A 115,343-nucleotide genomic window follows, 5' to 3' on the forward strand; every position below is an offset into this window, starting at 1 on the left:
GCGCTGGTGGAGGAGGACGGCCCGGAAGAGGAGCTCGACGCCGAAGATCGCCAGGAAATACGGGCGGAGCTGCTCGTCGAGGCCCTGGATGGGCAGGACCGAGACGAGGATCAGGAGCGAGATCGCGGCCTTGACGGGGCGGGTCTCCAGCCCGCCGGCGAGGCGGTGGAGCAGGGGCAGGCGGGGCGCCATGGGCGGCAAGGATAGGCGACCTCGCGCGCGGCTGCTGTAAGCTCGCCGGGTGCCTGCTCGCCGATCGCGCGCCGGTCACGCGCGCGGAGGCCGCGGCGGCGCTCGCCGCACCTCAGATCGCCGGCGGCGTCCAGTGACGCACGGTCGGACGAGCGAAGGTGTAGAGGGCGTCGATCGTGCGACGTGGAGGAGCCCGAAGGTAAGTCGCGCGGTGAATCGACCACGCGTGGAAGATACACGCGTCTCCGGCGCGCAAGGCGACGCGCGCGGCGTTCGGCATGTCCGGCGTGGTCCGGTCGGCGCCCCTGCGGATCCGGAGCTCGTCCGGGGTGTCCCAGCGGGCGTGGGAGCCGGGGACGATCTCGAGCCGATCGTCGTCTTCCAGCGCCACCCTGAAGTGGACCGATGTCGTCGTCGCGACGATCGCGCGCTCGATTTCTGGATCGGATTGGCCGAACTGGCTGTCTCGGTGCCAGTCCCCGTCCCAGTCGCGCCTCGTCTGCTCGTGGTAGTAATGCGCGTCCTTCAGGCGCGGGGCGTCTTCCTCTCCTTCTCCCGCTCCCGCACGCGAGAGGCCGGCGAGCAGCTCGCAGACACGCCGGGAGCCGACGAACGCGGAGATGAGCTCCAGCGCGCGGGGATCGTCCTGAAAGCAGGTCGCGCCGTCCGTGAGGAGCGAGATCCTGGGGGTCGAGTGACCCGTCTCCCGGGAGAGCGCTCGTGTGCGGAGGAGCGCGGCGTCGCACGCGCGGCGGAGCTCGGCGCGCTCGGCGATGTCGAGGAAAGCGCGCATGATGAAGAAGCCTTGCGCGCGAAAGGCGTCGATTCGATCTCTCGTTGACGTGCTCATCTTGACCTCGCGACACGGGGGATCGCGGAGATCACTCAATGGATGGCCCGAGGCCCACGCATCGCCAGGGCGACGAGGGGGCTTTGAGGAAACGGCCGCGGGCGGTGGCGGCTCGAGACGACGAGACACGCGAGCCGGCCCGCGATCTCGAAGGTCGCGAGCGCGGCCGGCGCGCCGAAGTAATCGATCGGCACGAGATCGATGCTTCGCGCTACCTTCGGCGTGGAACGCTCGTCGAGGATCTGCGCGAGCGCCTTCTGGTAGCTCTCGCCGGTCCGGGCCATCCTGGCGCGGACGTCGGCGCGCAGCTTCTTGTGGTGGTGGCGGTTCCCCATCGGCCCTGTCCAGGTGATCTGCCGAGATCGGTTCTTGTCGGCCGGCACCGACGGAAGAGCGGCAGCATCACGAGCGAAGACCGCCGAAGGGCAGCGCCCTCTTCGCCCTCGCGGAGCCGTGCCGGCGGCGAGCGAGGAGCCGGGCTCGGAGCAGCCCGTGAGACGAAGTGTTCGCGGGAGCACGGCCGCTGTCAAGCAGGCGCCGGGGGCCCTCGCGCCGGGTGGGGCCGTCCACGCGGCGCGAGGGCCTCAGCGCTGCGTCTCGCTGACGGGGTGCTCGGGGCCGGGGCGCCCGTCAGCCAGCGTCTCTCGGAGGCGCTCCTGCGTCAGCCCCGGGCTGCTCGATAGCTTGGTATCGGCGTGGGGATCATCCGATCGGGCGACCGACTGCGCATGAGCCGTCTCGGGACGCGCCTCGCTCAAGGGGTGGCGGCTTCCAGGCCGGCCCGTTGCGAGCGTCGAGCCCTGGCCGGTCTCGGGCGGAGACGCGGCGTGCGCCGGCCGCGGCGGGGGCGCGCCGGCCGAGCGCGGCGCGAAGAGGTCCGCCCAGTCGGGCAAGTGCCGCTGGAGCCGCACGCGCTCGGCCTCGGGCAGCGCCTCGCCGATGACCTGGCACACGGCCTGGGCGTGCTCCATGCCAAAGCCGCGCGGCGCGCCCTCGCGGCGGGCGATGCGGTCGTAGAGCTCGTCGCGATCGAAGTCGCCCTGGTATGTGGCGCCACGCACCACGGCGGCGACCGGACCCGGCAGCCCACCGGCGACCGCGGCCGCCTCCTCCACGAGCAGCCGCTCGCCGAGCGTCCGTGCTGTCACCGCGATCGCACGCTCGGCCTCATCGCGGCCCTCGAAGCCGGCACGGCGCTGCACCTCCTCGACGAAGCGGTCGTATTCCATGAGGGGCCTCCTTCGGGAGACGATCCTTTGCGAGGCCCGTGCCAGGCGCGTGCCCGGGGGAGGAGGGTCCGGCCGGCGACCTCAACCTGGGTCCGGCCGGCAACCTCAACCTGGGTCCGGCCGGCGGCGACCTCAACCTGGGTCGGTCGTCCCACCCCAACCTGCGGCGACCTCAACCTGGGTCGGCTCGTCCCGCGCGACCTCAACCTGGGTCGGGTCGTCCACCTGGGTCGGTGACCTCGGCGACCTCAACCTGGGTCGGGTCGTCCGCCAACCTGGGTCGGCGACCTCGACCTTAACCTGGGTCGGCGCCCCCCCCAACCGGCGACCTCAACCCCAACCTGGATCGGCGACCTCAACCTGGGTCGGGGCGCCCGCTTCTGGTCGCCTCGCGCAGCGTGAGCCCGATGCAATGCTTCAGACCCGCCTGGAGGTCGGAAAGCGTCGTGATCTCGGCAAGATCGATCCCGAGCGAGACGATCGTCTGGGCGACGCTCGGCCGGATCCCGGTGACGATGCCCTCCGCGCCGAGGAGCCGGATCGCGCGGACGAGATCGACGAGGTAGCTCGCGGTCTTCGTGTCCACGGCCTCGACCCCGGTCAGGTCCAGCAGCGCATAGCGGGCCCCGGTGCGCACCACCGCCTGGAGCAGGCTGTCCATCACCTCCGCCGTCCTCGCGCTGTCGACCACGCCGATCATCGGGAGCGCCAGCACGCCCTTCCAGACCTGCAGGATGGGTGTCGAGAGCTGGCGGATGACCTGCTGCTGCCGCTCGATGATCGCCAGCCGCTCCCGGAGCTCCCTCTCCGCGCGCCGAGCCTCGGTGAGATCGAGAGTGATGCCAACCACCGAGTCCACCTCGCCCCCCTCCCCCCGGACCGGGACGAACCAGTTCTCGATGGGCTTTCCGTCCGCTTCCATGACGTTGTGCATCGGCTCCCCTCGGAGCGCCCTGCGCAACCCCCCGGTCTCGTGCTCCTTGTAGAGGTCGAAATTGTTCAGCCCCACGAGCTGTCCTGGCTTCATGCCGGCCGCCGCGAGCGCCTTGCCGTCGTAGTAGGTGAACACGCCGCTGGCATCGCAGGCCCAGACGACGACATCGAGGTTCTCGACGAGGGCACGGAGGATGTGCTGGTGCTCCGCCTGACGCCTGGACGCCTCGATCTCGGCCGTCACATCGCGGCCGATGCACGTCACGCCAACCGCCTCGCCCCGCGCATCGAGCACGCGGTGATGAACCCACACGACGGCCACGTCGCGCCCGTCCCTCCGGGTGTGACGCAGGCGCTGCTCCCCGCTGTCCTCGTCGAGCAGCCGCCGCCACAACCCCGCGCCCTCGGGGACAGGGAGCAGCTCGGCGATGGATCGACCCATCGCCTCCTGCCTCGAGAACCCGAGCTGTCGCGCGGCGCTCTCGTTCCACGCCGTGATCGCCAGATCCAGCCCGTATTCGACCGCCGCGAGCGGCGATCGCGCGAGAGTGTCCACGTGTGCGCTCATGTTCAGGTGCCCCGCCCGCGATGCGCCGGCGGCCTCGGCTGCGCAACCTAACCTCACGACCTGCCGGCAAATCAAGCCTTAAGGGGCGCCCGCGGGGAGGCGCGGATCCCATCTCGTCGCGGCGATGCCGTGGGTCCAACACGCGTGTAATGTTCGCGACAACCCGATGCCGCGCTAGCCCTCACCGGCGCGGCCCGCGCGCGCCTTGAGCTGCACCCGCAGCGCCTCGACCACGTGATCGCGCAGCGCGACGGTCTTCCTCGGCAAGTGCTGGCCGCTCGGGAACACGAGGAAGACGCCGCCCGTCGGCGCCGTCCAGCGCGGCAGCACGCGGACGAGCGCTCCGGCGAGCACGTCCTGCTGGACGAGGAAGGTCGGGAGCAGGCCGATCCCACCGCCGTTGCGCACCACCTCGCGCGCGAAGAACCCGTCGTTCACGAGCCACCTGACGCGGAGCCGCGCGCGGGCGCGCGACACCTCGTCTCGCCCGAACGGGCTCGTCTTGATGAGCGACACGCCATCGTGCCCCGCGAGATCCTCCAGCGTCCTCGGCGTCCCCCGCGCGGCCAGGTACGCGGGCGAGGCGTAGAATTGCAGGTGCAGCTCGCCCACCTTGCGCGCGACCAGCGTCGAGTCTCGCGGCTGCTTCGCGAGGAACCGGAACGCGGCGTCGTACCCCTCTTTCACCAGATCCACGGGCTGCGTCGACAGGTGCATCTCGACCGTGATGCGCGGGTAGCGGCGGCAGAAGGCGGCGAGGATCTCCGCCAGCACCTCGGTGGCGAAGTCCGCCGTCGCGGTGAGGCGCAGCGTGCCCGACGGCTCGTCCTCGAGCTCCGGGAGCCCCTCGATCGCCTCCGTCAGCGCCTTGAGCCGCGAGCCGAGGCGGTCCACCAGCGCGTGCCCGGCCGTCGTCAGCGCCACGCTGCGCGTCGTCCGCTGCAAGAGCCGCACGCCGAGCGACGCCTCCAGCGACGCGACGCCCCGGCTGACCGTCGACTTGGGCACCCCCAGCCGGCGCGCCGCCTCCGTGAAGCTCGCCGTCTCGGCGACCGCCGCGAAGACGGAGAGGTGGTTCAAATCCATTGTTCCCATTCCGGCACACAGTAGCCAGTTTCTGCGTGTTGCACCAGATTCGAGACAGAGGCAAACATCCGCTCCACCTCGTCACAAGGAGCTCTCACCATGTCTCAGCCTCTCCTCGTCACCGGCGCGAACGGCCAGCTCGGGCGGCGCGTCGTCGATCTCTTGCTCGCGCAGGGCGCCGGGCCGCTCATCGTCACGACCCGGCACCCGGAGAAGCTCGGCGAGCTCCGCGCCCGCGGCGTCGAGGTGCGGCGCGCAGACTTCGATGCTCCCGCGTCGCTCGCGGAGGCGTTCGCCGGCGCGGCGCGCCTCTTGCTCATCAGCACCGACGCGCTGGACCGCCCGGGCCGGCGCATCGCGCAGCACCGGAGCGCGCTCGAGGCCGCGATGAAGGCGGGCGTACGGCACGTTGTCTACACGTCGCTGACCCACCCCGGGCCGGGCTCGCCGATCACGATCGCGCCCGACCACCAGATCACCGAGGACGCCCTCGCGGAGAGCGGGCTCGGCGCGACCGTCCTGCGCAACAACCTCTATACGGACTTCCTCGTGCCCTCGCTGCGGCGCGCGCTGGCGACGGGCCAGCTGGTCGCAGCGGCCGGCGACGGCAAGGCCGGGTATGTCACGCGCGAGGACTGCGCCCGCGCTGCGGCCGCGGCGCTGGCGGCCGATTTCGACGGCAAGCGCGTGCTCGATATCACCGGGCCGGCGGCCGTGTCCCAGCGCGAGCTCGCGCAGATCGCCTCGTCCGTCACAGGCAAGTCGATCGAGTACGTCCCCGTGCCGCGTGATGCGCTGGAGCAAGGCATGCAGAAGGCCGGGATGCCCGCGGCGATCGCCGGGTTGCTCGCCTCCTTCGACGAGGCGATCGCCCGCGGAACGCTCGATGTGGCGACGAGGGCGGTGGAGGAGCTGACCGGCAAGCCCGCGGAGGACGTGCGGAGCTACCTTGCGCGCCACCGGGCAGCGCTGCTCACGCCGGTCGAGGCCTGATCAGGCGGGCACACCGATGGCGAGCGTGTAGACGACAGACTCGTTCACCCCATCCATGCCGAGGAGATCGTCGATGCCGCGGTCATAGTAGCCGCCCAGCGGAACGCCGCCGAGCTGAAGCGACTGGGAGGCCAGCAGCACGTTCTGCGCAAGATGCCCGGCCTCGATCAGCGCGAACCGGTACCCTCGGAGGCCGTATTTGAACCGGTTTCGCCTGAACATCGCCGCGATCAGCAGGACAACGCTCGCGCCCATCACGATCCCGGGAGCGACCATGGAGCCCCCGATCTCCTCCCGGCAGTCGCCAGCCCGCACCTGTTCCAGGGCGTGCTCGAAGGGGTCGTAGTGGTACACGCCACAGGCAATACCGTCGACCCCGAGGACGGCGCAGTAGACATCCAGGGGGTAAAGCGCGCCTCCTGAAGGGACGGTCCGCATCGTCATCGGGCTCGCGGGGACCGTGTGGGTGATGCCGTACCCGGCGTACACGAGGCTCGAGAGCGCCTGCAGGTCGATGCGCGCGCCGCTGAACTGGCGGATCGATCTGCGCTCCCGCAGGAGCGCCGTCAGGCCCACATCGGGCAGCGCCGGTCCTGGCAGTCGAATCGCCTCGCCGAGCACGTACCGCTTGGTCGACCTCGCCGTCGAGCGCTGGAGCTGCGCGCTCGTCTCCAGGAGCGCCCTACCAGCGGCCTCCTCGCCGAGGATGCCCGGATGGAGCTTGGAAGCCTCATGGTATGTCTCCGCCGGATCATCGAGCTCCACATGGTCTCCATAGACCAGCTCCGCGACATTGACCGTGGCCGCATCGGCTTGACTCAATTTCATCATGTCCCCCAGTTGCCCCGGTCAGCGCGCCACGGCGCCGTGCCGCCGTCCAGCGCGATCCGTCTCTTCAGCTCGTTCAACGACGGACGCCTCGGATGACGCCCGCTCGTCTTTCTCTCGCATGCGCTCACGGGAACGGGTGCGGATGGACGTTGATGTCTGCAAACGAGAGCGGCCGGTCGCGGAGCCCCGCCTCGTACGCCGCATGATAGAGCCGCTTGCCGCCGAGGAACCGCGCGGTGTGCGGCGCGTCGAGCCGGCAGAGCTCCGGGCAGATCACGCGCACCACCCACAGCCCGGCGTCGCGCACATCCGGCGAGGTGATGTCGACGAGGTACGCGCCGACGCCTCGCCGCGCGAGCGCTCGCACGGCCGAAGCGGTCTGCCCGAGCACGTCCGTACCCTCCAGGGGGGGCACGTCGCCGAGGTGGCGCCGCTCTCTGCTTCGATCGAGGAACGCGGAAGACGCGGAGTTCTCTCGCAGCGCATGGTAGAGCGCATGGTCGTCGAACGTGCGGACTTGATGCGCCTCCAGCGCGCGCCGTCCCCTGGGCAGAGCGCTCAAAAGCTGCTTCGCCAGCACCCGGGTCTGGAAGGCCTCGCGCAGCGCCTTCCGCGCAGCCTCCTGACCGGTCGCCGCGCTGGCAGCGCCGACGGTCAGCGCGGGCTGCCCGGCCAGGGTGCATCGCGTCACGCCGATGGCGGTCGGCACGCGGAAGAAGACGCTCGCGTCGAGCGCGGCATAGTGAATGCCCGCTGGGGCCGAAACCACGCGCTGGTCATGACGAAGCGAGTCGTCTCCCTGCCAATCCAGGAGCGGCAGCTCCAATCGGTTGTTCCATGCGAGCATGAACGCGTCTCGCTCGATGACCTCCATCAGCGCGCTGAACGCAGCCTCTTCCAGCGTACCGCCCAGCGCGGTCCCGCTGCTCGTCGCGTAGGCGATCTGCGGCTCGCCGCGCGCGAGGTGTGAGCCCATGAACGTCAGCTGCGCCGGCAGCCACGCGGGCATCCCATCCTGGATGGACCAGCCACGCACCCACCGGACCCGGGTGCCGGAGGTGAAGGGCACATAGGGGAAGTCGCTCGACGCGTACTGCGATGGATGAAACAGGGCGAAGCTCTCCGGCTCCGGCGCTGCTCCGTCCAGCTCCTCATACGAAGAGAGCACAAGATCCCCTGCAGGCACGTAAAACGACGAATATCGCTCGACGGCTTCGGCGACCGCCGCCACCCAGGCCGCCTCTCGATCGGGATGCACGGCGTTGGACATGACCTCGCTCGGCGCGCCGACCAGATCCGACATGTCGCCCGTGCGGGCGCCAACGTTGAAGAAGCGGCAGTCATCCGGAGCGCGGAGCAGCTCCACGGTGTCGCGCACGACGCCCGTATAGGGAGACACGAGGGTGCGCAGCCTGCGGGCGACCTCGGCGAGCGGCGTGCGTTGCGCACGCCTCGGCGTGACGTGACCACGCGCCAGCTCGTCGCCTGGGGAGCGAAGCGGAGCAAACATGTTCACGGCTCGGCTCCTGCCTGCAGGGCGTACCAGGGGCTGGGGGCGCTCGCGGCGACGGCGGCGCTGCACGCCGAGCACCGGGGTACGCGGTACGCCATGTGCGTGTCGCTGCGGACGGTTTGACCGGGGCTGACCGCGTAAAAGCGCCCTGGCAAGAGCGGGTCCCGCGAGACGATCCAGCGGGCCACGAGCAATGCGGCGAGGCCGCTCACGATCGCGAGCATGGCGCAGGGCAGCGGGGAGCTGGGCGTGCTGCGCTCCAGGGCCCAGTACTGTCCGCGATACGCGACGTTCGAAGCGAGGCGCAGCCGGTAGCACTCGTAGCAGCAGGTTGCGTGCGGAAGGTAGAGCGGGCCTACCGCGGAGAACCGGCTGTCATACGCGAGCACTTGCATCCAGGGGAACCGCCGGCGCAGCGCTTCCGCGTTCCAGCGCGCCACCCAATCGAGCTCGCCTCGATCCGGAGCGACCACGACGAGGTCCGCCGAGGCCAGGTCGCCCGCGTCGGCATCGAACGACCTCCGCTGCACGCCCGTGACCCCGGAGAGGCTCACCTGGCGCGCGATCTCGTCGGCGAGAACGCCGGCACCGACGACCGCCACGCTGGCGTCGCTCAACCTTTGCTGCGTGAGGGATTCCGGCTCGTCATCGCGGTATGCCGCGTGGAAGCGGGCCGATTCCCGGACGGGCCGCGGCGCCGAGGCCCCGACGGGAGAACCGCTCGTGAGCACCCCTTTCTCGGCCAGCAACCGCAAGGCGTTCGCGGTGGCGGGCTCGATGGATTTTCCCATGTACTCGATCACTTGCTCGACCGTACGCGTTCCATCGAGGATCGGGAGCAGCACCGGCAGCAGCTCGCTCGCGGCTTTGCCTTGAAAGCAGAGCGCCCTCTCTCCGTGCTGGAAGATCACCGCATCATCCGTGATCGCGACCCGATACCAGGTCTTGACACAGGGGAACTCGGGGACGTCGTCTAGCTTGTTCATACTCGCTCGTCAGCTTCTTCGCGCTGCGGAGCTGGCGACGAGGCATCACCACGCCGCCAGCGCTGGCACGCAGGAAGATGACCGGGGCAGAGCCCGTCAGGAATCAATGGATCGCCGAAGGAGGCTCCTCATCTGACGAGGAGCCCCAGATTTCAGCCGCCCATCGCTCGACACGCCTTCTTCAACGACGGCTCGGCCGACAGCCTCGACATCGAGGACGCCTGCGCCGAGCTGGCTCTCCGCGAGGCCCTCTCCCGACGCGAGGTCCTGGAATCGTTCGATCAGCTGTCGGTCATGTTCGATTCCTGTCTGCCATCGGTTACATCTGGGCACCATCGCAAGCGATGTGCCAGCCGCGAGGGTGTGCCCAGTCTCGCCTCGAGACCCATGAACCGCAGAGAAGAGCGGGCACTCTCGCTCGGCCACCGCAGGGCCGGCCGAGCGAGCTGGAAGACAAGCACGCGCAACCTCCTGCGCGATCGAGCAATTCCCCACCGGCGCGCTGCGCGCCCGGTGGGAGACGCGCTTGTGTCAGCCAGGATCGCCAACCTGCGCGGCGGCGCGAGCCAGACGGGCGAGCACCTCGCGCTCCTGCACCTCGCCCACGGAGACCGGCAGCGAGAGCGCCTCCTCGACCTCGGCGTGCCCGCCGCTGTAAAGCGGGCGAACGGCACCTGGGAGCGCACGGTGCAATCTGCTTCGCAGATTTCCTGAAATCGGACGCGAAACTCCCTTACGCTGGCCTCCCGGGATCTGCCTGGAGGAGGAATGTTCATGCGTCGATGGTCCGTTCTGCTGTGCGCTTCAGCTGTCATTGCGTGTGGTTCGGGGGACGACTCGCCGGGGAACGATGCGTCGGGCGGCGGCGACATCAGCTCCGGGGGAGGCGGAAGCGCGGGAGACGGGGGAAGCGGCGGGGACGGCGGGCTCTCTCACCCGTTTCGCTATGGCGCCAACCTCGGCCACCGCAACGTGGACTGGGGCGACGACAAGGAGGCCACGCTCGCGGCGCGAGCGGGCGTCCGCAGCCTCCGCATCAAGCTGCCAGCGGCCCACCTCGCGAGGTGGGGATACGAGATCGAGGTCGGGGACATTCAATCGTACGCGTCCCTGGGCATGGCGGACCATATCGGATTTCTCATCGGCTCCGAGTCGGTCGATCTGACGGTGGCGCCGGCCGACGCGGAGGACTGGCAGAACGAGTACTATATCCCGAAGAGCCTTTACGAGCCGATCTTCTCGGCCGATGGAACGGTGAATCCGGGCAATGCGTGGGCCTCTTACGTGTATCGGACCGTCGACGCCTACAAGCCCTGGGTCAAGCTGTGGCACGTGTGGAACGAGCCCGATTGGGTGGCCGACTGGCGCGTCACCGAGACGTGGAGGACCGAACCGCCGAAGGCCGCCGATCTCCCCCGGTTCAATGGATCGATATTTGACTATATACGGATGCTGCGCGTCACGAAGGAGGCCGCGCGCAAGGCGGATCCGAACGCGCGGATCGCGACGGGGGGGATCGGATACCCCTCGTTCCTCTCGGCGATCCTGCGCTACACCGACAACCCCGACGGGGGGGCGGTCACGCCAGATTACCCGGAGAAGGGCGGCGCCTACATCGACGTGCTCGATTTTCACTATTACCCGATCTTCAGCCCGAAGAGCTCGGATGCGTCCGTCGACGATTTCCTCGCGTCGAAGGACGCTTTCGCCGCGACGCTCGCCGACGCCGGGGCGGAGGTGCAGGGGTGGAATGTCTCGGAGAACGGCGCGCCGCTCGCGCGGACGCCGGCGTACCCGGAGGTGGGGAGCCCGGAGTACGCGCGGAACTACCTCATCAAGATGATGACGATGGCGCAGGCGCGCGGCATCAGCGGCGTCGACTGGTTCATTCTATCGAACGGCGAGGACGGGAGCGACGACGTGTTCGCGCACATGGGGCTCTACAACGACGTCGGCGCCCTCGCCAGCGTGGATGAGGCGACGAAGACCGACCTCGGCAAGGCGTATACCACGCTCAACGAGGTCCTCTTCGGCACGTCCTACGATGACGGCGCGACCAGGGAGCTCGCGCTGCCGGGGGGCGCTCGAGGCGCCGTGTTCACGAAGGACGGCAAGCGCCGGCTCGCGCTCTGGGCCGTGACGGCGAGCAGCACGGAGGACGCGTCCGCGAGCGTCGAGCTCGCGACGGCAACGGGGTTCGAGGTCCACGCGTGGGACGGGGCGAAGACCTCCGCCGACGCCAGCGGTGGCAAGGTGACGCTCGCCCTCTCGGGCAGCCCGGTGCTGCTGCTCGAGCGGTGACGGCCGCGGGACCCAGGTTGTGGCGACGGCGACCCGACCCAGGTTGAGCCCGACCACGGGGGCCCTGCAAATCCGACCCAGGTTGCGCGCCTGCCCGCCGGCCCCTGGTTGAGCTGTGGCAACGCAGCAATTCAGCCCAGCTGAACTCTACTCATGTCACGATCGGACCCCGGACAGGCGAACTTAAAGCCAAGCTGGGCTAATTGTTCGTTTTCCCGGACGAACCTCCCCGTTCGATCACGCAGAGCCGATCGCAACCCCTCCGTCCCCACTCCTACGCATTCGGAACGGCATCGTCCCTGCACATCCCATTGCGTACAGTGCCGCACGACGATCTGCGGCCTACACCGCCGGCCCAGACGGAAGGCCCCACGACAAGGCACGGATGCCCTCGCCCGTCCCGCCCGCCTTCCTGCAGCGCCGCCGCTGTGGCTCTACATCGTGAGCACGCCGTCAGCCGCGCTGGCCCCGTGAAACGTGCACATCCACCACGTCCCCGCGGGGAATACGGCGTCGCGTACGCCAGCACGCCATCGCTCGAGTGCCGCACGGTACAACGTTCGAAACGCACGCACAGCGGCACCAGCGATTCGCCACGCGTCTCCCTGCTCGCGACCAACCGCAAACGTCGGATTGCCGTCGCGCAGCGGCTCGAAGCTCGTCACGCGCTCGTAAGGGGACACCTTGCTGACTCTCTCGGCGCCCAAGAAGTGACGTCCTTGCCGCTGCACCTCCGCGCGGGCCCGGGCTTCCTGTCGCTCGAGCTCGGCAGAGACGTCCTGGCGAAAGCCCTCCGCGCTGTCCTCCTCGATGGCCGGCGGCAGCGCGAGCGAGACCGTCACCTCCTCGGGCCACTGCGGGTTTTCCGGGTCGAGATACACCGAAGGCCGTGCCGCGCGCAGCACGCCGCGACCGAGGTCGTCCACATCCACCTTGGCGCCCGGCCACTCGCGAGCATGCTGCACCAGGCCAGCGGCGACAGGATTCGCCATGACATATGCAATTTTCTCCACCACCGCCGCGCGTGTCAGCAGCCGCACCACGCTCGTGGCCTCGTGGTCCCACACCGGGCCTTCCCACCCGCGAAGTACCTTCGTGCCAAGCGCGACGATGCGATGGAAGAACTGCAAGAACCGCGGCAAGACGCCCCTCGAATCGGTCACGACCAGGTGCAGATGCGTTGACATGGCGCAGAGCGCATGGACCTTGATGCCGTAACGGCGGGTTGACACCGCGAGCACGTAGACCAGGAGCTGGGTGATTGCCGCATCCGGGCGGAAGAGCAGGTGCCGGCGCAGGACGCGACGGGTGATGAGGTAGGTGGCTCCGGCAGCGATCTCGCGGGGCTGGCTCATGACAGGCGCAACAAGACAAGTGCCGTGCCAGGGATTTTCGTCAATCATTTCGCCGATTCGCCAAGCTTCGTGGGTGGCGGCCGCCTGGCGGTCCGCCACCTTAGCTGGAGCCATTGCTTACGCTAGCCCGACCTGGGTTGCGGTTAGTAGTCCGACCCGAATCGGGACGCCAAGCTCGAACTGCCAGCCTGGCCCACTGCCAACCTGGGTCGGCCCCGGTGGGCCCGCCGGTCGGTCGCCCCCAACCTGGGTCGAGTCGTCATGGCGTCGTCATGGTAGCGTCCGCTCATGGAGCTCCGCCTGCGCGGCCTCACCCACCTCGATCCGCTCGCCGTCCCTCTGCCCCACGGCACCGAGGTGACAACCCGGGTCGACCGCGTCCTCGGGGAGCGCCGCGTCCCGCAGGGCGCCATCGGGCGCGTCGTCGGCTCGGCGGGCGCCGAGCTCGACGTGATGCTCGTCGGCGTGGGCGTCGTCCGCTACCACCGCGACGAGCTCGTCCCGCGCAAGACCGGCCAGGTGCGGCACGCGGAGCGGCGCAGCGCCGCCTGGGACGCGCTCCTGCCCGCCGTCGTCCTCGAGGCCGTCGTGGGGTCGCGCGCGTGGGGGCTCGCGAACGAGGGGTCCGACACCGACCGGCGCGGCGTCTTCGCCCTCCCCTTCCCCTGGACCACGGGCCTCGCCGAGCCCCCGCGGGACCTCGTGAGCGCCGACGGCAGCGCCTCGTACTGGGAGGTCGAGAAGGCCATCCGGCAGGCCCTGCGCGCCGACCCGAACACCCTCGAGCTGCTCTTCGTCCGCACCGCCGAGGCGCGCGACGAGATCGGCGCCTGGATCCTCGAGGCGCGCGACGCGTTCGTCTCCTCGGCCATCTACGGCAGCTTCGGCCGCTACGCGCTCTCCCAGCTCAAGCGGCTCTCGCAGGCGCACCGCCTCGCCGAGCACCGGGAACGGGTGCTCGACTGGCTCGCGAACGACCCCGCGATGTCGCTCGACGACGTCGCCCGGAAGCTCGCCGCCGTCAGCCCGCGCGCCGCGCCGACCCAGGTTGACCGGGAGCTCCAGGCGAAGGAGTACATCAAGCAGCTCTACCGCTCGCTCCACGACCAGGGCTTGCTGCCCGCGCGCGACTTCGCCTCGCTCGCGGCCTTCGCCCGGGCCGACAGGACGTCGCTCGACCTCTCCCGCGACCTCCGCCCCAAGAACGCCTACAACCTGGTACGCCTCATCGCGACCGCCATCCGCTGGCTGCGCGACGGCGAGGTCGACCTGGTCGTGCAGGGCGATCTCCGCGAGACGCTCCTCGCCATCAAGGCCGGCGCCTGGCCGCTCGATCGCACGATCGCGCTCGCCGAGTCGATGACGCCCGAGCTGGAGGCCGCGCGGCTCGCAACCAGGTTGCCGCCGCACCCCGACGTTCCCCGCGCCGACGTGCTCCTCCGGCGGGTCCGCAAGGAGATCGCCCGCCGGCACCTCGCGGCGGAGCCCGGCCCCCTCGGCAAGGACGCTCCCCCCGCGCCGGTCGCAACCTGGGACGACGGAGACGCGGCCCCCACGCCCGGCAACGACCCCGCGCCCGGCAACGACCCCGCGCCCGGCAACGAGGAGAGAAAGGACGACGGATGAACCCCCAGGTGCTCGAAGCAAAGCAGCAGGAGGTCGCGGCGCGCGTCATCGCCGAGGAGGAGGCCAAGCGTTCGCACCTCGTCATCGCCCTGAGCGGCGCGCACGCGTACGGCTTCCCCTCGCCGGACAGCGACCTCGACCTCAAGGCGGTTCACGTCGAGCCGACCGAGAAGCTGCTCGGCCTCCACCGCGGCAACGCGAGCCCCGAGCGGATGCAGGTCATCGACGGCGTCGAGATCGACTACACCTCGAACGAGCTCCACCCCGTCCTCATCGGCGTCCTCCAGGGCAACGGCAACTACATCGAGCGGATCCTCGGCCCCCTCCAGCTCCACGTCGATCCCGACCTCGCCTCGCTCCGCCCGATCGTCGCCGCCGCGCTCTCGCGCCGGATCTTCCGCCACTACGTCGGCTTCGCCACGAGCCAGCTCCGCGCCTGGGAGGCGGGAGGCCGCTCGTCGGCGAAGAAGCTCCTCTATGTCCTCAGGACCACGTTGACCGGCGCCCACGCCCTCCGGACGGGCGAGATCGTCACCGACGTCACCGCGCTCCTCGACCTCTACGGCTTCAGCGCCGCGCGCGAGCTGGTCGAGGCCAAGCGCGCCGGAGAGCAGGCGCCGCTCGCTCCCGACATCGCCGAGCGCTGGGCCGAGCAGATCGCCCGCGCCTTCACGACCCTCGAGGCGGCCCGCGATCACGCCGTGCTGCCGGAGGAGCCGCCCAACCAGGGAGAGCTCAACGACTGGCTGCTCGCGCTGCGCAAGGCGCGGCTCTGAGGCGCGGCGAGGGCTCGCGGGCACGCCAGCCCGGTCTCACCGCGGCAGCGAGCAGCCGTCCCCGCACGCGTTGCGGCCGTCGCCGCACTTCACCGCGCGCCCCTGCCCCACGCAGGTCACCTGGCATCCTCCCCCGGCGTTGGAGCACGCCACCGCGCACGAGCCCATGCACATCACCTGGCACCCTCCGACCCGATTGCACCTCACGACGCTCCCGTCGCCCACGACGTGCGCGCACTTGTTCACGTCCTCGCAGGTGATCGAGCACCCTGCACCGCAGGTGACCTGGCACGTCTCCGCGTTGCGGCAGTCGGTGGAGCAGCCGTCAGCGCACGTCGTGTTGCACCCCTTGCTCCTCGCGCAGGAAGACTGGCAGTCACCGGCGCAGTGGCTCGCGCAGCTCTCTCGATCGGAGCAGCTCGGCCTGCAGCCGGGCGCGTCGCCGCACGTCAGCAGGCAGCTCACCGGCACGTTTCCCGGACTGCCGCCCGGGCAAGTGCAAGGCACGCCCGGCGGGCAGCCGGCGGGGTCGACAGCGAGCGCCGCAGCGCTCCGGGCCCGCGCGGCATCCGGCAGGGACACCGGCGCGCCGCTGTCGCCAGCGTCGCCGGCGCCCTGGTCGCGGGAGGGCCAGAGCAGCAGCACCAAGCCGACTCCCACGCAGAAGAGGAGCGCCCCCACCCCGCCGACGACGGCGATCTGCGTCGCTCCCGGCGCGCGCGGCCCTCGCCCCCGGGACGCGGCCACCGCCGCCCCCGGATAAGGCTGGCCCGGAGGAGCCCCCGTCGAGGCGGCCACCGCCGCCGGCATCACCCCCCCCGGCGGGCTCGCGCTCGGGAACTGCGCCCCCACCGGCGGCCCGTCGGGGATGGCCCGGCCGTACGCGCGCGTGCGCTCGTCCCTCGTGGCCAGCTCCCCCGTCGCGAAGGGCGGCTCCTCGCCCCGTCGCAGCGCGCGCACGTCGGCGAGCATCGTTTGCGCGTCCGGGTAGCGCCGCTCGACCTGGAAGGCGAGCGCGCGGTCCACGACGCGCGCGACCCGCGGATCCACGCCCGGCGCCACCGTCGACAGCGGAGGAGCCGGCGTCGTGCTCCTCCTCACGAGGAGCTCTCCCTCGGTGAGCCCATCGTCGTCGTGGACTCGACGGTTCGCGAGGATGGTGAACATCGTCGCGCCCACCGCGTAGAGGTCGGCCCGCCCGTCCACGTTCCTCCCCAGGATCTGCTCGGGCGCCATGTAGCTCGTCGTGCCCAGCACCGCGCCCGTCCGCGTCTTCAGCCCCGAGCCGCCCTGCTTCATGCGCGCGATCCCGAAATCGAGCACCTTGAGCCGCCCATCGCGGGTCACGAAGAGGTTGTCGGGCTTGATGTCCCGATGGACGATCCCGGCGTCGTGCGCCGCCTTGATGACCTCGAGGAGCGTGTCCATGTGGGCGAGGAGCTCGATCGAATCGATCGTACCGAGCCGCAACACGCGCTCGCGGAGGCTCTCCCCGTCGAGCAGCTCCATGACAAGGAACGGCTCTCCTCGCTCGGTCACGTCGATGTCGTGGACCTGCACCGCGGCCGGGTGCCCGAGCCGCGCGGCGGCGAGCGCCTCCTGCTCGAAGCGGGCGCGGAGCTCCCGGGACACGGCGCCCTCCGGGTGCAGGATCTTGATGGCCACGCGGTGCCCCACGTGATGGGTGGCCGCGTAGACGGCCGCCATCCCCCCCGCCCCGATCAGCGCGTCAATCCGCCATTTTCCGTGGAGGATCGTCCCGACGCGGGCTCTCAGCCGCTGGATCTCGTCCTCTTCCGCTTCCGACATCGGCGCGGAGGCTAGCACGGGCTGCCGCGCGGCCGGCTCGCGCGGAGGCCGCGCCGCGCGCGCGGCGCCCTGTCACGCCCCCCGGCCGCGGCCGCGGCCCGCCGTCTCCCACGCCGTCGCCACCGCCTCTTCCGCGCTCGCGACCGACACGATCCGATCCGAGCGCCGGTCGTCCACGCGCCCCCCGGCGAGCTGCCTCGCCCAGCCCCCGCTCGCCGCGAGCGCTATCAGCGGCTTGCCGAGCTGCCAGGCGACGGCGATCTCGCTCAGCGTGCCCGCGCCGCCGCCGACGACGACCACCACGTCGGCCATGGCGACGACCACGATGTTGCGCCCGATCTGCATGCCGGTCGGGACGACGATGTCCACGTACGGGTTGGCCGTGGACGCCTCGTACCCTGGCAGGATCCCCAGGATATCGCCGTCGCGCCACGTCGTCGCCTCGCGCCCGCCGCGCGACACGGCGGCCATGACGCCCCCCAGCCCCCCGGTGACCAGCCGGAACCCCGCCTCCACGGCGCGCCGCCCGAGCTCGACGCACACAACCTCGGTCGCCGCGTCCACCGCGAGGCCGTTGCCTATCACCGCCATCACGGGGCGGCGCGGCACGTAGGGAGCGATGTCCCGCTTCGTGTCCTCCTCTTCTCGCTCGTCCCGATCGTCGTCCATCACGGCTCCGCTCCGGCGCCCGCTATTTCTTCAGCCGGCCGAGGAGCTGATCGCCCAGCTTGGGTTGGTCGATCTTCCCGAACCAGATGCTCCACCCTGGAGGGCGCGGGCCGGCCGAGCCCACCCGAGGGCAGTGCTCCCCGGGCCGCCGTTCGTGCGCCAGATCGAGCTAGCCCCCGCGGCCGCGTGGAGTCAAGGCTCGCGCCGGCGCCGCGAGGGCGCGTGGTCGCGTGGTCGCGTGGTCGCGTGGTCGCGCTACCGCTGGGCCGGGTAGAGGCCGTCCACGGCGTCGGCCCAGAGCTTGTTCATGGCCACCCGTCCGGCGGGATCCGGGTGCACCTTGTCGGTGAACCGGTCGGGGTGGTCCTTGAACCACGTATACAGGTCCGGCCCAGGAGGGAGGCCGTTCTCCTCCGTCAGCGCGTCGATCGCCTCGTTGAACACCGGGACCGCGTCGTGGTTGCCGTCCGGCGAGAACGGGATGTGCGCGAGCACCGGGACGCGGCCCGCTGCCTCGATCTTGTCGATGATCTGCTGCAGGTTCGCCTTGAAGGTGCTCGGGTCGGTCTGACCCCAGGAGTCGTTGGTGCCGTAACCGATGGCGAAGTAGTGGAAGTCGGGGTTCAGCTCCAGGACATCATCGATGCGATCGAGCGCGCTGGGCTTGTCGCCGCTCTTCGTGAGCTCGCTCCCGATGCCGCCGTTGATCATCGCCGGATAGTGGGCCGGGTGCGCCGCGTGCACGTTCTCGGCGAAGCTCGGCTGCGTGGCCGGGGTGTCGCGGTCGTAGGCGTACGCCGTGATGCTGTCGCCGAGGAAGAACCACGTGTCCTCCGCGCCCTTCGAGATGTCGTGCACGTCGATCTCGTCGAGCTGCACGCCGGTGTCGTCGGTCGTCGCGGGGGCCGCGGTCACGACGAGCCGGACCCAGCTCTTGCCGCCGAAATCGAAGCTGTGGGCGCGCGTGCGGACCGGGTTGTCGGTCACCTCCGCGACCTTCGTCCAGGTGCCGTCCGAGCCGTTCGTGGAGTCGCTCGACGTTTCCACGCGGTAGGCGCCCGGCGCCCCGTATTGCACGTCCGTGTAGTTGTAGTTGTACGAGGCCGTCCAGCTCAGGAGCAGCCGCTCGTATCCGGTGCCGACCTGGATGGCGACCCAGGCGGGCGCGGCCGAGGTGGGCTTGCCCGCGATCCAGGTCCCTGCCGACCTGTACTTGCCGTCGTTGATCACCGACGCCGTCCCCCCCGAGGCGAAGGCCGGCTTGCCGCGAGAGATGATGGGGTTGGGCACGATCCCCTGCGCGTCCGCACCGCCGGTGCCGCCACCGCCACCGCCACCGCCGGTGCCGTTGCCGCTGCCGCCCGCGCCGCCGGTGCCGGTGCTGCCGGCGTCGCCGCCGGTACCGGTGGTGCCGCCGCCCGCGCCGCCGGAGCCCTGCGAGGCGCTCGAGGTGCTCGCGGACGCGCCGCCGCCGGTGCCGCCGGAGTCAGGGGGATCGCCGTCGTCCGAGCAGGCGGACAGGAGAGCGAGCGTGCCGAGCGCGAGGACGAGCGAGCCCGATCGAAGAAGTGAGCCAAAAGCCATGTCGGTTGACCTCCAGGGGGAGGCACTCTGGGACATCGGGGCCACGATGTGAACCGGTAAAGTTGAGTGCGCAGCGGGGCGTGGGCGAGGCTGGGTCAGGACGCTGCGCGAGAGGGCACGAAAAGAACCGAGCTCTCAGGTCCTCGGCGCGCCTCCCCGCGTCAGCGCACGCGGGCGCCCGCCTCCGCGTCGCTCCACTCGACGTTGCCCTCGCGGGGCGTCACGAAGAACACGTGCACGTCCTCCACGATGTGCGCCGAGTGCGCCGTGCCGCGCGGGATCAGCAGCGCTCGACCCGGACCGACCTCGACCACCTCCGTCGTGCCGTCCGGCAGGCATATCGTGAACGTGGCCCGCCCGCGGAAGACCACGAGCAGCTCGTCGCCGCCGTCGTGCCGCTCCCAGGCGCCATCGGTGCTGCCCGCCACCTTCTTCAAGGCGCCGACCATGCAGGGGCCGCCGGCCGCGAACGACCCGAGCACTCGCGGCGCGCCGGCAGCCGCGGGCGCGCCGGCGTTCGTCGGCGCGGCGAGCGCGCTCTCGATGTCGAACGCCATCACGCCGCACCTCCAGGCGCTGCCGCCGCAGGCGGGTCCCACAGGCCGAGCCGGGCCACGACCTCGCGGGCGTACTCCGCCTCGGAGAGCCGGCGCCGGGCGTCAATCAGCGCGGCCGCGTGCTCGCCGACCACGTACCGCAGCCGCGGCGCGTCGCTCGAGAGCGCCTCCAGCACGCAGCGCGCGAGGAGCGACGGGTCGTCGCCGGTCTCGCGCGTCATGCGCTCGAGCCGCCCCAGCATACGCGCGCGCGGCGCCGCATGGTCCGGCTCCGGGCGCGCCGGGTGCGCGAACGGGATGCCCGTGCGCATGCCGTCGAGCTCGATCAGCGACACGTGAATACCGCGCGGTCGCACCTCGATCGCCAGCGACTCGGAGATCGCCTCGAGGGCGTGCTTGCTGGCCGCGTAGGCGCCCAGAAAGGGCGGCGGAACGACGCCGGCGAGCGAGCTGATGTTGACGATTCGGCCTGCCTTGCGGCGCCGCATCTCCGGCAGCACCGCGCGCATCATCCGCAGCGCGCCGAAGTAGTTCGTCTCCATCTGCCCCCGCGCCTCGTCGAGCGAGGTCTCCTCGACCGCGCCGACGAACGCGTAGCCGGCGTTGTTCACCAGCGCGTCGATGCGCCCGGCGGCGCCGAGGACCTCGGCGACGCACGCCGCGACCGAGGCGTCCTCGCGGACGTCGAGCGGGAGCAGCGGAAACGGCGCGCCCGCCGCGCGCGAGGGATCGCGGCTCGCGCCGAACACGCGATAACCGCGCGCCGCGAGCAGCGTAGCCGTGGCGCGGCCGAGGCCGGACGAGGCGCCGGTGACCAGGGCGACCGGGCCGTGAGTCTCGAGAGTCGTGGTGTGCATGAGCGTCGTTGCCTCCTGCGTGGGGTCGAGTCAGTATGCGAACGTTGAGTCGTGTCCGGTATTCGCGTTGCCGGAGGCGCGTTCTGGGATGGGCAAGGCCGAGACAAACCCGCGGAAAGCGCCGCGCCAGACGCGCTCGCGGGCCACGGTGGACGCGATCATCGAGGCGACGGTTCGCGTTCTGCTCGCCCGCGGGTACGAGGGCACGACCACCATCGCGGTCGCAGAGCGCGCCGGCGTCAGCGTCGGGTCGCTGTATCAGTACTTTCCCAACAAGGAGTCGCTGGTCGCGGCGCTCGCCGAGCGGCACGCCTCCGCGCTCGTGGCGTGCGTCGACGACGCGCTGGCCGCGGCGGATCCGTCGGATCCCGAGGCCGCCGTGCGCGCCTTCCTGCGCGCCGGCCTCGACCCGCACCGGATCTCGCCGGCCTTGCACAGGATCCTGAACGAGCAGGTGCCGCGCATCGGCCCGCTCGCCGGGGTGATGGAGACGAGCCGCAAGCTCGCGGCGCTCCTGGAGCGCCACCTCGCGGCCCATCGCGCGCGCCTCGCGGTGTCCGACGTGCGGGTCGCGGCCTTCGTGGTGGAGACGGTCCTCGAGGCGCTCGCACACCGCGCGGTGTTCGAGCGGCCGGAGCTCATCGGCACGGCGCAGCTCGAGGCCGAGGCCACGACCCTGGTGTTTGCCTACCTCTTCGGCCCCCAGGCGCCGCAGGGGACCTCAGGCCAGACCTCGGGCGGACGCGCGCTCGGGCGATCGCGCTGACGGCGGGTGTCCGGTCGCCCTGGCGCAGCAGCGCCCGGCGGCTGAGCCTCACTTGATCGTCCGGACGAGACGGAAGCCGACGCCTCGGTGCACCGCGTCCGACGCGGGGTAATTCTGGCTGGCCGCTCGCAGCTGAAAACGCGAGCCCGCGGCGTTGCTGCCTCGGGTCACGCGGAGATCTGTCCCGTCGGTCCTCAGGGTGATCTCCGTGGCAGGGTTCGTCACTGGCCCCTCGGCATCGTGAAAGACGGGTCGATCGCTGGTCCACTCGACGACGTTGCCGAGCATGTCGAACAAGCGCCAGCGGTTGGGCCGCTTCGTCCCCACGGGGTGCGTACGCGCTCCCGAGTTCACGTCATACCATGCGATGGGATCGAGGTTCGGCTCGGGGTCGTAGCGCGCGTCCGGGTTCGCTCCGGTGATGTCACCTCCGTAGTAGGCCGTCCTCGTCCCCGCGCGCGCGGCGTACTCCCATTCTGCCTCCGTCGGCAGGCGATAGCCCTCGCACTCGTAGACGCTCGCCGCGTCGCCCGCGAGGCCCACGCGGCCGCAGATCACGCCGCGGCCCAGCTCGCCTTGACATTCGGAGAGCTCGAAGCAGGGCGCGAGGGGCGGCTCGTGACGTGCGGAGAGCAGGTTCGCGAAGAGGAGGGCTTCGAACCACGTCGCATACCGGAGCGGACACGCGTCGTCCTCGCAGGTCGCCGTACCATCCTGGACCTTCACCGGCTTCTCCGGCATGAGCTCGACGAGCTCCGACCACTGCTTGCGCGTCAGCTCGAACTGGCCGATCTCGAACCCGCGCTCGAGCGTGACCGCCCTTGGAATCTCGGTGTACTCACCACGCCAGAGCTCGCTCTCCGGCGAGCCCATGATGAAGCAGCCCGGCGGAACGCGACACCAACCATTCGCGCATTCAGCCACCACCGCTGGATGCCGGCACACGGATCCATCGGCGGAGGCGACCTCCCAGCCAGTCACCTCCGGACCGACCGGATCCATGTTGCTGGCAGGCACGACGGACGGCTCCTGGTGCTCCGCCCCAGGCTGGCAGCCGAGGGGTACGACCAGGAGAGCCCAGAGAGCGACGCCGATCGCGCACGTCATCGGAGCGTTCGTATTCATGGCACGTTGCTGACCCCGAACTCGTCACCCAGGTTTTCGAAGCTCTGCGCTGCCGCCGGCGTCCTGAGCCCTACGGTCACCAGCAAGGCGACGCCGTCGACCAGGCTGTCGTGCCCCGGTCCGCCATTCCAGCTGACGCGCTTGCCGGTGCAAGGTTCGACGTTCTCTTCCGATTCACTGCACGCGGCGAGGTAGGCGTTGAAGAGATCCTTCATCTTCCAGCGCAATTCAGGCGTCGGATGGCTGTCGACCCCGTAGAGGAACTCCAGCCAGTCGTACTCGGTGCCGAACGAGAGGAGGTCGGGGGACGAGCCCCCGTCGACGCAGTGCGTGTTGCGCCACCGGACCGCCTGCTTGCAGCTCACCGGGATCGGCGGCTGATTGATGTAGAGGCCGGTGTCCTCATCGAACGCGCAATCGGTCACTCCCGGCATGCACTCCGCGGTCGACATCGGCTTGTAGTAGACGAACGTGCAGTCGGATTCCATGTCGGCGTTGAAGGCCTTGGCCGCGAAGTACTGAGCAAATCCCTCGACCTGCGCGGCGTTCGGCTCCTCCAGCGATTGCAGGCAGTGGAGCCGCTGATCGGGGGGGACGCCATCGCAGCGGCAGAGCGCGGGCTGGTCGGCGTCGCCCGCGCAGCCGTACTCCGGCCTCATCAGCCCTTGACCACTGCCCTGAATGAAATGACCGAACTCGTGCGCGACGACGTACTTGAAGCGGGTCGACGAAGCGGCGAGTCCATCTGGCTCGAGAAACAGCGTGTCCCGGCTCCTGCAGCTCGTCATGAGGGTCTCCTCCGTGCAGGGATCGTCGATCTCGCAATATTCGTCGACGACGATCTCGACTCGACCATTGCCCTCGTAGCGATGATCGATCATCGCACGCACGATGCCGAGCTCCCCATCGCTCTCGTGTTCACGTTTGAGCATCTGGCTGATCGCCGCGCCGGCTCGGGTGATCGAGTTGTGCTCGACGAAGGCCGGGCGGAAGGGCGCCGGGGGCATCGTGGGCCAATCGATCGGGTAGGCCGAGCACGTCGCGTCGGTGACGCTCCCGAGGTCCTCCGCGTAGATCGCGCACATGGAGGCCGGCCCGCTCTGCCCGGTTTGCCGCACGACGACGTTGGCCCCGGTGAACGCTGAGCCGTTCATGGCGCAGTTGGTCTCCGACGGGTCGAGGCAGTGCTGGCTGATGACGCGGGTCGCGATCTGGAGGTCGGTGCCCAGCTGCCAGTGCGAGCGGACGGGGAGCTTGGGCCTCGGAACGCAGCCGTCGCCGTCGAGCACGCCGCCGCGGTCGAAGAGCACGCCGGTCGAGTTCGACATCGTGATCTGGTAGCGCGCAAAGCTCGCCGGGACCGGCTGCATCTCCTTGCCGGGAAGGTAGTCCTCGCTGCCGATGCCAGCCCAGGGGCCAGAGTCGACGAACTGCGCGTTCCAGTCGAAGCAGATGTCCGGGCTCGCGATCGGCGTCGCGGTGAAGCACATGCGGCCGCCGTCGATGCACGTCTCGTTCGCGCCGGTAGCGCCGGTGTACAGGTCGACGTCGAACCCGTAGTCCCGGAGGTCGTCGTCCCCCAGGCAGAACCATGCGTCGTCGTCGTCCACGTCGACCGAGACGTGGACCGTGGCCCGCTCGCGGGCGACCTGCACCGTGCCGCTGCTCGTCTGACCCTTGTCCTGGCCGTCGATGACGAGCTTGGCGACGAACGGATCGACCGTGCCACACAGCCCCTCGCCGTCATCGAAGTTGAGCGAGGTGACCGTGAACGTGAAGGCGGCGGGGCCGGCCTCCTCGTTGCTCGTGTTGCCCACCTGCGGGCCCACGAAGTCGCCATACACCTCCGAAGCCAGGTGGGACGTGGCAGACGTCGTCACCTCCGGCGCGAGCTGCACGCTCAAGGACGCGAGCGAAACGCCCGGACGCTCGATGGGGACGAGGGCGAGCGGCGGGGCGGGCTCTGGCTCCGGGGGGACATCTCCCAGATCGCAAGCGGGGCTGGACGAGCTCGCGGTCGCGGTCTCTCCGGCGAGCTGCCACGAGAGGCTGCCGCTCAGGTCGAAGGGCGCAAAGAACACCTTGTCGTGCACCCCGGGCAAGAGCGTCGTGGGCGGCGCCACGCCTCCCGCGGGGACGAGCTGGTTCTGCGAGCCGAGCGGCACCGTGACCGGGAAGTCGCTCTCGTTCTCGTAGCCGAAGAGCGCGGCCCCCGCAGGGTGCTTGAAGCGTCGCACGCACTCGACAACCGGGTGGATGTTCAGGACATCGTACCAGTGGTCGAAGGGGTCGAACGTGATGGTGGAGCCCGCCTCGGCGGCCTCGACCGTTTGCCCGAAGAACGACCCTCGATGTCCGGGCGACCCGACCGGCGCGAGGCGCAGGGTCGCGCTGGGCGCCACGAGGGTCCCGTTGAACGCGGCCTCGAGCGAGACGGTCCCGGTCCCGAGGTAGGCCAGGAAGAAGCTGCTGTCCGGGCCGACGAACTGAACTCTCCCCTTGAAATCGAGCAGCTGGCGTACATAGACGATCACCGGGCCGGCCGACGTATCGAGGCGGGCGATCGACTGAGGCTGCATCTGGAGCTGATCGAGATAGTACGTGCCCGAGCTGAGATCCAGCGTGCTCCGAGGGCCGACGGAGACGCTCGCGTAACCTCCCGGGGCCAGCGACGAGGTCGTGTCCGGTCCGACGGGCGGTACGCTGACGAGCGACGGGAAGTCGACAGTGAAGCGCAGGTTCCCGAGCGGGCCGAGGGGCGTTGCCGGAAGCTCGGTCCCGACGATCGCTGCGCCGGCTTGCTTGGTGATGGTGCCGGCCGCCTGGACCGTGCCGGTGGCCTCCGTCTGACTCCCGAGCCAGACATTGCCTCCGCTGACGAGCGACCCTGTCTTCGTCGCGGCGTTGACCTCGAGGAGGCCGGTGCCGACGTTCACCGCCGGCGCTGGCGCGCCGCTCACGTCGCGCAGCGTGACCCCGCCGGCGATGCGCAGCGACTGCGATGCATGGAGGGCGACGTTGCTCTGTGAAAAGCCTGCTGGGAACCCGAGCGCGATCTCGAACTGGTTCAAGAGCGCCTGCCTGGCCGTGGAGATCGCGGCCTGCTCGGGGGCCTCCCCCTCGGGCGTACCACAGCCCACCACGCTCACGCTCGCCGCCAGCGCCAAAGCCCGTGAGAGCCGCGCCTGGATCCTTGAACCGTCGTTCGTCGTGCTCCTTCCTCTGCCACCGGCAGAAGGACACAACCTGGTGCGCTCCGGTAGATTGATGTTCTCGTGATTTGCCATTGCCATCCCGTGAGCACAGGCCGCTGTGAAAAATCGCTGTTTCTCGGCCGCTCGGACTGGCACGTAGCACTCCATGTGCCAGGCGCAGAGAGCGCGAGAAGTCTCGATCCGTCGCGTTCCACGCGCTGGACGACGGGCCGCCCGCCGCGCTGTGAGGCCCATTCTCCATGACATGTCACGGGCCGCAACGTGACATGTCACGGATCGCGGCGTGACATGTCACGGCCCGCGGCGTGGCACGGCCCGCGGGAGCATCGCGCATCGGTCGCGCGCGGCTCTCGACGGTTCGGCGCCGCGACGTCGTTGCCCGGGCTCGGTCCTGGCCTCGTGAGAGGGAGACCCCTCTCTACGCGCCCCCCGCCACCTCGCTCCAGTCGATGTCGAACCGCGCCAGGTACTTCCGCAGCCGGTCCGCGTCGTTGACGCTCTTCTTCTTCGCCCGCGACGCCGCGAACAGCACCCGTCCCGCCTCCGACAACGACCGCGCGCCCTTCAGCACCCGCAGCACCTCGGCCAGCTGCACCCGATCGAACGGGTCGAGCGCCGCCGCCCGGCGCGCGCCGAGCGCCGCGACAACGAGCTCGTCCCCGTCGCCCCCCTCCCCCGCCGCGCCGCCCGCCGCGGGCGCTCGCCGCCAGGCCTCCACCAGCCGCCCGATCTCCTCCTCCACGATCGGCCCCCCGATCCTCCCCCCGGGCGCGAGCGTCGCCATCCGCGTCACGGCCGCGTTGAAGTCCCGGAAGTTGCCCGGCCACAGCGCCTCTCGCGACGTCGCGAACCCGAGGAACCGCGCGCGCGCGTCGCGGGTCATCGTGATCCGCACGCCGAGCAGCCGCGCCGAGGCGTCGAGCTCGTAATCGAGGTTCGGCTCGATGTCCTCGACCCGCTCCCTGAGGCCCGGGAGCCGGAAGGTCCACAGGTTGATCCTCGCCAGGAGATCCTCGCGGAAGCGCCCCGCCAGAACCTCCAGCGCGAGATCCCGGTTCGTGCCGGCGAGCAGCTGGAACTCGCTCTTCACCTCCCTGTCCGAGCCGACCGGCAAGAACGCCTTCTCCTCGATCGCCCGCAGCAGCATCGCCTGCTCGTCGGCGCCCAGCTCGCCGATCTCGTCGAGGAACAGCACCCCTTCGTGCGCCTTGCGCAGGAGCCCCGGGCGGTCCTGGAGCGCCCCCGTGAACGACCCCTTCGTGTGCCCGAACAGCGCCGACATCGCCCCGTCGCCGCGGATCGTCGCGCAGTTCAGATCCACGAAGTCGCCGCCCACCTGCCGGCGCCCCTTCTTGAGGTCGTAGATCTTCCGCGCGAGCTGCGATTTCCCCGCCCCCGTCGGGCCCATCAGCAGGATGGGCGCGCGCGACGCGATCGCCACGTGCTCGATCCGCTCGATCAGCTTGTTGTACGCCGCGTTGCGCGTCTCGATACCGCTCTTCAGGAACGACACCCCCTCGCGCTGCTCCTTCTGGAAGCGCGACGCGATGCGGTCGTACTTCGAGAGGTCGAGATCGATGATCGTGAACGACCCGGCCGCGAGCTCCTCACGGTCGCGCTTCGGCGGCGACGTCTGGATGAGCCGGCCCGGGAAGTACCGCGACTCCGTGAGCAGGAACAGGCAGATCTGCGCGACGTGCGTGCCCGTCGTGATGTGGACGAGGTAGTCCTCCCGGTCCGGCGCGAACGGGTACGCCCTCGCGAAGTCGTGGAGCGCGCCGTACACCGCCTCGAAGTCCCACGGATCGTCCACCTCGACCACGTGACCGCGGATGTCCGTCTCCGGCGAGGCGCGCCGCACGTCGCCCATCACCGTCTCGGCCAGGCCCTCGAAGCGGCGCTGGTAGAGCAGCTCGAACCGGTCGACGATCAGGTCCTCGTGCTGACACAGCGCCACGCTCGGGCGCCAGCGCGACCAGCGCTCCGCCGTCTTCCCGGTGTCCAGCGTCGGGCCCAGCATGCCGAGGACCACGGTCGTCTTGCGCGTCATAGAATGTTCTCTAACCGTTTTATACACAGGTCTAATCCGCAGGGCCAGCGGCCCGTGATCGCCTGGATTTCGAGTGGCACGCGCCGTGCGATACGCAGAAGGCAGAACGACCCCTCACCGGAGATCTTGCCATGGAGCGAAGCTACAACGTCATCCCCACGGACTCGGGCGTGCCCATCAAGGCGTGGACGGTCGGCGTGCCGTTCGAGACCGCCGCGGAGGCGCAGCTCAAGAACCTCGCCGCGCTGCCGTTCATCCACAAGTGGATCGCCGTGATGCCCGACGCGCACCAGGGCATCGGCGCGACCGTGGGGAGCGTCGTCGCGACGCACGGCGCGGTCATCCCGGCGGCGGTGGGCGTCGACATCGGCTGCGGGATGATGGCGGCGCGCACGAGCCTCTCCGCGTCGCAGCTGCCGGACGCGCTGCGCGGGCTCCGGACGGCCATCGAGGGCGCGGTGCCGCACGGCCGCACCGACAACGGCGGGAAGAACGACCGCGGCGCGTGGCGCTCGCCGCCCGCCGCCCAGGTCGCGGCGTGGGCCGAGCTCGAGCCGCGGTACCGGCAGATCGTCGAGAAGCACCCGCGCATCGGGCGCGGCTACGCCATCGAGCACCTCGGCACGCTCGGGACCGGCAACCACTTCATCGAGCTCTGCCTCGACGAGGAGGACCGCGTCTGGGTCATGCTGCACAGCGGGTCGCGCGGCGTCGGCAACCGGGTCGGGAGCTACTTCATCGAGCTCGCCAAGCAGGAGATGAGGCGCTTCTTCATCAACCTGCCCGACGCCGACCTCGCGTACCTGCCGGACGGGACGAGGCACTTCCACGACTACATGCAGGCCGTGTCGTGGGCGCAGGACTTCGCGGCGGTGAACCGCGAGCTGATGATGGCGCAGGTGATCGCGGCGCTCCGCGGCTCGGGCGAGCTGCCGCCCTTCGACGCGACCGTGGAGGCGGTGAACTGCCACCACAACTACGTGGCGCGCGAGCACCACTACGGGAAGGACGTGCTCGTGACCCGCAAGGGCGCCGTCCGCGCGCAGGCGGGTGATCTCGGGATCATCCCGGGCAGCATGGGCGCGCGCTCGTTCATCGTCCGCGGGCTCGGCAACGCGGAGAGCTTCTGCAGCTCGAGCCACGGCGCGGGCCGCGTCATGTCGCGGGGCGAGGCGCGCCGCCGCTTCTCCGTCGCGGACCACGAGGCCGCGACCGCGGGCGTCGAGTGCCGCAAGGACGAGGACGTGATCGACGAGACGCCGGCGGCCTACAAGCCGATCGACGACGTGATGCGGGCGCAGAAGGATCTCGTCGAGATCGTCCACACCCTGCGGCAGGTCGTCTGCGTGAAGGGGTGAGCCGCGCGCCCCGGCGCCGTGATATCGCTGTTCCAGGGGAGAGCCGACCGCCATGCTGACCATCGATGGATCCATCGGAGAGGGAGGGGGCCAGATCCTCCGCACGACGCTCGGCCTCTCGCTGATCACGCAGACGCCCGTCCGTATCACCTCGATCCGCAAGGGCCGCGCGCGCCCGGGCCTGATGCGGCAACACCTGACCTCGGTCCGGGCCGCGGCCCAGATCGGCCGCGCCGAGGTGTCGGGCGCGTCGCTCGGGTCGCAGGAGATCGTGTTTCGACCGACCGCGATCGTCCCCGGCGAGCACACGTTCCAGGTCGGGAGCGCGGGGAGCACGACGCTCGTGCTGCAGACCGTCCTGCCCGCGCTGCTCCGCGCGCCCGCGCCGTCGGCGCTCACGCTCGAGGGCGGCACGCACAACCCCCTGGCGCCGCCGTTCGACTTCCTGGACCTCGCCTACCTGCCGCTCGTGCGGAGGATGGGGCCGGACGTCACCGCGACGCTCGTGACGCCCGGCTTCTACCCGGCCGGCGGCGGGGTGGCCCACGTCTCGATCGCGCCGGCGCCGGCGCTCGCGCCGCTCGAGCTCCTCGAGCGCGGGGAGATCCGCGGCCGGCGGGCGGTCGCGACGGTGTCGAACCTCCCGGGCGCCATCGCGGTGCGCGAGCTCGACGCGGCGGCGGCGGTGCTCGGCTGGGAGCCGGACTGCTTCAAGCCCAGCGTGCTGAAGGGCGGGAACGGCCCGGGCAACGTGCTCACCATCGCCGTCGAGAGCGAGCACGTGACCGAGGTCTTCACCGGGTTCGGGGTGAAGGGCGTGCGCGCGGAGTCCGTCGCCACGAAGGCGGCCGAGGAGGCGCGCGACTACCTCGCGGCGGGCGTCCCCGTGGGTGAGCACCTGGCCGATCAGCTGCTCTTGCCGATCGCCCTCGCGGGCCGCGGCGCCTTCCGGACCGTGCGCCCGTCATCCCACACGACAACCCACCTCGGGCTGCTCCGAGATCTCCTCGGGATCCGCGCGTCGGTCGCGCAGATCTCGGACGCGGCGTGGCAGATCGAGATCTGGCGCTGAGCGCGGTCCACGGCGGATCCACGGCCGATTGACGTCGGCGTCCCGGTTGTGCCACATCACGACGGGCGTACGGCGCGCCCTGCGTCGCGGGCTGCCCGCGGCGCGGCGGCGCGCCCGGACGGCGGCGACGCGGAAGGCGGGACAATGGCGAAGCGCGATTACCTCAAGATCACGGACACGACCCTGGCCGAAGCGCACCGCGTGCTCAGGCTCGCCGCTCGCCTGAAGGAGGAGCCGAAAGGGCGGCGCACCACGATGCTCGCCGGCCGGGCCATCGCGGTCGTCCTGGAGAAGGCGAGCACGCGCACGCGCGTGTCGTTCGAGGTCGGCATCGCGCAGCTCGGCGCCCAGCCGGTCGTGCTGAGCACCCAGGGCAGCCAGCTCGCCCGCGGCGAGCCGATCCGCGACACGGCGCGCGTGCTCGCCCGGTACTGCGACGCGATCGCGTTCCGCACGTCGTCGACCGCGCGCCTGCTCGAGATGGCGGAGGCGAGCGTGCCGGTGATCAACGCGCTCTCGGACGACGGCCACCCGGTGCAGGTGCTCAGCGACGTCTTCACGATCCAGGAGGCGCTCGCGGCGAACGGGGACAGGAGCGGCATCGCCGGCCGGCGCATCGCGTTCCTCGGCGACTGCGCGAGCAACATGGCGCGCTCGTGGCTCGAGGCGGCGCAGCTCTTCGATTTCCACCTCGTGCTCGCGGGGCCCGAGGGGTACATGCCGCCCGCGGACGAGGTCGAGCGCGCGCGGAAGACGGGCCACGTCACGATCACCCACGACCCGCGCGAGGGCGCGGCGGGCGCGGACGTGGTGAACACGGACGTGTGGGCGAGCATGGGACACGAGGCCGAGGCGGAGAAGCGCCGCGCCGCGTTCGCCGGCTGGACCGTGGACGCCAAGGTGATGGCGAAGGCCGCGCAGCACTCCATCGTGCTGCACTGCCTGCCGGCGCACCGCGGCGAGGAGATCGACGACGAGACGCTCGAAGGGCCGCGCTCGCGCGTGTGGGATCAGGCCGAGAACCGGCTGCACGTGCAGAAGGCACTCATGCTGTGGCTGCTCGGCGTCGAGCTGGCCTAGAGCGGCCGCGCGCCGCGCGGGGTCAACCGAGGAGCGCGCCGCGCCGGGAGCGGGCGGGGGGCCCGTCGCCGCCCGAGCGGCCCGTGAGGTCCGCGACGACCTGCACCAGGTCGGCAGGGTCGATCGGCTTGGCGACGTGCTTCTGGAAGCCGGCCGCCAGCGCCCTCCTCCGGTCCTCGATCCGGGCATAGGCGGTCAGGGCCACGGCGGGGATACGCCGGATCTCGTCCCGGCCCGCCGCGCGGAGCTGGTGGATCAACGCATAACCGCTCTCCCCCGGCATACCGATGTCGCTGAGCAGGACATCGGGCCTCAGCCGCTCCAGGACGCTCATGGCCTCGCTCGCCGAGCCGGCCGTTGTGACCCGCGCGCCCGCTCCCTCCAGCAAGAACGCGATCATCTCCCTGGCGTCCGGCTCATCCTCGACGACGAGGACGTGAACGCCGAAGAGCGGCGGCGGCTCCCCGCTCCGCAGCGGGGCGCGCCCCGGCGCGGACGGCGTCCCCTCGTGCGCGGCGGAGGGCGCCACGGGCAGGGGGAGCGTCACCGTGAACGTCGCTCCTCCCCCCTCGCCCGGGCTCTCCGCCTCCACCGTGCCGCCGTGCAGCTCGACGAGGTGGCGGACGATCGCGAGCCCCAGGCCGAGCCCGCCGTGAGCCCTCGTCGGGGAGGAGTCGCCCTGGCGGAAGCGGTCGAACACATACGGCAGGAACGACGTGGTGATGCCCTTGCCGTTGTCCGTGACCGAGATCGCGACCTGGGCGTCGCTCCGCCCCACCCGGACGGTGACAAGCCCTCGCTTCGGGGTGAATTTCACCGCGTTGGAGAGCAGGTTCCACATGACCTGCTGGAGGCGATCCGGGTCGCCGCACACGTGGCTGAGCCCCTCGCCCGGCTCGACGCGGATCTCGATCTCCTTCGCCTTCGCCGTCGGCGTGATGGTGTCCACGGCGGCATCGATGACCGCCGCGAGATCCACGGCGATCGTGCGGAGCCGCAGCTTGCCCGTGATGATCCGGGAGACCGTCAGGATATCGTCGACGATCTGCGCCTGCGCGTGGGCGTTGCGCTCGATCGACGCCATGCCCTGCTTGACGCGCTCCGGGGCGAGGCCCTTGTCCTTGATCAGCCGCGCCCAGCCCAGGATCGCCGTGAGCGGCGTCCGCAGCTCGTGGGAGACCGTCGCGAGGAACTCGTCCTTCATGCGGTTCGCGTCCTCGGCCCGGATGCGGTCCTTCTCCGACTGGGCGAGCGCCTGCTGCTCGCGGCGGAGCAGCTCCGTGCGCTCGTGCTCGAGCTGCTTCAGCTCGGTGATGTCGACGACGGCGCCCGTCAGGAACAGCGGGGAGCCGTCCCGATCGGCGACGATGCGCCCGCGATCATGGACCCACCGGATCGACCCGTCGGCGCGGACGACACGGTGGATGATGTCGTAGATGCACCGCTCGTGGACGCTCCGCTCGTGCATGGCCATCACCGCGTCGAGATCGTCCGGGTGGACGCGGCTCATCCAGTCGCCCATGGGCTGCGTCGTCTCGCGCTCGTCCAGGCCCAGGATGCGGTTCAGGCTCGCGTCCCTCGTGTCGCACCGCGTCTCCAGATCGACTCGCCACGTGCCCACGTCCGCCGCCCACGTGGCCAGCCGGAGCCGATCCTCCCGGTCCTGGAGCGCGCTCTCGATCCGGAACCGCTCGGTCAGGTCGACCGCCGATCCGACCATGCGGATCGCCTTGCCGGACGCGTCGCGGAGCACCGCCCCGCGATCGAACACCCGGGCGACGGAGCCATCGCCACGGTACACGCGGTACTGCGCCGACCAGGTGTCGGCGTCGCCGCGAAAGAGCTCCTCGAAGCCGCGCACCACGCGGTCGCGATCCTCGGGCAGCAAGCGGCTCATCCACCAGGCGCCGGTCCGAGCCGTCTGCTCGGGAGCATAACGGAAGACCTCGTAAAACGTCTCGTTGTGCTCGACCCGATCCGTCCGGATATCCCAGTCCCAGATCGGGTCCCTGATCGCTCGAGCGAGGAGGCGATAGCGCTCGTCCCGTGCGTCCGCTTCCAGGCGCGCACGGGGCTCCCCGGCGCCTGCGCGCGCGGCGCCTCCGGCGAGGCCTGCGAGCGCGACAGCGGCCTGATCGGCGAGCGCCTCGAGCAGCCAGGCATCCTCGCCGGAGGCCGGGGCGCCCCGCTCGACCGCGAGCACGCCAGAGACACGGCCGCTGACGATCAGCGGCGCGGCGGCGACGTGGGCCGCCCCGTCCAGCGCTCGCGCCATCCCGTCGTCGGCCCTCGGGAGCGGGTGGCCGCAGAGCTCGGCGAGCAGCGCCGGATCGAGCCCCAGCGCCGCTCGCACGACCGGACGGCCGTCCTCGTCGTCCAGGATCAGGACGGCCCTGCCAGAGCCGCTCAGGCGCGCCGCCGCGGAGAGGACGATCTCTTGAATCGCGGGCGCCGAACACGCGGACGCGAGCGCGCGGCTGGCCTCGGTCAGCGCGCGGATCTGCGAACGGTGCCTCTCCTCGTGTTCGATCACAGGCAGACGACCCTCGGATCCAGCAGGAGGGTGCTCTCGCGGACGATGGGTGTGCATCCCTGACCAGATCAGCCGGGCACGCTCTTGAAACACGGCGCCACCACACCAGAGCACGAGCAGGCGGTATGCCTCTTGCGGCCCAGTCATAGGAGCGCGTGGACATGCGCGCCAGCCAAGCCGCAGGCGATCCGGCGCAGAAAACTTGGCCCGGTATCCCGATTCCTGAGCAAACCCGCGCAGCGTGGATTTCCGCGACATGCCGCCCGAGCTCCTCCTGGCCGTGGCCGGCGCGGCGCTCGCCTTCGGGCTGGTCCAGACGCTCCGGCTCGCGTGGAGGCGCGCATGGCAGCGGCGTCGGCTCTCGCGGTGCCGGGAGCAGGGCGCCGCGGGAGAGGTCCGCGCCGAGGCGCTCCTCCGCGAGCTCGGCTACACCATCGTCGGCCGGCAGGTCGCGGTCTCGTACGGAGTCCAGATCGACGGCGAGCCGGTCAGCGTCGGTCTCCGCGCCGACTACCTCGTGGCGCACGGTCCCAGGCGGTATGTCGCCGAGGTGAAGACGGGCCGGCTCGCGCCGCGCATCGACACGCCCGCGACGCGGCGGCAGCTGCTCGAGTACCGCGTCGCGTTCGACGTCGACGGCGTGCTCCTCGTCGACGCGGAGTCCCGGCGGGTGCGCTCGGTGGTGTTCCCGCTCCCCGCCGGCGCCGCGGCCGCGTCACCGTTCGGCGCGCGCCTCGCGTGGGTCCTGGCGGCCATCGTGGGGGGCCTCGTCGCGGCGATGGCCGCGCGCTCCGCGGGGTGACGCGGGCGCGCGGCGGGCCAGGGCGCGGCTCGCGGAGGGCCCGCGGCGCGCGCCAGGGCGAGGCCTACGGGCGGCTCGCGGCGCGGCGCGCGCGGCGCCTGCGGCCGGCGAGCAGCAGGAGACCGAGCCCGAGCAGGCCGACCCTGGCCGGCGAGGCCTCCGAGGTCGCGCCCGCGCGGCACGCGCAGGACGCGTCAGGCTTGTTGCCGCCCGTGCCGCCGCCGCTCGCGCCGCCGGAGCCGGAGCCGGGACCGGAACCGGAGCCGGTCGTCAGATCCACCGGATCGTCGAGCCCCACGTCGGGTCCGCTCGACCCGCTCGCGGCGGAGGCGGCGCCGCCGTGGACCACCGGCTCGCCGCAGGCCCCGTTGACGCACGGCGCGTTGCCGGGGCAGACGGCGCCCGCGCACGCGTCGGCGCAGCTCCCGGCGACGCAGACCTGCCCCTCGGCGCACGTCTTTCCCTCGCAGCCGGCGTCGACGCAGCGACCGTCTTGCGGCGCGCACACCTTGCCGGCGGGGCAGGTGCGGCACCCGCAGTTGGACTGGCAGATGCCGCGCTCGCAGACCGCGCCCTCCTCGCACTCGATGTGGGCGCAGAGATCCACGCACCGCCCGAGCTGGCACTCCTGGTTCGCGGGGCAGACGACGCCGTCGCAGCCGCCCACGCAGTTGCCGCCGACGCAGATCTGGCCGCCTGTGCACTCCTTGTCGACGCACGCCGGCTCCACGCAGAAGCCGTCGTCGTTGCAGACGAGACCGAGGTCGCAGACCACCTCGCCGCGCCCGCAGTACGGCACGCACGACCCGCGGTTGCACACGAAGCCCTCGTTGCAGAGCCCCTCGCCGTTATCGACCTCGCCGTCGCAGTCGTTGTCGATGTTGTCGCAGGTCTCTTTCTGCTCGCCGGGCTCGAGCACGGGCAGACACTCGACCTCGCCCTCGGTCGCGCAGCCCGTCCTGCCCACGGCGCACGCGCCCTGCAGGCCCGTGTCGCAGACCTCGCCGCCGCCTTTGCAGGTCACGCCCGTGATGTAGTAGACGAAGTCGTTGAAATCGCCGTCGTTCTCGTACCCGCCCTGGTTCCCCTTCCAGCTCGTCGCGGTCACGGGCAGGTCCTCGAAGGCGACATAGAACGCGTCGGGCTCGGCGGTCGACGTGTAGATCAGCGTCGTCACCCACGGCGCGTTCGGCGTGCAGTTCGTGCAGACGGTGTTCAGCTCGCGCTGCGAGAACTTCGTCTGGGTGCAGTACGTGCCCGTCTTGCCGATCAGCGCGAAGCCGACCAGGCCGCCCTGGTACCGCGCATCGTTCCTGATGTCCGCCGCCGAGAACTGCCGCGGCGTCCAGCCGTGCTGCCCCGTCTGGGTGGTGTTCATCGTGGCCAGCGGGCAGAAATCGTCGTCCTGGCACTGGAACGCCGTTTTGACGTCCGCGGGGATCAGCTCGTAGATCTGGTTGTCCGGCGGGCGCGCGCCGCTCGCGGTCGCGTTGTACCAGCCGAACGCGACCTTGCACCCGCCCCCGCGCAGCACCAGCTCTCCCGAGAACCCGCAGAGCGGCGAGAAGACGCCTGGCTCCGTGCTCGCGTCGGCCACGGGATCGATGTCTTCCCCCCGATACATGAAGAGCCCCTCGAGCGTGACGGCGTCCTTGGGGAAGCCCCGGCTCGTCACGAGGCCAGTCTCGTTGTCGCGGACCGGCGTGGGCAGGTCCGTGCCGTCCAGCTGCTCCACAGCAGCGCTCGCGGGCACGGCCCCAGCGAGCGGGGCAAGCGATAGGAACAAGGAAAACACGGCTCGAGCCGCGCGGCGGCGAGGCGTCATGGAATAAGGTGTGTGCGGCATGAACACCACTCTACACCTCCCGAGGAGACCAGGGTGGATGAGATTACACATCTCCACGCCACCAGAATTATGCAGCACGGTTGTGCCTGCGTCGCGGCGCGCGGCCGCTTTGACGCACGCCGTCACCACGACGCATGGAGTTGATCTGACGTTGAGTTGACCGTCAGCGTATTCCGGCGCCGCTCCACTTCACGTTCACGCCGGGACAGGCCTCCTCGGGGCGCTGCGCGAACGACTGCGGCGGAATCGCCACAATGGCGCAATGAAAGAGCGGAGCAATGAAGCGACGGCGCGCGCAACGAAACAACCAGCAGCGCGGCCGAGCAACGCAGAGACGCTCCCGGCGCGGGGTGTTGCCCGGGTGTGGTAGGCTCGCGCGGTCAGGCTGCGCGTTTCCACCGCCACCGTATGACCAAGAAATCGCTCCGCGTCTATTTCATCGCCCACCACGACGGCCGCTTCACCGGCATCCTCCTGCGCACGTGGGCATTCCTCTTCGATCGGCCGGCGCCGTCCGCCTATGGCGCCTCCGAGGACGAGGTGCTGCGCGCGATCGAGGTCGAGCTCCACGCGAGGCTCGCCACGGACGAGGACGATCTCGATCGCTACCTGTGGGACGAGTCGTTCGAGGTCCGCTCGCTGGACGTCGACGTCCACCCGCAGACCACGGTCAAGCGGACCGCCGTCGTCGGCCGGCGCCAGATCCCGCTGCGGCTCACGTACCTCGCGAGCAAGCTCGCCGAGGGCGGCGTCCGCGTGATGCTCCCCCGCTTCGGCTGGTCCGTGGTCCTCGAGGATCTCTCGATCGCGCCCGACGTGCTCCGCCAGCTCGTCACGAGCGCGCTGCTCGGCGAGTCCCCGCGGTCGCTCTTCGATTTTCGCCGGGAGGGAGACGAGTACGTGCGCCCGTGGTCGCCGCGCCGGATGGAGCGCGCCGGGCGGAGCGCTCGGCGCCCGGAGGACGAGCGCCCCACGCTGCACGCCGTCTCCGAGGATCTCGTCGAGAAGGCCGCGCGCCAGCGGCTGCCGCTCGCGGTGGGCGAGTCCGAGGAGCTGGAGCAGGCGCTGCCGCTGTTCGACGCGGCGCGCGCCGCGCACGGCGCGCGCGCCACGTCGATGCCGTCGATCCTGCTGGTGGGCGGCCCGGGCGTCGGCAAGACGACCTGGGTCCACCGGCTGGCGCGGCGGTTCGCGGCGTGGCGAAGGGACAAGGCGCGCGCGGGCTCGCCGGGCCTGTTCAGCACGTCGGCCGACAGGCTGCTCGCCGGGATGAAGTACCTCGGCATGTGGCAGGCGAGGTGCCTGAGGCTCGTGGGCGAGCTGTCGCACGAGGGGGATCTGCTCCACGTCGGCGCGCTCCTGCCCCTGCTGCGGCCGCAGCCGGACGGCGCGTCGATCGGCGACGTGTTCCTGCCGGCGCTCCGGACGGGAGAGGTGAGCCTCATCGCGGAGTGCACCGAGCCGGAGCTCGAGGCGTGCCAGCGCCGCGCGGCCTCGCTCGTGGCGTGCTTCCAGATCGTCCGGCTGCGCGAGCCGGATGCGGCCGCGGTGCCGGCGCTGCTCGCGGAGTACGAGGCGCGGAAGGACACGCGCGTCCGGCTGCACCCGGCGGGCAAGAAGCGGCTGGTGCAGCACCTCGCGATGTTTCGGCGCGACGTGCTCTTCCCCGGCAAGGCGTTCCGCTTCTTCGACTGGCTCGCGCAGGAGGCCGGCGCGCGGGCTGGCGCGGAGGCGGAGGCGGCCGGCGCGGCGCCTTCGCGCGTGCTGTACCCGCGGGACGTGTCCGAGGCCTACGCGCGCCACTCGGGGCTGCCGATCGAGCTCATCGCCGACGAGATCCCCGCGAGCGCCGAGACGATCGCGCGCGGCCTGAAGCGGCGCGTGATCGGGCAGGACGAGGCGTGCGACACGGCGGCGCGGGTGCTGGCGCGCTTCAAGGCCGGGATGAACGACCCCGAGCGCCCGTGCGGCACGCTGCTGTTCGTCGGCCCGACAGGCGTGGGCAAGACGGAGCTCGCGAAGGAGCTCACGCGGTCGATGTTCGGCGACGAGGGGCGGATGATCCGGCTCGACATGAGCGAGTACAGGCTCCCGGGCTCGTCGGCGCGCCTGCTCGCGGCGGGGCCGGACGCGACGACGCTCGCGCAGCGCGTGCGGCAGGAGCCGCTGTCGCTCGTGCTGCTCGACGAGATCGAGAAGGCGCACCGCGAGGTGTTCGACCTCTTGCTCGCGATCCTCGGCGAGGGGCGGCTGACGGACGAGGACGGGCGCCACGTGGATTTCCGGATGGTGCTCATCGTGATGACCTCGAACCTCGGCGTCGCCGACCGGGCGCCTGTCGGCTTCGGCGGCGACGACGAGCGCGCCCTGCTCCAGGGCGCGCGGCGCGCGGCGCCGGCGGGCGTGCGCGAGCACTTCCGCCCGGAGTTCGTGAACCGCATCGACCACGTCGTGCAGTTCCGGGGCCTCGGGCGGGACAGCGTGCTCAGGATCGTCGATCTCGAGCTCGCCAAGGCCGAGGCGCGCACCGGGCTCGTGCGGCGCAACCTGAGGCTCCGTGTGCTGCCCGAGGCGCGATCCTTCCTGGCCGAGGCGGGGTTCGATCCGAGGCGCGGGGCGCGGCCGCTGAAGCGGGTGATCGAGGAGCGGGTGATCACGCCGATCGCGGCGCGCATGGCGGAGGATCCGGGGTGCAGGGATCGAGAGGTCGTGGTGGCCGGCGGGGGCGCGGGGCTCGAGGTGCGGTTCGGGTAGCCGGCCGAGAGGGGGCGGGCGCAGCCCCCGCCGAGCGGCCTTGCGCCCTTCAGCCCGCGCCGGCGGGCCGTTCGACCTCGGGGCCGGGCTCACCGTGCACGACGGCCCACACGAACTCCGGGATGAGCGCGAGCGAGTGCTGGTCCTGCGTGACGCCGATGAGGCCGCTGACGAACTCCAGGGGGTGCTCCCGGCGCTGCCCATCGATGAACCGCAAGGGCACGCTGGTCAGCCCCGGCGGGAGCTGCGCGAACCCGGGTCCCTCCGGATCCGCCAGCGCGGAGAGGGGGTTGCGCCGGGCCTCCGCGGCCTTCCAGCGATCGAGCCAGCCGTCGAGATACGCATTCCAGACGAAGTGGTCGGCCGGCCAGGCGCGCAGGTACGGAAAGAGCACGTGGATCCACCCGGTGAGCTCATCCGCGGAGTTCTCGTACCGGAAGAAGGCGCGCCAGAACGCTGGATCCTGGCGCCCCTCCGCCGCAGCGACGATCTGGTCGAGCACCGGCAGGAGCACGTCAGTCCAGCGCTCCGCCCCGAAGGGGACGAACGCCGCCGCGCGGTGGCGCACCCAGCGCCAGTCGTCCGCCGTGCCGAGCAGGTAAATGCGCGGGATCCCACGATCCGGAAAGCTCATGTCCGCGGGGAAGGGCGGCTGCCACTCGAAGTGCGGCACGAACGGCGTCATCACCGTGAGCTCCGACGCCACGCGCTCCACCGGCCCCGTGGTGGAGAAGCTGGCTGTCACGAGCTCCCGCAGCTTGCCAACCCGCGCGGCGATCACGGTGGAGAAGTCCGAGAACGCGACGGGCCACGGGTTCACCTCACCCAGCGTGAAATCCGGTCGATCGATCCTCAGCTCGAAGTCGCTGTCGTCGAGGAGGACCTGACGCCGCTGCGCCTCGTTCGCGGCGACGTGGAGCGTGAACCCCCGGGCAAGGCAGAACCAGACAACGTCGGGCGACAGCACGAGGGGATAACGCTGGGTATAGGCCATGTAGGCCGCCTGGACGAGCGGGTGCACGTCCGTGCGTCCGACGAGGGGCAGGCGATGGCGGTAGGCAGCCTCGACGGGCGAGACGAGCAGGCTCTGCACCGTCGCTTCCTCGTCGAACGCGGGCAGGGGCGCCGTCGAAGGCGCGACCTCGGCAACGTCGATCGTCGTGACGCTCATGGCTCCTCGTCCTCCTGGCCCTGCGCGACGGCTTCATGGGCCAGCGCTGCCGTAGATAGAACCTCGTACACAAGCGCGCCGCGCGAGACAACTCGCGCCGGCGGCAACCGCGCAGCGAGCGGGCTCAACCCTGGAATCGCCTCGGCAGCGCATCGACCTCATCGGGCGCGCCGACGCACGGCCGTGCGCCAGACACGGGAGCGGAGAGGCAGCAAGCGCTCACCCACAACGGAACATTCCAGTAAAAATGACACATCCGTGCGTGCAATGAGAGCGCCAGGTTACCTGCTCGGCGGACCGACCGCAATCGCGATGCTTGTCGCCGCGTCGCCCTGGATGCATGCACGGAGTCGGTCCCGGCGGAGCGCCACAATGGCGCGAAGGTGCGGGATCTCCCGGTCCACAGGGCGGATCCGGAGAGATTCGCTGCTGGCCGAGCTGGGCGACATGGCACGGCAACTCCCGCCTGAAGGCGAGGATCGAGGCGCTTGGCAGCGCATGAGTTTCGCGTCATTCATGGCGCATGCCCTCCTCGCGCAGCTCCTCGCGCAGCCGCTCGCCTTCGCCGTCGAAAGCCACAGGTGTCCGCTCGGGGCTGCGCGCCCAGGTAAAGAGCGCGGGCAATTTCGCGCATCCCCTGACCGACGGCGGCAGCACGTCCAGCAGCGCGGCCGCGCCCAGCGCCGTGAACCGGGCCGCGGCGCCCAGCCCGACCCCGAAGCCAGACCCCTTCTCCGGCTGGGATCCCGTCACGCGGAAGAGCACCAGCAAACCGAGCTCGCCCGGCCCGACGACCACGACGACGGCCGCGCCGCACAGTCCATCAGGGAGCCAGTTCGGGAGCACGACGACCGGCAACAACAGCCCCAATGTCGGCCGAGCACCCACCAGCGCGCCAAGCTCCCCCACCGCGACGCCGAGGCCGCCGCTCTCCAGCGCCGGGAACCTGCAGGATCCGGTCAGGCCTCGATCCGCCGATGGCAGCCTCCCCAAGGGCTCTACACAGCCTCAGACCACCGAGCCCACCGTCAGGCCTCGCTCCGCCGATGGCAGCCTCCCCAAGGGCTCTACACAGCCTCAGACCACCGAGCCCATCGTCAGGCCTCGCTCCGCCGATGGCAGCCTCCCCAAGGGCTCTACACAGCCTCAGACCACCGAGCCCACCGTCAGGCCTCGCTCCGCCGATGGCGGCCTCCCCAAGGGCTCTACACAGCCTCAGACCACCGAGCCCATCGTCAGGCCTCACTCCGCCGATGGCGGCCTCCCCAAGGCCCCCACACAGCCTCAGACCACCGAGCCCATCGTCAGGCCTCGCTCCGCCGATGGCGGCCTTCCCAAGGCCCCCACACAGCCTCAGACCACCGAGCCCATCGTCAGGCCTCGCTCCGCCGATGGCGGCCTTCCCAAGGCCCCCACACAGCCTCAGACCACCGAGCCCATCGTCAGGCCTCGCTCCGCCGATGGCGGCCTTCCCAAGGCCCCCACACAGCCTCAGACCACCGAGCCCATCGTCAGGCCTCGCTCCGCCGATGGCGGCCTTCCCAAGGCCCCCACACAGCCTCAGACCACCGAGCCCATCGTCAGGCCTCGCTCCGCCGATGGCGGCCTTCCCAAGGCCCCCACACAGCCTCAGACCACCGAGCCCATCGTCAGGCCTCGCTCCGCCGATGGCGGCCTTCCCAAGGCCCCCACACAGCCTCAGACCACCGAGCCCATCGTCAGGCCTCGCTCCGCCGATGGCGGCCTTCCCAAGGCCCCCACACAGCCTCAGACCACCGAGCCCACCGTCAGGCCTCGCTCCGCCGATGGCGGCCTTCCCAAGGCCCCCACACAGCCTCAGACCACCGAGCCCACCGTCAGGCCTCACTCCGCCGATGGCAGCCTCCCCAAGGGCTCCACACAGCCTCAGACCACCGAGCCCACCGTCAGGCCTCGCTCCGCCGATGGCAGCCTCCCCAAGGGCTCCACACAGCCTCAGACCACCGAGCCCACCGTCAGGCCTCGCTCCGCCGATGGCAGCCTCCCCAAGGGCTCCACACAGCCTCAGGCCACCGAGCCCACCGTCAGGCCTCGCTCCGCCGATGGCGGCCTCCCCAAGGGCTCCACACAGCCTGCCGACCAGCCATCTCCGGGCCTCGGCAAGGGTCCCCAAGGGAACACCAAGGCGACGGAGCCAGGAAGCACGAGTCCCAAGGAGGGCAAGGTGCCCGGAGCGACGCCCCCGAAGGAGACCGTCGCAAAGGACAGCCCGTCAGCTCAGACCTCCCCCAAGACGGGCGAGACCGGCGCGAAGAGCACCCCCGCCGCTAAACCCGCTGCCACCGCGGAGCCCACGCCCGCCAAGCCCTCCACCTCGAAGTCACCGCCCCCGGGGCAGGGCTCCCGGCAGCCGGGGCCCGGCGGCTCGGGACCGACGCCGGGACACTCGTCCACCACGGCCGACCCAGCGCAGGACGGCAAGGTGACATGGATCGCGGACAAGGCCGTCAAGAAGTCCGAATGGAGGACTCAGACAGGTAGAGGCAGCCGCAAGAAGGCGAAGCGAGGCCTCCCGAGCATCGCCGACCAGCTGACCAGCGGCGGCTTCCCCGCCCATCCCGCGCAGGCGAAGAAGGATCTCGGGAAGCGCTTCCCCAAGGGACCGCTGTTCAACGAAGCCGAGTGGAACGCCTTCGAGCAGCTCTCCTCGACCCCTCAGGGGCAGCGCTGGCTCAACGCCTCCGGCATGCTCACGCTCGACCAGATCAAGCAGTACCTGTCGGACGACAAGGACGACAATCCCGAGAAATTCCGCGGCTTCCACCAGCTCCACAAGCCGAGCAAGGTCGTCCTCGCGAGCTACGTCTCGCGACAGAGGAACAGCGGCGAGGGCGGGCAGCGCTTCGAGGGCACCCCTCCGGCCGCGGTGGCCCTGTCGATGGAGGCGAGGCACACGACCGACCCGGCGAGGAAGAAGGAGCTCGAGCAGGAGATCGATCAGGGCATCGCGGCAGAATGGGCCAAGACGCTCGAGCACACCGCGCCGAACGACGACGCGACCAAGGCCATCACGCAAGGCGCCGTGCCGAACCCGACGGGAAGCGGCACCCTCTCGAACGACGATGTCCTCGACAGGTACAACCAGTCGATCGAGGTGCTCACGAACGTCTTTCACCTGCTCCAGGAAGGCGCCGAGATCTACGACGACAGCGCAAAGAGCCATGTCCCGCTCCGCGACGTCCCCGTCGCCAAGCTCCTCTCCCACGGCGGCCGGGTCAACATCCAGATCCCCGCGGGCACGCCTCCGTACGCGGTGACCGAGCTCCTCGGCATCACCGACGGGCACGGCAACCCGAAGGCCGGCGTGTTCCCGCGCGCCTTCGGGACGCACCACATCGATCTCCGCAAGGGCAAATTCAAGGAGGAGGGAGGACACGTCGCCGCCATCAAGTCCAAGCTCGACGACACCGAGCTCTACGGCATGAACCTCGCCATTGGCGGCCTCGGCCTCAAGGACTTCAACGGCGACGTCATCCTGCCAGACGGCGCTCACGGCCACATCTTCATCGGCCACCGGCCGCCCAAGTCGGACAGGCCGGGCGCCCTCCAGATCGGCATCGAGACGACAGGGCCCAACGCGCCCAGCACCGTCGGCTACATCCACAACTGGCGCTCCACCGAGAAGACCGCCAACCCCATCTCCAGCGTCGGCGGCCTCAAGCAGGACAAGATCGGTGACGACCAGATCAAGAATGCTCGCACCGTCGACCTGGGCAAGCTCGGCGACGACTGGGCCGGGGTCCTCAAGGACCGAGCGGACAGGTTCGAGCATGACCTGGCGGAGAGGGGCAAAGACGCGATCGACGAGCTCGTCGGCCCGCGCACCCTGCCGGCGGAAGACATCGAGGACACCGAGCAGCGTGCCTCCGAGCAGCGGTCGAGAGGGCCCGATCAGGAGCCGCGGGACGGCGAGCCCCGCGATCCGTCCGGTGATCGCGCGTCGTCACCGAAGGAAGATGCCCAGGACCCCGAACAGCGCGCCCCCGAGCAGCCGACGCGAGGGGCAGAGCCAGCCCCCAAGGACAACGAGCCACGCGAGCTGCCCGGTGATGCCCCGGAGCAGATGACAGCCAAGGCGCCGGAGGCCTCGAGTCCTCCCCCGGGCGCTTTGCCGACGCAGGGCACTCAGGAGAAGGCGCCGGAGAGACCCGGCCAGCCCCGGCCAGAGACGACCTCGAAGCCGCCCGCAGGGCGCCCCATGGACCCGACGGCCATCACCACCGGGATGATCGCGCCGGCCGGCTCGCCCGCGGCCAGCGCGCAGGGCTCCGCGGCAGCCTCCGCGACCCCGAACCCGGGGACACTGTCGTCGCTCGATGACGGAAGCGACGAGGAGGACATCGAGAGCACCTCCGATCTGGTCGTGACCGCGCTCCCCGACGAGTACGTGCATGGCTCGATGGTGACGCTTGCCCGGGAGAACGTGCCGCGCCCCCTCGTGAGCCCCAGGCCATCGCAAGACGGCATCGACAGCATCCTCGACCGCTGGAAGTTCGACGATCATGTCTCCTTCAAGGACGATCTCCCCACCGATGGGCTCACGTTACCGGGCGAGGACCCGGACATCGGCCGAGGGCCCTTCGAGAGCACCGTCGTCCCGGCCGGCATCGGAGTGCCCGTCACCTTGCCGACGGAGCTCGTTGAGCTGCGCGTCGTGCTCACCATCGCCCATGAGCTCTCTCATGCCAACCAGTACGACTCCTTCAAGCTCATCAACCTCGAAGGCAAAGAGGCCGAGTTCAATCGCCTGTCACCGCGCAAGCGAGATCGGCATGAGACCGCGTTCGCGCAGCAGAAGGCGGCGCTCGAGGTGCTGGGCTACCAGTCAGAGCTCGTCAACCTGGAGCGCTTCAGGAAGACGCTCAATCAAGACGAAAACCGTGCCTACCGCAATGGGCTGCAGGCCATGGAGGACCAGGCGAGGACCCGGCGGGAAGAGCACTTCGAGCAGCTCACTCCGGAGCAGCAAGCTCTGTTCATCGAGGATGGAATCGAGGCCGTCCTCAATGACATCCAGCGTGGCGTCGAGGCGAAGTTCTTCGATAACAATGCGCAGGACGCAGACGCGCAGGATTCGGGTAACGAGGACCGGAGGAGTGACGACGGCGACGAGGATCACAGCGATACGGACTCAGACCACGACGCCCCGGAGGACCAGACTGACGACGACGGCTCCGAGGAGGACGGCTCCGATGACGACTCCGATGACGAAGAGGAGGACGACTCCGATGACGAAGAGGAGGACGATTCCGATGACGAAGAGGACGACGACTCCGAGGAGGAGGACGACTCCGATGGCGACGACGGAGATCGCTTCGCGCCATCGCAACGGCCCGGGCCCGGCCGCGAGGCCCCCTCTCTAGCGACGCTGACGCCTGCAGGCGGACAGCAGGCCGGCGCGCCTCGCGGCGAGTCCTCCGCGACGAGCACCAGAACCGACGGGGACGGCAGGGGTGTCGAACAGCGGTCCGGGGCACCCAAGGCGCTCGGGGTCGATCCGAGCGCCACGAACCAGGGTGCCACTGTCACCGGAAGCCCCGCTCCATGGGACACCGGCTCTTCCACCGCCACCGACGGCCTCGCGACCCAGAGCACCCCCACGACCGATGGCAAGGCTTCGCTCGATGCGACGCTCGAGGCGCTGAATGAGAAGAGCGCTCAATGGTCTCATCCGGCCACCGACGACAACAAGCAGGAGGCCGCGGCGCTGCTCGGCGAGCTCATGCGAGCTCAGGACATGGATGAGTCGCTCATCCAGAGGCTCGCGGAGCTCATCAAAAACCCCGACTCACTCTCCCAGTCGCAGTTCTCCATCTGCGCGCTGAACGGCGTGCTCCACGCGCTGCTCACCTCCGATCTGGGCGGGTTCGCGCGCGTGGTCGCGGCCGAGTTCTCCGGCAAGCTCTTCGACCGCAAAGGCAAGCTGCGCGCCGACTTCTCGCTGCCCGCGCAGGGCGAACACGGCGCTGCCACGAGCCCGAACGTCGCCGATCCCATCCAGCGTGTCATCCGCGGAGAGATCCCGCTGGACCAGGCCCCCGTCGGCAACACGCTGCTCCAGAACGGCATCAAGAAGGCGGGGGCCAAGCGCGCCGATGTCGAGCGCAAGGGCGGCGCCTTCTCCGACAAGCACGTCCTCGATTACCTCCTCGCCCGGGGAATGGGCAAGATGCTCAGCAAGCTCGCCCCGGAGCAATACAAGACCGACGCCGAGAACACCGCCAGTGCCATCCCCGGCTACCTCGACAAGGCAGCCACGACGCCCAAGGACGCCACCGGTCCGTCCAAGAAGCGCGGTGATCTGCTGCTGTCGGCCAACTCGCTGGTCAAGCTCTTCAACGACATCCTGGGCGGCGACGCCCAGACCATGGTCGCCGGTGACGGCTACGACATTGACCGAATCAACGACGCGCTCTCGCGGCCCGACCAGGCCCCGTTCGCCCTGGCCACGTTCCTCGACGGCAATGCGCTCGCCGAGCGTGCGAAGGAGTTCGCGAAGGATCCGAAGAAGTCCAGGCCGTTCGACGACGCGGGCACGTTCAATGCGTCGAGCACGCACCAGGTCGTCATCAACGGCAAGATCACGGACAACGGCACGCACTACAAGGTGCCCATCTATTCCTGGGGGCAGACCTTCTCCATCGACGTGAAGAAGGAGGTCATGCCGAAGCTCTTCACCGTCGTTACCTACGGCTCGTTCACCACGGCGCCAGGGCAGACGACGGCGCCTGCCGCGTCCGGTACAGCCCACGACCAGGCCGCGAGCGTCACCGGAATGCTGCCCGACGAGACCCCCGCGCCCGACAGCGCGGCGAAGCGGAAAGCCGCGCAGGCGCATAGCGACGACGAGCAAGACGCCCCGGCGAGCTCCAAGAGAGCCAGGAATTCGGGGCAGCCCTCCTCCTCTTCGTCTTCGTCGCAGCCGGCGCAGCCCGCGCCCGAGAGGAGCGGGACCGGCCTCCTGGCGTCCCGGCACATCGACGCGCTCCACGACCGGATGCGCAACATGTCGAATACGACACCGGAAGCGCAGACGATGCGGGGGATCCCGGGCGGAGGGGCGTTCACCAGCAAGCGCGGCGAAGACGGCGAGCTGAGCACCGATCTGCGCCCGGACGAGCTGGAGACCCTTCGCCAGAAGGTCGACGACTTTTCCCGCGTCGCGGAGGACCTGCTCACACGTACCCAGGACCTGCCCCAACAGGATCTGACCCTCTACAGGGTCATCAATGATCTCGACACCAGCTCGTTGAGCGAGGGTGACACGCTCGACGAGATCCTCCCGAGCTCGACCTCATGGACCCCCGATCTGGCCTTGAATCAATGGGTCAAGGACGGCGGGCTCGTCATGAAGATCAACACCACGAGCCACTACCCGACGGTCATGTTCTCCTACCCCGACCAGCAGCGGGACGGAGAGCCGGTCGCCTACAACCAGGAGCAAAAAGAGGTCCTCCTGGTGCCCTCGCGCATGACCATCACCAGGGTCACCGACCGGGAGCACAACGGCAAGCGCTTCCGCGAGGTCGAGGTGACGCCCACAGCGCTTCCGCCGCGCGAGCTCGACGCCGTGTTCCAGAGAGCCTCCGAGCGCATCGAGGAGAAGCAGAACGCCAAGCCGAAGGAGAAGCACTTCGAGATCGAAGAACAATCGGCCATCGCCGCGCAATTCGGCGATACCGTGGCCGACGAGATCTTTGGTCACGTCGACAAGCTCCCCGACCGCAGCGAGCGGGAGATCGTGGTTCGTGACAAGGACGGTACCCCCTGGCGGATCGCCTCCGCGGACAGCATGTTCGGTATCGACCTGGAGGAGAAGAAGGCGACGCCCGCGGGGCGCCGCGTGGACCCCGCGGCCATCACCACGGGGATGCAGGCGCCAGCGCCCGCCGCGTCCGGTTCAGCCCAGGACCAGACCGCGAGCGCCGGAATGCTGCCCGATGAGGCCCCCGCGCCTTCCAGCGCGAGGAAGCGAACAGCCGCGCAGGCGCAGAGCGACGACGAGCAAGACGCCCCGGCGAGCTCCAAGAGAGCGAGAAATGCGGGGGAGCCATCCTCTTCGTCGCAGGCGGCTCAGCCCGCGCCGGGGAGAGCCCTGGCGTCCCGGCACATGGACGCGCTCCAGGGCTTGATGCGCGACATGTCCAACACCAGCTCTGAAGCGCAGACCATGCGGGGGATCCCCGGAGGCGGCGCGTTCACCAGCAAGCGCGGCACCGACGGCGAGCTGAGCACCGAGCTGCGCCCGGACGAGCTGGACACCCTTCGTCAGAAGGTCGACGACTTCTCCAGCGTCGCTCGGGATCTGCTCACACGCACCCAGGACCTGCCTCGAGAGGATCTGACCTTCTACAGGGTCATCAACGATCTCGACACCAGCTCGCTGGTCGAGGGCGGCACGCTCGACGAGCTCCTCCCGAGCTCGACCTCATGGACTCCCGATCTGGCCCTGAATCAATGGGTCCAGGACGGCGGGCTCGTCATGAAGATCAACACCACGAGCCACTACCCGACCGTGATGTTCTCCTACCCCGACGCGCAGCGGCCCGGGGACGCGATCGCCTACAATCAGGCCCAGAAGGAGGTCCTCCTGGTGCCCTCGCGCATGACCATCACCAAGGTCACCCCGCGAGAGCACAACGGCAAGCGCTTCCTCGAGGTCGAGGTGACGCCCAGAGAGCTTGGGTCCGACGAGCTCGACGACGTGTTCCAGAGAGCGTCCCAGCGCATCGAGGAGAGGCTGAACGCGAAGCCGAAAGAGGTGTCCTTCGAGGTCGACCAACGACCGGAGATCGTCGAGCAATTCGGCGATACCGTGGCCGACGAGATCCTGGGTTACGTCGGCAATCTCCCCGACAGCGGCGAGCGGGAGATCGTGGTTCGCGATAAGGACGGCACCCCCTGGCGGATCGTCTCGGCGGACGAGCGGTTCGGCATCGCCCTTCAGGAGAAGAAGGCGACGCCCGCGGCGCGCCCGGTGGACCCCACGGCCATCACCACGGGGATGCAGGCGCCAGCGCCCGCCGCGTCCGGTACAGCCCAGGACCAGGCCGCGAGCGCTACCGGAATGCCGCCCGACGAGACCCCCGCTCCCTCCAGCGCGAGGAAGCGAACAGCCGCGCAGGCGCAGAGCGACGACGAGCAGGACGCCCCGGCGAGCTCCAAGAGAGCGAAGAACGCGGGGGAGCCATCCTCTTCCTCTTCGTCGCAGCAGGCGCCGCCCGCGCCGGGCAGGGCCCTGGCGTCCCGGCACATGGACGCGCTCCAGGGCTTGATGCGCGACATGTCCAACACCAGCTCTGAAGCGCAGACGATGCGGGGGATCCCCGGAGGCGGCGCGTTCACCAGCAAGCGCGGCACCGACGGCGAGCTGAGCACCGAGCTGCGCCCGGACGAGCTGGACACCCTTCGTCAGAAGGTCGACGACTTCTCCAGCGTCGCTCGGGATCTGCTCACACGCACCCAGGACCTGCCTCGAGAGGATCTGACCTTCTACAGGGTCATCAACGATCTCGACACCACCTCGCTGGTCGAGGGCGGCACGCTTGACGAGCTCCTCCCGAGCTCGACCTCATGGACTCCCGATCTGGCCCTGAATCAATGGGTCCAGGACGGCGGGCTCGTGATGAAGATCAACACCACGAGCAACTACCCGACCGTGATGTTCTCCTACCCCGACGCGCAGCGGCCCGGGGACGCGATCGCCTACAATCAGGCCCAGAAAGAGGTCCTCCTGGTGCCCTCACGCATGACCATCACCAAGGTCACCCCGCGCGAGCACAACGGCAAGCGCTTCCTCGAGGTCGAGGTGACGCCCAGAGAGCTTGGGTCCGACGAGCTCGACGACGTGTTCCAGAGAGCGTCCCGGCGCATCGAGGAGAGGCTGAACGCGAAGCCGAAAGAGGTGTCCTTCGAGGTCAACCAACGACCGGAGATCGTCGAGCAATTCGGCGAAGCCGTGGCCGACGAGATCCTGGGTTACGTCGGCAATCTCCCCGATAGCAGCGAGCGGGAGATCGTGGTTCGCGACAAGGACGGCACCCCCTGGCGGATCGTCTCGGCGGACGCGCGGTTCGGCATCGACCTTCAGGAGAAGAAGGCTACGCCGGCGGACGTGCCGACGGGGTACAATCCAGCTCTGGACGGCGAGGACGATGCGGGCGACCTGCAGTCCCCCGCGCCCGCCAGCGCGAGGAAGCGAACAGCCGCGCAGGCGCAGAGCGAAGATGAGCAAGACGCTCCAGCGAGCTCCAAGAGGGCCAAGAATTCGGGGCAATCTTTGTCTTCGTCGCAGGCGGCTCAGCCCGCGCCCGAGAGGAGCGGCACCGGCCTCCTGGCGTCCCGACACATCAAGGCGCTCCACGACTTGATGCGCGACTTCTCGAACACAAACGCGAAATCGCTGACGATGCGCGGGATCATCGGCGGTGGGGCGTTCACGAGCAAGCGCGGCGAAGACGGCGAGCTGAGCACCGATCTGCGGCTGGACGAGCTGGACACCCTTCGCCCAAAGGTCGACGATTTCTCCCGCGTCGCTCAGGACCTGCTCACAGAGACCCAGGCCCTGCCGCAACAGGATCTGACCCTCTACAGGGTCATCAATGATCTCGACACCAGCTCGTTGAGCGAGGGCGGCACAATCGACGAGATCCTCCCGAGCTCGACGTCATGGACCTCCGAGCTCGCCTTGGATCAATGGGTCAAGGACGGCGGGCTCGTCATGAAGATCAACACCACGAGCCACTACCCGACGGTCATGTTCTCCTACCCGGACCAGCAGCGGGACGGGGAGCCGCTCGCCTACAATCAGGACCAGAAAGAGGTCCTCCTGGTGCCTTCGCGCATGACCATCACCAGGGTTACCGACCGGGAGCACAAGGGCAAGCGCTTCCGCGAGGTCGAGGTGACGCCTGCGCAGCTCCCGAAGCAAGAGCTCGACGCCGCGTTCGAAAGAGCCTCCGAGCGCATCAAGGAGAAGCTGAACGCGAAGCCGAAAGAGGTGTCCTTCGAAGTCGACCAACGACCGAAAATCGTCGATCAATTCGGCGAAACCGCCGCCGACGAGATCCTTGGTTACGTCGACAATCTCCCCTACTCCGAGGAGATCGTGGTTCGCGACAAGGCGGGTACCCCCTGGCGGGTCGTCTCCGCGGACAGCGGGTTCGGTATCGACCTCCAGGAGAAGAAGGCGGCGCCGGCAGACGCCGCCGCTGCCAGCGCCGATACGGTGGTGACCGGGACCCCGGGGCCCAGCTGGACCCACGCGCCCCCCCAGGTCGACGGCGCCGCCACCGCCAAGCAGCTCGGAGGCGCTCCGAGCACCGCGAATCAGGGTGCCGCTCTCACCGGAGGCGCAGCTTCAGGCAAAACCGCCGCTTCCACCACGACCGGCGGCCGCGCCGCGAGCGACGGCAAGGCATCGATCGACGCGCAGCTCAAGGCGCTGAACGAGAAGAGCGCCCAATGGTCTCATCCGGCCACCGACGACAACAAGCAGGAGGCCGCGGCGCTGCTCGGCGAGCTCATGCGAGCTCAGAACGTGGATGAGTCGCTCATCCAGAGGCTCTCGGAGCTCATCAAGAACCCCGACTCCCTCTCCCAGTCGCAGTTCGCCCTCTGCGCGCTGAACAGCGCGCTTTACGCGCTGCTCACCTCTGATCTGGGCGGATTCGCGCGCGTGGTCGCGGCCGAGTTCTCCGGCAAGCTCTTCGACCGCGAAGGCAAGCTGCTCGCCGACTTCTCGCTGCCTGCACAGGGCGAAGACGGCGCTGCCACGAGCCCGAAGATCGCCGATCCCATCCAGCGTGTCATCCGCGGAGAGATCCCGCTGGACCAGGCCCCCATTGGCAACAAGCTGCTCCAGAACGGCATCAAGAAGGCCGGTGCCAAGCGCGCTGACGTCGAGCGCAAGGGGAGCGCCTTCTCCGACAAGCACGTCCTCGATTACCTCCTCGCCCGGGGCATGGGCAAGATGCTCAGCAAGCTCGCCCCGGAGCAATACAAGACCGACGCCGAGAACACCGCCAGCGCCATCCCCGGCTACCTCGGCAAGACGACGCCGAGGCCCAAGGACGCCACCGGCCCGTCCAAGAAGCACGGCGATCTGCTGCTGTCACCCAATTCGCTGGTAGCGCTCTTCAACAAGATCCTCGGCGGCGACGCCCAGACCATGGTCGCCGGTGACGGCTACGATGTTGACCGAGTCAACGACGTGCTCTCGCGGCCCGACCAGGCCCCGTTCGCCCTGGCCACGGTCCTCGACGGCAAGGCGCTCGCCGAACGTGCGGCGGAGTTCGCGAAGGATCCAACGAAGTCCAGGCCGTTCGACGACGCGGGCAGTTTCGACGCATCGAGCGCGCACCAGGTCGTCATCAACGGCAAGATCACGGACAGCGGCACGCACTACAAGGTGCCCATCTATTCCTGGGGGCAGACCTTCTCCATCGACGTGAAGAAGGAGGTCATGCCGAAGCTCTTCACCGTCGTTACCTACGGCTCGTTCGCCAGGGCGCCAGGGCAGACGACGGCGCCTGCCGCGTCCGGTACATCCCAGGATCATGCCGCGAGCGTCACCGGAATGCTGCCCGACGAGACCCCCGCGCCCTCCAGCGCGAGGAAGCGGACAGCCGCGCAGACGCACAGCGACGACGAGCAAGACGCCCCGGCGAGCTCCAAGAGAGCGAAGAATGCGGGGCAGCCCTCCTCTTCGTCTTCGTCGCAGGCGGCGCAGCCGGCGCCCGAGAGGAGCGGCATCGGCCTTCTGGCGTCCCGGCACATCGACGCGCTCCACGACCGGATGCGCAACATGTCGAATACGACCCCGGAAGCGCAGACGATGCGGGGGATCCCGGGCGGAGGGGCGTTCACCAGCAAGCGCGGCGAAGACGGCGAGCTGAGCACCGATCTGCGCCCGGACGAGCTGGAGACCCTTCGCCAGAAGGTCGACGACTTCTCCCGCGTCGCTCAGGAGCTGCTCACGGCGACCCAGGACCTGAACGAAGAGGACATCACCCTCTACAGGGTCATCAACGATCTCGACACCAGCTCGCTGAGCGAGGGCGGCACGCTCGACGAGATCCTCCCGAGCTCGACTTCGTGGACCCCCGATCTGGCCCTGAATCAATGGGTCAAGGACGGCGGGCTCGTCATGAAGATCAACACCACGAGCCGCTACCCGACGGTCATGTTCTCCTACCCCGACCAGCAGCGGGACGGGGAGCCGGTCGCCTACAACCAGGACCAGAAAGAGGTCCTCCTGGTGCCGTCGCGCATGACCATCACCAGCGTCACCGACCGGGAGCACAACGGCAAGCGCTTCCTCGAGGTCGAGGTGACGCCCAGAGAGCTCGAGTCCGACGAGCTCGACGACGTGTTCCAGAGAGCGTCCCAGCGCATCGAGGAGAGGCTGAACGCGAAGCCGAAGGTGAAGAGCTTCGAAGTCGAGGAGCGAGCGGCCATCGCCGAGCAATTCGGCGAAGCCGTGGCCGACGAGATCCTTGGTCACGTCGACAAGCTCCCCGACCGCAGCGAGCGGGAGATCGTGGTTCGCGACAACGACGGTACCCCCTGGCGGATCGCCTCCGCGGACAGCATGTTCGGTATCGCGCTGGAGGAGAAGAAGGCGCCGGCGGGGCGCCCCGTAGACCCCACGGCCATCACCACCGGGATGCAGGCGCCAGCGCCCGCCACATCCGGTTCCGCCCAGGACCAGGCCGCGAGCGCCGGAATGCTGCCCGATGAGGCCCCCGCGCCTTCCAGCGCGAGGAAGCGAACAGCCGCGCAGGCGCAGAGCGACGACGAGCAAGACGCCCCGGCGAGCTCCAAGAGAGCGAGAAATGCGGGGGAGCCATCCTCTTCGTCGCAGGCGGCTCAGCCCGCGCCGGGGAGAGCCCTGGCGTCCCGGCACATGGACGCGCTCCAGGGCTTGATGCGCGACATGTCCAACACCAGCTCTGAAGCGCAGACCATGCGCGGGATCCCCGGAGGCGGCGCGTTTACCAGCAAGCGCGGCACCGACGGCGAGCTGAGCACCGAGCTGCGCCCGGACGAGCTGGACACCCTTCGCCAGAAGGTCGACGACTTCTCCAGCGTCGCTCGGGATCTGCTCACACGCACCCAGGACCTGCCTCGAGAGGATCTGACCTTCTACAGGGTCATCAACGATCTCGACACCACCTCGCTGGTCGAGGGCGGCACGCTCGACGAGCTCCTCCCGAGCTCGACCTCATGGACCTCCGATCTGGCCCTGAATCAATGGGTCCAGGACGGCGGGCTCGTGATGAAGATCAACACCACGAGCAAATACCCGACCGTCATGTTCTCCTACCCCGATCAGCAGCGGGGCGGAGAGCCGATCGCCTACAACCAGGCGCAGAAGGAGGTCCTCCTGGTGCCCTCGCGCATGACCATCACCAAGGTCACTCCGCGCGAGCACAACGGCAAGCGCTTCCTCGAGGTCGAGGTGACGCCCAGAGAGCTTGGGTCCGACGAGCTCGACGACGTGTTCCAGAGAGCGTCCCAGCGCATCGAGGAGAGGCTGAACGCGAAGCCGAAAGAGGTGTCCTTCGAGGTCGACCAACGACCGGAGATCGTCGAGCAGTTCGGCGAAACCGTGGCCGACGAGATCCTTCGTTACGTCGACAAGCTCCCCGACCGCAGCGAGCGGGAGATCGTGGTTCGCGACAAGGACGGCACCCCCTGGCGGATCGTCTCCGCGGACGAGCGGTTCGGCATCGCCCTTCAGGAGAAGAAGGCGACGCCGGCGGACGTGCCGACAGGGTACAATCCAGCGCTGGACGGCGAGGACGATGCGGGCGACCAGCAGCGCCCCGCGCCCGCCAGCGCGAGGAAGCGGACAGCCGCGCAGGCGCACAGCGACGACGAGCAAGACGCCCCGGCGAGCTCCAAGAGAGCGAAGGATTCGGGGCAGTCATTGTCTTCGTCGCAGGCGGCGCAGCCCGCGCCCGAGAGGAGCGGCACCGGCCTCCTGGCGTCCCGGCACATCAAGGCGCTCCACGACTTGATGCAGATGTCGGACACGAGCCCTGAAGGGCTGACGATGCGGGGGATCACCGGCGGAGGGGCGTTCACGAGCAAGCGCGGCGAAGACGGCGAGCTGAGCACCGATCTGCGGCTGGACGAGCTGGACACCCTTCGCCCAAAGGTCGACGATTTCTCCCGCGTCGCTCAGGACCTGCTGGAGGAGACCCAGGACCTGCCCCGAGAGGATCTGACCCTCTACAGGGTCATCAACGATCTCGACACGAGCTCGCTGAGCGAGGGCGGCACGATCGACGAGATCCTCCCGAGCTCGACGTCATGGACCTCCGAGCTCGCCTTGGATCAATGGGTCAAGGACGGCGGGCTCGTCATGAAGATCAACACCACGAGCCATTACCCGACGGTGATGTTCTCCTACCCCGACCAGCAGCGGGATGAGGACCCGATCGCCTACAATCAGGCGCAGAAAGAGGTCCTCCTGGTGCCGTCGCGCATGACCATCACCAGGGTCACCGACAAGGAGCACAAGGGCAAGCGCTTCCGCGAGGTCGAGGTGACGCCTGCGCAGCTCCCGAAGCACGAGCTCGACGCCGCGTTCGAGAGAGCCTCCGAGCGCATCAAGGAGAAGCTGAACGCGAAGCCGAAAGAGGTGTCCTTCGAGGTCGACCAACGACCGAAAATCGTCGAGCAATTCGGCGAAACCGTGGCCGACGAGATCCTTGGTTACGTCGACGAGCTCCCCGACCGCAGCGAGCGGGAGATCGTGGTTCGCGACAAGGCGGGTACCCCCTGGCGGATCGTCTCCGCGGACAGCGGGTTCGGTATCGACCTCCAGGAGAAGAAGGCGGCGCCGGCAGACGCCGCCGCAGGCAGCGCCGATACGGTGGTGACCGGGACCCCGGGGCCCAGCTGGACCCACGCGCCCCCCCAGATCGACGGCGCCGCCACCGCCAAGCAGCTCGGAGGCGCTCCGAGCGCCGCGAACCAGGGTGCCGCTCTCACCGGAGGCGCAGCTCCAGGCAAAACCGCCGCTTCCACCGCCACGGGCGGCCTCGCCGCGACCGGTGGCACCCCCACGACCGACGGCAAGGCATCGATCGACGCGACGCTCAAGGCGCTGAACGAGAAGAGCGCCCGATGGTCTCATCCGGCCAACGACGACAACAAGCAGGAGGCCGCGGCCCTGCTCGGCGAGCTCATGCGAGCTCAGAACGTGGATGAGTCGCTCATCCAGAGGCTCTCGGAGCTCATTGAAAACCCCGACTCCCTCTCCCAGTCCCAGTTCGCCATCTGCGCGCTGAACGGCGTGCTCCACGCGCTGCTCACCTCCGACTTGGGCGGGTTCGCGCGCGTGGTCGCGGCGGAGTTCTCCGGCAAGCTCTTCGACCGCGAAGGCAAGCTGCTCGCCGACTTCTCGCTGCCTGCACAGGGCGAAGACGGCGCTGCCACGAGCCCGAAGATCGCCGATTCCATCCAGCGTGTCATCCGCGGAGAGATCCCGCTGGACCAGGCCCCCATTGGCAACAAGCTGCTCCAGAACGGCATCAAGAAGGCCGGGGCCAAGCGCGCCGACGTCGAGCGCAAGGGGAGCGCCTTCTCCGACAAGCACGTCCTCGATTACCTCCTTGCCCGGGGCATGGGCAAGATGCTCAGCAAGCTCGCCCCGGAGCAATACAAGACCGACGCCGAGAACACCGCCAGCGCCATCCCCGGCTACCTCGGCAAGACGACGCCGAGGCCCAAGGACGCCACCGGCCCGTCCAAGAAGCACGGCGATCTGCTGCTGTCACCCAATTCGCTGGTAGCGCTCTTCAACAAGATCCTCGGCGGCGACGCCCAGACCATGGTCGCCGGTGACGGCTACGATGTTGACCGAGTCAACGACGTGCTCTCGCGGCCCGACCAGGCCCCGTTCGCCCTGGCCACGGTCCTCGACGGCAAGGCGCTCGCCGAACGTGCGGCGGAGTTCGCGAAGGATCCAACGAAGTCCAGGCCGTTCGACGACGCGGGCAGTTTCGACGCATCGAGCGCGCACCAGGTCGTCATCAACGGCAAGATCACGGACAGCGGTACGCACTACAAGGTGCCCATCTATTCCTGGGGGCAGACCTTCTCCATCGACGTGAAGAAGGAGGTCATGCCGAAGCTCTTCACCGTCGTTACCTACGGCTCGTTCACCACGGCGCCAGGGCAGACGACGGCGCCTGCCGCGTCCGGTTCAGCCCAGGACCAGGCCGCGAGCGTCACCGGAATGCTGCCCGACGAGACCCCCGCGCCCTCCAGCGGGAGGAAGCGGACAGCCGCGCAGACGCACAGCGACGACGAGCAAGACGCCCCGGCGAGCTCCAAGAGAGCGAAGAATGGGGGGCAGCCCTCCTCTTCGTCTTCGTCGCAGGCGGCGCAGCCGGCGCCCGAGAGGAGCGGCATCGGCCTTCTGGCGTCCCGGCACATCGACGCGCTCCACGACCGGATGCGCAACATGTCGAATATGACCCCGGAAGCGCAGACGATGCGGGGGATCCCGGGCGGAGGGGCGTTCACCAGCAAGCGCGGCGAAGACGGCGAGCTGAGCACCGATCTGCGACCGGACGAGCTAACAACCCTTCGCCGAAAGGTCGACGACTTCTCCCGCGTCGCTCAGGACCTGCTCACGGCGACCCAGGACCTGAACGAAGAGGACATCACCCTCTACAGGGTCATCAACGATCTCGACACCAGCCCGCTGAGCGAGGGCGGCACGCTCGACGAGATCCTCCCGAGCTCGACTTCGTGGACCCCCGATCTGGCCCTGAATCAATGGGTCAAGGACGGCGGGCTCGTCATGAAGATCAACACCACGAGCCGCTACCCGACGGTCATGTTCTCCTACCCCGACCAGCAGCGGGACGGAGAGCCGGTCGCCTACAACCAGGACCAGAAAGAGGTCCTCCTGGTGCCTTCGCGCATGACCATCACCAGGGTCACCGACCGGGAGCACAAGGGCAAGCGCTTCCGCGAGATCGAGGTGACGCCCACTCGGCTTCCGCCGCACGAGCTCGACGCCGTCTTCGAAAGGGCCTCCGAGCGCATCAAGGAGAAGCTGAGCGCGAAGCCGAAAGAGGTGTCTTTCGAAGTCGACCAACGACCGAAAATCGTCGAGCAATTCGGCGAAACCGTGGCCGACGAGATCCTTGGTCACGTCGATAACCTCCCCCACGCCGGGGAGATCGTGGTTCGCGACAAGGACGGTACTCCCTGGCGGATCGTCTCAGCTGACAGCATGTTCGGTATCGACCTTCAGGAGAAGAAGGCGACGCCGGCAGACGCCGCTGGCAGCGCCGATAGGGCGACCGCGGGGACCGGCACCCCGCCTGCAGCAAGCCCGAGCGCCATCACCACCGGCTTCAACCCCACCGCGAGCGCCTCACGGAATGCCCCGGAGGACATGCTGGCAGGGTATAACGCCTCGAGCAGCGGCGATCATGCAGCCGACCCGCCGCCGCAGACCGACGAGATCGAGGAAGAGCCGGAGAAGATCGCCAACCCCATCTCCAGCGTCGGCGGCCTCGAGCAGGACAAGATTGGCGACAAGACGACGAAGAACGCGCGCACCCTCGAGGATCTGATCCGCACGATCGAGGAGCAGAGCAGCACATGGCCCCGCCCGGCGGACGGCAAGCACAGGGAGGCGGCCGCCCAGCTCCTGAGCCAGCTGCTCCATGCGCAGGGCGTGAGGAGCTCGGTCGTCGAACGGTTGAGCACGCTCCTCAAGGACCCTGCCTCGCTGTCGCAATCGGCCTTCACCAACTGCGCGCTGCACAGCGTCCTTTACACGACGCTCAAGAACGACCTCGCCTCGGCATCTCACCTGGTCGTCGCGCTCTTCACCGGCAGGCCGCTCGGGCGGCTCGCGGGCGCGCCCGGCGCTGGCACCTTCGGACAGCAAGGCTCGCGCTCTCGGGCGCTCAGCCCCGGCCTGGAGCTCATCCTGAGCCAGATGAAGGGAGACGTCTTGCCAGCGCACGGGCCGACTCCGAACAGACCGCTCCTCAACGGCCTCAAGACCGCCAGGGCCAAGCGCGACCGCCTGAAGGGGCAAGGCGCAGCCACCCAGGAGCTGGACGGCCACCTCCTCGACCACCTGCTCGCTCGCGGGCTCGTCGAGCTGCTCGGGGAGACGGACGTCGCGGCGCTCGAGAAGCAGACCGACGACGCCAAGCAGCCCGGCGTCGCCGCGGCGCAAGGCGATCTGCTGGTCTCGGCGAGATCGACCGCGGCCCTCATGAACGCGGCCCTCGGGGCGAACGCGAAGCTCATGACCAGCGACTCCCCCGGCGGCTACGACGTCGGGCGCATCAACGAGGCCCTCGGGAAGCCCGAACAGGCGGGGTTCGCGCTCGCGACCGTGATGAACGGCAAGGCGCTCTGGGAGCAAGCGGCGAAGCACGAGACTGGCGCCTCTGCACCCCAGGATCCCGAGACCATCCCGCGGCTCGGCGAGGTCGACGCCTCGAGCCCCCACCTTGTCGCGATCGACGGGCCGATCACGGTCCACGGCGATTCCTTCATCGTGCCGATCCAGTCCTGGGGGCGAGCGTTCCCCGTGCGGGTGGCCAAGCAGGACATGCCGAAGCTCTTCGCGGCGTTCGCCTATGGCACGTATCCCCGGGCGCGGACGCCGCAGACGGGCGCCTCCGCCGAAGTCAATTCGCAAGCCACAGGCAGCGCCGGCGACGCGCTGACCGGCATGGCCCCCCGCGTGCAGGACTTCGACAGCCGGGCGGACTGGCGCCGCTTCAACGAGGGTGTGCGCCCCTGGCTCGGCGAGATCCACCGCATCCGGCAGCCCCACGATCTGCGCGGGGCCATCGACGTGCTCTCCCCCGAGGCCGCGAGGCTCTTGCTCCGGCTCTACGACGACCATCCACAGACAGCGCGCGTCGAGCTGCGCCGGCTGGGTCGCTTCCGCATGAACGACACGCGCAGGCTGAACGAGGTGCTGGAGAGGCTCTCGGAATCCGAGCCGTCCGATACCGAGCTGATGGAGGTGGAGCTCCTGTCCGAGCTCGAGGCGGTCGAGCAGGCCCGGAGCGAGGGCGAGGCGTCCGACGCTGAATCGCTCGACCTGGATCAGCTCCACGCCCTCCATGACCAGCTCGACGCGTGGGAGAGCGCGCAGGACGAGTTCAACCAGTGGGCGCGCGCGCAGCTCGACGGCGATCCGTCAGAGCCGGAGGACGCCGGGTCCGAACGATCGGAGTCCGGGGACTCCGACGCTCGGATGTCCGAGCCGGCGCGGCTGGCGCGCGCCAACGTCCAGGGGATGGACCAGCTCCACCATGCGGGCAAGGTCCACTACTCGTTCAACGTGCCCAGCGCGCGCCTGGACGCGCTCACGGCGATCGCGCGGAGCGCCGGCGTCCAGGAGGAGCTGGCGGACGCCCGGACCGGCTTCCTCAACCCGGACCATTTCGAGAAGCAGAGCAGCTTCACCTGGCGCCTGAAGCCCGGCGTGAGCGCGAGCAAGGCGCTGCGGGAGTTCTTCGACCCCGAGGAGCACCTCACCATCGCCGAGTGCGGGACGACGATGCAGGCGATCAACTACCGCACCCTCCTGCGCGCGGTCGGAGACGAGGACTTCGACCGGAGGTTCGGCGGCGAGGGCTCCAGCGTCCCGAACGAGGACCGCCTGATGCTGCAGCGCGACTTCAGCGCCCAGAACCCCCTGCAGCGCTTCTTCGCGCCCGAGGCCGCGACGCTGGATGACGAGGAGCGGGCGGAGATGACCGGCGACGGCGGGGCCGACATGCGCAACGCGCCGAGCGCCCGCCCCGCGAAGCGCGGCGGCTGGTACTACATCAAGAACCACGAGCTCTATGTCAGGCGCCACCCGGAGGGCTTCTGGAGCGGCGAGAACGCGATGTACCTGGGGCGCGACGGCGCGTCCGGCGAGCAGATGTTCAGCGGGTTCGGCGTGCCCCCGACGACCGAGGAGCAGCTGGCAGAATCCCTGGCCAGCGAGTTCAACCAGGAGCCGACCGCGACCGAGGTCGAGAAGATCCTCAGCGCAGGCCGCGATCTCAGCCTGGCGCTGCCGACGCTGGGAGATCTCGACTCGATCGATGCCATGCCGCTGACCCCTGCGAGCATGAACCACATCGCCAGGCTGCACGATCACCCCGACATCAACGCAGCGCCCAGGCAAACCGGCGAGCGCAGACCCGAGGACGTGGCGCGCCGCCTGTTCAGGGAGACGCTCGAAGGCCAGCGGCTCCAGCAGCCGCTTTCGCCCTCGGATCTCGTCGCCACCCTCAACCTGTCGGAGCTCGACGGGAGGGCTCTCCAGTCGTGGGACCCCGGTCCGGCCGAGAGATCGCTCGGGACGTGGGGAGTGCGCGCGGTGCCCAGCGCGGCGGCCGCCTCGCAAGGCGCGCAGGCCGGAAGCCCAGCGACGTCGCGCGCCGTGCTGCGCTGGACGCGGCCGTCTTCCAGCAGGCACGCGGGGCAGCACACAACGCCTTATACGCTCGTCTTCGACGGCTACTGCAAGCGGTTCAATTTCACCTTCACGCCGGCGTTGATGAACCTCTTCCTCGAGCTCAATGGCGACAGGATGACGCCCGTCAACCCGCGCGAGCCGACGGTCCGCAAGACGACGAAGATCCGGGTCGACGAGGGCGCAGAGTTCATCTTCCCGCTGCCCAGCGAGGTGAACAAGCTCGCGAAGGTCCCCGGCGGCTTCCAGAGCATCGGCGGCAAGGTCCTGTCGGCCGAGCAGATCCGGAGGGAGTTCGGCCGAGAAGCGCTCTTCTCGGGTCCGCTGTCCCCGGTGAGCCCGGCCGACGTGGGCGCGGGATACCGGCCCCAGGACGCCGCGAGCGGCAGGAGCGACGGGGCACAGACCGCGACCGCCGCCTCCACGACGCGCGGCGAGGGCTCGCGGGCAGACGGCGCAATCGGCGACGCGCCGGCCACGCAAGCGACCGGCGCGCCGGCTGCTCTCGATACCATCCCCGCGCCGATCGACGCCCTGGTGAAGACGCTCGTGGCGAAGAGCGGCGCGTGGTCCTCTCCGCGCACGCAGGCGGACAAGCAGGAGGCCATCGCGCTCGTGACCGAGCTCCTGCAACAGCTCGGCATGGACGCCCGGGTCGTCGACAGGGCGGTCGAACAGGGCAAGGACACGCCTGATTCCGAGCACTCCGCCTGCACGTGCGTCCGTTAGGCCAGCGCCCGCGTCAGCCGCCCTCCGCGGGCGCGCTCCGCCGGCCTCCTCGCCGGGGCGCGGCTCGGCCGCTTCAGGCGAGCGCGATCCTCATCGGATGAGCAGCGCTCCCGGCGCCGAGCGGCTAAGCTCGGGCCGCGTCTGCCCATGAAGTTCGTCCACGCCGCCGACCTCCACATCGACAGCCCCCTCCGCGGGCTCGACCGTTACCCGGGCGCCCCCGTCGAGCAGATCCGCGGGGCCACCCGCCGCGCGCTCGAGAACCTCGTGAACCTCTGCCTCGCCGAGGAGGTCGATCTCCTGCTCCTCGCGGGCGACATCTACGACGGCGACTGGAAGGACTACAGCACGGGCCTGTTCTTCGCCGCGCAGCTCTCCCGCCTGCGCGCCGCCAAGGTGGAGGTGGTGCTCCTCTATGGCAATCACGACGCCGAGAGCAACATCACGCGTCACCTGGAGCTCCCCGAGAACGCCCGGCGGCTCGATCCCCGCCGCCCCGAGTCCATCGTCTTCGATCGGCTCGGGGTCGCCGTCCACGGACAGAGCTTCGCGACCAAGGCCGTCACCGACGATCTCGCCGCGGGTTATCCGGACGCGCGGGCAGGCCTCTTCAACATCGGCATGCTCCACACCTGCCTGGGCGGCCGCGAGGGCCACGACAACTACGCTCCTTGCAGCCTGAACACCCTCGTCGGGAAGCGATACGATTACTGGGCGCTCGGCCACGTGCACACCCGGGAGGTGCTCTCGCGCGATCCGTACATCGCGTTCCCCGGCAACCTCCAGGGCCGCCACGCCCGCGAGACCGGCGAGAAGGGCGCCCTCCTCGTCGCGGTGGACGACGGCCGCATCACCTCGGTCGAGCACCGCCCCCTCGACGTCGTGCGCTGGAGCGCGTGCGAGGTCGATCTCTCCCCGGCCGCGAGCGCCGACGACATCGTGGATCTGACGCGGGAGGAGCTCGAGCGGCGCCTCGCCGAGGCGGACGGGCGCACGCTGGCCGCGCGGGTCTTCCTGTGCGGCGCGACGAAGGCGCACGCCGCGCTCCGCGCCGATTTCGAGCGCTGGACGGGGCAGATCCGGGCGATCGCCAACGATCTCGGCGGCGCGCTGTGGATCGAGCGCGTGCTCTCCCGGACGATCTCGCCGCTCCAGGTGGGCGCGCTCGAGGAGCGGGACGACGCGATCGGCCAGCTCACGAGGTCGCTGCGCGCGCTGCGCGACGACGAGGCGGGCCTGTCCTCGCTGCTGCGCGAGTTCGCGAGCCTCAGGAACAAGCTGCCCGTCGAGGCGCGCGAGGGGGACGACGCGATCCGCCTCGACGACCCGGCGTTCCTGCGCGAGGCGCTCGACGACGTGGAGCACACGCTGATCTCGCGGCTGCTCGGCGCGAGCGACGCGCCCTGAAGGTCGGGCGCGCTCCCGCGGCGCGCCCGAGATCCGACGCCGCGGCTTGACGGTTGACGGCGCGCAACCCTCCGGCCGCCGCTTGACGGAGCGCTGTTCTCCACCATGCACACCTCGCGATCCGGCGTGACGCGAGCATCACCTCGAACGTCCGGACGCCATGAAAGGGGGGAATCATGGTCGACCAGGACGCTTTTCCGGAGCTGTTCCATCCGAGCAGCCGCGCCGAGCCGCACGCGATCTACGCGCGCATGCGGGCCGCGGGGCGCCTGCATCGCCTCATTCACCCCCGCCTCGACGTGCCCATCTGGGTGGCCGTGCGTTACGACGACTGCGTGGAGCTCCTCAAGGATCCGCGCCTGATCCGCGACTTCCGCAAGCTCCCCGACGAGGTGCGCCGGCGTTATTTCCCGCTCAGCGACCGCACGACCTTCATGGATCAGCACATGCTCGACGCCGATCCGCCGGATCACACGCGGCTCAGGGCCATCGTCCAGCGGGCCTTCTCGCCGCGGATGATGGAAGGGCTGCGCCCGCGCATCCAGGCGATCACGGACGGGCTCATCGACGCGGTGATCGACCGGCGCCGGATGGAGCTCGTGGCAGACTTCGCGTTTCCGCTCCCCACGGCGGTGATCGCCGAGCTGCTCGGCCTCCCCGTCGAGGATCGCGACCGGTTCCGCCGGTGGACCAAGGTCCTCCTCGCGCCCGCGAAAGGTCGCGAGTTCGTGGAGCGCGCGCAGCGGGTGGTGGAGGAGTTCGCGGCGTACTTCCGGGCGCTCGCCGACGCGCGCCGCAAGGCCCCGCGCGACGACCTGATCAGCGGCCTCTTGCTGGCCGAGGAGCAGGAGCACAAGCTGAGCCCGGCGGAGCTCTCGAGCATGGTGTTCCTGCTGATCGTCGCGGGCCACGAGACCACCGTGCACCTCATCGCGAGCGGCATGTTCCTCCTGCTCTCGCACCCCGCGGAGCGGCGCCGGCTGGACGAGGACCCCGGGCTCGTCGGCTCCGCGGTGGAGGAGGTGCTGCGCTGCGAGGGGCCGGCGGAGCTCTCGACGATCCGCTGGTCGCTCGAGGACATCGAGCTGTTCGGCGCCCGCGTGCCGGCGGGAGAAGGCGTCGCGGCGGGGCTCATGGCCGCGAACCGGGATCCGGAGCACTTTACGGATCCGGACCGCTTCGATATCGGCCGCTCGCCGAACCGGCACATCGGCTTCGGGGGCGGCATCCACTTCTGCCTGGGCGCGATGCTGGCGCGGATCGAGGCGGCGATCGCCTTCTCGACGCTCCTCCGGAGGCTGCCGCGCATCGAGCTCGCCGTCCCGCCCCGCGACATCGTGTGGAGCGAATGGCCCATGATCCGCGGCCCGGCGGCGGTGCCTGTGATATTCTGAGGCTGACAATCCCTCGTTCTGTCGGTGTTTTTGACGAGATATTGAACAGGGAGGCGGGGAGACGGGGAGATTTCTGGGATTTGACTCCCCGTCTCCCCGCCTCCCTGTGAACTTTTTCCAGAACGATTCGAGGGAATGCTCAGCCCCCCGAGGGGGCCGTCCGGGCGTAGGCGCGCAGCGCCTCGGCCACGCTCCACGCCTGGGCGACGCACCCGCGGGGCGTGAACGGCGGCTCCGCGTCGAAGATCTCGCTGATCGAGCCGGCGCAGGCCTCGTCGAGGTGCGGCGCGAAGCCCTCGAGCAGGCGCCGCGCCCCGGCGAGATCGGTGGGATACACCTTCAGCCAGGCGTCGATGAACGGGCCCATGAGCCACCCCCACACGGTGCCCTGGTGATAGGCCATGTCCCGCGCGCGGAGGTCGCCGAAGTACTTCGGTTTGTAGTCCGGGTGCCCCGGCGCGAGCGACCTGAGGCCTACGGGCGTCCAGAGCCGCTCCTTCACCTGATCGACGATCCCCTTCCAGCGCGCGGGCTCGAGGACGGGGTGAGGCAGCGAGATCGCGAGGAGCTGGTTCGGCCGGAAGGCGTCGTCGGCGCCCTGCTCGCCGTCGATCACGTCGTAGAGATAGCCGTGCTTCTCGGACCAGAAGCGCCGGTTGAAGGAGGCCTTGACCTGCTCGGCGGCCGCGCCGTAGCGCTTCGCCGCGCCGTCGCCGTCGGACTCGCGCGCCCAGCGCTCGATGAGGCGCAGAGCGTTGTACCAGAGCGCGTTGATCTCCACGGGCTTCCCCCGGCGCGGCGTGACCACGTAGTCGCCGACCTTCGCGTCCATCCAGGTCAGCTGATACCCCTCTTCCCCCTGGCGGATCAGGCCGTCCTGCGGGTCGGCGCGGATGCCGAAGCGCGTCCCGCGGGTGTGGTGCTCGACGATGTCGATCAGCGTGGGGAGGATGAGCCGGAGCGTCTCGCGATCCCCGGTGGTCGCCAGGTAGCGATCGAGCGCGTGGAAGAACCAGAGGGTGGCGTCGGCTGTGTGGTAGAGCCCGTCGTTCTTGCCCTCCGGGAACATGTTGGGGATGAGCCCGTCCTTCACGTAATGGGCGAACGTGCGGAGGATGTAGCCCGCCTCGGTGTGGCGCCCGGTGACGAGCGTCAGCCCCTCGAGGCTGATCATGGTGTCCCGGCCCCAGTCGGTGAACCAGTGATAGCCCGCGATGACGGTGCGCACCTCGTCCCCGGCGGCCCGTGCGCGGGCGGCGTCCTCGACGCGGCCCGCGGGGCTGATGAGGAACTGATCGGCGCCGAGGACGAGCTCCGCCGCCGGCCCCGTGCGGACCTCGGGCGCCGCGGCGAGCAGGAGCCGCGTCCGGCGCTTGCGCTCCGCGCGCTGCACCTCGTCCGTGGAGAGGGCGTTGAGCGTCTCCCAGGCCTCCGTGGACGCGATCAGGGTCGCGCTGCCGGAGACCGGGAGCTCGAGGCTGAAGCGGCCAGGGCTGTAGAACTCGCCGACGGCGTCGTATCCGCGGCTCTGCTCGATCCGGTAGCGCACGTTGCGCAGGCGGGCGCTCTCGATCCTGAACTCGGCCCGAGCGCCCTGGACCTTCAGCCGGAGCGGCGGCAGGTCGCCCGGCGACGCGAGCTCGTAGCGATCCTCGACCACGGTGAGCGCGTAGGGGCCCGCCACCGGACGATCGAGCGCGCCCTCGTGCGGCCGGAAATTCACCCACGGCTGGAGCTCGATCCGCACCGGGCCCGTCCCCTCGACGAGCGTGTACGTGACATGGACCGTGTTCTGCGCGTGGGGCATGAGGAGGCGCCGCTCGAGCGCCATCCCCGCGCCCTCGTAGCGCCAGACGGGGAGCCCGGCCTCGAGGCGGAACTCGGCGAGATCGATGACCTGCGCGGCGCCGTCGTCGAGCCAGGGCTCCTGACCGCCCACCTGATACACCCTGTCCTCCGCGGTGAAGATCCGGGTGGAGAGATCGCTGAGCATCATCGTGCGGCCCAAGGGAGCCGGCAGCGCGGAGATCAGCAGTCCATGGAAGCGGCGGGTCACCGCGCCGGAGACGGTGCCCGACGCGTAACCGCCGAGGCCGTTCGTGACGAGCCATTCCCGCGTGAGCGGGTCCGAGCCGCGCTCGGCGTCGTCCTGCGAGGTGGGGGCGGCGCCCCGGGACCAGACCATCCTCCGGCAGATCTCGTCAGCGTACATGCTTCTTGGGCTCCTCCGGGCGCGGATTGGCGCTCGTCTTCTCGGGCACCGGCGTCCCGACCACGGGGTGGAGGAGGATCGCCGCCTCGCCCGGGATGTGGACGCCCTCCTCGGTGATGACAGGTGGACTGCCTTGGCCCCCGTAGCGGGGGGACTCGCTGGACCACGACGTCTCCCAGCGGCGCCCCGGCGGCGGGGCGAAGAGCGGCTCCGGCAACGACCCTCGATGGATGTCCCGCCCGAGGTTGACGAGGAGCAGCCGGTCGTCGCCGTCGTCGCCGAAGTAGCGCAGGAGGAAGGCGTGGGCCGAGAGGACGGCCCCATCGACGCCGCGCGGGCGCTGGGCCCGGATCACCGGGTCGCGCCGGCGGAGCGCGATGAGGTCCTCGTGGAGGGCGTAGAGGGCGGCGTTGCGCTCGCGCTCCGAGAAATCGAGCTTGCAGCGCTCGAACGTCCGCGGGTCGCTCGGATCGTCGAGCTGCGCGTGGACCTCCGGCGCCGAGCAGGACGGGAACTGATCGAGGAACTCCGCCCTGCCCTTGCGCACGAGCGGGGCGAGCTCGGGGTTGTGGTCGGCGAAGAAGAGGAACGGCGCAGAGGACCCGAACTCCTGCCCTTGAAAGAGCATGGGTGTCCCCGGGGCGAGGAGCAGGGCCGCCGACATCGCCCGGAGCCTGCCCGGGCTCACGATCTGACAGAGCCGCTCGCCTCGCGCGGTGTTGGCGACCTGATCGTGGTTCTCCAGGAAGAGGACGAAGCGGGCCGGATCGACGCCGAGCGCCGGCGTCCCTCGCCGCTGCTTCTGCCAGTGATAGCGCTGCCCCTGGAAGAGGAACCCGTGCTTCAGGGCGGAGAGGAGCTCCTGGGGCGAGCCCTCGTGATCGCTGTAATAGGCCTCGCTCCGGCCGGTGAGCGCCACCTTGGCGCTGTGGTGAAAATCGTCGTTCCAGATCGCGTCGAGCCCGTAGCCGCCCCGCTCGGCGGCGCGGATCAGCCACTCTTCCTGCGACTCGTTCTCGGCCACGAGGAACGTCTCCTTGCCCTTCGCCGCCTCCCGCACGCGGCGCGCGATGGCGGCGAGGATGTGGTCCTTCGAGCCATCGTAGATGTTCTGCGTCGCGTCGAGCCGGAGCCCGTCGAGGTGGAACTCGTCGATCCAGTAGCCGGCGTTGGCGATGAAGTACTCCCTCACCGCCTCGGATCGCGGGCCGTCGAAGTTGATCGCCGCTCCCCAGTCCGTCTTGTGACGATCGGTGAAGTAGTCCCCGGAGAACTGGCCGATGTAGTTGCCGTCCGGACCGAGGTGGTTGTAGACGACATCGAGGATCACCGCGATCCCGGCGCGGTGCGCCGCGTCCACGAAGCGCCGGAGATCGTCCGGGCTGCCGTAGAGGCGTGTCGGCGCGAAGAGGTTCACGCCGTCGTACCCCCAGTTGAAGCGGCCGGGGACCTCGGCGATGGGGAGCAGCTCGATCAGGGAGATGCCGATCCGGGCGAGCTCCGGCAGCTCGCGGGCGGCGGACTCCCATGTGCCCTCCCGGGTGAACGTCCCGATGTGCATCTCGTAGACGACTTGCCCCTTCAGCGGGGCGCCCCGGAATGCCGCGTCGCTCCATGAGAACGCGCCGGGATCGATCACCTCGGAGGGCCCGTGCGGCCCCTCCGGCTGCGACCGCGAGGCGGGATCGGGATAGAGCGTCTCGCCGTCGTCGAGCCGGAACCGGTAGCGGGTGCCGCTCGCCGCGGACGCGACGAGCCCCGCGAAATACCCCCCCTCCTCGGGCCGCAGCGGGGCGGCCCCGCCGCTCCCCGGCCCGGCCTCCAGGACGACCTCGACCTTGCGCCTGGCCGGCGCCCAGACACGGAAGTGGACTCCTTTCCCGACGAGCACCTCTGCGCCAACGGGCAACCGCCTCTCCGTCTTGAATTCCGGCATTGAAATGAATTCTAGGCGCAACACAGATGACGTCCAGCGGCGATCTGCACATGACGACGCTACCGATGTCACTGCTCAGTTGTCGAGCGCAACGTGCCTTACGGAGCCGCCTGAGAGCGTTCAGGGGCAAACCGACATCGAGGTCAGCGCTGTCTGTGTGGCGAAATTGCGCGACGTGAGCTCGCTCTGAAGCTCGCGCGCCGCTGGGCTCCCTCCTTGCCCACGACGCGTGTTCGAGAACACGAAAGAGATAGAGCGAGACAGGAGTCGACCCATCGAGATGGGGAGAGGCCATGAAGTGGGCTTGACGACCGTGCGATGGAAGGCGATGAAGCGCGCTCTCCGCGGCTACGGGTGGGCGATGACGACGAGGGTGCGCGCGCGCCGGAGCACGCAGCGCAACGCGCGCTCCAGCGTCTCCGGGTCGAGCGCCGCGAAGCTCTCGTCGAGCACGACGACCTCGGCGCCCTGCAGCAGCGCGCGCGCCATGTAGAGCCGGCTCCGCTCGCCGTGCGAGAGCTGCCAGCCCGTCTCGCCCACCACCTGCTCCAGCCCCCCCGGCATCCGGCCGAGCAGCTCGCCGAGGCCGAGCTCGTGGCAGATCTCCTCGGCCTCCGCGAGGTCGTCGGGCCTCGGCGGCCAGCGCCTGCCCATCAGCAGGTTGTACGCGAACGTCCCGGCGAGGACGTGGTTCTCGTGGAACTGCGGCGCCGCCGCCACGCGGCGCCGCCACGCCCCGGCGCCCAGCATGTGGCGGTCGAGCCCGTTCAGCAGCAGCAGCCCCGCGTCGGCCGCGCGCAGCCCCGAGAGCAGCGCGCTCAGCGTCGACTTCCCGCCGCCCGAGGGCCCCTCGAGCAGGATGCGGTCGCCCGCCGCGATCCGCACCGAGACGTCGACGACCGCGGGGCGCGCCCGTCCCTTGTGCCGGAACGACAGCTCGTGCGCCTCCAGGACCACAGCGCGGGCCTCGGCGTCCTCCGCGCGCGCGCGGGCCGGCGATCGCCCCGCGTCGGGGGGCAGCGGCGGCGGCGGCGGCCCGCCGCGGGAGGCCGCCTGGAACAGCGTGGAGACCTGCTCCCACGCGATCACCGCGCTGGCGAGGCTCGACAGGCCGCCCGACAGGCCCTGGAGCGCGCGGCTCGCGAGCAGGACGCCCCCCAGCGCCACCGCGTACGCCCCGGCGGAGCCGGTGCCCGCGAGGAACGGCGGCAGGAGGCCGATGATGCCCGCGATGAGCCAGCCGCGCGGCATCAGCGCGCCGATCTCGATCTGGCTCCGGTCGATGTCGCGCGACCGCAGCAGGTACTGGGCGAGCGCCTCGTCCTCGCCGTGGTGCCAGCGGCCGTGGCGCTCCTGGGCGAGGCGGGTCCGGTGGCCGACCAGGCGCTCGATGAGGTCGTGCGTCATCGCGAGCCGCGCGGCCGTCCAGCGCGCGCGCCGCCGGTAGAAACGCACGCAGAGCGCGACGACCAGGGCCGCCCAGGCGACGAGCAGCAGCGCGTGGATCGCGCCCGCCGCGCCCTGGGCGAGCACGGCCGCCGCCGCCGCGAGCTCGAACGCCGACGCGACCGCCGCGACGCCGCCGCCCATCGCGAGCCCCTCGATCGCCTCGGACTCGATCACGCGGCCGAGGAAGCGGCCCGCGCCCTCGCTGCGCACCTCCTCGGCGTCGAGCGCGAGCGCGCCCGAGAGCAGGCGCTGCTTGACCAGCGCGCTCGAGTCGATCGCGACGAGGCCGGACAGCCACGCCATGAGCTGGCGCAGCGGCACGACCGTCGCGAGCAGCAGCGCGCCGGCGACGAGCCACCCCTCGTCGAGGTGGTCGTCGAGGATGCTGCGCCCCACGGTCATCCACACCAGGATCCAGAGCGTGTAGCCCGCCGCGTGGGCCGCGAGCAGGCCGAGGAGCCGGCGCGGGATCCGCGCGGCCATGGCCTGCCGCACGAGCGGCGCGCCCGGCGGCAGGCGCAGGCTCCAGATGCCGTCGACGATCACGGGCCCGAGGCGCTCGTCGAGCAGGGCCCGACGCGCGCGCGCGCGCCGCCGCGTCCGCACGGCTGCGCGCGCGAGGACGCGCTCGATCTCCGGGAGCACCTGCGCCTCGATCGGGCGGCAGATGCGGCCGGCGATCGCCTCGATCGGGACGCGCGCCGTGGAGCGGTCGGCGCGGAGCGCAGCGAGGTCCCGCCCCCTGCGCCCCACGACGGCGAGGAAGCGGGGCGCCCCGCCGTCGCGCAGCCACACGAGCGCGGGCGCGACGCGGAGGAGCGCCTCGCCGATCTCGTCGTAGCGCGCCGCGATCGGCTCCGCCTCGACGCCGAGGTACGCCGCGGCCTGATCGATCCACGCCCCGAGCGCGTCCGCGCTGCGGAGGTGCCCGGCGGCCGGGACGGGCGCCGCGACCGCGCGCGGGCCGAGGCCGCTCTGCGTCGCGAGCGCCTCGAGCGCGTCGCCGAGGCGCTCCGCCGGCCACTCGAGGGCGCCGAGCGGATCGACCGCCTGATCCGGCCGCGCTCCCCACCCAGGTTGCGCCTCCGCCCCGTCCGGCCGGGCTTCCCACCCGGGTTGCGCCTCGGCGGTCACCTCCGCTGGCCCTCCGCTGGCGCTCCGCCGCCCTCCGCTGGCGCTCCGGCGCGCTCCCCCGCCGCCTCGGCGCCCTCCCCCGCCGCCTCGGCGATGCGCCCGCGCGCGACCTTCAGCCGGCGCCACCCGCCGCTCGACCAGAGCCCTCGCTGCACCGCTGCCTCGGCCTCGAGCAGCGCGCGGTAGCGCGAGCCGGGGCGCGCCGCGAGCTCGGACGGCGCCCCGTCCTCGACCACGCGCCCGCCGTCCACGACGAGCACCCGCTCGAACGATCGGGTCTCGCCGACGTCGTGGGTGACGCACAGGAGCGTCGCGCGCCGGAAGCGCCGCCGCGCCCGGGCGAGCAGCGCCCGGCGGCGCTCCCGGTCGAGGCCGCGGAACGGCTCGTCGAGGATCGCGAGCCGCGCCTCGCTCCGCAGCATCGCCCGGCCCAGGCGCAGCCGCTGCCCCTCGCCGCCGGAGACGAGCCCTCCGCCCTCGCCGAGCAGGGTCTTCTGCCCTTCCGGCAGCCGCTCCAGCACCTCGCGCAGCTCGGCCTCCTCGACGACGGCGCCGAAGTCGGCCGCGTCGTCGGGCGCGCCGTAGCGGAGGTTGTCGAGGAACGATCGGTTCCAGATCTGGACCGCCGGGTCGACCCACGCGGTCTCCTCGCGCAGCGCGCGCACCCCCTCGCCGTCGAGGCGGCGGCCGTCGACGAGCACCGTGCCCTCGCTCGCCCGGTGCCAGCCGAGCAGGACCCCGACGAGGCTCGACTTCCCCGCGCCCGACGAGCCCACGATCGCCACGTGGCTGCCCGCCGCGATCTTCAGATCCACCCCGTCGAGGATCACGTGACCGGCCGCCTGGATGCGCACGCGCTCGAAGGCGATCGCGCAGCCCGCGCCGCCGGCGGCCCCTTGCGCGAGCGGCGCCGCTGCCGCGGGCGCGCGCACGGGGGCGCCGGCGCGCAGCTCCTCCGGCGCGCCGAGCGGCTCGAGCAAGCGCAGCGCCGTGTTGCGGTGCCCCGGGTACTGGAGCAGCGTGCTCGCGAGCGCCTGCCCGATGGAGGGCAGCGCGAGCGCCCAGTAAAAGAGCAGGAGAGCGCGCGAGAGGGCGCCCCCGCGGGCGAGGAAATCGCCGAGGATCCACGCGGCGAGCGCGAAGCCGATCAGCGCCTGCGCCCCGTCGACGGCGAGCGCGGCGCGGAGGAGCGCGCGGCCTGCGAGCGCCCACTCCCCGAGCAGCCCCGCGTGCTCGCGCCGCACGGCCCGCTCCGCCGCGTGCGCCCGGATCGGCACGAGGCCGAGGAGCGCGTCGAGGTAGAAGCTCGTGAGCGCGCCGGCGTGGGTGCGGACGCGCAGGTCTCGCTCGACGAGGACGCGGTTCCCCGCGAACGGCAGCGCCAGCGCGAGCGCGGCGCCCGGCACGGCGAGGCGCGCGCTCGCGGGATCGATCCAGACGATCGCGGCCGTGGTCACCGCGAGGTCGAGCGCCGAGCGCGCGATCTGGCCGCCGAACGCGGGCAGGCCGCGGAGCACGTGCAAGCTGTGGCCGCGCTGCGCCATGTCCGAGGCCGGGCGGCTCTGGAAGTAGCGATCGCCGATGCGCGGGATCTTCGCGAGGAACGCCATCCGCAGCCGGACCTCGAGGTGGCGCCCGAGCCGGATCATCCCCGTGGTCAGCGAGAGATCGAGGGCGAGCTCCACCGCGAGGAACGCCGCGAGGGCGATGAGGGCGGCGAGGCGCTGCTCGAACAGCGCGAGATCGTTCGAGATCTGGAGCAGGCCCCGGAAGAGGAGGCTCTCCAGCACCACCGTCGCGACGCTGAGCAAGAGCGCGCCGGCGAGCACGGCGGGCGTCAGCAGGCCGTCCTCGCGGATCATCCGGAGGAGCGCGCGCGCAGGCGGGATCTCGCGCTCCGCGAGGGCGGCCGCGAGGTCGGGGGGGAGGCGCGCCTCGCCGCGAGCCGCCTCGCCGCCGCCGCGAGCAGCCGCCTCGGCGTGCGCCGGGGGCTCGGGGGCGGAGGCGCCCGGCGCGCCTTCGCGGCCTGCCGGCGCGCGGGCGAAGCTGAGCGGCCGCCGCCCGCGGATCCGCACGAGCACGGCGCCCCGCGTGAGGACCATCTCCTCCCCGGACGGGTCGGCCGGCCCCGGACGCGCCGTCCAGAAGCCGGGCGGGATCATCTCCTCCCGGGAGGCCTCGGCGTCTCGGTCGAGCAGCGCGCCCAGCACGCGCGCTGCCTCGCGCCCGCGCCCGAGGCCGCCGGAGCGCACGAGCGACGTGACCAGGCGCGCGCCGGCGTCGAGCGCGGCGATCGCTCGCCAGTCCCGGTCCGACAGCGCCGCCTCGATCGATTGCGTCCCTGCGCCGAGCCACGCGAGCCGGCGCCCGAGCGGCCGCGTGAACCCGTCGCTCGCGGCCCACGCGCGGAAGTCCGCCGCGGACAGGGGCAGCTCGTGCTGGTAGAGCTCGGCCTCGAGCTGCCGTCGCGTGACCCAGCGCCGCCCCGTGCCCGGGTCCATGATCTGCGCGAGGCCCCCGTGCCGGCGCCAGATCACGACGATGTGGAGCGGCCCGGTCGACTGCCGCACGATCGCCAGGGCGGGCAGCGCCTGCGCCTCGTCGAGGAGCACGTGCTCCGGCGGTACGAGGATCTGCTGGGCCACGAGCCCGAGCTGCTCCGCGAGGTCTTCGAGGGTGTCGATGGAGGTGCCGTCGACGTCGGTCTGGCAGGCCTCGCGCAGGCGCCCGTAGCTCACGCCGACGCCGAAGCCCTCGAGCACGCACTTGAGCGTGGCGGGCCCGCAATCCATCGCCGACGTCTGCACGACCTCCGGCGCGAGGAGCCTCCGCCTCGGGCTCGGCGGCCGGCGGCGGGGATCGGCGCTCGCTGCTCGCTCCGGCGCGGATCGTGGCGAAGATCGTCGATCGGCGCCCGCCGTCCCCTGGCTCACCCGTCCGCTCCGCCGCGGACCCGCACGATCTGCCCTGCTGCCCGCAGCACGAGCGACGCCGGCGAGACGCGCTCCATCTCGATGACGACGTTGCCGGGCAGCCCGTGCTGCATGGGGATCGGCGACGCTGGGTCGGGGCGCACGCCGAGCTCCACGCGGATGCGGCCCTCCTGCGCCTCGCTGGCGACGCGCTCGACGGTGGTGGCCAGCGTGCCGTATTCGGTCCAGGGGAACGCGTCGAGGCGCAGGCGTCCCGCCTGCCCCGCGCGGATCCGCCCGACGGAGGAGGGCGGGAACTCCGCGATCACCCTGAGCTCGCCGGGCGGGACGACGGCGGCCACGACGTCCCCTTCACGCACGAAGGAGCCGGCCCGCAGCACCGTGATTTCACCGACCCGCCCGGCGATCGGCGAGCGGATCTTGCGCCGCTCGATCTCGGCGAGCAGCCCCGCGATCGTCGCCTCCAGCACGAGCCGCTCCCCCTCCAGCGAGGCCGCCTCGCGGTCGAGCCGCGCGAGCTCGGCCTGCTGCTCGCTCTGCCCGGTGCGTCGCTCGACGCCGGCCCGCGCGGCGGCGCGGTCGAGCGCCTCGGTCGCCGAGCGCCGCGACAGCGCCTCGGCCGCGAGCCGCGCCGCCTCGGCCTCGGACACGAGCCCGTCCTGCCGCAGGCGCACGGCCCGCGCCGCCTCGAGCTCCTGGAAGCGCGCGCCCGCCTCCGCCTCCTTGAGCCGCGCCTTCGCCTCGTCGATGCGGGCGCGCGCCGCCTCCGCCCCGTCGCGCAGCGCCCGCGAGCGCGCCGCGATCTCGGCCCGGAGCGGCCCCATCTGCCCCGCGATGGCCGAGAGCCGGGCCTGCTTGTCGTCCATGTCGCGGCGGAGCGGCTCCACGTCGAGCTCGACGAGGACGTCGCCCGCGGCGACCTCGGCCCCGAGGAGGTCCAGGCGGACGGCGGCGACCTTCCCGCCGAGGGGCGCCTCGACGCGGTGGGCCGCCTGCCCCACCTCGAGGCGCGCGCTCACGCTCGCCTCGTACTGCCCGACGCGCGCGAGGAAGAACCACGCGAGCCAGCCTCCGAGCAGGAGCGCGCCGATCGCGGCGCCGACGATCGAGCCGCGATGGCCGTCGGTCGCGATCGCGTGGATCGAGCGTGAGAACCCGGCGGGCATGAGGGGTCGCGCCAAGGTACACGAGCGAAGGATGCGCAGGAAGTCGCACCCATCGCCCGGGTAAAGGCGATGAGCCTCGCAAAACTTCACGTGCGGCGCGGACCGATTGAATGAATGCTCTCCCCTGCGGCTCCGCCGCAAGGCAGTCATTCCATTTGGATTGGAGGTCCCCCATGGCTGATATCGATCGTGATGGCGAGCAGAACGAGCAAACGGAGCAGGCGGAAACGGTGCCCTTCTTCGCTCGCTACCTGGAAGATCAGAAGCGCATCCGGACCGGCGTCAAAGCCGGCGGCATCTACCAGACCCTCAAGTACCCGTCGGACAGGGATGAGAACGTCACCATGAAGTACCCCTCCGACGGCGACGAAGATCTGGCCCTGAAGTGAACCGCGAACGCCGCGCGGCGGGTAACCGCCCGCGGCCGAGCGGAACCCACCGAAATCGCCCGCAACATCGCGTCCCTTCCGTAACGACGCGTAACGACGCGTGACAACGCGTAACCAAGCTCAACACGATTCAACACCTTTGAGCGCCCGTGATTAAAAGATCGCCGCAACAGCGGAATCACAGCATCACGGGATGGCGGAATTGCGACGTCGAGCCGCTGCAATTGTGCTGAAAAGCGCCGAAGATCGCGCCCGGGCTTGCGCCCCCGCCTGGCTGCTCGCTATGTTAGCCCTCTTGCCCTCGGCGGCTCCGTCGCCGCGGCAACGCAACCATCTGGAGGTATCCCATGGCCGATATCGACAACCGTGAGCCCGAGCAGCAGGAGCAGAAGGACGACGCCGAGGCGGTGCCGTTCTTCGCTCGCTTCCTGGAGGATCAGAAGCGCGTCCGTACCGGCGTCAAGGCCGGCAGGCCGCCCTTCCAGACGCTGAAGTACCCGTCGGACCAGGAGGACGGCGGGGGCGGCGGGAAGGACCCCATCTACACCACGCTGAAGTACCCTTCGGACGGCGACGAGACCTGAGCACCGCATGGACCGCCCGCGCCCGTGCGAGAGAGGCACCCTGACGTGACGATGGCGAGCGCGAGCGTCCTCCTGGTCTCGCACTCACAGGACGACTTCGGGATCGGGCGCGTGGCGGAGGCGCTGCGAAGGCGCGGCGCTCGCCCCGTCCGCCTGGACGTCGACCGGTTCCCTCGCGACATCACGCTCTCGACGGCGCTCGGGCCGGGCGGCGTGCGCCGCCGCCTGGAGGACGCCGGGGCCGAGATCGGCGGAGACGAGATCTCCGCGGTCTGGCTCCGGCGCCTCTGGGCGCCGGACCTCGGCGCGGGCATCCCCGAGGCGTACCGCGGCGCGTGCGTGCGCGAGTCGATGGCGGCGCTGACCGGCTGGCTGCGCGGGCTCCCCGCGCGGCGCTGGATCAACGAGCCCGCGGCCGAGGAGCGCGCCCAGGACAAGCTGCGGCAGCTCGCGGCGGCCGCGTCGGTCGGCCTTCGCATCCCCGAGACGGTGGTGACGAACGACCCGGCCGAGGTCCGCGGCCTCTTCGCGCGCCTCGGAGGGAACATGGTCGCCAAGATGCTCACGCCCTTCTCGACCAGCCTCTCCGGCGGCGCGCCGTTCGTCTTCACGCACGCCGTCGCGGAGGCCGACCTCGACGCCCTCGCGGGGCTGCGCCAGAGCCCCATGATCTTCCAGGAGCGCATCCCCAAGGCGCGCGAGCTGCGCGTCGCCTGCGTCGATGGCCGGTGCTTCCCGGGCGCGCTCGACGCGACCCGCTACGAGTCGGTCGCTGTCGACTGGCGCCACCCGGACGTGAGCGAGGTCGGCATCGGGTGGGAGCCGGACGCCCTCCCGCGCGACGTCGAAGCGCAGCTCGGCGCGCTCCTTCGCGCCCTCGGGCTGGTCTTCGGGGCCGTCGACCTCATCCGGACGCCGGACGGAGAGCACGTCTTTCTCGAAGTGAACCCCGCCGGCGAGTGGGGCATGCTGGAGCGGGATCTCGGGCTGCCGATCGCCGACGCGCTGGCGGAGGCGCTGCTCGCTCCGACGGAGAACCGGTGACAGTCCTCATCATCACGCACAGCGAAGACAACGAGTGCATCGACCGCGTCGTCGCCGCGATCGCCAGGCTGGGCGGCCAGGCCTTCCGCTTCGACACCGACGCCTACCCGGCGGGAGCGCGGCTCTCGCTCTCGTCGGGGGACGGCGCGGGCCGCTCCACGCTGACCACCCGGGACGGCGCGCTCGACCTCGGCGACGTGACCGCCGTCTGGTATCGCCGGGTCGCCTACGGCGCCAGGCTGCCCTCGTCGATGGATCCGCAGCTCCGGAGCGCGTCGATCCAGGAGGCGAAGCAGACCGCGGAGGGCATGCTCGCGGCGTTCCGCGTCCCGCAGGTCGACCCCTTGCCGGCGGTGCGCTTCGCGTCGAACAAGCAGGTGCAGCTCGACATCGCGCGCGAGGTCGGCCTCGACACGCCGCGCACGCTCACGACCAACGACGCCGATGCGGCGCGGGCCTTCGCCGCGACCTGCCCGGGCGGGGTGATCGCCAAGATGCTCTCGTCGTTCGCCGTCTACCGCGACGGCGAGGAGCACGTGGTCTTCACGAACGCCCTCGAGGCCAAGGACCTCGCGGACATGCGGGGGCTCTCGCTCTGCCCGATGACCTTCCAGGAGAACATCCCGAAGGCGCGCGAGCTGCGGGTCACGGTCGTGGGCGAGCGCGTCTTCACGGCCTCGGTCGACTCGCAGGCGGCGCCCGGCGCCGAGGTCGACTGGCGCCGGCAGGGGATCGAGCTCATCGACGCCTGGCGCAAGGACACGCTCCCGCCCCACGTCGAGACGGGCGTGCTCCGGCTGATGGATCAGCTCGGCCTCAACTACGGCGCGATCGACATCCTCCGCACGCCGGACGGCCGGCACGTCTTCCTCGAGGTCAACCCGTCCGGCGAGTTCTTCTGGCTGGAGCGGAACCCCGGGCTCCCGATCAGCGAGGCGCTCGCCGAGGTCCTGCTCGGCAAGGCGCCGCGGCGCGGCTCGTGGAGCGCCTTCCTCCACACGCCGGCGACGCAGCCCCGCTGAGGCGGCGGCGCAGCGCCGCTGAGCGGACGCACGGTGCCGTCCGCCCGCCCGCCTGCCGCTTCCAGCACGACACGACCTGCCGCTCCCTCATCGGACGGACGGGCGCGGCGCCGCGGCGCCGCGCGGTGCGGCTTGACAACGCCCGGAGGTTCCGCACTTGCTATCCGTTCAGGGGAGGGCACCGCCCCCTGCGCCCGGCAAGCGATCTCGTGAAGATCCTAGAGCTCCACCTCCTCGCGTTCGGCCCCTTCACGGATCTCCGGCTCGACTTCTCCTCGCCGTCGCCGGGCCTCCACGTCGTCTACGGCCCCAACGAGGCCGGGAAGAGCACCGCGCTCCGGGCGATCCGCGGCCTGCTCTACGGCATCCCGCACATCACGCCCGACGCCCACCTGCACCACAACACCGATCTCCGCGTCGGCGGCCGGCTCGCGGGCAGGGGCGACGCCGCGCTCGCGCTCGTCCGCCGCAAGGGGCGCGTGAAGACGCTCCGCGACCCGGACGACAACCCCCTCGACGACGCCGCGCTCGCGCCGGTGCTCGGCGGCGTGACGGAGGAGCTGTTCCGGACCTCCTTCGGGCTCACCCACGAGACGCTCCGCCAGGGCGCCGAGGCCCTGCTCCAGGGCAAGGGCGACGTCGGTCAGAGCCTGTTCGGCGCGGGGCTCGGGGGGCCGGGGCTGCATCAGCTGCTCCCCACGCTGCGCCAGGAGGCGGACGAGATCTTCACGCCCCAGGCGAGGACCCGCCCCCTCAACGAGGCGATCAAGGCCTTCGAGGCGGCCCGCAACGGGGCAAGGAGCGCCGCTCACCCGCCCGCGGACTGGACGCGCAAGCGGCAGGAGATCGACGAGCAGCGGGCCGAGCAGGAGCGCGTCGACGCGGAGCTGCGCGCGCTCCGGTCGACCGACAAGCGGCTCCGGCGCGCGCTCCGGGTGCTCCCGCTGCTGGAGGCGCGGCGCGCGATCCTCGGCCGGCGCGCCGCCCTCGGCCACGTCGTCCTGCTGCCCGAGAGCGCGCAGCGCGACCGCGAGGACGCCCAGGATCGCGCCGCCGACGCGAGCGCCCAGGCCTCGCGGCTCCGCGCCGACATCGCGGAGCTCGAGGCCCGCCACGCCGCGCTGGAGGTCCCCGCGTCGCTCGCGGACCTCGACGCGGGCGCGATCGACGGCCTCGTGACCCGGCTCGGGAGCCACCGCAAGGCCGCCGTCGACCTGCCGCGCGTCCGGGCGGAGCTCCACGGCGTCGAGGAGGACGCGCGCGCGATCCTCCGCAGGCTCGGGCGGGACGCCTCGCTCGCCGGCGGCGACGACCCGGAGCGGCTGGAGGCGATGCGCGTCGACGTCGCGACCGAGGCGCGCATCAAGAAGCTCGCCCGCGAGCGCGGCGCCGCCGAGGCCAAGCCGCGCGAGGTGGAGCGGCTGCTCTCCGCGCACCGCGCGCGGCGCGACGCCTGCGCGCGCAGGCTGGCCGAGCTGCCGCCGGGCGAGGACCCCGCCCCGCTCCGAGGCGCGCTCTCTCGCGCGCAGAAGCAGGGCGACCTCGAGCACCGGCTCCGCGAGGCCGCCGCCGCGGCGGCGCAGCTCGCCCGCGACGCCGACGCGCAGCGCGCTCGGCTCGGCCTCGCGGCAGCCCGGCGGGCGCGCCTCGACGTCGACGATGCCGCGCGACGGGCGGGCCTCGACGCGGGCGGCGCGCCCGAAGGCCGGCCGCTCTCCGCGGCCGAGGCGAGCGCCCTGCCCGTCCCGCTCCCCGAGACGGTCGACCAGGCGGCCGCGCAGTGGGGCGCGCTCGCCCGGGAGCGCGAGCGGCTCGGCGAGCGCGCCGCCGAGATCGAGGCGCGCCTCCGCGAGAGCGCCCGCGAGATCGACGCGCTCCAGCGCGCCGGCGCCGTCCCCACGGAGGCCGACCTCGCGGAGGCGCGCGAGCGCCGGGACGCCGCCTTCAAGGCGCTGGTGCGCGCCCTCCAGGCGAAGGCGGGCGCCCGCGCGGCGGCCACGTCGATCCACACCGCCTCGCTCTTCGACCTCGGCGCGGACGCGCCCGCCTCGCCCGGGGGGCGGCGCAGGCCGTCGCTCGCCGCGCGCGACGAGCCGCCGGCCGCCCGGGGGAAGCCCGACGACTACGCCGACCTGGTCCGCGCCGCCGACGCCCTCGCCGATCGGCTGCGCCGCGAGGCCGACCGGGTCGCCCGCCTGGCGCGGCTGCTCGCGGACGAGGCGCGGGCCCAGACGGACCAGGCGCAGCTCGCCGCGGAGCGCGCCGCGCTGGCGGGCCGGGCCGAGGAGGCCGAGGCCGCGTGGCTCGAGCTGTGGCGGCCCGCGGGCGTCGCCCCGCGCTCCCCCGAGGAGATGCGCGGCTGGCTCGGCCGCTACGCGGCCTTGACCGCCACGGTCGACCGGCTGCGCGCCGCGGAGGCCGAGGCCGAGGCGCTGCGGGCCCGGATGCAGGCGCACGCCGCCGAGCTCCACGCGGCGCTCCAGGGCGCCCGCGCCGCGCCGGGCGCCTCGCGCGGCGACGCGGCCGGCGCGGGCTCGCGCGGCGACGCCGCCGGAGCGCCGGAGGACGCGCCGGCGCGCCTCCCGGCGCTCGTCGAGGCCGCGGAGCAGGAGCTCGCGGCCATCGAGGGCGCGGCCCGGGAGCGCAAGGAGCTCCTGCGGGAGCGCAAGGAGCTCGAGCGCGAGATCGAGGACCTCGAGCGCGAGCAGGCGCAGCACACGCGCGCGCTCGAGGCGTGGCGGGCCGAGTGGGCCGAGGGCGTGCGGCCGCTCGGCCTGCCCGGCGACGCCTCCGCGGACGAGGCCACGGCGATCCTCGACGAGCTCGGCGCGCTGTTCCGCAAGGCGGACAGCGCCGCCCACGAGCGCCGCCGGGTGCGCGGCATGGAGCGCGACGCCCGGGCCTTCGGGGCCGACGTCGCGGAGCTCGCGGCCCGGCACGCGCCGGATCTCGCCCCGCTGCCGGCGGATCAGGCCGCCGATCAGCTGATCAAGCGCCACCACAAGGCGCGCGCCGACCTCCGCGAGCGCGGCGAGATCGCGCGGAGCCTGGCCGACAAGCGCCGCGAGCTCGATCAGCAGGACGCGCGCCGCGCGGCCGCCGAGGCGCGCCTCGCCAAGCTCTTCGAGGCGGCGGGCGTCCCGCGCGGCGGTGACGACGCCGACGACGTCGCCGCGCTCTCCCTGGCGGAGGAGCGCTCGCGCGAGGCGCGCCGGCTCGACCGCGAGCTCGTCGAGAACGAGGGCAAGCTCCTCGAGGCGGGCGAGGGCGCGGGCATCGCCGCACTCGAGCAGGAGACCGCCGGGGTGGAGCGGGACGCGCTCGCGCTCGAGCTCGACCGGGCGGAGGAGCGCCTCGCGGCGCTCGAGGACGAGCGGCGCCGGATCGACAGGGCGCTCGGGAGCCTGGAGCAGGAGCGCGAGCACCTGCGGGCGACGGTGGGCGCCGCGGAGGCCGCCGCGGAGGCGCAGATCTGCCTCTCGCACCTGCGCGGCGAGGTGCGCCGCTACGTGCGGGCGCGCCTCGCCGCGGTGCTGCTCGAGCGCGAGATCGAGCGCTACCGCGAGCGCAACCAGGGCCCGATCCTGGCGCGCGCGAGCGCGCTCTTCCACCGCCTGACGCTGGGCGCCTTCGCCGGCCTCCGGGTGGGCTACGACGAGAGCGAGCAGGCGATCCTCCGCTGCGTCCGCGCGGCGGCGTCCGGCGCGGGGGTCGGCGGGGCAGCGGCCGCGAGGGCGCCCGCGCCGGACGCAGCGGCGGAGCCCGCGAAGGCGCCCGCGGACGCAGCGGTAGAGCCCGCGAACGCGCCGGCGAATGCAGCGGCGGAGCCTGCGAAGGCGCCCGCGGACGCAGCGGCGGAGCCCGCGAGGGCGCCGGTGCAGCGCGAGGTCGACGTGACGGGCCTGAGCGACGGCACGCGCGACCAGCTCTACCTCGCGCTGCGCCTCGCGAGCCTCGAGCACCACGCGCGGACGGGCGAGCCGATGCCGCTCATCCTGGACGACATCCTGATCCACTTCGACGACGACCGCGCCCGGGCTGCCCTCGCGGTGCTCGGCGAGCTCGCGGGGACGACGCAGGTGCTGTTCTTCACGCACCACGCGCGGCTCTGCGAGCTCGCGCGCGAGGCGGTGCCGGCCGACGTGCTCCGCGAGCACCGCCTGCGGTAGCAAGGCCGGTCACCGCGATGGGCTATCCTGGGCGCGATGACGGTCCAGGAGCTCCACGTCGCGGGATACCGCTCGATCCGCGAGCTGACCCTCCCCCTCGCGCAGGTCAACGTCATCGTCGGACCGAACGGCGTCGGCAAGACCAACCTCTATCGCACCATGGTGCTGCTCGGCTCCGCGGCGAGCGGGACCTTTGCGCGCACGCTGGCCGAGGAGGGGGGGATGCCCTCGGTGCTCTGGGCCGGCCAGCGCAGCAAAGGCCCGGTGCGGATGACGCTGCGGGTGCGGCTGGATCAGCTGGTCTACGAGCTCCAGTGCGGGCTGACGCCGCCGCCGGGGGGGCCGTTCGAGCTGGACCCGGACATCAAGGAAGAGAACCTCTGGCTGCTCGACAAGCGCCGCCGCCTGCCGATGCTGGAGCGGGCCGCGGGCTCGGCCTTCGCGCGCGACGCGGACGGCCACCGCGTGACCTTTCCCTTCTCGCTCTGGGGCTCGGAGTCGGTGCTGGCGCAGGTGGTGGAGCCGCACCGCTTTCCGTTGCTCTCGGTGGTGCGGCAACAGCTGATGAACTTCCGGTTCTATCACCACTTCCGCACCGACTCCGGCGCGCCGTTGCGGGTCGAGCAGGTCGGGGTGCGGACGCCTGTGCTCAGCACCGATGGCCACGATCTGGCCGCGGCGCTGGCGACGATCCTCGATATCGGCGACAGGGTCGCCTTGAAGGATGCCGTCTCCAGCGCGTTCCCTGGCGCGTCCCTCGAGGTCTCCTCGACGCAGGGGCGGTTCCGCGTCGAGCTCCGGTTGCCCGGGATGTCGCGGCCGCTCGACGCCCGCGAGTTCTCGGACGGCACGGCGCGCTATCTCTGCCTCCTGGCGGCGCTGCTGAGCCCGAGGCCTCCGCTGCTGATGGCGCTGAACGAGCCGGAGACGAGCCTGCATCCGGATCTGCTCGGGCCGCTCGGGGATCTCCTTGTGCACGCGGCATCCCGGAGCCAGCTGTGGATCACGACGCACTCCCGCCCGCTGGCGGAGCGGCTCCGGAAGGCGACGCCCTGCCGGCTCATCGAGCTTGGCAAGGAGGGTGGAGAGACGGTGCTGGCGAGCGGCGCGGCGGAGGACGAATGACGTCCGCCATCAACGACAGAGGTCTGCTCGTGTTCATTCGATGATCCATCGAAGCACGGGACCGGCGACGACGACGAAGGCCACCTGGCCCGGAAGCACAGGACTCTCCCCGCCGAGCCACTGCACATGGGCGCTCGTCGACCAGCCCAGCGGCCCTGCGAAGTACGAGTTGACCTGCGCATGCCCGCCTATCGCCACCCCGGCGACGCGCCCGCACCAGGCGGCGCCGCACGACGGCATGTCGAAGAGCCCGACCGATGGCCCCAGACTGAAATTGCCTTCGTCCCACGCAACGCCGACGTCGAGTGACGTCTGATTGTAGACACCGAGCCCGCCGTGCTGGGGCCCCAGGTGGATGGTGCACAGGTCGTGGACCGTGAACACGAAGTCTCGCTCGAAGCGCCACGATATCGCCGCTTGTGGACCCACCGAGGGGCGATAATCGTCGCCGATCTCAATCCACCCGATGCTCGCACCGGCGCTGATCTCGGCCGCTCCTGCTCGCGCCGGCGCGGCGAGGAGCGGGAGGACGACCACGACCGCCCATGGGATCTTCTGCCAGCCTCTCGTGCCCATGGTACCTCCCCTTTCCCCCAGCGGACGAGCAATGTGACGACGCGAGCCGTCCTACCGACGGTGAAATTGGACGTCAACCGGGATTCGGGCGGGGACGTCCCAATGGACGCGGGGAATGCAACGGAACCTCCCGAGGGCTGGGATAACTACAAGGGCGAACAGGACGCCGATTGACTCTACTGTGGGAAGTCGAGGTTCATGCCCGGCACGCTCACGCTGGACACGGCCCGGCGCACCCCTCGCCGCCGCAGTCGACGCCGGCCTCGTCGCCGTTCTTCACGCCGTCCGTGCAGGTGGGCGCCTCGCAGGCGCCGGCCCAGCACACGCCGCTCTTGCAGTCCGCGCCGGTCTGGCAGCCCCGGCCCGGCTCGCAGCGCGGGCAATACAGCTTGCCGCAGTCGACGCCGGACTCGCGGCCGTTCTTCACCCCATCGCTGCAGTTCGGGATCATGCAGGTCTCGTTCGTGCACACGCCGCTCATGCAGTCCGTGGCCGCGCGGCAGCGGTCCCCCGCCTGGCAGGGCCGGCACGGGCCACCGCAGTTGAAGCCGGTCTCCCCGCGACCGGCGTCCTGCACGTCGTTCACGCAGTGCTCCGGCACGCACCAGACGCCATCACACGCGCGCCCGCCGGGACAGAGCAGCGACGCGTCCGTGGCGACACACTGCACGCAGGCGCCCTCATGGCACCGCCCCTCGCCCGAGGCGGGGCAGGTGACCTCGTTCAACAGGAGGTGCTGCGGCTCATCGACCTCGCAGAAGTCGAGGGTGCACTGGTTGCCATCATCGTAGACATCCTGGGCAGCCGCGCTGACCACGCGACCATCGGCTGTACACTCCTCGCTCTTGCAGTCGCCGCGGAGCTGCGACTCGATCGGGCCCTCGTGGATCTCCACCGCGCACGCGCCGTCCACGCACCGCCCCGCGCCGCACCGCGGGTCGGGCGGGCCAGGGCACTCCGCGTCGCTCTCGCAACCGAGGGGCGGCACGGGCACCCCGGAGCACTTCTCGGTGCCCTCCTCGGTGCCCTCCGCGCACTCGTCGCAGGTGAGGCACGCCTTGAAACAATCCGAGTCTTGCTCGCCGCGCGAGCCCTCCTCGCCGCGCGCGCAGCAGATGACCTTGCCCGGCTCGCCGCACACGCAGCGCTCATCGACGCAGATCGTGCCCGGCACGTACTGGTGGTCCGACTCGCAGTCATCCGTGACCGCGCAGTCTCCGCCCATATAGGGCACGTCACCACATGCAAAGAACGTCGCTGGGCCGATGAGAAGAATGGAACCAACAAACCAAGGCGCGATGGGCCTACCCATGCTCCAGTCCTCCGGCACGAGGCTGAGGCGCGGCACCCTGGCGGCCCCAATCCGCCGGGGTGTCGTTTGCCTGTCATCCGAGGCGCGCACTATGCCGCGTCGGTCCCGCGGCCGTCACGCAAGTTTTCGCCAGAATGCGCCGCTGGCGAGGCAGCCTTCCAGCAGGGCACGCGCACTGCGTCCGGCTCACGAGGCGAACAGCCAGGCGATGCTCGCTGCGCCGGCCAGGAAGAGCGCCGCCGTGAAGATCAGGATCGCCGTCCGGTCGGGGCGGTACTCCCCGCGATCGATGGCGCGAGCGACGCGCAGGTAACGCACCGCCGCCCACGCGATGAGCGCCATCCCGAGCACGACCATCCCCGCGCCGAGGCCCACGACCTCGCGCAGCAACGACCGCGGCCCTCCCGGCGCGGCCGGCGGCCCCGCCTCCAGGAAGTAGAGGCTGACCCGGTTGAGCGTGATGCCGAAGCTGAGCAGCGCGATCGCCGTGCGCACGTAGGCGAGGTGCGTCCGCTCGTTGGCCAGGTGCTCCCTCGCGTAGGCCTCCGTGCGCTTCACGCTCTCCTCGCCGGGCATGCTGGCTCGCCCTCCTCGTCGCGCGGCGCCCGCTTCAGCGTCGGCCGTACCGATCGTCGAACCACGGGTACGCCGTGTTCGAGTAGCCGCGGACCTCCCAGAACCCCGGCTGATCGGCCGCGGTGAACGTGATCCGCCGGATCCACTTCGCGCCCTTCCAGGAGTAGAGCTGCGGCGTGATCATCCGCACCGGGCCCCCGTGCTCGCGCGTCAGCGGCTTGCCCTCCCAGGTGTGGACGAGCAGCACGTCGGGCAGCATGGCCTCCTCGATCGGCAGGTTCGTCGTGTAGGGGGTCTGCGTGCCGGGCGCGATGTCGCTCGCCTCGATCAGCACGAAGCGCGCGTCCGCGAGCGGGCGCGCGCGCTCCGCGAGGGCGGCGAACCGGACGCCGATCCAGTGGTTGTCCAGGCGGCTCCAGGTGGTCACGCAGTGGAAGTCGGACACGTCGAGCGTCTGCGGCAGCGCCATGAACTCTTCCCAGGAGTAGGTCCGCGGCGCCTCGCAGAGCCCGTCGATCTCGAGCTGCCAGCGGTCAGTCGGGATGTCCGGCGTATCGCCGAGATCGAGCACCGGCCAGCTCGTCACCTCGCGCTGCCCGACCGGCAGCCTCGGCATCCCGTGCCGGTTCGGCGGCCCGCTGCCCATCGGCGCGAGCCCGTCGAAGGCGCCCTTGCCGCGCGCCGCCTGCCGCGCGGCGAACGCCTGTTTGCGCTCGATCAACGACCTCGCCCGCCGCCCCGCGTCGTCCCCCATGACGTGACCATGGCGAGAGCTCTGGACGCCTGCAAGAGCGAGCTCATCCGACCTTGCGGCCCGAGAGCTCCACGGAGGCGGCATCCACCGACACCGACGTCGGCGGGCCGAACTTCTTGACCTGAACGGTCACGAGGAGGGCCGGCGTGTCGTCGAGCACGCGCTCGATGATGCGCTCGGCGAGCGTCTCGAGCAGCTTGTACGACGCGCTCGTGCCTGATTCGACGACGAGGCTCGCGAGCCTGTCGTAATCGAAGACGCGCGCGCGCGTGTCCGCTCGAGGCAACAGCGAGACCGGGAGCTCCACCTCCAGGCACACGACGAAATCCTGGGGCAGGTCGCGCTCGGCGCGAGACACGCCGTGTTTGGCGCGAAAGCGGATGCCGTCAAGGCGGATCCGGTACGTCTTGATCGCGGACTCCATCGGCGCCCCCTAGCACGCCTTCCGGCCGGCTTCCGCCGCAAGAATGCCAGGCGTCAGGCTCGCCCGCTCGCCGCGGCCTTCCCGTCGCGCGGCGGCCGTCTCGGCGGCGCGGGCGGCCTTCCCGGCGCGCGGCGGCCGCCTCGGCGTGTCCCGGCGCGGGCGGCCTTCCCGGCGCGACCGCCCCCGAGGCGCGCGGCGCCTGCGCGCCTCGTGCCTGCGCGCCACGTGCGCAACGTCAGAGGAGAGGCCGCTTGAAGCACACGGCTTCGATCTTCGCGGTCATCTCGCTGCGCAGGAACTGCACCGGCTCCCAGCCTTCCTGCCCGAACCGCTTGAGGACCGGGTTCCATCCGGACGTGGTGGTCACCTCGATCACCTGACTGTCGCTGACGCGCGCGGTCTCCACGTCCACGCATCGAATCTCCCAGCGGGGCGGATCGGTCCCCGCCTGCACCGGCGGCACCAGGAAGCGCGGCGCGACGTACGACGCGGAGCAACCGAAAAGAAATGCGACGGCGATGGCTGTCCCGGAGCTGAGCTTCGGCATGAGCGGTCCTTTCCTGCGGGGTCGACTCGCGAAGGCGTATCGACGCTTCGTGCGCCACGTCAACTGGGAACGGCGCGCGCGCCGGCGCGGAGCGCGCCGGCCCCTCGGCCGTCACCGGCGCGCGTCCGGGGCGTCCAGCCACGTCCGCTGGAACCGCTTCCCCTTCCTCCGCGTACTCATCCAGGGGCACAACCTCGCCTCGAAGGAGCGGCGCCGATGATGCTCGCTGGACACCTCGATGATCCGTTGGAGGACGCGCTCCTCGCCCGCGCGGGACGGGCGCGCGGCGCCGAGATCGAAGCGCACCTCGGCGCCTGCAGCGACTGCGCGCGCCGGCTCGCCGACGCGGAGGCCGCCGTCGCGGCCGTCGCCCGGGCGCTGCCGCCGGTCCCGGCGGAGGGCCGCCTGCGCGCGCGGCTCTTCGCCTCGGTGGATCGCCTGGAGCGGTTCACCCCGATGGCGCCGCGCCTCGCCGCCCTCACCGACGTCGCGCCGGACGACGCCCGGCGCGCCCTCCACGCGCTGTCGGAGCCGGAGGCGATGAACGCCGTGCTGCCGAGCATGCGCGTCCTGCCGCTCGCGACCGGCCCGCGCCGCGCGACCACGAGCGCGATCCTCGTCTGCCTCGAGCCGGGCGGGAGCATCCCGCGCCACCGTCACCTGGGCGACGAGCGCATCCTCGTCTTCGAGGGCGCCTTCGCCGTGGACGACGGGCGCGTCGTCCGCGCCGGGGAGGAGCTCCACAGCCCCGCCGGCTCGATCCACGCCATCCCGACCGTCGTCGGCGACGCGCCGTGCCTGTGCGCGATCGTCGGCGAGGGCGGCAGCTCGCCTATTTCGAGGGGCTCTCCCTCGTGGAGATCGGCGAGCGCCTCGCGGTGCCGGTGGGCACCGTCAAATCCCGCCTCTCGCGCGCGCTGGAAAAGCTGCGCGCCACGCTCCAGGAGCCGCCGCGCGCCGCCGCGGGCTGACGCCGCGCCTAGCGCTTGCGGGCGAGCGCCTCGCGGTCCTTGACGATGAGGCGCCGCCCCGCCGCGTCGAGCACCCCCTCCTTCCGGAACGCCCCGAGCGTCAGCGTCACCGTCTCGCGCGTCGACCCGATCACCTGGGCGATCTCCGCGTGCGTGATCGGCGCCGAGATCAGCGTCCCGCGCGGCGTCGGCACGCCCCACCGCTCCGCCGCGTGCAGGAGGAACTCGGCGAGGCGCCCGCCCACGTTCTTGAAGAGCATCGACTCGATCCGGTCCTCGGTCTCCCGCTGCCGCGCGACGAGCAGCGCGAACACCGCGCCACCGAGCCCCGGGTGCTGGGCGCAGAGCTCGCGGACGAGCGCGAGCGGCACCCGGACCACCTCGGCCTCATCCATCGCGATCGCCCGCTCCGTCCGCGTCTCCAGCCCGCCGAGGCACGACTCGCCGAGCACGTCGCCCGTGCCGCGGTAGCTGAGCGGGAACGCGGCCCCCGCCTCGTTGACGCGCTCGACGCGCGCGCGCCCCCGGCCGAGCACCACCAGCGTGTCCGCGGGGGCCCCCTGCTCGAAGATCGCCGCGTCGGACGCCACCACCTCGAGCACCGCGGCGTCCGTGACCGCCTCCCGCACCTCGCGATCCACCTGCGCGAACAGCGAGCAGAGCCGGAAGGCGCGCGCCACCCGAGCCTTCACGGGATCCGTGGGCTGGCGGCCAGCATCCTGCGCGTACTGGGAATCCAGATCGCTCACGGTAGGGAACAAAAGAGTAATCCATCCCGCGTGGGTTGACACACAGGAATCCCTGCGACCGAGGCCCGGCGCAGGGCGAACGGAGCGCAGCGCTCAGCGTCCGTCGCGGTCGAGCTGCACGACGATGTCCCGGTCGAGCGCGCTGTCCGCCGCGCGGGCGAACTGCTGGAACTTCGTATAGGCATCGGGCTGCACGCGGCCCGCGGGCAGCTCGAGGAAGCGATCGAGGACCAGCGCGCCCCCGTCCATGCGATCGTTCACACGCACGGCGCGCCCCTCGTCGTCCGCCTTCGACGGAGCGAGCTTCGTGACCAAGCGCGCGCCCGCGGGGAGCTTGACGCGGAGCCGCACCTCCGAGCGCGTCGCGATCTGCTCCGACAGGTAGAGCGGCGTCTCGCGGACCGGCAGGCTGGCGAGGCTGGCCACGCGCACGCCGAAGGGCGGCGTGATGACCAGCTCCCCTCCCTGCGCGCGCGCGAAGCTCGCGGCGGCGATCTTCATCTTCAGCGTGAGCGGCCGATCGATCTCGCCCAGCTCCTTGATCTCGATCGCCTGGAGCCGCGCCCCCGGTACCATCTGCGGCAGGAGGCGCGACTCGACGGCGTCCCTGAGCTGGGCGTCGGGGAGCGACTCCAGCGCCGAGCGCAGCGCGATCGCGAGCTTGCCCTCGTAGCGCTGCTCGATCGTCAGCGAGGCCGAGCCGTCCCTCGCCACCTCGGCGACGCCCTCCGTGACCACGCCGTCGTGCGCGCCGGACGAGGGCGTCACCTCGCGCGGCGTCCCCGGCTTCAGCACGATCGCCGGCTGCCCGCGGAGGGAGCTCGGCAGGTAGCCGTACGGCGCGAACTTGTCGCGCACGAACATCCAGCGGACCGCGCCAGCGCCGGGCTTGTCCCCGGTGTCGAGGCGGACGGCGAGCGCGTTGAACGTCTCGGCCTCGCTCATGGGCCCGCGCGGCGGCGCGGTGAGCCGGTCGCTCACGACGCCGTAGCCGGCGTCGATGCCGACCAGGCGGCACAGGTAGAGGAACGCCTCGGTCCGGTTGCCGCTCTTGCCGATGACGACGCGGCGGCCGTCGTCCTCGCGCCCCGGCTCCACGTTGGCGAGCACCCACCGGTAGATCCGGCGCGCCTGCTCGTCCTTCGACGGCGCCGCTCCGCCGCCCTCGCCGCGCGCGCCCTGCGCGGCGGCGGCCTTCCCCTGCTCGCCGCCCGCGGCGAGCGGCGTGCGCGCGATCGCCCGCGCGATGCGCACGAGCCGCGGATCGCGCGGCGTCTCGTCGGCGGCCGCGTCGACCATGCGCGCGATCGTGCTGTCCAGGCGGATGCCCCAGCCGATGCGGATGTTCGGAAGGAACTCCGAGATCGGCGCGCTCGCCGGCTCCTCCGGGAGCGCGGGGCTCTTGTCGACCCGGTAGCGGCGGGTGACGAGCGCGCCGGACTCGACGATCTCGGGCGCCGGGACGGGGCCGGAGGCCTCCACGTCGAGCGGCCGGCTCTTCGGCGACACGACGATGAACTCGCTCCGCCAGTAGGGGACCTTCTCCTCGCGGAAGAACCAGCGCGGGCCCTGGAACGTGAGGCCCCCCTGCCCGTCGCCGCGCAGCACGAACAGGTTCTCCACCTCGATGTAGTCGCCCACCTCGAGGTGGGGCATCGTCACGGTCGGCTTGTCCTGGATGAACTCCGGCTCGTGGATCGACCCGTCGCGCTTGACCGTGCGGAGCTTGAGCACGAGCCCCTCGGGCATGCGCTGCTCGGCGTGCTCCTGGATGGCCTCCCGCGACTGGATCCGGATGATCTCGTGCTGGAGCATCCGCGCCGAGCCGTCCTCGTGGACCCACATGGCCGCATAGTCGAGCACGCGCGCCGCCGTGCCCGGCATGACCTCGCCCGAGGCCTCGTGCTCGGCGATCACCTTCTTCGAGTCGAGCCGGTACGGGCTGAGCTCCGTCGTGCCGTCGAGCAGCTCGATCGCGTCGCGCAGGCCCGAGGTGTCGGCGCCGGTGCGGATCGCCTCGATGAGCGCCTTCTGGAGCGCGTCGCGCTCGCCACGCGCGAAGCGCGCGTCCGCGAGCGCCAGGCGCGCGTCGGCGTCGTCCGGCGACTTCGCGAGCGCGCGCTCGAGCTGCTCGAACGACTCGGCGCGCTTGCCGGCGCGGGTCAGGAGATCGGCGATGCGCGCGGCGATGTCCTTGCGGTCCTTGCGGGCGGAGCCGAGGCGCTGGAGCTCCTTGATCGCCGCCGCGTAGTCGCGGCGATCGATCGCCCTCTCCAGCTCGATCTCCGCGTCGGGATCGAGCTCCCGGATGCGCGCGGCGAGGGCGTCGGCCTGCGCGATGTGCCCGTCGCCGTCGTGGATCCGGAGGAGCGCGCCCAGCACCTCGATGTCGTCCGGGAAGCGCGCGGCGGCCTCCTTCACGGTGCGGACGTGCTCGACGCGCCAGCCGAGGCGCGAGTACATCCCGGCGAGCGTCTTCAGGAGGTCGGGCACCTCCCGGAAACGGTCGGCGAGGGCCTCGATCGTGCGGGTCATCTCGGACAGGCCGACCTTGTCGGCCTCCTCGAGCGCGAGCCAGAGGCGGGGGTACCAGAGCTCCGGGTCCTTCTCCGCGGCGCGCGCGCGCACGTCCTTCACGAGGTCTTGCCCGTCGGACGCCGGGAAGATCGGGTCCTTCTCGAGGAAGACCGCCTGGGCCGCGAGCGCGGGGCCGGTGGCGCGCGCAGGATCGGCCACGAGCGGCTCGATCAGCACGGCGCTCACGTCGTCCTGGCCCTCGAGGTGCGCGATGGTCGCCGCGAGGTACCGGGCGATCGGATCGCCCACGTCGCGCTCGGCGGGGGGCGCGCCGCGCAGGCCGAGCGCGCGCGCCACCTTCGGCGCGGGCTGCGGCGGCACGCCGAGCGCCGTGAGGAACGGCTCGATGGGGTTGGGATCCGGCAGGACCTCGGGCGCGACGAGCGAATAGGGCGGCGTCGGATCGGCGGACGTGGCCACGCCGAGGGGCGTGCCGTCGGGCGCGAGCAGGCGGATGGAGGTGTCGCGCCCCCCGACGCGGGCGAGGATGCGGTGCCGGCCGGGGCCGAGGCGCAGGCGGGCGCCGAAGCGGGGCCAGATCCCCCACTGCTTCGTGTCGCGCGTCAGCACCTCGACGTCGTCGACGAGGATGGCGTAGGCCCCCTGGACGGCGATGAGCATCTCGCGCTCGGCGGGCAGGTCGATGAAGGTCTCGACGTAGAAGATGCCTCCCCTGGCCCCGCCCTCGCCGGGCCCCTCCGGCGCGACGGCCGAGAGCTGGCAGCCGCGGCGCTCGGCGCCGAGCACGCGCGGCGGGCCTCTGCGGTGGGGATCGCGCGGGAACACGGGCGGCCAGGGGCCGGCGCGCTCCGCCTCGTAGTGGACGCGGTGGTCGCTCGCGGCCAGGTGGCCGAACGGGCCGGCGAAGCGGGCGTTCTCGATGCACCCGTAGCGGCGCGCCGCGTGGTCGATGAGCGGCACGGCGGGCGCCGCGCGGCTGACGTCGCCGGCGTCGTCGGCGGTCCCGGCGGCGCCGCCCGGGCGCGCCGCGGCGGCCTCGTCGGGCAGCCCGTCGAGGCTCCACCACTCGACGAGCTCTCCGCGCGCGCGCCAGCCCAGCTTGCCCGGGTGGTCGATGGCGCGCAGGACGACCTCGCGGGACTTCTTCCAGAGGCCCGCGACGCTGGAGCGCAGGCCGAGCAGGCGGTTCGCGGCGAACCAGCCCACGAGCGGGGCGTCGGGGTGCGCGCTCACCCGGGCCGCGTCCAGCGCATCGAGGTAGGCCGCCGCCGCGCGCGCGTTGCGGCCGTGCCCCTCGTCGTCGATCGCGCGCCCGAGCGACGCGAGCATCGATTTCGCGCCGATCCCCTCGAGGCGCTTGCGCGCCTCCCTGGCGCCGGCGGGCGTGCCGCCCGGGACCAGGAGCTCTCCGAGGAGCCAGCGGCCGACGACCTCGCCGTCGGCCGAATGCGCGCCGGCGTCGCGGAGCGAGGCGATGGGGTCTTTCGCGCCGGACGCGGTGACCGCGCCGCAGGCGCCGAGCGCGAGGGCCAGGGCGGCGGCGCCGGCGAGCCGGGCGAGCGTGGAGAGGGGGCGAGGAGCGCGCATCGGCCCGGTCCTTAGCGCGAGCGACCGCGTGCGCACAGAGACGCCGCGCGGCGCAGCGCTCCTGACCCGCCCGGCCCGTGAGCGCCCCGCCCGGCCCGCCGTCGCCGCCCGACCCGCGGCATGCGGTCTCCACGGCGTGTGGCCAGCGGCTCCAGGGGCATCGTCAAGGAGCGCCGTCGCCCCTAGAGGACGACGCGCCACGAGATCGTGCGCGACAACGTGGACGGCCCCATGGGTCGATGCTGATCTTGATTATCATTTGCATCATTGCTATGTGAAGCGGCGAACTCATGGAAGACGACCTTGCGGTAGAGCTCGGCGCGCTCGCGCACCGCGGCGCCGCCCCGCTGTCTTGATCGGGGAGCGCGCTCTTTCGAACCACCTCGCCGCGATGCTTTCGCACCGACAAGGATGAACGACATGGTACCCGGTTACACAGAAGAGACGGTGCTTGAGGTCCACCACTGGACGGACAAGCTCTTTACGCTCAAGACCACCCGCTCGCCGAGCTTCCGCTTCGCGAACGGGCAGTTCTGCATGATGGGGCTCCTGGTCGCGGGCAAGCCGCTCGTCCGCGCGTACTCCCTCGCGAGCGCAAACCACGAGGAGACGCTCGAGTTCTTCTCGATCAAGGTGCCGAACGGCCCGCTGACCTCGCGCCTGCAGCACATCGCCGTCGGCGAGACGATCCTCGTCGGCAAGCGCGCGACGGGCACGCTCACGATCGGCAACCTGCGGCCGGGCCGGACTCTGTGGCTCCTCGCGACCGGGACCGGCCTCGCGCCGTTCCTCAGCGTCGTCAAGGACCCCGAGACGTACGAGCGCTTCGAGCGCGTGGTCATCACGCACACGTGCCGCCGCGTGCAGGACCTCGCCTATGCGCGCTACCTCGAGCACGAGCTCGCGGCGGACGAGCTGCTCGGCGAGATCGTGCGGCCCAAGCTCCGCTACTACCCGTCCGTCACCCGCGAGGCGTTCAAGACGGAGGGCCGGATCACGGCGCTCATCGAGTCCGGCCGCATCTTCGCCGATCTGGCGCTGCCCGCGCTCGACCCCGCGCACGACCGGCTGATGCTCTGCGGCAGCTCGGAGATGCTCGCCGACACCGCCGCGCTCCTGGAGTCGCGCGGCTTCGAGGAGGGCAACAGCGGCGAGCCGGGCGACTACCTCGTGGAGAAGGCCTTCGCGGGCGAGAAGCGCTCCCCGCTCGCCAGCGCGTCGCCGGCCGAGAGCACGAACCTGTCCGGCCCGGCGTGACGTCGCGCGCCGCGCGTCGGGCTGCGCCCGGGACCGAGCGTCGGCGTCACGGCTGACGCGTGGGTCGATGCGGCGCGCACGCCGCGCAGTCGGATCTGGACCGGGGCCACCGCCCGCCCCGGTCCAGACCGCGGCTCACACGCTCGCTTCGACAGCGCTGGCGACCTGCTGGAGGAGCACCGTCTGTTCGATCACCTCCGGCGGCACGCCGACGTCGTCGGGCACGACGGCCACATCCCCGCGCGCGCCAGCCACGTCCTCGCGCACCACCGCCACGTCCTCGTCCTCGCGCGCCACCGCCACGTCCTCGCGCGCCACGTCCTTGTCCTCGCGGGCCACCGCCACGTCCTCGCGCGCCACCGCCACGTCCTCGCGGGCTACCGCCACGTCGTCCCGCTCCGCCGCCCGGCGCAGCGCGGCGATCTCCGCCTGCGCGGCGACGAGCGCCTGCTCGAGCTCCTCGTGGAGCGCCGGCGGAGAGCCGGCCGTGTCGCGCGCCTCGGTCAGCTCGCGCTCGAGCTGCGCGATCCTCCATCCCGCGGCGCGCAGATCGGCCTCGCTCGCGGCGGCGCTCCGCGCCAGCGCGTCGAGCTGCTGCCGCAGCGCCTCCACCGCGCCGCCCGGCCCGCCCGGCCCCCCGAGCGCTCCGCCCTGCCCGCCGTCCGCCGCCTGGCCCGGCCCGCCGTCGTCGGCCGGCGCCGACGCGAAGACCGTCCCGAGCTCGTCGACGAGCTCCTTGCCCACCCGCTCGCTCTCGCGCAGCTGCGCCATGAGCGACGCGATGACGTGGCCCCGGTCGCGCAGCGCCTCCTCGAGGCCCGCGATCTCCGCGGCCGCCGCCTCGCCTGCGTCGCGCTTCTCGAGCTCCGACGCCCGCTGCTCCAGCGCGACGACGGTCTGCTCGAGCTCCACGATCCGCGCCTCGAGCAGCAGCCTGCGCGCGTCGAGGGCGCTCCGCTGGTCCTCCAGCGCGCGGCTCTCGCGCTCGTTCCGGTCGGCCCGCTCCTTCTGCCGGTCGCGGTCGCGCGCGAGCTCGGCGCGGGCGGCCTCCAGCTCCTCGACCCTCCCCCCCGCGCGCCGCGCCTCCTCCAGCGCGCGCTCGCTCTCCTGCGCGCGCCTGCGCGCCGTGTCTCGCTCCGACGTGAGCTTCGAGAGCTCCCGCCGCGCCCCCGCGGCGGCGGCCTCGAGCTCCTCCACGCGCGCCGCGAGCGCCGGGTCGGGCGCCGCCACGGCGGGCCGCGCCTCGAGCTCGGCGATCCGGGCGCGCGCGGCCTCGAGGTCGGCGGTCACGGCGTCGAGGCGGTCGCGGGCGCCGGCGATCTCCGGCTTGTTGCGGATCATGCCGAGCTCGAGCTCGACCTTGGTCCGCACCCGCTTCTCGTCGTCGAGCTGCTTGGTGAGCCGGGTCGCGCGATCGCGCTGGCTGCGGAGCTCCTCCTCCATGTCGCGGATCTGGTGCGACAGGCGCTCGGCCCGGACGTGGGCGTCGCCCGCCCTGGCCTCGACGTCGCGGAGGCGCGCCGCCCTGGCATCGAGCTCCGCCTCCGCCTCGGCGAGGCGCGCGGCCGTGGCGACCGCGCTCTCGGCGCGGACCCCGGCGTCCTCGCGGTCGCGCTGGTGCCGGGTGCGCAGCTCCGCGAGCTCGCCCCCGAGCCGCTGCGCGCGCCCCTCGGCCTCGGTGAGCGCCTCGGGCGACGCGCCGGCGCTCGCGCCCGGGAAGTCAGCGAACGGCAGCTCGATCACGGCGAACGCGTCGAGCCTGGGCAGGCGCTCGCCGGCCACGGCGATGAACCACTCGGGCTCCTCGGACGCGTCGAGGATCGACGTGTCCACGCTGACCTCGGGCTCGCCCTTCGGCGCGAACTCCGCGACCGTGTAGCCGACGAACGGCGCCTGGCCGACCATCCGCACCTGCTTGAACTGGAGCGCCACGAGGTCGTAGAGCGCGTAGTAGCCGGGCGCCGCGCCGCGGCGCGCGCCCGCGGGGAGCAGGCCCCGCGCGGCCTCCGGGTTCGGCGACGCGATGACGGCGACGCCGCTCGCGGCGGTGAGGCGTCGGGCGCGCCGGACGACCTCGGCGGGATCGCCGAAGAGCGAGAGATCGGGGATGACGAGGGTGTCGAAGGCGCCGTCGCGCACGCCGAGGTCGCCTTCGAACACGGCGACGTTCGGGTGCGGCTGCCGGGTGGGCGCCGTCCGCGCGAGCTTCTCGGCGACGCGCGCGGCGTCCGGGTCGTAGGCATGGACGAGGCGGGCTCCGCGCTGGAGCAGCCGGTCGGCGAGGCCGATGGTGGCGTCACCCACCACCGCGACCCGCCGGCCGCGCACGAGCGGCTCGAGGTAGGCGCTCAGCACCAGGGCGGGATGGAGCGCGGCGGGGGCGGCGTGCCGCGGCGAGCCTGCGGCGGCGAGGGAGGACTCCTTCGTCATGGTTCCGTCCTCTTACGGCTCTGGGGGCCCGGAGTCCACAAAGCGCAGTGCAGAGTTGCAAGGCGGCGCTCACCGCGCTGGGCGCCGCCGGGCGCCGCCCGCGCGCGCCGGTCCGACGCCTTCGTGCCAGCCCCACGATCCGCGCCTCCACGCCGTCAGCGTGGTGAGCCGCCTCACCCATGACGCTTCGCGTCTGCGCCGCAGGTTCCTGGGCCTCTCCGTCGCTTCCGCCGTCATCTCCACGACACCGGCAGCTCGCCCTCCCTCCTTACGAGATCGCGCGGTCCTTCTGCTGCGCTCGGTCAGAGGATCACGGTCTCGCAGCCGAGGAGGATCTGGATCTTCGCGATGGAAGCGCCCCTGGCGGCCTCGCAGGTAGCGGGGCACAGCACGAGGGCCGCGGGAGAGGCCGGGTCGTCGTAGCGCCAGCCTGGGCCGTCGCATCCGGGGCGCTGCGGCAAGATCTCCTGCGATGCGCCGTCGAGCCCGAAGAGGACGTTGACGTCGTCGAACGCGACCTGTCCGCCGGCCACCTGGGAAGGGACCTCGAACTCGCACGGGAGCGCCTGCCCCGTGACCTTCGCGAGCGCGTTCTGGAACTCGACGGCGATGTTGGTCGCCCCGACGAGGACGGCGGCGTCGGTGCCTCCCGCGGCCGCGACCTGGTTGGCGAAGCTCTGGTTCACGCCCGGGAGCCCGATCACGAAGGTGCGCACGGGGGTGCCGTAGCGCGCGCCCGCCGCCGCGAGATCCGCGATGGCGTCCGGGTCTTCCGGGTTCACCCCGGCGCACTGGGCCGCCGGCCCCTGGGGCTGCCCATCGGTGACGAGCAGCACCGCCGAGGCCTCGCCGGGGTGGTTCTTCGCCACGTCGATGCCCTGGAGCAACGCGCCGCCCAGCGCCGGATAGACGGGCGTGCTCGCTCCGTTCGGCGACTCGGCCTCGATGGCCGCGACGATGGCGCCCGCGTTGTCGGGGAGCGGACCGAACGGGACCAGCGGCTCCCCGTACGCCTCGTGGTCGCAGGCCGGCACGTCGTCCGCCACCCGCGGAAAGAAGCGCAGCGCCACGCGCACGCCGGCGAACCTCGCGCTGTTGACGAACGCCGTCAGGCCGGCCTTCGCGCTTGTCCACTTGTCGCCCGCCATCGAGGACGACTTGTCCATCATGATGTAGAGATTGAGCGGGACCGCGATCGCCTCCTCGGTGACAAGGCCACACGCGGCGTCCGGATCCAGGGCTTCGACAGGCGCGTCGGTCGACAGCCCGCCATCCGGATCAAAGGTCCCGCCCGAGCCAGCTCCGTCCGAAGAGAAAGAGGACGAGACAAGGCCAGCTCCTGAGTCCGGTGCACACGCGCCATGGAGCCCCATGGCCACGGCGAGCCCAACCATGGAAGCGAGCGAGGTGAGGTGGAGCGATTCGAGGCGCATGGGATGAACAGAGGACAGCGAGGACGGCGCGGAAGCGGGAAGGTACGCAGACACAGAGTACCGGAGACGGTGACAGGCGCGAGGGGCGAATCGCGGAATCGTGAGCTGGCACGCGCCGGCGCAGCACATAGCGGCGTGGGCGGAAGCGCTGTTGATGCCAGCCGCAATGTGGCACACAGCCCCATGATGATTGGGAACGAGCAAGACAAAGTCTTTTCGAGAAGCGCGCGAAGGTGCAGAATTAAGCATGCGCGCACAATTCTTCCTCGAGACGGCATCTCTGCTCGCATTGCTCTCGGCGATCGGCTGCGCGGAGAGCAGCTCGATCGACGGCCCCATCGGTCCGGTCGCGGGCACGGGAGGCGGCTCGGGCGCGGGCGGCGAGTCCTCCGCGAGCAGCAGCACCACGACAGCGTCATCGAGCAGCGCCGCCGCCACGAGCGGCTCGGGCGGGAGTGAGGGCAGCTCGGGTGGGGGTGAGGGCGGGTCGGGTGGAGAGGGGGGCAGCGAAGAGGCGGGCGGCGGCGGCGCTGGGGGCACGGATCGATGCGCGCTGGGGTGCTTGCCGGGCACACACGACGTGGACGGCAATCCCCTCACGGGGGACGAGTGCGGCTGTGAATACGCGTGTACGCCGACCGCTGCGGGAGAGGCGGGCGAGGATCCGATCGACGCCGAGTTCATCGACGACAACTGCGACGGCGGCGACGGGCTCGTCGAGCAATGCGTCTACGTCTCGGCGAGCACGGGGGACGACGCCAGCAGCGGGACGCGCGACGCGCCGGTGGAGACGATCGCCAAGGCCATCCAGGTAGCGCAGGAGGGCGCGGTGCCGGCGATCTGCCTGTCGGGCGAGCTGTACCAGGAGGCAATCACGGTCGTGTCCGGCATCAGCATCTACGGTGGGTTCGATCACGCCAACGCTGACTTCAAGTTCCGGAGGACGCCCTCGGTGACCACCACCGTGCGCGCGACAGGCACGGTGTTCCACGCGCCGTCGATCACGCAGCCGACGCACATCGAGGGCCTCTCGATAGAAGCGCTGAGCCCGTCGTCGGCCGGCGCGAGCACCTATGGAGTGCGCCTCGGCGGGGGGACGGCGGATCTCTTCGTGCGGTTCAACCAGATCAACGTGGAGGAGGGCCAGGCCGGCGCCGCTGGGACGAACGGGGCGGCGCACATGGTGGGGACGGCGACGGCGGGGAATTCGGGAGAGCAGGGCTGCCACAACTGCAGCGGCCGCGGCAATGCCGGCCCGGCGCCCACCTGCGACGAGCCTGGCGGCAAAGGTGGATATGGCGGACATGGCCCGAACACCGGAGCGGCGGGCCACCTGGGCAGCCAGGGCGCGGCGGGCGGCGCGGGGGGCATCGCGTCGAGAAGCTGCTCGACGCGCACCTCGCCAGAACAGAATGGCGCACCGGGCATGGCAGGATCGCAAGGGACGCCGGGAACCGGGGGCGCGAATCTCGGGCGCATCGCCTCGGGCGTCTACCAGCCTGCGAACGGCACCAACGGGCAGCAGGGAACGAACGGCGGCGGCGGCGGCGGCGCGGGCGGCGGCGGCGGCGGCTCGTGCTCGGTATTCCCTGATGATCGCGGCGGTGGCGGCGGCAGCGGCGGATGCGGCGGGCTCGGAGGCCGCAGCGGCCAGGCTGGCCGCGGCGGAGGCGGGAGCTTTGGTATCTTCGCGGCGGCCGGACGGGTGGTCGTCTCCCGCAACGAGATCACGACCGAAAAGGGCGGCAACGGCGGCCGCGGCGGCAACGGAGGAGCGCCGCAGTTCGGAGGGAACGGCGGCCCGGGCGGCCCCGGTCCTGATGACGCCGGCAACGGCGGCGTCGGCGGCAGGGGTGGCAATGGCGGCGACGGCGGCCCGGGCGCGGGCGGGGGCGGTGGCCCGAGCGCCTGCCTGGCGCGAGCCGCGAGCGTCGGCTTCACGTTCGGAGACAACAGCTGCTCGACCGGCGCCCCCGGGTACGGCGGCGCTGGCGGCACGACCCCGAGCGGCGGCGCCGCGGGCGCGGGACAGGACGGTGAGGCGGCCGCGAACCTGCAGATCAACTGATCAGCGCTGCTGAGCTCGAGAAGCCATTTCCCACACGTGTGCTCCGAAGTCGATGGCGCTTGCGCCCCTGGCGGCAAGCACGTTGTCGCCGGCCGTGTCGACGGCGACGTGACCCCTGAAGGCCATCTGGACTCGATCGCTCCCGGAGCAGACGAGCCTGCCAGTCCTCGCTCCAGCGCGCTCCTGGCGGAGCGGCCGTCGCTACCCGTGGATACTCGTCCGCCCAGGGCGCCGGCGCCTCCAACGCCGTGGAGGCGCCTCCGCTAGACTGGAGCAAAGCGACAGGCGTCCGTGTCAACGCGTTGCGACGGCACGCCGACCGGCTAGAACGGCTCCCCGGAAGCAACGAGCGCTGACGACAGGAGCCCCCATGACCAATGCAATGCAGATGCCCATGATGCCGCAGACGATGTACCCCATGATGTCGACGCCGGAGATGGCCGCGGGCGCATCCATGATGCCCGGCATGATGGGCATGCCCATGATGCCCGGCATGATGGGCATGGGCATGCCGATGATGCCCATGATGCCCAGCATGATGGGCATGAGCATGCCGATGATGCCCGGCATGATGGGCATGGGCATGGGCATGCCGATGATGGGCATGATGCCCGGCATGATGGGCATGGGCATGCCCATGATGTGCAAGATGTCGTGTGAGATGACCAAGGACGGAATGATCTGCAAGATGATGCCGCCCGAGGGCATGTCGATGGACATGCTGAAGGAGCGCTGCGAGGCCATGACGAAGATGATGTCGGCCGGGATGCCCATGATGATGATGTGCGGCGGGATGCCCATGATGATGTGCACCCCCGCCATGACCAAGTAGCGCGGCCGCAAACCTCCTCGGAGCAGCGGAGCGTCGGCGCTCACCGGCGTCCTCGCGCTGCTCCGCCCCTCCCCCGTTCCTCGGCGAGGAGCGCGCCCCGCCTCAGGGCGCCGGCAGCGAATACGTCATCACCAGGTACATCAGCGAGTCGACGTTCGCCGGGTTGCGGTAGACGTGCGGGACATCCGCCTGGAACACGAGCGCGTCGCCCGTCGCGAGCAGAAACCGCTGTCCGTCGACGCTGATTTCAACGGTCCCCTGACAGACCACGATGTTCTCGGTCGTCCCGGGCGGGTGGGGATCGGCATTCTCGACGCCGAGCGGGGCCAGGCAGAGCTCGTAAAACTCGACCGTTCGCGGCGCATCGAACGGGAAGAGCGCGCGCGAGGTGAACTTGCCGTCGTGCGATGTCAGCCGCTTCGCGCGATCCCCGCGCAGCAGCATGGGGCCGCTCGCCGAGCGAGCGCTGACGAGCGCCGAGAACGGCACGCCGAGCGCGCGGGCGATCTTCCAGACGACGTTGATCGTCGGCGCGCTGCGGCCGAGCTCGACCTGGCCGAGCATCGCACGGCTCACGCCGGAGATCTTCGAGAGCCGCTCCAGCGAGAGGCCGCGCCGCGTCCTCAAACGCCGAAGGTTCTCCCCGACGACATGCGTGAGATCCGGCGGTGAGTCGTGGTGAGCGACCTCATAGGTCCACTCCTCCTCCAGCTCCTGCTCCTGCGCGCCGGGCCTGGCCGGCTGCACGTCGAGCGCGACCGGCAGCGCGCCGTTCACCCGGGGAAGGTCGCTGTTCTGTCGGACGGCTCTCATCGGAGGATGGGCGCCACTCTACACGGGATCTCAGGGTCGGCAAACCAACCAAATTCGTCGCTGCGTCATGATGAGTGAGATCAATCATCAGGCAATTTCCGTCACTCCTAGGATATCGCCTGAACCCGATCCGTGACGTCCCTGTCGCATTCACTTCCCCCCTCGGCGCGTTCGCCCTCTCGCGCAGGGTTGCGCATCCTCCAAGCGCGCTTCGCCGCAGGCTCGCTCCCCGCAGGCTCGCTCGCCGCAGGCCTTTTCCCCCCGCAGGCGCCTACCCGCGGACCGCGTCCCCCGGCGCCCGCGCTTCCCCGCCCCTCTCCGCCTCCGGTCCGCCCCCGGCCGGCGAGTCAGGTCGGCGCCCAACCGTCCCTACCGCCAGCGCGCCGAAGCGGCTACAACCTGGGCTCGCGGTGCGGCACGCTGACGCAGCGCGCTCAAGCACCGAGGGCTTGCCGATGGACCACGACATCGACGACGTGATCGACGGCCGGTACACGCTGATCGAGGTGGTCGGTCAGGGAGGCCACGGCGTGGTCTACCGCGCCCTGGACCAGGAAACCGGCGCGCACGTCGCCGTCAAGTACCTGCGGCCCGAGTTCGCCAGCGATCCCGCCCTGAAGGCCCGCCTGCGGCGCGAGGCCCGCGCCATGGGGGAGCTGGCCGGCACCAGCGCGACGCACGTCTTCGCGTTCAGCGAGGCGCCCGACGGCACCCTCTACATCGTCATGGAGTTCCTGAAGGGCAGCGATCTCGAGACGGCGCTGCGCCAGCTGGAGGCGCGGAACCAGCGGCTCCCGCTCGACGAGATCCGCGAGCTGTTCCGCCCGATCGTCGACACCCTCGACGCAGCGCACGCGCGCGGCATCGTCCACCGCGATCTGAAGCCCGCGAACATCTTCGTCCTCGACCACGACACGGGCGTTCCTTCCTCCACCTCCCCTCACCGCGGGAGCGCGCCGGCCCGCGCCGGCACGGCGGCGCGGGGGCGCGTGCGCTTGCTCGATTTCGGTCTTGTCAAGGTCATGCAGGCCGACCCCCTCACCCGCGAGGGCGCGATCCCCGGCTCGCCCAGCTACATCGCGCCCGAGGTATGGAAGGGCAGGCCCCAGGAGATCGATCACCGGATCGACATCTATTCGCTCGGCGCGGTGCTCTTCCGCGCGCTCGCGGGGCGCTTGCCGTTCGCCGGCGCGAGCCGGGTCGACATCCTGCTCGCCGCCGCCCGCGGCCCGCGGCCGAGCTTGCACGCCTTCCGTCCCGACCTGCTCCCCGAGGTGGACGCGTGGGTCGCGCGGGCGCTCGCCGTGGCCCCCGAGGAGCGCTTCCAGGACGTCCGCTCGCTTTGGAGCGCGCTGGAGCCGCACCTCGACCACGCCGATCGATCCAGAGGCGAGCCTGCCGCCGGAGGCGCGATCCCGCGCTGAGCACGTTCCTCACCCGACCGCCTTGCGACGCGGGAAGCGGCGCTGGTAGCGTGGTGCAAACCATGCCTGAACCGAGGGCCGCAGGATGAGCTCCTCGCCCGGCCTGTTGCAGCCGAATACGCGGTTTCGCAACCGTTACCAGGTGCTGCGCGTCATCAAGGCGGGCGGCATGGGCGCCGTCTACGAGGTGATGGACGACGTCACCGCGACGCGCCGCGCGCTCAAGGTGATGCTGCCCAGCCTGCTCGACAGCGAGGAGCTGCGCGCCCGCTTCTCCCTCGAGGCCCGCATCACCGGCGTCATCGAGAGCGACCACATCGTCAGGACCTCGGACGCCGGGGTCGACGAGGAGACCGGCACCCCGTTCCTCGTCATGGAGCTGCTCCGCGGCGAGGAGCTCGGCAGCCTCGTCAAGAAGCGCGGCGCCCTCCCCGCCGAGGACGTCGCGCTCTACCTGTTCCAGGCCGCGCTCGCGCTCGACAAGACGCACGCGGCGAGCATCGTCCACCGCGACCTCAAGCCGGACAACCTGTTCGTCACGGTCCGCGACGACGGCTCGCCGTGCGTGAAGATCCTCGACTTCGGGATCGCCAAGGTCATCGAGCAGCACCACGCCTCCACGCTGACGCGGCAGATGCTCGGCACGCCCGTGTACATGGCGCCGGAGCAGATCCGCGCCGAGCGCAACGTCGGCCCGCGCGCCGACATCTACGCCCTCGGGCACGTCGCGTACGCGCTCCTCGTCGGCGAGTCGTACTGGGCCCAGGAGGCCGAGGCGACCGCGTCCCCGTACATGCTCGCGGGGGAGCTCCTGCGCGGCGCGATGGAGGCGCCCAGCGCGCGCGCGGCGCGGCGGTCCTCGGCGGCGCTGCCGAAGGAGTTCGACGGCTGGTTCCTCAAGGCGACGGCGCTCAAGGCCGAGGACCGCTTCGAGCGCGCGTCCGTCGCGGTCAGCGCGCTCGCCGCCGCGCTCGACGTCGCCCTCCCGCGGGCCTCGCGCGTCATCCTCCTGCCGGAGCCGGCGGCGCCCGCGCCGAGCGCGAACCCGAGCCCGACCGACCCGACGCTGCCCTCGAAGCCCGGCACGGCGAAGGGCTTCGCCGAGGTGCCGACCGTCACCGTGCCGGAGCTGTCGTCGAAGACGCCTCCCTCGCGCCCCGGTCCGGCCTCCTACCCCAGCCCGCTCTCGCGCTCCGTCACGCCGTCGGCGCCCAATCCGCCCTCGCGCTCCGTCCCTCCCTCGTTTTCTTCCGCGCCGCCCGCGCCGTCGGCCGCCTCGAAGTCCGCGGAGACCCGACCCCGGACGCCGCCCCCCCTGGACCCGCCGGGCCGGACGGGCCTCTCCGGGAGCGAGCCGTCGAGGAGGTCCGAGCTCACGTCGAAGCGCGATCGCGCCCCGCAGCGGCGCTTCAACATCAGGCCCGACACGTCGACGGGGGTCCTCCACGTGAAGGTGTGGGGGTTCTGGGACATCGACGAGGGCAAGGCGTACCTCGACGAGTTCCGCCAGAAGGCAGCGACGCTGCTCAACCTCGGGAAGCCCTGGTACGTGCTCGCCGACATCGCGGACTTCCCCCCGCAGAAGCCCGAGGTGAGCCCGTACGTCGAGCAGACCATGGCCTACGCCGTCGAGCACGGCATGCGCAAGGCGGCGAACCTCGTGAACAGCGCGCTCTCGAAGATGCAGATCTCCCGCCTGTCGGCCGCCATGGGGCTGCCCGAGTACTCGTTCTTCACCGCGGAGGCCGACGCCGTCGCGTGGCTCCTGAAGGGCTGAGCGCGAGGGGGGCCGAGCGACGCCGGCCGGCCGCGAAGGGCCGAGCGCGAGGCCGGCCGCGAAGGGCCGAGCGCGCTCAGCCGAGGACGAACCGCCGGATGCGCCCGGCGAGGCTCCGCACCTTCTCCTCGGCCTCGAGGTAGCGCTCGGCCGCGTCGCGCAGGTGGGCCTGGCGTGACGCCATGAGCAAGCTCAGCTCGATCACGAGCTGCGGGCGCGCCTCGATGATCGGCTGCAGGGCCTCCTTCGTGATCTGGTAGAGCACCACCTCGTCGACGGCGCGCACCGTCGCGGTGCGCTCCTCGCCCGTGAGCAGCGCGAACTCCCCGAAGACGGCGCCCTTCTCGAGCGCGGCGACCGTCGAGTCCTGCCCGTCGGCGTGCCGCACCAGGACCTCGACGGCGCCGGACGCGACGACGAACATCGACGAGTCCCGCTGCCCCTGCAGAACGATCCGGTCGAGCGGCCCGTACTCGATCCGGCGCGCCTTCGTGGCGAGCTTGCGGAGCTCGCGATCGAGCAGCGGCTTGAAGACCGGCGTCCGCCGGAGCAGCAGCATGAGGTCCTCGGCGCTCGCCTCCCGCGCCGCCTTGCTCGGCTCCTCGAGCTCGATCGACGGCGCGGCCCCGTGGCCGTCGCGCCGCTGCAGCGCGGCGAGGTGCGACGGGTTCTTCTCCATGTACGCCTCGAGCAGGCTCGCGTTCCGCGGGATGCACTCGTCGCCCGTGTAATCCATGAGGTTCCGCTCGGCGGCCCACCGGGCGACATCGTTCATCGACTTCCGGTACTGCCGGCACGCCGCGGGGAAGATGCCGTCCTGGTCGCCGAAGAGCCCCGTCAGCGCCTCGGGCATCAGGTTGAGCCCGAAGAGCCGCATGTCCCCCCGCTGGTGCCAGAGCGCGAAGTCGCGCCACCGCGGATCGAGGTGCGCGAGCTCCGGGAACGCGAGCACGTTGTTCTTGAGCACGGCCCGCTCCGCGTCGCGGAACACCCGGTGCCACGTCTCCTGCGCGTTCCACAGGTTGGGGCCGGCGAGCTCGATCGCCTTCTGCAGGTCCGCGTGGTGGGCGTGCAGGAAGGCGAGCGTGGCCTTCTGCTTGCGCATCAGGTTCGTCAGGCTCACGGGCCCGGCCGCGAAGAAGCCGGCCGCGCGCGGCGCGATGTGCCGCATGTCCCAGACCTGCGCCCACGCCGCGACGTCGATCGACGCGCGGATCGGCGCGAACGCCGCGCCCTCCTCGAAGGCCTCGCGCTCCCCCGGCGAGAGCATGTCCGGGTAGTCGTGCTTCACGGCCTCGAAGATGCCGAGGCACGTGAGCAGCTCGAGGTAGAGGCCCACCCGGAGCAGCCAGCGGGGGTCCGGGAGGTTGCGCCGGTGCTGCTCGAGGTCCTGATGGATGGCCCGGAGGTACAGGAGCGCCTTGTCCATGCCGATGGTCAGCACGGGGAACCACGGGTGATAGCCGACGTGGAGCTCGTCGATCCCGAGCGACCGCTGCTGGATCTCCGTGTCCGCCTTGACGAGCCGGTCGAGCAGGCGCGCGTAGAGCGAGCCGAAGCGGCCGGTGTCGAAGATCTCGATGTCCGTCGACTCGGAGGCGACCGTCCTGCCCGCCTCGCTGAGCTTGATCTCGACGCGGAGCTGCTGCCGGAACAGGCTCGCGAACGTGAACGGCTCGAAGCCGTCGGTGACGCGCCGCCGGAACGACTCGGGCAGGTCGCCCCAGAAATAGCCGCCGCCGGTCGCCTCGCCGGGGGGGTGCGGCACGAGCTGCCGCGCCGGCACGATGGTGGCCACGTAGACCGTCTGATGGAACGAGTTCCACGGGGCGGGCTCGAGCTTCGGGACGGGGTAAGACGAGGTCGAGACGATCTGCGGGCTGAGCGGCACGTCCATGAGGCCGGGCACCGGGCACGGCTCGCCGCCGTCGGGGCTCGCGGGAAGGAACCACGCCGACATGGTCACCTCGAACGGGCGCTCGAAGGGGGCGACGAACGCGTAGATATCGCGCAACCGGTAGAGCAGCCACACCTCGTCGCCGAGCTCCGACGGGTCGCCGGAGGTGTTGATGCAGCCGACGCGCTCGCTGCACCCGTGCCCCGGATAGAGCGCCTCGTCGACAGGCCGCTTGCCGGGCTCGAACGGGATGAGCTCCAGCGACGGCGAGAGCTCGGCCGACTCCTCCTCCGGGCTCTGGCGCGCCTCGAGCTGGCGCAGGTACTGGCGGACCCGGGCGAGCTTGTCTTCCCAGTCCATGCCCTCCACACGGCTCATCAGCAGCCGCTTGAACTGCCTCTGGAACTCCTTCGGGGTCATCATGCTGCGTCCACCTGAGTTGCCGGGGGCCGGACAGGCCCTCCGCGAGAGCTTACCGGCTTCGCGCGCGCGGCGTCGTGCGATCAGCGCGGCGCGCGCGCGAAGCCGAGGGCTCGGCGCGGCGCGCGGGGCGCGGCGCTCCGCGATCGGGCCGAGACCACGTCGGTGCGAGCCCCTTGCAGCGCCGCGTCTCGGAAGGTACGGGCTCAGGCCCTATGGCTATCGAGATCCGCGAGCTCCGGAAGGGCGACAAGAAGGTCCTCAAGGACTTCCTGAACGTGGTCGACACCGTCTACGAGGGTGAGCCCAACTATATCCGCCCGCTCGACTTGGACATCTCCGATCGGCTCGACAAGAAGAAGAACCCGTTCTTCGAGCACGCCGAGGGGACGGCGTGGGTGGCGTACAAGGACGGCCGGCCAGCGGGCCGGATCACCGCGCAGGTCGATCACGAGCACCTCCGGGTCCACCGCGACGAGACCGGCTCGTTCGGGTTCATCGATACGATCGACGACGCCGAGACGGCCGGGGCGCTGCTCGCCGAGGCCGCGGGCTGGCTGCGCGCGCGCGGCATGAAGCGCATGCGGGGCCCCTACTCGCTCTCGACCAACGAGGAGATCGGCTGTCTCATCGAGGGCTTCGAGCTCCCGCCGGTGATGATGATGCCCTACCACCGGCCGCACCAGGGCCGGCTCATCGAGCAGGCGGGGCTCGAGAAGGTGAAGGACCTCTACGCGTGGGGCTACGAGGTCGGCAACGTCCCCGCCCGGGCGCAGAGGGCCCACGCCGAGGTCCTGGCGATGCCGGAGGTGCACACGCGCTGCGGCGATCCGAAGAACCTGCTCCGCGACATCCGGATCCTCATGGACGTCTACAACGACGCCTGGAGCGACAACTGGGGCTTCGTCCCGATGACCGAGAAGGAGCTCGTCAAGTGGTCGAAGGACGTGCGGCTCATCCTGATGCCCGAGCTCACCAAGATCACGTTCATCGACGGCGAGCCGGCCGCCGTGTCGCTCGGGCTGCCCGACCTCAACCAGCTGATCAAGGACTTCCACGGCAAGCTCCTCCCGGGCGGCATCTTCAAGCTGCTGTGGCGGCTGCGCGTGCGCGGCCCGAAGCGCGGTCGCCTCGTCGTGCTCGGCATCCGCAAGAAGTGGCGCCACGTGCGGCGCTACGCCGGGCTCAGCGCCTTCCTCTACGTCGAGATGAACCGCGCGGCGCATCTGCTCGGCATGGAGGGCGGCGAGCTGGGGTGGACGCTGGAGGACAACGCCGCCATCAACGCGGGTATCCGGCTGATGGGCGGCCGGATCCACAAGAAGTACCGCGTCTACGAGCGGGCGCTGTGATGGACGCGCGCGCCGGCTGTGCGACGTGGGCGCCAGCGCCGGCGCCACGTCGAGCCGCCGGCGGGCGCCGGGACCGGAAAGGAGGAGCGGATCGATGAGGGTGCTTGTCACGGGCGCGAGCGGGTTCCTCGGCTCGCACGTCGCCGAGCAGCTCGTGGAGCAGGGGCACAGCGTCGTCGCCCTGGTGCGGCGCTCGTCGGACACGAGGTTCCTGTCGTCGCTGCGCGGGGTCGAGCTCGCGTACGGCGCCGTCGAGGACGCGGAGAGCGTCCGCCGCGCGGTCGTCGGCCCGCCGGGCGTCGACGCGATCGTGCACTCGGCCGGGCTGGTCAAGGCGCGCGACGAGGCGGAGTTCTTCCGGATCAACGTCGACGGCACGCGGAACCTGCTCGACGCGGCGAAGGCGGCGCCGGCGGGGGCGATACGGCGGTTCGTGTTCGTCTCGAGCCTCGCCGCCATCGGCCCGAGCCTGGACGGACGCCCCATCGCCGCCGACGCGCGCCCGGCCCCGGTGACGCGCTACGGGCGCTCGAAGCTCGAGGCCGAGCGGCTGGTCCTCGCCGAGAAGGGCGCGTTGCCCGTGGTCGTCGTGCGCCCCCCGATGATCTACGGCCCGCGCGACCAGGAGTCGTTCGCGTTCTTCCAGAGCGTCTCGCGCCGCTTCCTCCCGATGCTCGGCGACGGCAGGAACACGCTCAGCGTCATCTACGCCTCCGACGCGGCCGCCGCGTGCATCCGGGCGATCGAGAGCGACGTGCCGAGCGGCCGCGCTTACTTCATCGACGACGGAAGCGTGTATGTGTGGCGCGACATGCTGGCGGACGTGGAGGCGGCGCTCGGCGCGCGGGCGCTCGTCCGTCTCGGCGTCCCGTTCTCGCTCGTGCGCGGCGCAGCGCTCGCGAGCGAGGGGCTCGGCCGCCTCACCGGCAAGGCCGTGATGCTCACGCGCGACAAGCTGAACGAGCTCTCCGCGTCGCACTGGGTCTGCGACTCGAGCGACGCCCGCAGGGAGCTCGGCTGGGCGCCCGAGGTGAGCTGGGCGGAGGGGACGCGCCGCGCGGTCGCCTGGTACCGCGAGCACGGCTGGCTGTGACGTGACGCCGCGCCGCGCGCCGTTTGACGCTCGCCCGCGGCCTCCGTACCGTGAATGCATGTCCCGCTGTCCGCCGGTCGCCCCGGGCCTCGTCGCGATGGCGCTCGGCCTCACGGCGGCGCCCGCGCAAGCCCAGGAGCCGCCTCGAGACGGAGCCGCCGCGGCGGCGCCGGACGCGGGCAGCGCGGCGGCGCAGGCTGCGCGCGGCGCGCCGGAGGCGCCCGCCGCACGGTCGGCCCTGCGCGGCGCCGTCGTGGTAGCGGTGGACGACGCGAGCGCCGAGGCGGCTCGCTCGCTCGCCCGCGCGATCTACGGCGACCCCGCGCTCCGCCCGCCGATCGACGAGGCGACAGCGCAGGTGCTCGCCGGCGATCCGCCGCGCCCGGACGCGCCGGCCGCCGTGAAGGAGCTCGCGGAGGTGCGCCGCTCCGCCGGGCGCGCCGAGTCCGAGCCGGTCGCGCGCGGGCTGCTCGCGTCGCTCGGCGCGGGCGCGGGCGCGGCGCTCGTCGTCGCGGTGAGCACGGCGCACGGCCACCCCGTGGCGCGCGTGCTCCGGGTCGCGGGCGCGAGTTACGCGCCGCTCGAGCTCGGCGCGACGGTCCAGCGGACCGCCGACGGCGCGGCCGCCCCCGCCGGGGCGATCTTCGGCTGGCCGGGCGCGGGCGCGGCCGTGCGCGCGCTGCTCGCGGGAGACGAACGGCGCGGAGGCGCGGCGGGTCCCGCTGCGACGCCGCCCGCGCCCGCCTCATCGCCGCGCGGCGCCTCGGGACCTCGCGGACCTCGCGCCGACGTCGCCCAGGCGGCGTCGGGGTCCGCGGGCGGCGGCGCCAGCTCGTCGGGGCCGTCGGAGCGGCGCTCGACGTGGAGCTCCCCCTGGTTCTGGGGGCCGCTCGCTGGCGTCGTCGCGACCGGGATCGTCGTGCTGGTGCTGGCCCAGACGGGCGGCGATGACGGCGACACCGTGCACCTCCGGGGCCGGATCGCGCCATGACGCGCTCCTCCCGGCGCAGACCAGCGGGGTTTGGGCTGAGGCTCGCCGCGCTCCTCTGCGTCGCGATCATCGCCGCGCCCGCGCGGCTCGCCGGCGCCGCGCCCCGCGTCTACGACGCGCCGGCCGCGCCGCGCGACGGCAGCGCCGATCTTCCCATGCCGCCGCCGCCTCCGGCGTACCACACCGAGGATCTCGGCTGGATCGAGTTCGCCTATCACCCGTCCACCCGCGACCGTGTCCGCCCGCTGATCGCCCGCGCCGGCGACCTGCGCGCCGAGCTCGGCGCCCTGCTCGGCCGCGACGTGCTGACCGCGCCGGTGAAGGTCCGGATCGCGGATGTGCCCGCCGAGCTCGACGATCTCGTCCCCGGGGGCCTCGCTGGCCGCGTGACGGCGATCTCGTTCGGCGCGCTGCGGCTCGCCGTCCTGAGCGCCTCTCCGCGGCTCGGCGCCGAGGCGCCTGATCTCGAGGGATCCTTCCGTCACGCGCTCGCGCACCTCGCCCTGGATGAGGTGACGGGCGGCGCCGTCGTCCCGCGCTGGTTCCACGAGGGGTTCGCCGCCCACGTGGCCGGAGACCGCGGCGCTCGTCGCGCGCAGGAGCTCTCGGTCGCCGCGCTCCGGGGGCGCCTCCTCCCGCTCGACGAGCTCGAGGCGAACCTGACGGGCGCCGAGGACACGGCCGGCTCGCTGCCCTACGCGCAGGCGGCCGACGTCGTCCGCTTCCTCGTCGAGGACGAGCGGCGGCAGGGCTTCGTGCGCGCGCTGGCTCAGGTGCGCGGCGGCGTGCCGCTCGAGGCCGCGCTCGGGGCCGCCTATGTCTCGACGGGCCGCGAGATCGAGCTCGCGTGGCGCGCCAACGTCGCGCGCCGCTACGGCTTCGTCCCGGTGCTGGCCGGCTCGCTGCTGGCGATCGGGCTGCTGGTCTCCGGCCGGCTGGCCGTGCAGCGGCTCCGCGGCCGGAGGTCGCCGCCGCCTCCCGCGCCGCGCCGCCGGCTCCGCGCGGCGTCGGAGGTACGCCACCGGCCCGCGCGCCCGTCCACGGTCCAGCTCGTCGCCACCCTGGGCGCGCGTCACCGCAACGAGGTCGACGGCGACGCGGACGTCCCGAAGGTGGAGCACAACGGCCAGTGGCACACGCTCCATTGAACGCCACGGAGCAGGCCCCTCCTCGGCGCGATCCCCCCGGACCGCAGCGCCGCCTGACGGAGCTCGCGCTCGGCGCGGCCTGGCTCATCGGCCTCGCCGCGGCCCTGCAGATCGTGTCCGTGCTCCTGTCGTCGAGCCCGCTCGCGGCGGCGCTCGCCGGCGCGGTCGTCGCCGACGTCGTCGCGGCGCGGGCCGGCGTGCAGTGGACCGACCCTCTGGAGCCGGAGGGCCCAGGCCGCCGCGCGCGCCTGGCCCGTCGCGTCGGGCTCGGCGCTGCGCTGGGCGCGCTCGCCGTGCTGATCACGCTCGGCGTCTCCGCGGTGCTGGGGTGGGTGACCGTCGAGGCCGGAGCGCCCTCGGCGAGCCTCGGCTTCGCCCTGGCGCGCGCCATCGCCCTCGCTGTCCGCGACGAGCTCCTGCTCACCGGCATCCCGTTCGCCACCGCGGCGCGCGCTGGCCTCTCGCCCCGCCCCGCGCTGGTCTTCTCCGCCCTCGCGCACGGCGCCGCGCTCGGGCTCGCGCCGGGCGCGTCCCCGTCGAGCTTCGCCCTCGCGACCGCGCTCGGCGCGCTCGCCGCGGCGCTCTTCCTGCGCGGCCGCGGCGTGTTCGCGGCGGTCGCCGTCCACGCGAGCTTCACCGCGCTCGCGGGCGCAGGTCTGCGCGGCGCCCTGCTCGACGCGACGTGGATCGACGGCGCCCTCGCCGCGGGGACGCAGGCCTCCGGCCCGCCCGCCTGGCTCGGCGCGGCCGTGCTCGCGATCCTCGCCGCGCTCCCCCTCCGCGCCGGCGCCCCGCCGCCTGACCGTCCAGCGCGTTGAGCGCCCCCGCCCCGCGCGGCCGCCACGGAGCTCTCGCCGCCGCGCTGGCATGAAGCGCGACGCACCCGCGTTGTAGCTCCGGACATCGGCGCTGGCGGCGCCGCGTCCATCGCAGCTGCGCACTCGGCCTCTCCCCTTCCACCGCCTGCGTCCGGTTTCCAGCGCTCGGCGCGTCACATCCACCGGACCGACACCGACATTTCACAGCGCCGTGAGAGCACGTGCCGCGCAAGCGGATCGCGGGCGAACGCGCGCGATATCCCACAGCGCCTCACCCCTCGGACACGGCTATGTCATATTTCAGCGCACCGCGTCAAGCACACATTGACGCGCCGCCTTCGAGGAACCAACGATCAGGTATGCACTGCGGAAGGATCCTTCGGATTGCGCCGATGATGCTGCTCGCGCTCGTGTCGACGGGCTGCGGCATGGCGACGATGATCGACACGAACACGCGCTCCATCCAGGCAACGACGGAGGAGATGCGGCGGACCCGCGCGACGATCGAGGATTCGAATCAGACGCTGCGGAGCTCGCAGGAGAGCATCGATCAGCTCGCCGAGCTGCGTCAGCCGATGGAGAAGCTCGCGGAGATGCAGGCGGCGATGGAGCGGCTGGCCGAGCTCAAGGGGTCGATGGACGCAATGCAGCAGAGCATGCGGGAGACCGCGCGCCTCAAGGAGTCGATGGATCGGCTGAGCCAGATGGAGGCCACCATCGCCGCGATGAACGAGAGCCTCGTGGGCATCCGCGGCCCGCTCACGGACGTCGCCGCCCTCAACGCACCGATGCGCGACGTCGCCGCCCTGGACGCGCCGATGCGCGACGTCGCCGGGCTGAAGCAGCCGATGGAGCAGGTCGC

At 71.4% G+C, this 115,343-nt stretch carries 73 protein-coding genes and 1 pseudogene (2 of these 74 running past the window's edge); 33 read left to right on the forward strand and 41 right to left on the reverse strand.

Going from position 1 to position 115,343, the window contains the following annotated elements:
• The 6 genes from WME97_RS38030 to WME97_RS38055 all read right to left on the reverse strand — a co-directional run.
• On the reverse strand, positions 1-192 hold the 5' portion of the coding sequence (locus WME97_RS38030; protein ID WP_437544999.1) for a hypothetical protein. Its footprint begins 2,559 nt before the window's first position; the window shows 192 of its 2,751 coding nt (coding positions 1-192); it begins with the start codon at positions 190-192; its stop codon lies beyond the left edge, outside the window.
• 112 nt (positions 193-304) lie between these two features.
• Positions 305-1,042, reverse strand: coding sequence for a phytanoyl-CoA dioxygenase family protein (locus WME97_RS38035; RefSeq protein ID WP_437545000.1), 738 nt, complete (start codon positions 1,040-1,042; stop codon positions 305-307).
• 35 nt (positions 1,043-1,077) lie between these two features.
• A complete protein-coding gene (locus tag WME97_RS38040) occupies positions 1,078-1,377 on the reverse strand; it encodes a hypothetical protein (protein WP_437545001.1) in 300 nt (99 codons plus the stop codon).
• Between the two features lie 249 nt (positions 1,378-1,626).
• Positions 1,627-2,271, reverse strand: a complete 645-nt coding sequence (locus WME97_RS38045) for a DUF2267 domain-containing protein (protein ID WP_437545002.1) — start codon at positions 2,269-2,271, stop codon at positions 1,627-1,629.
• Between the two features lie 355 nt (positions 2,272-2,626).
• The gene (locus tag WME97_RS38050; RefSeq protein ID WP_437545003.1) at positions 2,627-3,760 is read right to left on the reverse strand and encodes a PAS domain-containing protein; all 1,134 of its coding nucleotides are present in this window, start codon (positions 3,758-3,760) and stop codon (positions 2,627-2,629) included.
• A gap of 186 nt (positions 3,761-3,946) precedes the next feature.
• Complete coding sequence (locus WME97_RS38055) at positions 3,947-4,858, reverse strand: LysR substrate-binding domain-containing protein (RefSeq protein WP_437545004.1); 912 nt, start codon at positions 4,856-4,858, stop codon at positions 3,947-3,949.
• 99 nt (positions 4,859-4,957) lie between these two features.
• On the opposite strand from WME97_RS38055, the gene WME97_RS38060 reads away from it, so the two are divergent.
• Positions 4,958-5,851: an SDR family oxidoreductase gene (locus tag WME97_RS38060; RefSeq protein ID WP_437545005.1), complete on the forward strand. Its 894-nt coding sequence runs from the start codon at positions 4,958-4,960 to the stop codon at positions 5,849-5,851.
• Here the strand turns inward: WME97_RS38060 and WME97_RS38065 are convergent, their stop codons facing one another.
• From WME97_RS38065 to WME97_RS38075, 3 genes are all read right to left on the reverse strand, one after another.
• Positions 5,852-6,673, reverse strand: coding sequence for a SagB/ThcOx family dehydrogenase (locus tag WME97_RS38065; RefSeq protein WP_437545006.1), 822 nt, complete (start codon positions 6,671-6,673; stop codon positions 5,852-5,854).
• A gap of 133 nt (positions 6,674-6,806) precedes the next feature.
• A complete protein-coding gene (locus WME97_RS38070) occupies positions 6,807-8,192 on the reverse strand; it encodes a YcaO-like family protein (RefSeq protein ID WP_437555569.1) in 1,386 nt (461 codons plus the stop codon).
• A 2-nt stretch (positions 8,193-8,194) separates the two neighbouring features.
• Complete coding sequence (locus WME97_RS38075; protein ID WP_437545007.1) at positions 8,195-9,181, reverse strand: TOMM precursor leader peptide-binding protein; 987 nt, start codon at positions 9,179-9,181, stop codon at positions 8,195-8,197.
• A 528-nt stretch (positions 9,182-9,709) separates the two neighbouring features.
• Here WME97_RS38075 and WME97_RS38080 point away from each other — a divergent pair.
• Positions 9,710-9,895, forward strand: coding sequence for a hypothetical protein (locus tag WME97_RS38080; RefSeq protein WP_437545008.1), 186 nt, complete (start codon positions 9,710-9,712; stop codon positions 9,893-9,895).
• Between the two features lie 60 nt (positions 9,896-9,955).
• A complete protein-coding gene (locus WME97_RS38085; protein ID WP_437545009.1) occupies positions 9,956-11,482 on the forward strand; it encodes a hypothetical protein in 1,527 nt (508 codons plus the stop codon).
• 434 nt (positions 11,483-11,916) lie between these two features.
• Here WME97_RS38085 and WME97_RS38090 read toward each other — a convergent pair whose 3' ends face one another.
• On the reverse strand, positions 11,917-12,837 hold the full coding sequence (locus WME97_RS38090) for a transposase (RefSeq protein ID WP_437545010.1): 921 nt from the start codon (positions 12,835-12,837) through the stop codon (positions 11,917-11,919).
• Positions 12,838-13,125: 288 nt separating this feature from the next.
• Here WME97_RS38090 and WME97_RS38095 point away from each other — a divergent pair, with 288 nt between their 5' ends.
• Positions 13,126-14,463, forward strand: a complete 1,338-nt coding sequence (locus WME97_RS38095) for a DNA polymerase beta superfamily protein (RefSeq protein WP_437545011.1) — start codon at positions 13,126-13,128, stop codon at positions 14,461-14,463.
• On the forward strand, positions 14,460-15,239 hold the full coding sequence (locus WME97_RS38100; protein WP_437545012.1) for a nucleotidyltransferase domain-containing protein: 780 nt from the start codon (positions 14,460-14,462) through the stop codon (positions 15,237-15,239). Before WME97_RS38095 ends, WME97_RS38100 begins: the two co-directional genes overlap by 4 nt.
• A 36-nt stretch (positions 15,240-15,275) precedes the next feature.
• On the opposite strand, the gene WME97_RS38105 is transcribed toward WME97_RS38100, so the two are convergent.
• The 5 genes from WME97_RS38105 to WME97_RS38125 all read right to left on the reverse strand — a co-directional run bounded on the left by WME97_RS38105 (position 15,276) and on the right by WME97_RS38125 (position 20,715).
• Positions 15,276-17,048: a serine/threonine protein kinase gene (locus tag WME97_RS38105; protein WP_437545013.1), complete on the reverse strand. Its 1,773-nt coding sequence runs from the start codon at positions 17,046-17,048 to the stop codon at positions 15,276-15,278.
• A gap of 72 nt (positions 17,049-17,120) precedes the next feature.
• The gene (locus WME97_RS38110) at positions 17,121-17,717 is read right to left on the reverse strand and encodes a TIGR00725 family protein (RefSeq protein ID WP_437545014.1); all 597 of its coding nucleotides are present in this window, start codon (positions 17,715-17,717) and stop codon (positions 17,121-17,123) included.
• A 255-nt stretch (positions 17,718-17,972) separates the two neighbouring features.
• Complete coding sequence (locus tag WME97_RS38115; protein WP_437545015.1) at positions 17,973-19,301, reverse strand: GDSL-type esterase/lipase family protein; 1,329 nt, start codon at positions 19,299-19,301, stop codon at positions 17,973-17,975.
• A 161-nt stretch (positions 19,302-19,462) separates the two neighbouring features.
• Positions 19,463-19,858, reverse strand: coding sequence for a cupin domain-containing protein (locus tag WME97_RS38120; protein ID WP_437545016.1), 396 nt, complete (start codon positions 19,856-19,858; stop codon positions 19,463-19,465).
• Positions 19,858-20,715: an SDR family NAD(P)-dependent oxidoreductase gene (locus WME97_RS38125; RefSeq protein ID WP_437545017.1), complete on the reverse strand. Its 858-nt coding sequence runs from the start codon at positions 20,713-20,715 to the stop codon at positions 19,858-19,860. The genes WME97_RS38120 and WME97_RS38125 overlap by 1 nt, the downstream gene beginning before the upstream one ends.
• 148 nt (positions 20,716-20,863) lie before the next feature.
• Between WME97_RS38125 and WME97_RS38130 the strand changes: the two genes are divergently transcribed.
• Complete coding sequence (locus WME97_RS38130; RefSeq protein ID WP_437545018.1) at positions 20,864-21,481, forward strand: TetR/AcrR family transcriptional regulator; 618 nt, start codon at positions 20,864-20,866, stop codon at positions 21,479-21,481.
• A gap of 48 nt (positions 21,482-21,529) precedes the next feature.
• On the opposite strand, the gene WME97_RS38135 is transcribed toward WME97_RS38130, so the two are convergent.
• From WME97_RS38135 to rtcR, 3 genes are all read right to left on the reverse strand, one after another.
• Entirely contained in the window at positions 21,530-22,606 is a 1,077-nt protein-coding gene (locus WME97_RS38135; protein WP_437545019.1) for a formylglycine-generating enzyme family protein, read from the reverse strand.
• Positions 22,603-25,755 carry a hypothetical protein gene (locus WME97_RS38140; RefSeq protein ID WP_437545020.1) on the reverse strand — a complete coding sequence of 1,051 codons (3,153 nt, stop codon included), beginning with the start codon at positions 25,753-25,755 and terminating at the stop codon, positions 22,603-22,605. The genes WME97_RS38135 and WME97_RS38140 overlap by 4 nt, the downstream gene beginning before the upstream one ends.
• A 484-nt stretch (positions 25,756-26,239) precedes the next feature.
• Positions 26,240-27,871: an RNA repair transcriptional activator RtcR gene (gene rtcR, locus WME97_RS38145; RefSeq protein ID WP_437545021.1), complete on the reverse strand. Its 1,632-nt coding sequence runs from the start codon at positions 27,869-27,871 to the stop codon at positions 26,240-26,242.
• A gap of 131 nt (positions 27,872-28,002) precedes the next feature.
• Here rtcR and WME97_RS38150 point away from each other — a divergent pair, with 131 nt between their 5' ends.
• The 3 genes from WME97_RS38150 (at position 28,003) to argF (ending at position 31,381) form a co-directional block, all read left to right on the forward strand.
• Positions 28,003-29,229 (forward strand): RtcB family protein, encoded by a 1,227-nt coding sequence (locus WME97_RS38150; protein ID WP_437545022.1) that lies wholly within the window; start codon positions 28,003-28,005, stop codon positions 29,227-29,229.
• Positions 29,230-29,281: 52 nt separating this feature from the next.
• Positions 29,282-30,301: an RNA 3'-terminal phosphate cyclase gene (gene rtcA / locus WME97_RS38155; protein WP_437545023.1), complete on the forward strand. Its 1,020-nt coding sequence runs from the start codon at positions 29,282-29,284 to the stop codon at positions 30,299-30,301.
• Between the two features lie 144 nt (positions 30,302-30,445).
• On the forward strand, positions 30,446-31,381 hold the full coding sequence (argF, locus tag WME97_RS38160) for an ornithine carbamoyltransferase (protein WP_437545024.1): 936 nt from the start codon (positions 30,446-30,448) through the stop codon (positions 31,379-31,381).
• 22 nt (positions 31,382-31,403) lie between these two features.
• Here argF and WME97_RS38165 read toward each other — a convergent pair whose 3' ends face one another.
• Positions 31,404-33,914, reverse strand: a complete 2,511-nt coding sequence (locus WME97_RS38165) for a PAS domain-containing protein (RefSeq protein WP_437545025.1) — start codon at positions 33,912-33,914, stop codon at positions 31,404-31,406.
• Positions 33,915-34,170: 256 nt separating this feature from the next.
• Here WME97_RS38165 and WME97_RS38170 point away from each other — a divergent pair, with 256 nt between their 5' ends.
• Positions 34,171-34,716 (forward strand): hypothetical protein, encoded by a 546-nt coding sequence (locus WME97_RS38170; protein ID WP_437545026.1) that lies wholly within the window; start codon positions 34,171-34,173, stop codon positions 34,714-34,716.
• Positions 34,717-34,780: 64 nt separating this feature from the next.
• On the opposite strand, the gene WME97_RS38175 is transcribed toward WME97_RS38170, so the two are convergent.
• Positions 34,781-36,469: a hypothetical protein gene (locus tag WME97_RS38175; RefSeq protein ID WP_437545027.1), complete on the reverse strand. Its 1,689-nt coding sequence runs from the start codon at positions 36,467-36,469 to the stop codon at positions 34,781-34,783.
• Between the two features lie 501 nt (positions 36,470-36,970).
• Between WME97_RS38175 and WME97_RS38180 the strand changes: the two genes are divergently transcribed.
• On the forward strand, positions 36,971-39,316 hold the full coding sequence (locus tag WME97_RS38180) for an AAA family ATPase (protein WP_437545028.1): 2,346 nt from the start codon (positions 36,971-36,973) through the stop codon (positions 39,314-39,316).
• 49 nt (positions 39,317-39,365) lie between these two features.
• On the opposite strand, the gene WME97_RS38185 is transcribed toward WME97_RS38180, so the two are convergent.
• From WME97_RS38185 to WME97_RS38195, 3 genes are all read right to left on the reverse strand, one after another.
• Positions 39,366-40,487, reverse strand: coding sequence for a DUF4419 domain-containing protein (locus tag WME97_RS38185; protein WP_437545029.1), 1,122 nt, complete (start codon positions 40,485-40,487; stop codon positions 39,366-39,368).
• A gap of 510 nt (positions 40,488-40,997) precedes the next feature.
• On the reverse strand, positions 40,998-41,345 hold the full coding sequence (locus WME97_RS38190) for a hypothetical protein (protein WP_437545030.1): 348 nt from the start codon (positions 41,343-41,345) through the stop codon (positions 40,998-41,000).
• Positions 41,311-42,639, reverse strand: a complete 1,329-nt coding sequence (locus WME97_RS38195) for a hypothetical protein (RefSeq protein ID WP_437545031.1) — start codon at positions 42,637-42,639, stop codon at positions 41,311-41,313. The genes WME97_RS38190 and WME97_RS38195 overlap by 35 nt, the downstream gene beginning before the upstream one ends.
• 309 nt (positions 42,640-42,948) lie before the next feature.
• On the opposite strand from WME97_RS38195, the gene WME97_RS38200 reads away from it, so the two are divergent.
• The 3 genes from WME97_RS38200 (at position 42,949) to WME97_RS38210 (ending at position 65,531) form a co-directional block, all read left to right on the forward strand.
• Positions 42,949-62,730 carry a hypothetical protein gene (locus WME97_RS38200; RefSeq protein ID WP_437545032.1) on the forward strand — a complete coding sequence of 6,594 codons (19,782 nt, stop codon included), beginning with the start codon at positions 42,949-42,951 and terminating at the stop codon, positions 62,728-62,730.
• 147 nt (positions 62,731-62,877) lie between these two features.
• Entirely contained in the window at positions 62,878-64,137 is a 1,260-nt protein-coding gene (locus tag WME97_RS38205) for a metallophosphoesterase family protein (protein WP_437545033.1), read from the forward strand.
• Between the two features lie 176 nt (positions 64,138-64,313).
• Positions 64,314-65,531 carry a cytochrome P450 family protein gene (locus WME97_RS38210; RefSeq protein WP_437545034.1) on the forward strand — a complete coding sequence of 406 codons (1,218 nt, stop codon included), beginning with the start codon at positions 64,314-64,316 and terminating at the stop codon, positions 65,529-65,531.
• A 139-nt stretch (positions 65,532-65,670) separates the two neighbouring features.
• Here the strand turns inward: WME97_RS38210 and WME97_RS38215 are convergent, their stop codons facing one another.
• The 5 genes from WME97_RS38215 to WME97_RS38235 form a co-directional block, all read right to left on the reverse strand.
• Positions 65,671-67,743: an amylo-alpha-1,6-glucosidase gene (locus tag WME97_RS38215; protein WP_437545035.1), complete on the reverse strand. Its 2,073-nt coding sequence runs from the start codon at positions 67,741-67,743 to the stop codon at positions 65,671-65,673.
• The gene (treZ, locus tag WME97_RS38220) at positions 67,733-69,679 is read right to left on the reverse strand and encodes a malto-oligosyltrehalose trehalohydrolase (protein ID WP_437545036.1); all 1,947 of its coding nucleotides are present in this window, start codon (positions 69,677-69,679) and stop codon (positions 67,733-67,735) included. The genes WME97_RS38215 and treZ overlap by 11 nt, the downstream gene beginning before the upstream one ends.
• A gap of 348 nt (positions 69,680-70,027) precedes the next feature.
• Positions 70,028-72,262: an ATP-binding cassette domain-containing protein gene (locus tag WME97_RS38225; RefSeq protein WP_437545038.1), complete on the reverse strand. Its 2,235-nt coding sequence runs from the start codon at positions 72,260-72,262 to the stop codon at positions 70,028-70,030.
• Positions 72,259-75,054, reverse strand: coding sequence for an ATP-binding cassette domain-containing protein (locus WME97_RS38230; protein WP_437545039.1), 2,796 nt, complete (start codon positions 75,052-75,054; stop codon positions 72,259-72,261). Before WME97_RS38230 ends, WME97_RS38225 begins: the two co-directional genes overlap by 4 nt.
• A gap of 137 nt (positions 75,055-75,191) precedes the next feature.
• Complete coding sequence (locus tag WME97_RS38235) at positions 75,192-76,361, reverse strand: HlyD family secretion protein (RefSeq protein ID WP_437545040.1); 1,170 nt, start codon at positions 76,359-76,361, stop codon at positions 75,192-75,194.
• A 173-nt stretch (positions 76,362-76,534) separates the two neighbouring features.
• On the opposite strand from WME97_RS38235, the gene WME97_RS38240 reads away from it, so the two are divergent.
• From WME97_RS38240 to WME97_RS38265, 6 genes are all read left to right on the forward strand, one after another.
• On the forward strand, positions 76,535-76,750 hold the full coding sequence (locus WME97_RS38240; RefSeq protein ID WP_437294983.1) for a microviridin/marinostatin family tricyclic proteinase inhibitor: 216 nt from the start codon (positions 76,535-76,537) through the stop codon (positions 76,748-76,750).
• Between the two features lie 347 nt (positions 76,751-77,097).
• The gene (locus tag WME97_RS38245) at positions 77,098-77,334 is read left to right on the forward strand and encodes a microviridin/marinostatin family tricyclic proteinase inhibitor (RefSeq protein WP_437545041.1); all 237 of its coding nucleotides are present in this window, start codon (positions 77,098-77,100) and stop codon (positions 77,332-77,334) included.
• A 51-nt stretch (positions 77,335-77,385) separates the two neighbouring features.
• Positions 77,386-78,378: an MvdC family ATP-grasp ribosomal peptide maturase gene (locus WME97_RS38250; RefSeq protein ID WP_437555571.1), complete on the forward strand. Its 993-nt coding sequence runs from the start codon at positions 77,386-77,388 to the stop codon at positions 78,376-78,378.
• The gene (locus tag WME97_RS38255; protein ID WP_437545042.1) at positions 78,375-79,400 is read left to right on the forward strand and encodes an MvdD family ATP-grasp ribosomal peptide maturase; all 1,026 of its coding nucleotides are present in this window, start codon (positions 78,375-78,377) and stop codon (positions 79,398-79,400) included. The genes WME97_RS38250 and WME97_RS38255 overlap by 4 nt, the downstream gene beginning before the upstream one ends.
• A gap of 209 nt (positions 79,401-79,609) precedes the next feature.
• Positions 79,610-83,569 (forward strand): AAA family ATPase, encoded by a 3,960-nt coding sequence (locus WME97_RS38260; RefSeq protein ID WP_437545043.1) that lies wholly within the window; start codon positions 79,610-79,612, stop codon positions 83,567-83,569.
• A 36-nt stretch (positions 83,570-83,605) separates the two neighbouring features.
• Positions 83,606-84,694, forward strand: a complete 1,089-nt coding sequence (locus tag WME97_RS38265; protein ID WP_437545044.1) for an AAA family ATPase — start codon at positions 83,606-83,608, stop codon at positions 84,692-84,694.
• A gap of 33 nt (positions 84,695-84,727) precedes the next feature.
• Here WME97_RS38265 and WME97_RS38270 read toward each other — a convergent pair whose 3' ends face one another.
• From WME97_RS38270 to WME97_RS38295, 6 genes are all read right to left on the reverse strand, one after another.
• Positions 84,728-85,270 (reverse strand): hypothetical protein, encoded by a 543-nt coding sequence (locus WME97_RS38270; protein ID WP_437545045.1) that lies wholly within the window; start codon positions 85,268-85,270, stop codon positions 84,728-84,730.
• Between the two features lie 211 nt (positions 85,271-85,481).
• Positions 85,482-86,495: a hypothetical protein gene (locus WME97_RS38275; RefSeq protein WP_437545046.1), complete on the reverse strand. Its 1,014-nt coding sequence runs from the start codon at positions 86,493-86,495 to the stop codon at positions 85,482-85,484.
• A gap of 273 nt (positions 86,496-86,768) precedes the next feature.
• Positions 86,769-87,158, reverse strand: coding sequence for a YidH family protein (locus WME97_RS38280; RefSeq protein WP_437545047.1), 390 nt, complete (start codon positions 87,156-87,158; stop codon positions 86,769-86,771).
• 34 nt (positions 87,159-87,192) lie between these two features.
• On the reverse strand, positions 87,193-87,912 hold the full coding sequence (locus tag WME97_RS38285; RefSeq protein ID WP_437545048.1) for a molybdopterin-dependent oxidoreductase: 720 nt from the start codon (positions 87,910-87,912) through the stop codon (positions 87,193-87,195).
• Positions 87,913-87,955: 43 nt separating this feature from the next.
• Positions 87,956-88,336 carry a dihydroneopterin aldolase gene (locus WME97_RS38290; protein WP_437545049.1) on the reverse strand — a complete coding sequence of 127 codons (381 nt, stop codon included), beginning with the start codon at positions 88,334-88,336 and terminating at the stop codon, positions 87,956-87,958.
• Between the two features lie 235 nt (positions 88,337-88,571).
• Positions 88,572-88,883: a hypothetical protein gene (locus WME97_RS38295; RefSeq protein ID WP_012239792.1), complete on the reverse strand. Its 312-nt coding sequence runs from the start codon at positions 88,881-88,883 to the stop codon at positions 88,572-88,574.
• A gap of 561 nt (positions 88,884-89,444) precedes the next feature.
• Between WME97_RS38295 and WME97_RS38300 the strand changes: the two are divergent.
• Positions 89,445-89,675, forward strand: a pseudogene (locus tag WME97_RS38300) (cupin domain-containing protein); the annotation flags it as partial.
• Positions 89,676-89,737: 62 nt separating this feature from the next.
• Positions 89,738-89,854, forward strand: coding sequence for a sigma factor-like helix-turn-helix DNA-binding protein (locus WME97_RS38305; protein ID WP_437555573.1), 117 nt, complete (start codon positions 89,738-89,740; stop codon positions 89,852-89,854).
• Between the two features lie 8 nt (positions 89,855-89,862).
• Here WME97_RS38305 and WME97_RS38310 read toward each other — a convergent pair whose 3' ends face one another.
• The 3 genes from WME97_RS38310 to WME97_RS38320 form a co-directional block, all read right to left on the reverse strand.
• Positions 89,863-90,603: a Crp/Fnr family transcriptional regulator gene (locus WME97_RS38310; RefSeq protein WP_437545050.1), complete on the reverse strand. Its 741-nt coding sequence runs from the start codon at positions 90,601-90,603 to the stop codon at positions 89,863-89,865.
• 93 nt (positions 90,604-90,696) lie between these two features.
• Positions 90,697-94,728: a hypothetical protein gene (locus WME97_RS38315; RefSeq protein WP_437545051.1), complete on the reverse strand. Its 4,032-nt coding sequence runs from the start codon at positions 94,726-94,728 to the stop codon at positions 90,697-90,699.
• Between the two features lie 182 nt (positions 94,729-94,910).
• Entirely contained in the window at positions 94,911-95,150 is a 240-nt protein-coding gene (locus WME97_RS38320; RefSeq protein ID WP_437545052.1) for a hypothetical protein, read from the reverse strand.
• Between WME97_RS38320 and WME97_RS38325 the strand changes: the two genes are divergently transcribed.
• On the forward strand, positions 95,149-95,985 hold the full coding sequence (locus WME97_RS38325; protein WP_437545053.1) for a ferredoxin--NADP reductase: 837 nt from the start codon (positions 95,149-95,151) through the stop codon (positions 95,983-95,985). The two genes, WME97_RS38320 and WME97_RS38325, sit on opposite strands and share 2 nt — an antisense overlap.
• A 135-nt stretch (positions 95,986-96,120) precedes the next feature.
• On the opposite strand, the gene WME97_RS38330 is transcribed toward WME97_RS38325, so the two are convergent.
• Together WME97_RS38330 and WME97_RS38335 are read right to left on the reverse strand one after the other, a co-directional pair.
• Positions 96,121-98,415 carry a hypothetical protein gene (locus WME97_RS38330; protein ID WP_437545054.1) on the reverse strand — a complete coding sequence of 765 codons (2,295 nt, stop codon included), beginning with the start codon at positions 98,413-98,415 and terminating at the stop codon, positions 96,121-96,123.
• A 302-nt stretch (positions 98,416-98,717) separates the two neighbouring features.
• Positions 98,718-99,848 carry a vWA domain-containing protein gene (locus WME97_RS38335; protein ID WP_437545055.1) on the reverse strand — a complete coding sequence of 377 codons (1,131 nt, stop codon included), beginning with the start codon at positions 99,846-99,848 and terminating at the stop codon, positions 98,718-98,720.
• A gap of 247 nt (positions 99,849-100,095) precedes the next feature.
• Between WME97_RS38335 and WME97_RS38340 the strand changes: the two genes are divergently transcribed.
• Both WME97_RS38340 and WME97_RS38345 read left to right on the forward strand, forming a co-directional pair.
• Positions 100,096-101,916, forward strand: a complete 1,821-nt coding sequence (locus WME97_RS38340; RefSeq protein ID WP_437545056.1) for a PE-PGRS family protein — start codon at positions 100,096-100,098, stop codon at positions 101,914-101,916.
• A 370-nt stretch (positions 101,917-102,286) separates the two neighbouring features.
• Positions 102,287-102,748, forward strand: a complete 462-nt coding sequence (locus WME97_RS38345; protein ID WP_437545057.1) for a hypothetical protein — start codon at positions 102,287-102,289, stop codon at positions 102,746-102,748.
• A gap of 102 nt (positions 102,749-102,850) precedes the next feature.
• Here the strand turns inward: WME97_RS38345 and WME97_RS38350 are convergent, their stop codons facing one another.
• A complete protein-coding gene (locus WME97_RS38350; RefSeq protein ID WP_437545058.1) occupies positions 102,851-103,561 on the reverse strand; it encodes a helix-turn-helix domain-containing protein in 711 nt (236 codons plus the stop codon).
• Between the two features lie 455 nt (positions 103,562-104,016).
• Between WME97_RS38350 and WME97_RS38355 the strand changes: the two genes are divergently transcribed.
• Positions 104,017-104,985 carry a serine/threonine-protein kinase gene (locus WME97_RS38355; RefSeq protein WP_437545059.1) on the forward strand — a complete coding sequence of 323 codons (969 nt, stop codon included), beginning with the start codon at positions 104,017-104,019 and terminating at the stop codon, positions 104,983-104,985.
• 85 nt (positions 104,986-105,070) lie between these two features.
• Positions 105,071-106,762, forward strand: coding sequence for a serine/threonine protein kinase (locus WME97_RS38360; RefSeq protein WP_437545060.1), 1,692 nt, complete (start codon positions 105,071-105,073; stop codon positions 106,760-106,762).
• A 76-nt stretch (positions 106,763-106,838) separates the two neighbouring features.
• Here WME97_RS38360 and WME97_RS38365 read toward each other — a convergent pair whose 3' ends face one another.
• On the reverse strand, positions 106,839-109,082 hold the full coding sequence (locus tag WME97_RS38365; RefSeq protein WP_437545061.1) for a cyclic nucleotide-binding domain-containing protein: 2,244 nt from the start codon (positions 109,080-109,082) through the stop codon (positions 106,839-106,841).
• Between the two features lie 212 nt (positions 109,083-109,294).
• Between WME97_RS38365 and WME97_RS38370 the strand changes: the two genes are divergently transcribed.
• The 6 genes from WME97_RS38370 to WME97_RS38395 form a co-directional block, all read left to right on the forward strand.
• On the forward strand, positions 109,295-110,431 hold the full coding sequence (locus tag WME97_RS38370; RefSeq protein WP_437545062.1) for a hypothetical protein: 1,137 nt from the start codon (positions 109,295-109,297) through the stop codon (positions 110,429-110,431).
• Between the two features lie 94 nt (positions 110,432-110,525).
• A complete protein-coding gene (locus tag WME97_RS38375; RefSeq protein ID WP_437545063.1) occupies positions 110,526-111,524 on the forward strand; it encodes an NAD-dependent epimerase/dehydratase family protein in 999 nt (332 codons plus the stop codon).
• Between the two features lie 58 nt (positions 111,525-111,582).
• Complete coding sequence (locus tag WME97_RS38380; RefSeq protein WP_437545064.1) at positions 111,583-112,515, forward strand: hypothetical protein; 933 nt, start codon at positions 111,583-111,585, stop codon at positions 112,513-112,515.
• Positions 112,512-113,663, forward strand: coding sequence for a peptidase MA family metallohydrolase (locus WME97_RS38385; RefSeq protein WP_437545065.1), 1,152 nt, complete (start codon positions 112,512-112,514; stop codon positions 113,661-113,663). The genes WME97_RS38380 and WME97_RS38385 overlap by 4 nt, the downstream gene beginning before the upstream one ends.
• Positions 113,645-114,481: a CPBP family glutamic-type intramembrane protease gene (locus tag WME97_RS38390; protein WP_437545066.1), complete on the forward strand. Its 837-nt coding sequence runs from the start codon at positions 113,645-113,647 to the stop codon at positions 114,479-114,481. Before WME97_RS38385 ends, WME97_RS38390 begins: the two co-directional genes overlap by 19 nt.
• 392 nt (positions 114,482-114,873) lie before the next feature.
• Positions 114,874-115,343, forward strand: the 5' portion of a protein-coding gene (locus WME97_RS38395) for a hypothetical protein (RefSeq protein WP_437545067.1). The gene runs 298 nt beyond the window's last position; 470 of the gene's 768 nt are visible here — the first part of the coding sequence; its start codon is at positions 114,874-114,876; the stop codon falls past the right edge of the window.

This window comes from Sorangium sp. So ce367 (assembly GCF_051520455.1).
GTDB classification, from domain to species: Bacteria; Myxococcota_A; Polyangia; order Polyangiales; family Polyangiaceae; genus Sorangium; species Sorangium cellulosum_B.

Bases quoted from the DNA above. Each gene is read 5' to 3' on its own strand.
- WME97_RS38115 (WP_437545015.1), bottom strand. From the start codon at position 19,301: ATGGCTTTTGGCTCACTTCTTCGATCGGGCTCGCTCGTCCTCGCGCTC.
- WME97_RS38090 (WP_437545010.1), bottom strand. From the start codon at position 12,837: ATGAGCCAGCCCCGCGAGATCGCTGCCGGAGCCACCTACCTCATCACC.
- rtcA (WP_437545023.1), top strand. From the start codon at position 29,282: ATGCTGACCATCGATGGATCCATCGGAGAGGGAGGGGGCCAGATCCTC.
- WME97_RS38345 (WP_437545057.1), top strand. From the start codon at position 102,287: ATGACCAATGCAATGCAGATGCCCATGATGCCGCAGACGATGTACCCC.
- WME97_RS38320 (WP_437545052.1), bottom strand. From the start codon at position 95,150: ATGTCGTTCATCCTTGTCGGTGCGAAAGCATCGCGGCGAGGTGGTTCG.
- WME97_RS38150 (WP_437545022.1), top strand. From the start codon at position 28,003: ATGGAGCGAAGCTACAACGTCATCCCCACGGACTCGGGCGTGCCCATC.
- WME97_RS38210 (WP_437545034.1), top strand. From the start codon at position 64,314: ATGGTCGACCAGGACGCTTTTCCGGAGCTGTTCCATCCGAGCAGCCGC.
- WME97_RS38245 (WP_437545041.1), top strand. From the start codon at position 77,098: ATGGCCGATATCGACAACCGTGAGCCCGAGCAGCAGGAGCAGAAGGAC.
- WME97_RS38110 (WP_437545014.1), bottom strand. From the start codon at position 17,717: ATGGACGACGATCGGGACGAGCGAGAAGAGGAGGACACGAAGCGGGAC.
- WME97_RS38340 (WP_437545056.1), top strand. From the start codon at position 100,096: ATGCGCGCACAATTCTTCCTCGAGACGGCATCTCTGCTCGCATTGCTC.
- WME97_RS38330 (WP_437545054.1), bottom strand. From the start codon at position 98,415: ATGACGAAGGAGTCCTCCCTCGCCGCCGCAGGCTCGCCGCGGCACGCC.
- WME97_RS38280 (WP_437545047.1), bottom strand. From the start codon at position 87,158: ATGCCCGGCGAGGAGAGCGTGAAGCGCACGGAGGCCTACGCGAGGGAG.
- WME97_RS38385 (WP_437545065.1), top strand. From the start codon at position 112,512: ATGACGCGCTCCTCCCGGCGCAGACCAGCGGGGTTTGGGCTGAGGCTC.
- WME97_RS38335 (WP_437545055.1), bottom strand. From the start codon at position 99,848: ATGCGCCTCGAATCGCTCCACCTCACCTCGCTCGCTTCCATGGTTGGG.
- WME97_RS38180 (WP_437545028.1), top strand. From the start codon at position 36,971: ATGACCAAGAAATCGCTCCGCGTCTATTTCATCGCCCACCACGACGGC.
- WME97_RS38215 (WP_437545035.1), bottom strand. From the start codon at position 67,743: ATGTACGCTGACGAGATCTGCCGGAGGATGGTCTGGTCCCGGGGCGCC.
- WME97_RS38055 (WP_437545004.1), bottom strand. From the start codon at position 4,858: ATGGATTTGAACCACCTCTCCGTCTTCGCGGCGGTCGCCGAGACGGCG.
- argF (WP_437545024.1), top strand. From the start codon at position 30,446: ATGGCGAAGCGCGATTACCTCAAGATCACGGACACGACCCTGGCCGAA.
- WME97_RS38350 (WP_437545058.1), bottom strand. From the start codon at position 103,561: ATGAGAGCCGTCCGACAGAACAGCGACCTTCCCCGGGTGAACGGCGCG.
- WME97_RS38230 (WP_437545039.1), bottom strand. From the start codon at position 75,054: ATGGATTGCGGGCCCGCCACGCTCAAGTGCGTGCTCGAGGGCTTCGGC.
- WME97_RS38370 (WP_437545062.1), top strand. From the start codon at position 109,295: ATGGCTATCGAGATCCGCGAGCTCCGGAAGGGCGACAAGAAGGTCCTC.
- rtcR (WP_437545021.1), bottom strand. From the start codon at position 27,871: ATGACGCGCAAGACGACCGTGGTCCTCGGCATGCTGGGCCCGACGCTG.
- WME97_RS38275 (WP_437545046.1), bottom strand. From the start codon at position 86,495: ATGGGCGGAGACTGCGCGGTCACGGATGACTGCGAGTCGGACCACCAG.
- WME97_RS38170 (WP_437545026.1), top strand. From the start codon at position 34,171: ATGCCGCCCGAGCTCCTCCTGGCCGTGGCCGGCGCGGCGCTCGCCTTC.
- WME97_RS38360 (WP_437545060.1), top strand. From the start codon at position 105,071: ATGAGCTCCTCGCCCGGCCTGTTGCAGCCGAATACGCGGTTTCGCAAC.
- WME97_RS38185 (WP_437545029.1), bottom strand. From the start codon at position 40,487: ATGAGCGTCACGACGATCGACGTTGCCGAGGTCGCGCCTTCGACGGCG.
- WME97_RS38135 (WP_437545019.1), bottom strand. From the start codon at position 22,606: ATGAATACGAACGCTCCGATGACGTGCGCGATCGGCGTCGCTCTCTGG.
- WME97_RS38375 (WP_437545063.1), top strand. From the start codon at position 110,526: ATGAGGGTGCTTGTCACGGGCGCGAGCGGGTTCCTCGGCTCGCACGTC.
- WME97_RS38060 (WP_437545005.1), top strand. From the start codon at position 4,958: ATGTCTCAGCCTCTCCTCGTCACCGGCGCGAACGGCCAGCTCGGGCGG.
- WME97_RS38120 (WP_437545016.1), bottom strand. From the start codon at position 19,858: ATGGCGTTCGACATCGAGAGCGCGCTCGCCGCGCCGACGAACGCCGGC.
- WME97_RS38100 (WP_437545012.1), top strand. From the start codon at position 14,460: ATGAACCCCCAGGTGCTCGAAGCAAAGCAGCAGGAGGTCGCGGCGCGC.
- WME97_RS38270 (WP_437545045.1), bottom strand. From the start codon at position 85,270: ATGGGCACGAGAGGCTGGCAGAAGATCCCATGGGCGGTCGTGGTCGTC.
- treZ (WP_437545036.1), bottom strand. From the start codon at position 69,679: ATGCCGGAATTCAAGACGGAGAGGCGGTTGCCCGTTGGCGCAGAGGTG.
- WME97_RS38075 (WP_437545007.1), bottom strand. From the start codon at position 9,181: ATGAACAAGCTAGACGACGTCCCCGAGTTCCCCTGTGTCAAGACCTGG.
- WME97_RS38250 (WP_437555571.1), top strand. From the start codon at position 77,386: ATGGCGAGCGCGAGCGTCCTCCTGGTCTCGCACTCACAGGACGACTTC.
- WME97_RS38070 (WP_437555569.1), bottom strand. From the start codon at position 8,192: ATGTTTGCTCCGCTTCGCTCCCCAGGCGACGAGCTGGCGCGTGGTCAC.
- WME97_RS38085 (WP_437545009.1), top strand. From the start codon at position 9,956: ATGCGTCGATGGTCCGTTCTGCTGTGCGCTTCAGCTGTCATTGCGTGT.
- WME97_RS38235 (WP_437545040.1), bottom strand. From the start codon at position 76,361: ATGCCCGCCGGGTTCTCACGCTCGATCCACGCGATCGCGACCGACGGC.
- WME97_RS38380 (WP_437545064.1), top strand. From the start codon at position 111,583: ATGTCCCGCTGTCCGCCGGTCGCCCCGGGCCTCGTCGCGATGGCGCTC.
- WME97_RS38095 (WP_437545011.1), top strand. From the start codon at position 13,126: ATGGAGCTCCGCCTGCGCGGCCTCACCCACCTCGATCCGCTCGCCGTC.
- WME97_RS38355 (WP_437545059.1), top strand. From the start codon at position 104,017: ATGGACCACGACATCGACGACGTGATCGACGGCCGGTACACGCTGATC.
- WME97_RS38315 (WP_437545051.1), bottom strand. From the start codon at position 94,728: ATGCGCGCTCCTCGCCCCCTCTCCACGCTCGCCCGGCTCGCCGGCGCC.
- WME97_RS38365 (WP_437545061.1), bottom strand. From the start codon at position 109,082: ATGATGACCCCGAAGGAGTTCCAGAGGCAGTTCAAGCGGCTGCTGATG.
- WME97_RS38240 (WP_437294983.1), top strand. From the start codon at position 76,535: ATGGCTGATATCGATCGTGATGGCGAGCAGAACGAGCAAACGGAGCAG.
- WME97_RS38035 (WP_437545000.1), bottom strand. From the start codon at position 1,042: ATGAGCACGTCAACGAGAGATCGAATCGACGCCTTTCGCGCGCAAGGC.
- WME97_RS38290 (WP_437545049.1), bottom strand. From the start codon at position 88,336: ATGGAGTCCGCGATCAAGACGTACCGGATCCGCCTTGACGGCATCCGC.
- WME97_RS38265 (WP_437545044.1), top strand. From the start codon at position 83,606: ATGACGGTCCAGGAGCTCCACGTCGCGGGATACCGCTCGATCCGCGAG.
- WME97_RS38285 (WP_437545048.1), bottom strand. From the start codon at position 87,912: ATGGGGGACGACGCGGGGCGGCGGGCGAGGTCGTTGATCGAGCGCAAA.
- WME97_RS38325 (WP_437545053.1), top strand. From the start codon at position 95,149: ATGGTACCCGGTTACACAGAAGAGACGGTGCTTGAGGTCCACCACTGG.
- WME97_RS38295 (WP_012239792.1), bottom strand. From the start codon at position 88,883: ATGCCGAAGCTCAGCTCCGGGACAGCCATCGCCGTCGCATTTCTTTTC.
- WME97_RS38045 (WP_437545002.1), bottom strand. From the start codon at position 2,271: ATGGAATACGACCGCTTCGTCGAGGAGGTGCAGCGCCGTGCCGGCTTC.
- WME97_RS38205 (WP_437545033.1), top strand. From the start codon at position 62,878: ATGAAGTTCGTCCACGCCGCCGACCTCCACATCGACAGCCCCCTCCGC.
- WME97_RS38125 (WP_437545017.1), bottom strand. From the start codon at position 20,715: ATGCACACCACGACTCTCGAGACTCACGGCCCGGTCGCCCTGGTCACC.
- WME97_RS38105 (WP_437545013.1), bottom strand. From the start codon at position 17,048: ATGTCGGAAGCGGAAGAGGACGAGATCCAGCGGCTGAGAGCCCGCGTC.
- WME97_RS38040 (WP_437545001.1), bottom strand. From the start codon at position 1,377: ATGGGGAACCGCCACCACCACAAGAAGCTGCGCGCCGACGTCCGCGCC.